General features: G+C 60.7%; 101 protein-coding genes, 1 other RNA gene and 1 pseudogene (1 of these 103 cut by a window edge). 32 read left to right on the top strand and 71 right to left on the bottom strand.

Going from position 1 to position 115,343, the window contains the following annotated elements; all coding sequences use genetic code 11:
* Positions 1-139: the 3' end of a DNA mismatch repair protein MutS gene (mutS, locus tag F506_RS08765; protein WP_053196677.1), read on the top strand. The gene continues 2,558 nt to the left of window position 1, outside the view; only the last 139 of its 2,697 coding nucleotides appear in the window; the start codon falls outside the window, past its left edge; it ends in the stop codon at positions 137-139.
* Complete coding sequence (locus tag F506_RS08760; RefSeq protein ID WP_053196675.1) at positions 136-1,071, top strand: hypothetical protein; 936 nt, start codon at positions 136-138, stop codon at positions 1,069-1,071. Before mutS ends, F506_RS08760 begins: the two co-directional genes overlap by 4 nt.
* A gap of 95 nt (positions 1,072-1,166) precedes the next feature.
* Here F506_RS08760 and F506_RS08755 read toward each other — a convergent pair whose 3' ends face one another.
* Positions 1,167-1,715: an FKBP-type peptidyl-prolyl cis-trans isomerase gene (locus F506_RS08755; RefSeq protein WP_053196673.1), complete on the bottom strand. Its 549-nt coding sequence runs from the start codon at positions 1,713-1,715 to the stop codon at positions 1,167-1,169.
* Between the two features lie 231 nt (positions 1,716-1,946).
* Between F506_RS08755 and F506_RS08750 the strand changes: the two genes are divergently transcribed.
* Complete coding sequence (locus tag F506_RS08750; protein ID WP_053196671.1) at positions 1,947-3,071, top strand: cupin domain-containing protein; 1,125 nt, start codon at positions 1,947-1,949, stop codon at positions 3,069-3,071.
* A 283-nt stretch (positions 3,072-3,354) separates the two neighbouring features.
* The gene (locus F506_RS08745) at positions 3,355-3,609 is read left to right on the top strand and encodes a hypothetical protein (protein ID WP_081493455.1); all 255 of its coding nucleotides are present in this window, start codon (positions 3,355-3,357) and stop codon (positions 3,607-3,609) included.
* 147 nt (positions 3,610-3,756) lie between these two features.
* On the opposite strand, the gene F506_RS08740 is transcribed toward F506_RS08745, so the two are convergent.
* The 10 genes from F506_RS08740 to F506_RS08695 form a co-directional block, all read right to left on the bottom strand.
* Complete coding sequence (locus tag F506_RS08740; protein ID WP_053196667.1) at positions 3,757-4,536, bottom strand: MBL fold metallo-hydrolase; 780 nt, start codon at positions 4,534-4,536, stop codon at positions 3,757-3,759.
* A gap of 47 nt (positions 4,537-4,583) precedes the next feature.
* Positions 4,584-5,759, bottom strand: a complete 1,176-nt coding sequence (gene bamC / locus F506_RS08735; RefSeq protein WP_053196665.1) for an outer membrane protein assembly factor BamC — start codon at positions 5,757-5,759, stop codon at positions 4,584-4,586.
* A gap of 63 nt (positions 5,760-5,822) precedes the next feature.
* The gene (dapA, locus tag F506_RS08730) at positions 5,823-6,701 is read right to left on the bottom strand and encodes a 4-hydroxy-tetrahydrodipicolinate synthase (protein ID WP_053196663.1); all 879 of its coding nucleotides are present in this window, start codon (positions 6,699-6,701) and stop codon (positions 5,823-5,825) included.
* Between the two features lie 103 nt (positions 6,702-6,804).
* Entirely contained in the window at positions 6,805-8,004 is a 1,200-nt protein-coding gene (locus F506_RS08725; protein ID WP_053196661.1) for a tryptophan--tRNA ligase, read from the bottom strand.
* A gap of 11 nt (positions 8,005-8,015) precedes the next feature.
* On the bottom strand, positions 8,016-8,675 hold the full coding sequence (locus tag F506_RS08720) for a site-2 protease family protein (protein ID WP_053196659.1): 660 nt from the start codon (positions 8,673-8,675) through the stop codon (positions 8,016-8,018).
* 196 nt (positions 8,676-8,871) lie between these two features.
* Positions 8,872-9,498, bottom strand: coding sequence for an L-threonylcarbamoyladenylate synthase (locus F506_RS08715; RefSeq protein WP_053196657.1), 627 nt, complete (start codon positions 9,496-9,498; stop codon positions 8,872-8,874).
* Positions 9,499-9,583: 85 nt separating this feature from the next.
* Positions 9,584-10,459, bottom strand: a complete 876-nt coding sequence (gene htpX, locus F506_RS08710; RefSeq protein WP_053196655.1) for a protease HtpX — start codon at positions 10,457-10,459, stop codon at positions 9,584-9,586.
* Positions 10,460-10,556: 97 nt separating this feature from the next.
* Complete coding sequence (locus F506_RS08705) at positions 10,557-11,393, bottom strand: 3',5'-nucleoside bisphosphate phosphatase (protein ID WP_053196653.1); 837 nt, start codon at positions 11,391-11,393, stop codon at positions 10,557-10,559.
* 104 nt (positions 11,394-11,497) lie between these two features.
* Positions 11,498-12,376 (bottom strand): alpha/beta fold hydrolase, encoded by an 879-nt coding sequence (locus F506_RS08700; protein WP_053196652.1) that lies wholly within the window; start codon positions 12,374-12,376, stop codon positions 11,498-11,500.
* Positions 12,377-12,466: 90 nt separating this feature from the next.
* Positions 12,467-13,492, bottom strand: a complete 1,026-nt coding sequence (locus F506_RS08695; RefSeq protein WP_053196651.1) for a patatin-like phospholipase family protein — start codon at positions 13,490-13,492, stop codon at positions 12,467-12,469.
* 95 nt (positions 13,493-13,587) lie between these two features.
* Here F506_RS08695 and F506_RS08690 point away from each other — a divergent pair, with 95 nt between their 5' ends.
* Positions 13,588-14,184, top strand: a complete 597-nt coding sequence (locus F506_RS08690) for an LOG family protein (RefSeq protein WP_053196649.1) — start codon at positions 13,588-13,590, stop codon at positions 14,182-14,184.
* Positions 14,185-14,229: 45 nt separating this feature from the next.
* Here F506_RS08690 and F506_RS08685 read toward each other — a convergent pair whose 3' ends face one another.
* The 21 genes from F506_RS08685 to F506_RS08590 form a co-directional block, all read right to left on the bottom strand.
* Positions 14,230-15,471, bottom strand: a complete 1,242-nt coding sequence (locus F506_RS08685; protein ID WP_053196647.1) for a cystathionine gamma-synthase family protein — start codon at positions 15,469-15,471, stop codon at positions 14,230-14,232.
* A gap of 163 nt (positions 15,472-15,634) precedes the next feature.
* The gene (gene purF / locus F506_RS08680) at positions 15,635-17,155 is read right to left on the bottom strand and encodes an amidophosphoribosyltransferase (protein WP_053196646.1); all 1,521 of its coding nucleotides are present in this window, start codon (positions 17,153-17,155) and stop codon (positions 15,635-15,637) included.
* Between the two features lie 49 nt (positions 17,156-17,204).
* Positions 17,205-17,693 carry a CvpA family protein gene (locus tag F506_RS08675; protein ID WP_053196643.1) on the bottom strand — a complete coding sequence of 163 codons (489 nt, stop codon included), beginning with the start codon at positions 17,691-17,693 and terminating at the stop codon, positions 17,205-17,207.
* A 67-nt stretch (positions 17,694-17,760) separates the two neighbouring features.
* Positions 17,761-18,771: an SPOR domain-containing protein gene (locus F506_RS08670; protein ID WP_053196641.1), complete on the bottom strand. Its 1,011-nt coding sequence runs from the start codon at positions 18,769-18,771 to the stop codon at positions 17,761-17,763.
* A 98-nt stretch (positions 18,772-18,869) separates the two neighbouring features.
* Complete coding sequence (gene folC / locus F506_RS08665) at positions 18,870-20,177, bottom strand: bifunctional tetrahydrofolate synthase/dihydrofolate synthase (RefSeq protein ID WP_053196639.1); 1,308 nt, start codon at positions 20,175-20,177, stop codon at positions 18,870-18,872.
* 135 nt (positions 20,178-20,312) lie between these two features.
* Positions 20,313-21,185, bottom strand: a complete 873-nt coding sequence (gene accD, locus F506_RS08660; protein WP_053196637.1) for an acetyl-CoA carboxylase, carboxyltransferase subunit beta — start codon at positions 21,183-21,185, stop codon at positions 20,313-20,315.
* A gap of 137 nt (positions 21,186-21,322) precedes the next feature.
* Positions 21,323-22,120, bottom strand: a complete 798-nt coding sequence (gene trpA / locus F506_RS08655) for a tryptophan synthase subunit alpha (RefSeq protein ID WP_053201407.1) — start codon at positions 22,118-22,120, stop codon at positions 21,323-21,325.
* Positions 22,121-22,239: 119 nt separating this feature from the next.
* Positions 22,240-23,499 (bottom strand): tryptophan synthase subunit beta, encoded by a 1,260-nt coding sequence (gene trpB, locus F506_RS08650; RefSeq protein ID WP_053196635.1) that lies wholly within the window; start codon positions 23,497-23,499, stop codon positions 22,240-22,242.
* Positions 23,500-23,541: 42 nt separating this feature from the next.
* The gene (locus tag F506_RS08645) at positions 23,542-24,204 is read right to left on the bottom strand and encodes a phosphoribosylanthranilate isomerase (RefSeq protein ID WP_144424159.1); all 663 of its coding nucleotides are present in this window, start codon (positions 24,202-24,204) and stop codon (positions 23,542-23,544) included.
* Between the two features lie 82 nt (positions 24,205-24,286).
* Positions 24,287-25,165, bottom strand: coding sequence for a tRNA pseudouridine(38-40) synthase TruA (gene truA, locus F506_RS08640; protein WP_235471437.1), 879 nt, complete (start codon positions 25,163-25,165; stop codon positions 24,287-24,289).
* Between the two features lie 221 nt (positions 25,166-25,386).
* The gene (locus F506_RS08635) at positions 25,387-28,074 is read right to left on the bottom strand and encodes a FimV/HubP family polar landmark protein (protein ID WP_053196631.1); all 2,688 of its coding nucleotides are present in this window, start codon (positions 28,072-28,074) and stop codon (positions 25,387-25,389) included.
* A 330-nt stretch (positions 28,075-28,404) separates the two neighbouring features.
* Positions 28,405-29,511, bottom strand: coding sequence for an aspartate-semialdehyde dehydrogenase (gene asd / locus F506_RS08630; protein WP_053201403.1), 1,107 nt, complete (start codon positions 29,509-29,511; stop codon positions 28,405-28,407).
* 65 nt (positions 29,512-29,576) lie between these two features.
* Complete coding sequence (leuB, locus tag F506_RS08625; protein ID WP_053196629.1) at positions 29,577-30,647, bottom strand: 3-isopropylmalate dehydrogenase; 1,071 nt, start codon at positions 30,645-30,647, stop codon at positions 29,577-29,579.
* A gap of 127 nt (positions 30,648-30,774) precedes the next feature.
* Positions 30,775-31,422: a 3-isopropylmalate dehydratase small subunit gene (leuD, locus tag F506_RS08620; protein ID WP_053196627.1), complete on the bottom strand. Its 648-nt coding sequence runs from the start codon at positions 31,420-31,422 to the stop codon at positions 30,775-30,777.
* Positions 31,423-31,550: 128 nt separating this feature from the next.
* Complete coding sequence (locus F506_RS08615) at positions 31,551-31,682, bottom strand: entericidin A/B family lipoprotein (RefSeq protein WP_053196626.1); 132 nt, start codon at positions 31,680-31,682, stop codon at positions 31,551-31,553.
* Between the two features lie 18 nt (positions 31,683-31,700).
* A complete protein-coding gene (gene leuC, locus F506_RS08610; protein WP_053196623.1) occupies positions 31,701-33,101 on the bottom strand; it encodes a 3-isopropylmalate dehydratase large subunit in 1,401 nt (466 codons plus the stop codon).
* A 121-nt stretch (positions 33,102-33,222) separates the two neighbouring features.
* Positions 33,223-33,297, bottom strand: a non-coding RNA gene (locus F506_RS22630) — sX9 sRNA.
* Positions 33,298-33,358: 61 nt separating this feature from the next.
* Complete coding sequence (locus tag F506_RS08605) at positions 33,359-34,207, bottom strand: M48 family metallopeptidase (RefSeq protein WP_053196622.1); 849 nt, start codon at positions 34,205-34,207, stop codon at positions 33,359-33,361.
* Positions 34,208-34,411: 204 nt separating this feature from the next.
* Positions 34,412-35,509: a chorismate synthase gene (gene aroC / locus F506_RS08600; RefSeq protein WP_053196621.1), complete on the bottom strand. Its 1,098-nt coding sequence runs from the start codon at positions 35,507-35,509 to the stop codon at positions 34,412-34,414.
* Positions 35,510-35,561: 52 nt separating this feature from the next.
* A complete protein-coding gene (locus F506_RS08595; RefSeq protein WP_053196619.1) occupies positions 35,562-37,448 on the bottom strand; it encodes an MFS transporter in 1,887 nt (628 codons plus the stop codon).
* A gap of 150 nt (positions 37,449-37,598) precedes the next feature.
* Positions 37,599-38,048 (bottom strand): CBS domain-containing protein, encoded by a 450-nt coding sequence (locus F506_RS08590; RefSeq protein WP_053196617.1) that lies wholly within the window; start codon positions 38,046-38,048, stop codon positions 37,599-37,601.
* A gap of 217 nt (positions 38,049-38,265) precedes the next feature.
* Between F506_RS08590 and F506_RS08585 the strand changes: the two genes are divergently transcribed.
* Positions 38,266-38,586, top strand: coding sequence for a DUF962 domain-containing protein (locus F506_RS08585; protein ID WP_053196614.1), 321 nt, complete (start codon positions 38,266-38,268; stop codon positions 38,584-38,586).
* 17 nt (positions 38,587-38,603) lie between these two features.
* Here F506_RS08585 and F506_RS08580 read toward each other — a convergent pair whose 3' ends face one another.
* Entirely contained in the window at positions 38,604-39,917 is a 1,314-nt protein-coding gene (locus F506_RS08580) for a YihY family inner membrane protein (RefSeq protein ID WP_053196612.1), read from the bottom strand.
* A gap of 143 nt (positions 39,918-40,060) precedes the next feature.
* On the opposite strand from F506_RS08580, the gene wrbA reads away from it, so the two are divergent.
* The 4 genes from wrbA (at position 40,061) to F506_RS08560 (ending at position 43,056) form a co-directional block, all read left to right on the top strand.
* The gene (gene wrbA / locus F506_RS08575; RefSeq protein ID WP_053196610.1) at positions 40,061-40,672 is read left to right on the top strand and encodes an NAD(P)H:quinone oxidoreductase; all 612 of its coding nucleotides are present in this window, start codon (positions 40,061-40,063) and stop codon (positions 40,670-40,672) included.
* A complete protein-coding gene (locus F506_RS08570) occupies positions 40,673-41,077 on the top strand; it encodes a DUF2069 domain-containing protein (protein WP_053196608.1) in 405 nt (134 codons plus the stop codon). It begins immediately after the preceding gene.
* Positions 41,078-41,100: 23 nt separating this feature from the next.
* The gene (locus F506_RS08565; protein ID WP_053196607.1) at positions 41,101-42,531 is read left to right on the top strand and encodes an FAD-binding oxidoreductase; all 1,431 of its coding nucleotides are present in this window, start codon (positions 41,101-41,103) and stop codon (positions 42,529-42,531) included.
* A gap of 75 nt (positions 42,532-42,606) precedes the next feature.
* The gene (locus tag F506_RS08560; protein ID WP_053196605.1) at positions 42,607-43,056 is read left to right on the top strand and encodes a DUF4124 domain-containing protein; all 450 of its coding nucleotides are present in this window, start codon (positions 42,607-42,609) and stop codon (positions 43,054-43,056) included.
* Between the two features lie 73 nt (positions 43,057-43,129).
* Here the strand turns inward: F506_RS08560 and F506_RS08555 are convergent, their stop codons facing one another.
* The gene (locus tag F506_RS08555) at positions 43,130-44,761 is read right to left on the bottom strand and encodes a methyl-accepting chemotaxis protein (RefSeq protein WP_053196603.1); all 1,632 of its coding nucleotides are present in this window, start codon (positions 44,759-44,761) and stop codon (positions 43,130-43,132) included.
* Between the two features lie 263 nt (positions 44,762-45,024).
* Positions 45,025-47,112, bottom strand: a complete 2,088-nt coding sequence (locus F506_RS08550) for a putative bifunctional diguanylate cyclase/phosphodiesterase (RefSeq protein ID WP_053196601.1) — start codon at positions 47,110-47,112, stop codon at positions 45,025-45,027.
* Positions 47,113-47,397: 285 nt separating this feature from the next.
* Here F506_RS08550 and F506_RS08545 point away from each other — a divergent pair, with 285 nt between their 5' ends.
* A complete protein-coding gene (locus F506_RS08545; RefSeq protein ID WP_053196599.1) occupies positions 47,398-48,684 on the top strand; it encodes a phospholipase A in 1,287 nt (428 codons plus the stop codon).
* A gap of 77 nt (positions 48,685-48,761) precedes the next feature.
* On the opposite strand, the gene gorA is transcribed toward F506_RS08545, so the two are convergent.
* Both gorA and F506_RS08535 read right to left on the bottom strand, forming a co-directional pair.
* Complete coding sequence (gorA, locus tag F506_RS08540; protein WP_053196597.1) at positions 48,762-50,114, bottom strand: glutathione-disulfide reductase; 1,353 nt, start codon at positions 50,112-50,114, stop codon at positions 48,762-48,764.
* Positions 50,115-50,122: 8 nt separating this feature from the next.
* Positions 50,123-51,727, bottom strand: a complete 1,605-nt coding sequence (locus F506_RS08535) for an ABC transporter permease (RefSeq protein ID WP_053196595.1) — start codon at positions 51,725-51,727, stop codon at positions 50,123-50,125.
* A 215-nt stretch (positions 51,728-51,942) separates the two neighbouring features.
* On the opposite strand from F506_RS08535, the gene F506_RS08530 reads away from it, so the two are divergent.
* Positions 51,943-53,046, top strand: coding sequence for an ABC transporter ATP-binding protein (locus tag F506_RS08530; RefSeq protein WP_053196593.1), 1,104 nt, complete (start codon positions 51,943-51,945; stop codon positions 53,044-53,046).
* Between the two features lie 118 nt (positions 53,047-53,164).
* Here F506_RS08530 and F506_RS08525 read toward each other — a convergent pair whose 3' ends face one another.
* The 12 genes from F506_RS08525 to F506_RS08470 form a co-directional block, all read right to left on the bottom strand.
* Complete coding sequence (locus F506_RS08525) at positions 53,165-54,199, bottom strand: Fe(3+) ABC transporter substrate-binding protein (protein ID WP_053196591.1); 1,035 nt, start codon at positions 54,197-54,199, stop codon at positions 53,165-53,167.
* A 300-nt stretch (positions 54,200-54,499) separates the two neighbouring features.
* Positions 54,500-54,730 (bottom strand): hypothetical protein, encoded by a 231-nt coding sequence (locus F506_RS08520; RefSeq protein ID WP_016833422.1) that lies wholly within the window; start codon positions 54,728-54,730, stop codon positions 54,500-54,502.
* A gap of 187 nt (positions 54,731-54,917) precedes the next feature.
* Complete coding sequence (locus tag F506_RS08515) at positions 54,918-56,264, bottom strand: TAXI family TRAP transporter solute-binding subunit (protein WP_053201401.1); 1,347 nt, start codon at positions 56,262-56,264, stop codon at positions 54,918-54,920.
* Positions 56,265-56,292: 28 nt separating this feature from the next.
* On the bottom strand, positions 56,293-56,736 hold the full coding sequence (gene cynS, locus F506_RS08510) for a cyanase (protein WP_053196589.1): 444 nt from the start codon (positions 56,734-56,736) through the stop codon (positions 56,293-56,295).
* Positions 56,737-56,778: 42 nt separating this feature from the next.
* Positions 56,779-57,657 (bottom strand): ABC transporter ATP-binding protein, encoded by an 879-nt coding sequence (locus tag F506_RS08505; RefSeq protein ID WP_053196587.1) that lies wholly within the window; start codon positions 57,655-57,657, stop codon positions 56,779-56,781.
* Between the two features lie 18 nt (positions 57,658-57,675).
* Positions 57,676-58,554 (bottom strand): nitrate ABC transporter permease, encoded by an 879-nt coding sequence (gene ntrB, locus F506_RS08500; RefSeq protein WP_053196585.1) that lies wholly within the window; start codon positions 58,552-58,554, stop codon positions 57,676-57,678.
* Positions 58,554-59,963 carry a CmpA/NrtA family ABC transporter substrate-binding protein gene (locus F506_RS08495; protein ID WP_053196583.1) on the bottom strand — a complete coding sequence of 470 codons (1,410 nt, stop codon included), beginning with the start codon at positions 59,961-59,963 and terminating at the stop codon, positions 58,554-58,556. The genes ntrB and F506_RS08495 overlap by 1 nt, the downstream gene beginning before the upstream one ends.
* Positions 59,964-60,123: 160 nt before the next feature.
* Entirely contained in the window at positions 60,124-60,768 is a 645-nt protein-coding gene (locus F506_RS08490; RefSeq protein ID WP_053196582.1) for a response regulator, read from the bottom strand.
* 40 nt (positions 60,769-60,808) lie between these two features.
* Positions 60,809-61,993 (bottom strand): sensor histidine kinase, encoded by a 1,185-nt coding sequence (locus F506_RS08485; protein WP_407638239.1) that lies wholly within the window; start codon positions 61,991-61,993, stop codon positions 60,809-60,811.
* 193 nt (positions 61,994-62,186) lie between these two features.
* A complete protein-coding gene (locus F506_RS08480; protein ID WP_053196578.1) occupies positions 62,187-62,948 on the bottom strand; it encodes an SDR family NAD(P)-dependent oxidoreductase in 762 nt (253 codons plus the stop codon).
* A gap of 147 nt (positions 62,949-63,095) precedes the next feature.
* On the bottom strand, positions 63,096-63,815 hold the full coding sequence (locus F506_RS08475; protein ID WP_053196575.1) for a FadR/GntR family transcriptional regulator: 720 nt from the start codon (positions 63,813-63,815) through the stop codon (positions 63,096-63,098).
* Positions 63,816-64,047: 232 nt separating this feature from the next.
* Entirely contained in the window at positions 64,048-65,019 is a 972-nt protein-coding gene (locus tag F506_RS08470) for an aldo/keto reductase (protein ID WP_144424019.1), read from the bottom strand.
* Positions 65,020-65,173: 154 nt separating this feature from the next.
* Here F506_RS08470 and F506_RS08465 point away from each other — a divergent pair, with 154 nt between their 5' ends.
* A complete protein-coding gene (locus F506_RS08465; RefSeq protein WP_053196573.1) occupies positions 65,174-66,847 on the top strand; it encodes a Na+/H+ antiporter in 1,674 nt (557 codons plus the stop codon).
* Positions 66,848-66,958: 111 nt separating this feature from the next.
* On the opposite strand, the gene F506_RS08460 is transcribed toward F506_RS08465, so the two are convergent.
* Positions 66,959-68,122: a porin gene (locus F506_RS08460; RefSeq protein WP_083457692.1), complete on the bottom strand. Its 1,164-nt coding sequence runs from the start codon at positions 68,120-68,122 to the stop codon at positions 66,959-66,961.
* A gap of 440 nt (positions 68,123-68,562) precedes the next feature.
* On the opposite strand from F506_RS08460, the gene F506_RS08455 reads away from it, so the two are divergent.
* On the top strand, positions 68,563-69,351 hold the full coding sequence (locus F506_RS08455; protein ID WP_053196569.1) for a DUF1868 domain-containing protein: 789 nt from the start codon (positions 68,563-68,565) through the stop codon (positions 69,349-69,351).
* A gap of 74 nt (positions 69,352-69,425) precedes the next feature.
* On the opposite strand, the gene F506_RS08450 is transcribed toward F506_RS08455, so the two are convergent.
* From F506_RS08450 to acpA, 6 genes and pseudogenes are all read right to left on the bottom strand, one after another.
* The gene (locus F506_RS08450) at positions 69,426-70,472 is read right to left on the bottom strand and encodes a MauE/DoxX family redox-associated membrane protein (RefSeq protein WP_144424018.1); all 1,047 of its coding nucleotides are present in this window, start codon (positions 70,470-70,472) and stop codon (positions 69,426-69,428) included.
* A gap of 22 nt (positions 70,473-70,494) precedes the next feature.
* Positions 70,495-72,138 (bottom strand): urease subunit alpha, encoded by a 1,644-nt coding sequence (locus F506_RS08445; RefSeq protein WP_200907737.1) that lies wholly within the window; start codon positions 72,136-72,138, stop codon positions 70,495-70,497.
* Positions 72,139-72,168: 30 nt separating this feature from the next.
* On the bottom strand, positions 72,169-72,438 hold the full coding sequence (ureB, locus tag F506_RS08440; protein ID WP_053196565.1) for an urease subunit beta: 270 nt from the start codon (positions 72,436-72,438) through the stop codon (positions 72,169-72,171).
* Positions 72,439-72,491: 53 nt separating this feature from the next.
* Complete coding sequence (ureA, locus tag F506_RS08435; RefSeq protein WP_053196563.1) at positions 72,492-72,800, bottom strand: urease subunit gamma; 309 nt, start codon at positions 72,798-72,800, stop codon at positions 72,492-72,494.
* A gap of 128 nt (positions 72,801-72,928) precedes the next feature.
* Entirely contained in the window at positions 72,929-74,974 is a 2,046-nt protein-coding gene (locus tag F506_RS08430; protein ID WP_053196561.1) for a glycerophosphodiester phosphodiesterase family protein, read from the bottom strand.
* Between the two features lie 594 nt (positions 74,975-75,568).
* Positions 75,569-77,215 (bottom strand): annotated as a pseudogene (gene acpA, locus F506_RS08425) (acid phosphatase); the annotation flags it as partial.
* A 141-nt stretch (positions 77,216-77,356) separates the two neighbouring features.
* Between acpA and F506_RS08420 the strand changes: the two are divergent.
* On the top strand, positions 77,357-78,637 hold the full coding sequence (locus tag F506_RS08420) for a cytochrome-c peroxidase (RefSeq protein ID WP_053196557.1): 1,281 nt from the start codon (positions 77,357-77,359) through the stop codon (positions 78,635-78,637).
* A 68-nt stretch (positions 78,638-78,705) separates the two neighbouring features.
* On the opposite strand, the gene F506_RS08415 is transcribed toward F506_RS08420, so the two are convergent.
* The gene (locus tag F506_RS08415; RefSeq protein ID WP_053196555.1) at positions 78,706-78,942 is read right to left on the bottom strand and encodes a hypothetical protein; all 237 of its coding nucleotides are present in this window, start codon (positions 78,940-78,942) and stop codon (positions 78,706-78,708) included.
* A gap of 526 nt (positions 78,943-79,468) precedes the next feature.
* Between F506_RS08415 and F506_RS08410 the strand changes: the two genes are divergently transcribed.
* The 3 genes from F506_RS08410 (at position 79,469) to F506_RS08400 (ending at position 82,769) form a co-directional block, all read left to right on the top strand.
* Complete coding sequence (locus F506_RS08410; protein WP_053196554.1) at positions 79,469-80,464, top strand: AraC family transcriptional regulator; 996 nt, start codon at positions 79,469-79,471, stop codon at positions 80,462-80,464.
* A 109-nt stretch (positions 80,465-80,573) separates the two neighbouring features.
* Positions 80,574-81,335, top strand: a complete 762-nt coding sequence (locus F506_RS08405) for an aldolase (RefSeq protein ID WP_053196553.1) — start codon at positions 80,574-80,576, stop codon at positions 81,333-81,335.
* A gap of 75 nt (positions 81,336-81,410) precedes the next feature.
* Positions 81,411-82,769 carry an MFS transporter gene (locus tag F506_RS08400; protein ID WP_083457686.1) on the top strand — a complete coding sequence of 453 codons (1,359 nt, stop codon included), beginning with the start codon at positions 81,411-81,413 and terminating at the stop codon, positions 82,767-82,769.
* 51 nt (positions 82,770-82,820) lie between these two features.
* On the opposite strand, the gene F506_RS08395 is transcribed toward F506_RS08400, so the two are convergent.
* The 5 genes from F506_RS08395 to F506_RS08375 form a co-directional block, all read right to left on the bottom strand.
* Positions 82,821-83,657, bottom strand: a complete 837-nt coding sequence (locus F506_RS08395) for a type 2 periplasmic-binding domain-containing protein (protein ID WP_083457683.1) — start codon at positions 83,655-83,657, stop codon at positions 82,821-82,823.
* 5 nt (positions 83,658-83,662) lie between these two features.
* Positions 83,663-84,436, bottom strand: coding sequence for an ABC transporter permease (locus F506_RS08390; RefSeq protein ID WP_053196552.1), 774 nt, complete (start codon positions 84,434-84,436; stop codon positions 83,663-83,665).
* Positions 84,437-84,636: 200 nt separating this feature from the next.
* Positions 84,637-85,638 carry an ABC transporter substrate-binding protein gene (locus F506_RS08385; RefSeq protein ID WP_053196550.1) on the bottom strand — a complete coding sequence of 334 codons (1,002 nt, stop codon included), beginning with the start codon at positions 85,636-85,638 and terminating at the stop codon, positions 84,637-84,639.
* A complete protein-coding gene (locus F506_RS08380; protein ID WP_053196548.1) occupies positions 85,635-86,420 on the bottom strand; it encodes an ABC transporter ATP-binding protein in 786 nt (261 codons plus the stop codon). The genes F506_RS08385 and F506_RS08380 overlap by 4 nt, the downstream gene beginning before the upstream one ends.
* Before the next feature lie 199 nt (positions 86,421-86,619).
* The gene (locus F506_RS08375) at positions 86,620-87,498 is read right to left on the bottom strand and encodes an NAD-dependent epimerase/dehydratase family protein (RefSeq protein ID WP_053196546.1); all 879 of its coding nucleotides are present in this window, start codon (positions 87,496-87,498) and stop codon (positions 86,620-86,622) included.
* A 12-nt stretch (positions 87,499-87,510) separates the two neighbouring features.
* Between F506_RS08375 and F506_RS08370 the strand changes: the two genes are divergently transcribed.
* The 4 genes from F506_RS08370 (at position 87,511) to F506_RS08355 (ending at position 91,025) form a co-directional block, all read left to right on the top strand.
* Positions 87,511-88,542 (top strand): CDP-6-deoxy-delta-3,4-glucoseen reductase, encoded by a 1,032-nt coding sequence (locus tag F506_RS08370; protein ID WP_053196544.1) that lies wholly within the window; start codon positions 87,511-87,513, stop codon positions 88,540-88,542.
* A gap of 329 nt (positions 88,543-88,871) precedes the next feature.
* Positions 88,872-90,074 (top strand): acetylornithine transaminase, encoded by a 1,203-nt coding sequence (locus F506_RS08365; RefSeq protein ID WP_053196542.1) that lies wholly within the window; start codon positions 88,872-88,874, stop codon positions 90,072-90,074.
* 16 nt (positions 90,075-90,090) lie between these two features.
* Entirely contained in the window at positions 90,091-90,615 is a 525-nt protein-coding gene (locus tag F506_RS08360; protein ID WP_053196540.1) for a C40 family peptidase, read from the top strand.
* Between the two features lie 35 nt (positions 90,616-90,650).
* Complete coding sequence (locus F506_RS08355) at positions 90,651-91,025, top strand: GFA family protein (protein WP_053196538.1); 375 nt, start codon at positions 90,651-90,653, stop codon at positions 91,023-91,025.
* A 3-nt stretch (positions 91,026-91,028) separates the two neighbouring features.
* Here the strand turns inward: F506_RS08355 and F506_RS08350 are convergent, their stop codons facing one another.
* The 5 genes from F506_RS08350 to F506_RS08330 all read right to left on the bottom strand — a co-directional run bounded on the left by F506_RS08350 (position 91,029) and on the right by F506_RS08330 (position 96,248).
* Positions 91,029-91,955 carry a FadR/GntR family transcriptional regulator gene (locus F506_RS08350; protein WP_053196537.1) on the bottom strand — a complete coding sequence of 309 codons (927 nt, stop codon included), beginning with the start codon at positions 91,953-91,955 and terminating at the stop codon, positions 91,029-91,031.
* 111 nt (positions 91,956-92,066) lie between these two features.
* Positions 92,067-93,128 carry an Ldh family oxidoreductase gene (locus tag F506_RS08345; RefSeq protein WP_200907720.1) on the bottom strand — a complete coding sequence of 354 codons (1,062 nt, stop codon included), beginning with the start codon at positions 93,126-93,128 and terminating at the stop codon, positions 92,067-92,069.
* 30 nt (positions 93,129-93,158) lie between these two features.
* Positions 93,159-94,652 carry a tripartite tricarboxylate transporter permease gene (locus F506_RS08340; RefSeq protein WP_053196533.1) on the bottom strand — a complete coding sequence of 498 codons (1,494 nt, stop codon included), beginning with the start codon at positions 94,650-94,652 and terminating at the stop codon, positions 93,159-93,161.
* A gap of 10 nt (positions 94,653-94,662) precedes the next feature.
* On the bottom strand, positions 94,663-95,175 hold the full coding sequence (locus F506_RS08335) for a tripartite tricarboxylate transporter TctB family protein (RefSeq protein ID WP_327063301.1): 513 nt from the start codon (positions 95,173-95,175) through the stop codon (positions 94,663-94,665).
* Positions 95,176-95,273: 98 nt separating this feature from the next.
* Positions 95,274-96,248, bottom strand: a complete 975-nt coding sequence (locus F506_RS08330) for a Bug family tripartite tricarboxylate transporter substrate binding protein (protein ID WP_053196531.1) — start codon at positions 96,246-96,248, stop codon at positions 95,274-95,276.
* 523 nt (positions 96,249-96,771) lie between these two features.
* Between F506_RS08330 and F506_RS23055 the strand changes: the two genes are divergently transcribed.
* The 7 genes from F506_RS23055 to F506_RS08295 all read left to right on the top strand — a co-directional run bounded on the left by F506_RS23055 (position 96,772) and on the right by F506_RS08295 (position 104,713).
* Entirely contained in the window at positions 96,772-97,005 is a 234-nt protein-coding gene (locus F506_RS23055) for a hypothetical protein (RefSeq protein WP_144424017.1), read from the top strand.
* 84 nt (positions 97,006-97,089) lie between these two features.
* The gene (locus tag F506_RS08320; protein WP_053196527.1) at positions 97,090-98,817 is read left to right on the top strand and encodes an IlvD/Edd family dehydratase; all 1,728 of its coding nucleotides are present in this window, start codon (positions 97,090-97,092) and stop codon (positions 98,815-98,817) included.
* A gap of 135 nt (positions 98,818-98,952) precedes the next feature.
* A complete protein-coding gene (locus F506_RS08315; RefSeq protein WP_053196526.1) occupies positions 98,953-99,909 on the top strand; it encodes a C-terminal binding protein in 957 nt (318 codons plus the stop codon).
* 341 nt (positions 99,910-100,250) lie between these two features.
* Positions 100,251-101,339 carry an ABC transporter ATP-binding protein gene (locus F506_RS08310; RefSeq protein ID WP_053196524.1) on the top strand — a complete coding sequence of 363 codons (1,089 nt, stop codon included), beginning with the start codon at positions 100,251-100,253 and terminating at the stop codon, positions 101,337-101,339.
* A gap of 124 nt (positions 101,340-101,463) precedes the next feature.
* Positions 101,464-102,801: an ABC transporter substrate-binding protein gene (locus tag F506_RS08305; protein WP_053196522.1), complete on the top strand. Its 1,338-nt coding sequence runs from the start codon at positions 101,464-101,466 to the stop codon at positions 102,799-102,801.
* A 131-nt stretch (positions 102,802-102,932) separates the two neighbouring features.
* Entirely contained in the window at positions 102,933-103,832 is a 900-nt protein-coding gene (locus F506_RS08300; RefSeq protein ID WP_053196520.1) for a carbohydrate ABC transporter permease, read from the top strand.
* On the top strand, positions 103,829-104,713 hold the full coding sequence (locus tag F506_RS08295; RefSeq protein ID WP_050478659.1) for a carbohydrate ABC transporter permease: 885 nt from the start codon (positions 103,829-103,831) through the stop codon (positions 104,711-104,713). Before F506_RS08300 ends, F506_RS08295 begins: the two co-directional genes overlap by 4 nt.
* A gap of 72 nt (positions 104,714-104,785) precedes the next feature.
* On the opposite strand, the gene F506_RS08290 is transcribed toward F506_RS08295, so the two are convergent.
* On the bottom strand, positions 104,786-105,556 hold the full coding sequence (locus F506_RS08290; RefSeq protein ID WP_053196519.1) for a dienelactone hydrolase family protein: 771 nt from the start codon (positions 105,554-105,556) through the stop codon (positions 104,786-104,788).
* 283 nt (positions 105,557-105,839) lie between these two features.
* Here F506_RS08290 and F506_RS08285 point away from each other — a divergent pair, with 283 nt between their 5' ends.
* The 3 genes from F506_RS08285 to F506_RS08275 all read left to right on the top strand — a co-directional run bounded on the left by F506_RS08285 (position 105,840) and on the right by F506_RS08275 (position 108,381).
* Complete coding sequence (locus F506_RS08285; protein WP_053201392.1) at positions 105,840-106,775, top strand: exopolyphosphatase; 936 nt, start codon at positions 105,840-105,842, stop codon at positions 106,773-106,775.
* A gap of 129 nt (positions 106,776-106,904) precedes the next feature.
* Entirely contained in the window at positions 106,905-107,417 is a 513-nt protein-coding gene (locus tag F506_RS08280) for a MerR family transcriptional regulator (protein ID WP_053196517.1), read from the top strand.
* Complete coding sequence (locus F506_RS08275) at positions 107,326-108,381, top strand: aldo/keto reductase (protein WP_144424016.1); 1,056 nt, start codon at positions 107,326-107,328, stop codon at positions 108,379-108,381. Before F506_RS08280 ends, F506_RS08275 begins: the two co-directional genes overlap by 92 nt.
* Before the next feature lie 92 nt (positions 108,382-108,473).
* Here the strand turns inward: F506_RS08275 and lpdA are convergent, their stop codons facing one another.
* From lpdA to aceE, 3 genes are all read right to left on the bottom strand, one after another.
* Positions 108,474-110,261: a dihydrolipoyl dehydrogenase gene (gene lpdA / locus F506_RS08270; protein ID WP_053196513.1), complete on the bottom strand. Its 1,788-nt coding sequence runs from the start codon at positions 110,259-110,261 to the stop codon at positions 108,474-108,476.
* Between the two features lie 143 nt (positions 110,262-110,404).
* Positions 110,405-112,063 carry a dihydrolipoyllysine-residue acetyltransferase gene (aceF, locus tag F506_RS08265; RefSeq protein WP_053196511.1) on the bottom strand — a complete coding sequence of 553 codons (1,659 nt, stop codon included), beginning with the start codon at positions 112,061-112,063 and terminating at the stop codon, positions 110,405-110,407.
* Between the two features lie 153 nt (positions 112,064-112,216).
* The gene (aceE, locus tag F506_RS08260; protein WP_053196509.1) at positions 112,217-114,913 is read right to left on the bottom strand and encodes a pyruvate dehydrogenase (acetyl-transferring), homodimeric type; all 2,697 of its coding nucleotides are present in this window, start codon (positions 114,911-114,913) and stop codon (positions 112,217-112,219) included.
* Positions 114,914-115,343: the final 430 nt, after the last annotated feature.

The raw sequence follows: 115,343 nt of genomic DNA, 5'->3' as shown, positions 1-115,343 counted from the left end.
TACAACGCCGTCAGCATCTGCTGATCCGGTGGCGCAGGCCGTGGCCGATGCACTGGCCGACATCGATCCCGATGCCCTGACGCCGCGCCAGGCGCTGGACGCCCTGTACCGCCTGAAGCAGTTGGGCGACGGCGCATGAAGCAACTGCTGTCCCTCGCCTTGCTCGGCGCCGCCCTGTGCGCCGCACCGGCAGCACAGGCGCAGGACAGCTTCAGTTTCGGCGTGATTGGGCATTCGTTTTCGGGCAGTCCGGACGAAGGCGTATTGCGCCGCGCGCTGGATGAAAGCGACGCCGACAACCTTGCCTTCGTCGTCGTCAACGGCATCAAATCGGCAGCCGAACCATGCAGCGATGCCTTGTACACGGCGCGCCGCGACTTGCTCAAGGAAGCTGAAAACGGCGTCATCGTGTCGCTTGCCGCGAGCGACTGGGTCGGCTGCCGCAACAAGAACGGTTCGGTGGCGATCGAGCGGCTGAACCGGGTGCGCGACCTGTTCTTTCCCGATGAATTCTCATTCGGCGCCAGCAAGGTGCCGCTGTTCCGTCAATCGGTGACACCGAAATTCCGCAGCTATACCGAAAACGCGCGCTGGGAATTCGGCAACGTGCTGTTCGCCACCGTCAACCTGCCGGCCGCCAACAATCACTTCCTGCAAGACGGCGGCCGCAACAGTGAATTCGAAGACCGCCTGATCGCCAACAAGGACTGGCTGCAACGCGTGTTCACCTTCGCCGCGCAAAAGAAACTGGCCGGCATCGTACTGTTCGCCGACGGCAATCCGCTTGCGCAACCCAGCCAGCGCCCTTTCCTGCTGCGCGGCCAGCGCGACGGTTTTGCCGAAACCCGCCAGCGCATCGTCACGCTGGCCGCAGCGTTCAAGGGAAAGATCTTGCTAGTGCATGGCGAAACGCTGAAGGACGAATCCAACGCCGGCATCCTCTGGCGCCGCAATCTGGGCAGCATCGGCGTGGCGTCGGGCTGGTCCAAATTCACGGTCGACAACAGCAATGCGGCGCTGTTCAGGCTAAACGACTCTTCCAAGGCAGTGCGGGCGCCACCATCTCAGTGAGCTTGGTGAGCTTGATGAGCGTGGGCAGACCGCAGTGCAGACATAAAAAAACGCAGCCGAGGCTGCGTTTTTCATTGATGCAGGTGCAAGTCGAATCAATGCACCGGATGGCTGCGGAAGTGATCGCCTTCCTCGCCCTCATCATCGCCGTGATCGTGGCCATGGTGGTGGTGGCCGTGCGGACCGTGCACGTGCTGGTGCTGCACTTCCTCTTCCGTAGCGGCGCGCACTTCGGAGACGCTCAGGTCGAAACGCAGTGCGATGCCGGCCAGCGGATGGTTGCCGTCGAGGACGACCTTGTCGTCGGCGATTTCAGTGACGGTAAAGATGACCGATGCTTCGTTTTCGTCGTCCGGCGAACCTTCGAACTGCATGCCGACTTCGATCGGCGATGGCAGGCGATTCTTCGGTTCGATCTTGACCAGTTCGGCGTCGTATTCGCCGAAGGCGTCGACCGGTTCGACCTGGATCGTGACGCTGTAGCCGGCTTCCTTGCCGTCCAGTGCTTCCTCGATCTTGGGCAGCGTGTTTTCGTAGCCGCCGTGGAGGTAGACCATCGGGTCGCGGCTTTCTTCGATCAGTACGCCCTGGGCGTCGGAGAGCTTGTAGTTGACGGAAACTACGGTATTTTTGGCAATCTTCATGTATGCCCCTTTCGTATGGCGGTATGGCTGGTAAGGCTGTTCATCGGTTACTGCAGGTGGGAAGAACTGCCTGCGCTTGCGGTTGGTGCGGGACCTTGCTGCGGCGGTCCCGAGAAGGCATGACATAAGCTGGAATGCGCTGCAATCTGCACTCCGAATTATACCCGTTTGGATGTTTTGTCAGGCAAAAGGCCGCAGCAGCCAACGCCCGCCCGCGTCTATAATGGCGCCATGAAAAATACCCTCGCTTTGCTCGGCGGCATCAGCCCCGCCACCTTCCTGCGCGATTACTGGCACAAGAAACCCCTGCTGATCCGCCAGGCGATTCCCGGTTTCCTGGCGCCGCTGACGCGCCAGCAATTATTCGACATGGCCGGCCGCGACGACGTCGAATCGCGCCTGATCACGCAGGACGGCAAAGACTGGAAAATGGATCACGGTCCGCTGGCCAAGCTGCCGCCGCTCAAGCAGAAGCAATGGACCATGCTGGTCCAGGGCGTCAACCTGCATGACGATGCCGCCGATGCGCTGCTGCGCGAATTCCGCTTCATTCCCGATGCGCGTCTGGACGACCTGATGATCAGCTACGCCAGCGACGGCGGCGGCGTCGGTCCGCACTTCGATTCCTACGACGTGTTCCTGCTGCAGGCGCACGGTCAACGCCGCTGGCGCATCAGCGCGCAAAAGGATTTGTCGCTGGTGGACGGCATGCCGCTGAAGATCCTGAAGAACTTCAAGAGCGAGGAGGAATTCGTGCTCGAGCCGGGCGACATGCTGTACCTGCCGCCGCACTACGCCCATGACGGCGTGGCGGTCGGCGAATGCATGACCTATTCGATCGGCTTCCGTGCACCCGCGTTCCAGGAACTGGGCGAGGCTTTCCTGCAGTTCATGGCCGATTCGATCGACCTGCCCGGCCGCTATGCCGATCCCGAGCTGGAACCGGCCAAGCATCCTGCCGAATTGCCGGAGCAGTTGCTGGCGCGCGTGGCCGATGAAATCAACAAGATGCGTTTCACGGACGACGACATCACGATTTTTCTCGGTGAATATCTGTCGGAACCGAAAGCCGCCACTTACTTCGATCCGGTCGACAAGCCGCTCACGCCGGCGCGCTTCGTGCAGGCCGCAAACAAGCGCGGGATCAGGCTTTCACGCAAGACGCAGATGCTTTATCGCGGCAAGCATTTGTTCATCAACGGCGAGTCGTTTGCCGTCGGACGCGCCGACAAGGCGCTGCTGACCGTGCTGGCGGATGAACGCCGGCTCGACAAAACGGCGCTCGCGAAGGCGTCGAAGGATGTGCTGGAGGCCTTCCATAATTGGTATCAGGACGGCTGGCTGGAGCTTGCTTAACAAGCTTAAAAATTCGGCAATTTTTGTTTTTTGCGCGTTGCCGACAGGCCGGAAACCTGCATAAATAAAGGGCTGACGACAAGCTGACGGGATTTGCGACAATCTTACAAATTCTTACAGAAAAGAATAATTCGCATGTGATTTTCCCAAAATGTAGCTATAATATCGGGCTGGAAAGCTTCCGTTGTTGAGCTAACAAGCAAGACGATGAAAGCATCCTATAGAGCGATAATTACCGGTAATTATTCATCGCAAAATTTTGATTATTATTGAAGGAATATTCATGAAAAAGACTCTGTTGATCGCATCTTTGTTGGCTGTTGCTCTGGCTGCTTGCGGTAAAAAAGAAGAAGCTCCAGCACCTGCACCAGCACCAGCTGCTGAAGCTCCTGCAGCAGCACCAGCTGCTCCAGCAGCTGACGCTAAGCCAGCTGACGCTGCTCCTGCAGCTCCAGCAGCTGATGCTAAGCCAGCTGACGCTGCTCCTGCAGCCCCAGCAGCTGACGCTAAGCCAGCTGACGCAGCACCAGCAAAATAATCAACTGATTATTGGAAAAGCCGACCGTTGGTCGGCTTTTTTTATGCCTGCTTGATTTGCAGCGCATGGTGCCTGGCCTGTACGCCTGCCGCGCATTCATCCTTCCCGCATTTCCCCGCCGCTTCCCTTCCCTGCCGCTGCGCCTTCTCAGGCGATGGCAATCCAGTCGAACCCGTCCTCCTGGCAAGCGATCCTGATTTCCCCCGGATGCGCACCCAATGCGCCTGACAAAGCGGCGCGTGCGAGTTCGGGCGTGTTGTTCTTCAAACTCAGGTGGGCGCCGATCACGGTCTTCAGTTTTTGCTTGTCCAATGCGGCCAGGATCTCGGCGCTGGTGTCGTTGGCCAGATGGCCATAGTCGCCGCCGATACGCCGCTTGAGCGAGGGAGGATAGGCCGAGTCGGCCAGCATCTGGCGGTCGTGATTGCATTCCAGCACCAGCGCGTCGCAACCGCCCAACGCTTGCACCAGATGGCCGGTAGATTGGCCGGCGTCGGTCAGCACGCCGAGCTTGCGCCTGCCGTCACCGGCAACATACTGCACAGGCTCGCGCGCATCGTGCGGCACCGTGTATGGCATCAGCGACAAGTCGCCGATGGCCAGCGCTTCGCTGTCGCGGCAAAAATGCAGCTGGACGCCCTTGCAGGCTTCCTCGCCCACCGCCTGGAAAGTGCCGTAGGTCAGCCATACCGGAATGCCATGACGGCGCGCAAACTTGAACACGCCACCGACATGATCCTGATGCTCATGCGTGACGACGATGCCGTTGATGTCCTGGGGAAGTTTGCCGATGCGCGTCAGGCGACGCTCGGTTTCGCGGATGCCGAAACCGCAATCCAGCATGACCGTGGTGGTGGTCGTGCCGGATGTGCCGGAGATGATGAGGGCGTTGCCTTCGCTGCCGCTGCCGAGACTTGCAAATTTCAACGGTGGACTCGCGAAGGCATGTACTGCATTACGTCAAGTACTGCGGCTTACTTCAGCTGGTCGTTCAGCAAGCCGAGAATCTTGTCGGCGATTTGCGAAACTTCCTGCTTGCCGTCGTTGTTCTGTACGGTAATGTTGCTGATATCACCGGTGGCCTTGACGACGATGCGGTAGCGCGCAGCCTTCTTGTCCTTGTCCTTGCTGGAGAACAGCTTGGAGAAGAAGCCTTCGCTTTCCTTGTCCTTGGCGTCCTGGTTCTGGTCGACGTAGCGCACGAAGTACAGGCCTTGCGTACGATCGCGGTCTTCCACGGTGAAGCCGACGCGGTCAAGGGCCAGACCAACGCGGCGCCATGCACGGTCGAAACTTTCGTCAACCTGCACGCTGGAGCCGTTGGCGGACTTGAGCAGCTTGGAACGGGCCTGCAGTGTCGGCGCATTGGCGACGGCAGCCTTGGCCTTGGTCTCTTCGGCGCCCAGGCGCACCATCAGGCGCGCCAGGAATTCGGCTTCCAGGCCCGGATCGGAAGGACGCGCAGTCCAGACCGAGGTTTCCTTGGCCGAACCGGTCAGCACTTCTTCGGCGCCGCGATGGCTGATGAAGATTTCGGTGGTGCCGTTCGGACCGCGCTCCAGGCGGGTGCGGAACTTGTCGCGCTCGCCGGTCGAGTACAGCGAATCGAATACGCGGCCCAAGGTATTGCGGATGAAGTCTTGCGGGATCTTGGCGCGGTTTTCAGCCCAGTCGGTTTCCATCACGCCGGTATCCTGCGATTCGACGTTGATCAGGAAGCCCGAATCCTGCCAGAAGTCCTTGATCGGGCCCCACAGCTGTTCCGGCGTCTGCGACACGACCAGCCAGCGCTGAGTGCCGTCGCGCTCGATGCGCAAATCGCCCTTGGCTTGCGGCGCCACGGCTGCTGCATCGGTTACCGGACGGGTCTTCTGCTCCAGGCTGTAGCCGGAAGCGGTGGCGACGCCCTTGTTCGACTCCGGAATCGCGTAACGGTTGTCGCGCTGCAGCTGGGTCAGATCAGGCGGCACTTCGAGTCGTGGGCCCTTGGCTTTTTCCGCGCTCTTGTAATCGATACGATCCCCTTCCAGCATGTTGCTGACGGCGCTGCATCCGGCCAGGCTGGTGAAAGCCAGGGCAATCATCAAACCGGTGAGACCGCGTTGTGGGAGGAGACGTGAAGCAGAGTGAACGTTCTTGCGAATTGTCATATCGTTGCAATGAAAAGCGGGTTCGGGTTCAAGGGAAAACGACACTGCCGTTTAGTTAATTAATTATTTTAATACACCGGATTCGCGCAACGCCGCACGCACGGTATCGTGAAATGCAGCGCCCAGCGGAGCCAGCGGCAAACGCATGCCGGATTCTATCAGGCCCAGTTCCGTCATCGCCCATTTCAGGGGGACCGGATTTGGTTCGACGAACAGCTTGTTATGCAAAGGCAGCATCTTGTTGTTCAGCTCGATCGTGCGGGCGAGATTGCCGCTCATGGCCGCAGCGCACAGCTCGTGCATGTCGCGCGGCGCGATGTTGGCCGTCACCGAGATATTGCCCTGGCCGCCGTACAGCATCAGTGCGAACGCCGTCGGATCGTCGCCGGAATAAACCGCAAACGACTTCGGCGCCAGACGGATCAGGTCGGAGCCGCGGCCGATATTGCCGGTCGCGTCCTTGACGCCGACGATGCCCTTGACTTGCGCCAGGCGCAGAATGGTCTCGTTGCTCATGTCGGCAACGGTGCGGCCGGGAACGTTGTACAGGATCACGGGAAGATCAACCGCTTCGGCGATCTTCTTGAAGTGCAGGTACATGCCCTCTTGCGTCGGACGGTTGTAATAGGGAACAACCTGCAGCGAGGCATCGGCGCCGACCTTCTTGGCGAACTCGGTCAGCTCGATGGCTTCCGATGTCGAATTGCCGCCGGTGCCGGCGATGATGGGAATGCGTTTGGCGGTATGTTCAACCGCGACCTTGATCAGTTCGGAGTGTTCCTCGACCGAAACGGTCGGCGATTCGCCGGTAGTGCCGACGATCACGATGCCGTCGGTGCCCTCCGCGATATGCCAGTCAATCAATTTGCGCAGGCCCGGGAAATCGAGACTGCCATCCGGATGCATCGGCGTGACGATGGCGACTATGCTGCCCTTGATCATGATGTTAGTGCGTAATGAGATACGGTTGAAAATAAAAGACCGATTGTAGCGGATAGCCACTGCTATCGGTCAATTTGTTCGGATCTGCTTAAACCTGCAGCAATCAATAACCCAGCCCCATGGCTTCGCGCACGTCGCGCATGGTGTCCTGCGCCAGCTTGCGCGCGGTATCGCAACCGTCGGCGATGATGGCGCGCACCAGCGACGGATCATCGATGTATTGCTGCGCGCGTTCCAGCATCGGCTGCTGCTCGGACAGGATGGCGTCGATCACGGGTTGCTTGCATTCCAGGCAACCGATGCCGGCCGAACGGCAGCCCTTTTCGACCCATTGCCGCACGGCATCGTCGGAATACACCTTGTGGAATTGCCAGACCGGGCATTTGCCCGGATCGCCCGGATCGGTGCGGCGCACGCGCTGCGGATCGGTCGGCATGGTGCGGACCTTCTTGGTCACGGATTCCTTGTCTTCACGCAGCGCGATGGCGTTGCCGTAGCTCTTCGACATCTTGGCGCCGTCCAGGCCCGGCAGGCGCGAGGCTTCGGTGAGCAAGGCCTGCGGCTCGGTCAGGATCAGCTTGCGGCTGCCTTCGAGGTAGCCAAACAGGCGTTCGCGGTCGATCATGGATAAATTCTGCGCATCGTCGAGCATGGCCTTGGCCTGCTCCAGCGCTTCTTCGTTGCCCTGCTCCTGGAACTGCGTGCGCAGTTCCAGATACAGCTTGGAGCGCTTGCTGCCGAGTTTCTTGACGGCTTCGCGGGCTTTTTCCTCGAAGCCTTTTTCCTTGCCGTACAGATGATTAAAACGGCGCGAGATTTCACGCATCATCTCGATGTGCGGAATCTGGTCTTCACCCACCGGCACCTGGCTGGCGCGGTAGATCAGCACGTCGGCCGCCTGCAGCAAGGGATAACCGAGGAAACCGTAAGTCGCAAGGTCGCGGTCGGCGAGTTTTTCCTGCTGGTCCTTGTAGGTCGGCACGCGCTCCAGCCAGCCCAGCGGCGTGGCCATCGAGAGCAACAGATGCAGTTCTGCATGCTCAGGCACACGCGACTGGATGAACAGGGTCGATTGCGAGGGATCGACACCGGCGGCGAGCCAGTCGATCACCATTTCCCAGGTGCTGGTCTCGATCACGCTGGGGTCGTCGTAATGCGTGGTCAGTGCATGCCAGTCGGCGACGAAGAACAGGCAAGGCAGTTCGGATTGCAGCTTGACCCAGTTCTTCAGGGCGCCGTGGTAATGGCCCAGATGCAGCGCGCCCGTGGGGCGCATACCGGAGACAACGCGATCAGGATACATGGTGTAAGTCTTCAGAAAAAGAAGGATAACGGCGATACGATCAGTTGCAGCAGGCTGCCGGCCAGATACATCACCGGCGCCATCCACCAGGTGTAAATCACCTTGAGCAGCACCAGCGCCATCACGATGAAGAAGCCGTAGGGCTCGATCTGTGCAAATTTATACGCATAACGGTTTGGCAGCAAACTGGTCAGGATGCGGCCGCCGTCGAGCGGTGGAATCGGGAACAGGTTGAACGCGAACATGACGAGGTTCGTCAGCACGCCGGCCTTGGCCATGAGCATGAAGAATTCTTCCTGGACCCCGCCGATGGCCAGGGCGTAAATCATCAGCGTCCAGATCAGCGCCATCAGGAAGTTGGCGGCGGGACCGGCCAACGCTACCCACGCCATGTCGCGCTTGGGCTTGCGCAGCTTGCCGAAGTCCAGCGGCACCGGTTTGGCGTAACCGAACAGGAACGCACCGCTGGTGGCGAAATACAGCAGCACCGGGATGACGATGGTGCCGAAGGGATCGATGTGCTTGAGGGGATTGAGGCTCATGCGCCCCATCATGTAGGCGGTGTTGTCGCCGAAGTACTTGGCTGCGAAGGCATGCGCTGCCTCGTGCAGTGTAATCGCGAACAATACCGGGAGCGCATACACTGCGACAGTCTGGATAAGATCATTCATGGGTGCGAATTTTAGCAGAGGTAGCAGAGGGAAAAGGACCGGCCGCGGGAATATCGGCCGTCGCTCGCTTGAAAGCGCGCCGAACGGAAGACAAAATTATCAAAAAGACAATTTTATTGTGCGCAAGACAAGCCATGAAACAAAAACGGACCGCACATGGCGGCCCGCAATCAGGAATTGATTTCCCCAGGGCAACCTACAAACCGAACGGCGCTGCGTCGCCCCGCCCCTGCCTGACCAGCACCGGTTCGTTGTCGTCGGTGAGATCAATAACGGTGGTCGGTTCCAAGCTGCAGGCGCCGCTGTCGATGACCAGTTCTATCTGCTTTTCGAGGCGGTCGCGGATTTCCTCGGCGTCGGTCAGCGCGTCGTCCTGCTCCGGCAGAATCAGCGTGGTGCCGATCAGCGGCTCGCCCAGCTCGGCCAGCAAGGCGTGGGCGATCTGGTTTTCCGGCACACGCAGGCCGATGGTTTTGCGCGACGGATGGCTCAACCGGCGCGGCACTTCCTTGGTCGCTTCCAGGATAAAGGTGTAGGGGCCCGGCGTAGCGGCCTTCAGCAGACGGTACTGGCGATTGTCGACCTTGGCGTATTGCGCGATCTCGCTGAGGTCGCGGCACAGGAGGGTCAGGTGGTGCTTCTCGTCGACGCCGCGGATGCGGCGCAGGCGCTCCACTGCGTCCTTGTTGTCAAGCTGGCAGACCAGCGCGTAACAGGAATCGGTGGGCAAGGCCACGATGCCTCCGCTCTGGACAATTTGCGCGGCCTGCTTGATCAGGCGCAGTTGCGGGTTTTCGGGATGGATCTGGAAAAACTGACTCATGGGTTCTTCGAATTAAATCAAATCAAATGTACTTCAAAAAAGGAAAAACGGCGGTTGTACGCCGCCGTTTTCTGTTCTCACCTGCTTAGCGCTGGCCGCGCAGCGCGGCAATGCGCTGCTCCATCGGTGGATGCGTGGAAAACAATTCCATGAATCCCGGTTTGTCGCTGATACCCATGGCCGCCATCGACTGCGGCAAACCGCTGGAGGAAATGCCGCCCAATCTCGCCAGCGCATTGATCATCGGTTGCGGACCGCCGAGCAACCTGGCGGAACCGGCGTCGGCGCGGAATTCACGATGGCGCGAGAACCAAGCCACGATCATCGAGGCGCCGATGCCGAACACGATCTGGCACACCATGACGGTCACCATGTAACCGATGCCAGGACCGGAATCGTCATTGTTACGGCGCAGCGCCGAGTCGACGAAGTAGCCCACCACCCGCGACAGGAACACCACGAACGTATTCACCACGCCCTGGATCAGCGTCATCGTCACCATGTCGCCGTTGGCGATGTGGGCAACTTCGTGGCCGAGCACGGCTTCGACTTCTTCTTTCGTCATGCCTTGCAGCAAACCCGTCGACACCGCCACCAAGGCGGAATCCCTGAAAGCGCCGGTGGCGAAGGCGTTCGGTTCGCCTTCGTAGACAGCCACTTCTGGCATGCCGATGCCGGCGCGCTGAGCCAGCTTGCTCACGGTATTGACCAGCCAGACCTCCGTCGAATTGACCGGCGTGTCAATCACGCGCGCGCCGGTGCTCCATTTCGCCATGGACTTGCTCATCAGCAGCGAAATGATCGAACCGGTAAAACCGACCACGATCGAGAACACCAGCAGCATCGGCAAGTTCAGGCCTGAACGGGTCAGGAATTTGTCCACGCCGAGCAGAGACAAGATCACGCTCATCACCACCAGCACGGCGATATTGGTCGCGAGGAAGAGGAATATGCGTTTCATCCGGAAAACTCCTATCAGGAAAGTGGTTATTAGATAGGAACAAGTGGGGATAAATCAAGAGACCCGTGCACGACCGGGGTATTGCACGGGCCGGGGCCTACAAGCCCCAGTCGTGCCACACCGGCGTCAACCCGGAAGGCAGCGGCGGCAAGGCGCCCAGATCGACGTGCGACTCTCCCGGACCGTGGAAATCCGAGCCGATGGACGCAAGAAAACCGAAACGCCTGGCCACGCGCGCATATTCCTCGTACTGGTCGGGCGTATGGCTGCCGGTGATGACTTCGATGCCGGTGCCGCCGTATTGCTTGAACTCGTCGAACAAGGCGCCGAATTCGAGCTCGCTGTACGAATAGCGGCCCGGATGCGCAATCACGGCCACGCCGCCGGCGCCGCAGATCCATTCGACCGATTCTCTGAGCGTGGCCCAGCGATGCGGTACGTAGCCAGGCTTGCCTTCGCACAGGTAGTTGCGGAACACTTCCTTGGTGTCGGCGCAGCGGCCGGTTTCGACGATGTAGCGGGCAAAATGCGTACGGGATATCAGGTCGGGGTTGCCGACGTGTTTCAGGGCGCCGTCGAAAGCGTCGGGAATACCGGCGACGGCAAGTTGGGCGGCGATCTCGCGTGCGCGCCGCTCGCGGCCGTTGCGCGTGGCAGCGAGTCCCTGTACCAGCGCAGCATTGGTCTCGTCGATGCGCAGACCGACGATATGCACGGTCTGGCCGGCCCAAGTCACTGAAATCTCGACGCCCGGGATATAGCGCAGGCCCAGGTCTTGTGCCGCCTTGCGGGCGATGGCGATGCCGCCGACTTCGTCGTGGTCGGTCAGCGCCCAGACATCGACGCCGTTGGCCTTGGCGCGCGCAGCCACCTCTTCCGGCGGCAGCAAACCGTCGGAGAAGTTGGAATGGCAGTGCATATCGACGTTGAGCATTGCGCGCAAAACCTTGGAAATGGGGAAAAAGATAACTTCATTGTACGCCGCCTGCGTTGTCTCTGCTGCACGTGCACAACCGGCGGAACGTGGCGCGCCAGGACTTATTCCGCGAGGAAACGCTCGATCGCTGCGGCCAGCAATTCGGGCTGGTCGTGGTGCAGCATATGGCCGGCATCGGGGATGATTTCCGTGCGTACGTCGGGGATGAAAGCGATGCGGCGATCGATCTCGGCGCGCATCAGCGCGTTGTCGCCGAACCAGCGCCAGATATCGGTTTCCGCCGCTTCCACCCACAGCACCGGCGCGCTGATCCGGGCCCAGCAGGCGGTCACTTCGTCGATGCGATACAGCAGCGGGTTGGTGTTCTTGTGCGCCGGATCGCCGAGGATTTCCCAGTTGCCTTCATCGTTCTGTCCGGCCCAATGCGCCGCCAGGAATCCCGCGCGCTCGCGGCTCAGCCGCGGATTGGTTTTTTGCAGGCGGGCGATGACGCCGTCGAGCGAAGGATAGGAGCGCATCTCCGGTTTTTCCAGCAGTTCGTCGAGCCACTTGGCGAAACGTCCGGGCGCGTCCTCAGGCTTGGTGCCGGGCAGGCCGAAGCCTTCCAGGTTGACCAGTTTGGCGATGCGCTGCGGGCGCACGCCGGCATACAGGCCGACGACATTGCCTCCCAGACTGTGGCCGAGCAGGTTGACCGCTTCATCGGGCGAGTAATGCAGCAGCAGCGCGTCGAGGTCGGCGAGGTAGTCGGGGTACCAGTAGGTGTCGGCCTGCGGCCGCTCGGTCAGGCCGAATCCGCGCCAGTCCGGAGCGATCACATGCCATTCCTTTTGCAGGCAATCGACCATGAACTGGAACGACGCTGAAATATCCATCCAGCCGTGCACCATGAACAGCTTGGGCGCGTGCGGGTCGCCCCAGTGGCGCACGTGGTACTGCAGGCCGCGGATGTTGAGGTATTCGGAACGGGATGGCTTCATGGCGTGGAGGGAGAGACGATCGGAAAACCTGACAGTATAAGCTTCTCCGCCCTCTCCTGCCTCACCTGCCTGTTGCGTCCCGCTTGCTGCCTATTGCAGGTAGCGTCCGAGATCGAACGAGGATTTCAGGCCGAGCATGTGGAAATTCTTTTCCAGCCAGCGCTCCGCCGCCTGCCGTCCTTCGTCGTGCAAACCGTGGATGAAGGAGGTCTTGGTGTTGAGCTTGCTCATGACGTCAAGCTGGCTCATGAGGTCGTTGGCCTCCACCAGATGCATGTTGAGTTTCCTGAGCCGGCGCTCCAGCGTACCGAAGGCGAACATGGCGTTTTCGGCCTCGCGCTTGGCCAGCGCCAGGCCGCCGAGCTCGGTGAAGAAAGCCGAACTGAAACTGATTTCGCTGAGCCGCTGGCCGATCTCCTGTGTTGAAGTGGGCGTGCCGGGCCGGCTGCACGGATGCAGCAACACCACCAGCAAGTCCCGCGCCGAACACAGGTGCAGCAAGGGAAAGATCGGGGGATTGGCGGTCAGACCGCCGTCCCAATAGGCTTCGCCGTCGATTTCCACCGGCCGGTGCATCGAGGGCAGACAGGCCGAAGCCAGCAAGCTGTCCACGGTCAGTTCGCGATTACGGAAGATTTTCAGCGTGCCGGTGCTGACGCGGGTGGCCGCGATGAACAGCTTGATGTCGCCGCTGCGGCGCAGGCGTTCGAAATCGATCTGCTCTTCGAGGATGTCGCGCAGCGGATTGATGTCGAGAGGATTGAGCTGAGTCGGTGAAAAGAACCGCGTCATCGCCAGCAGGGCATGCATCGCCGCCGGCGTGCTCTGGTTCAGCAGGCTGGAGCCGCCCGGCAGCATTTCGGGCGGCAGGAAACTGAACGGTTCCTTGACCGCGATACGCCCCCAGAACGCCGCGAGCGCCTCACGCGCGCCTTCGCGTCCGCCGAGATTGTAGCCGTGCGCCAGCACCGTGGCGTTCATGGCGCCGGCGCTGGCGCCGCTGATGCCCTCGAAGTCGATGCGCCGGTCTTCCAGCAAGCGATCCAGCACGCCCCAGGTGAATGCACCGTGCGAACCGCCTCCTTGCAATGCCAGTGTCACAATCTTGTTCTGCATGCTGTTCCTTGATAAACCTTCATGCCGCCTGTCACGATCAGGTCTTGTCCTCATGTTATAACATGGCGGTGTTGATTACTCCGAGCGAAAGAAAAATGAAATCCATCTGTGTATATTGCGGTTCCTCCGTGGGCGCTTCCGAAGTCTACGCACAAGGCGCGCGCGCCCTGGCGCAGCAAATGGTCAAGGACAATATCGCCCTGGTGTATGGCGGCGGCAACGTCGGCCTGATGGGCGTGATCGCCACGGAAGTGATGCGGCTCGGCGGCGAAGCCACCGGCGTCATTCCCAAGGCGCTGCTGGACAAGGAACTGGGCCACAACGGCCTGACCCGCCTGCACATCGTCAAGGACATGCACGAACGCAAGGCCATGATGGCGGAATTGTCGGATGGTTTCGTCGCCATGCCGGGCGGCATGGGAACCTTGGAAGAATTGTTCGAAGTGCTGACCTGGGCGCAGCTCGGTTTCCACTACAAGCCGATCGGCCTGCTCAATGTCGACGGATTTTACGACAACCTGATCGCCTTCATCGAGCATCTGGTGTCGCAGCGTTTCCTGACAGCCGAGCAGTCTTTGCTGATGATGCATGACGCCGACCCGGCCAGCCTGGTCCAGCGCTTCAAGACCTACAAACCCAGCTACACCAACAAGTGGGCCGATCACAAGGCTGCAGACAAGCTGCTTCCTTGAGGAGCATCACGCCATGCCGGCCATAACCGGCATGGCTTCCTCATACTACGAATCCAGCGCCTGCCTGAAATCCTCGACCAGATCGTCCGTGTCCTCCAGACCGATGGAAACCCGGATCAGCGATTCGGCGATGCCCATCGCTGCGCGGCGCTCCTGCCCCATTTCAAAGAAGATCGTGTGCGCCACCGGAATCACCAGCGTGCGCGTGTCTCCCAGGTTGCTCGACGCCACCGCCAATTGCAGGCGGTTCAGGTAGTCGAAGCAGTCGATGCCGTCTTTCAGCTCGAAACTCAGCAAGCTGCCGTAAGAACGGAACAGCTCCGTCGCCAGTGCGTGTTGCGGATGCGACGGCAGGCCCGGGTAGTACACCGCCGCCACGCGTGGATCGGCGTCGAGCATCTGCGCCACGGCGAGCGCATTGGCGCATTCGCGGTCCTGGCGCAGTGCGATGGTTTCGGCGCCGACGGCGATGTGATGCGCGGCTTCCGGTCCCAGCGAAGCGCCGAAATCGCGCAAGGCCTTGGCGCGGATTTGCGCCATGCCCCACTGCGCTTGCGGATTCTTTTTGTAGTTGTCGGCGATGTGCGGATAACGCGACCAATCGTACAAACCCGTGTCGGTCAGCGCGCCGCCCAGCGCATTGCCGTGGCCGCCGATCGACTTGGTCAGTGAATTGACCACCAGCCCGGCGTGGACCGCCTTGGGTTGGAACAGGTAGGGAGACGTCATCGTGTTGTCGACGATATACAGAATCCCGCGCTCGCGGCACAACTCGCCGATGCGTTTCAGGTCAGCGATCTGGGTGCGCGGATTGGCGATGGTTTCGACGAAGACGATGCGCGTCTGCGGCGTCAGCGCCTCCTCGACCAGTTTGACGTCGGTGGCGTCCACCATCGACACGCGCGCGCCTTGCGCATGGACCGTCATCCACATGCTGTTGGTATTGCCGAACAGGAAAGCCGACGACACCACGTGGTCGCCTTCGCGCAGCAGCCCCTGGATCACGGCGCCGATGGCGGCCATGCCGGTGGCGAAGCAGATCGTCGACAGGCCGCCTTCCATCCCGGTGACCTTGTCTTCCAGCGCCGACACGGTCGGATTGCCCTGGCGGCCGTAGCGGTAGCCCGATTGCTTGCCCTGGAATACTTCGGCCAGTTGGCGCGCGTCCTTGTAGCCGAAGGCGACGGATGTGTGGATCGGCTTGTGCAGGGAGCCGTGTTCAATCGTCTTCTGGCGATCGCTGTGCAGGATGGTGGTGGTGAAGCCGTAGTTCTTCTTTTCGTTCATGGTAAGAATCAGGTCCGTGACAAGGAATAGTGGGACGGTGGGACGGGAGAACAGTGATGATAAGCCAGTTCCGCGACGGCCGCAGCATTCCGGTCGCGCCAATGAAAAACGCCGGACACCATTGCGGCGTTCCGGCGTTCATCTTGTCCTGCTACCGTGAAAATCAGTCCACGCGCGCCAGGTTCAGGTTGAGTTGCGAACGGACGGCGTCTTCCAAAGCCGGCTTCGGATTCTTGCGGGCGAACTCGATACGATCGAGGTAGTCACGCGAGATGTCGCCGGTGATGTAGTTGCCGTCGAAGCACGATGCTTCGAAATTGCGCAGCGCCGGATTGATGTCGGAGATCGAACGCTTCAGGTCTTCCACGTCCTGGTACACCAGCGCATCGGCCGTGATTTCGCGGCAGACTTCTTCATCGGTGCGGCCGTAGGCGATCAGTTCGTCGCGCGTCGGCATGTCGATGCCGTAGACGTTCGGGAACTTCACCGGCGGCGCAGCCGAAGCGAAGATCACGCGCTTGGCGCCGGCTTCACGCGCCATCTGCACGATCTCGCGGCTGGTGGTGCCGCGCACGATCGAATCGTCGACCAGCAGCACGCTCTTGCCCTTGAATTCGGAACCGATGGCGTTGAGCTTCTGGCGCACGGACTTCTTGCGCAGGCCCTGGCCCGGCATGATGAAGGTGCGGCCGATGTAGCGGTTCTTGATGAAGCCTTCGCGATAGTCCAGGTTCAGCTTGAGCGCCAATTCCATCGCTGCAGGACGCGACGAGTCGGGAATCGGCATGACCACGTCGATTTCACCGCTGGCGATTTCACGACGGACCTTCTCGGCCAGGTATTCACCCATCTTCAGGCGGCTGGCGTACACCGACGCGCCGTCGATGACCGAGTCGGGACGGGCCAGGTAGACGAATTCAAATGCGCAAGGGTTCAGCGTCGGATTGTCGGCGCATTGCTGGTTGTACAGCTTGCCGTCGTTGTCGATGAAGATGGCTTCGCCCGGCATTACATCGCGCAGGAAGCGGAAACCGAGGCCTTCCAGCGCCACGGATTCGCTCGCCAGCATGTATTCGGAACCCTTGTCGGTTTCATTGAAACCCAGGCACATCGGACGGATGCCGTACGGATCGCGGAAGCCCAGCAGGCCGTACCCGGCGATCTGCGCCACCACGGCGTAGGAACCGCGCACGCGCTTGTGAACCATCGCAACGGCCTTGAACACGGCAGCCGGATCGAGCGAATAACCGGTCGTGGCTTGTTGCAATTCATGCGCAAACACGTTGACCAGCACTTCGGTGTCGGAATCGGTATTGAGGTGGCGGCGGTCGTTCTTGAACATCTCGACCTTGAGCTGCTCCGCATTGGTGAGGTTGCCGTTGTGCGCCAGGATGATGCCGAACGGGGCGTTGACATAGAACGGTTGCGCTTCCTCTTCGCTGGACGAGCTGCCTGCGGTCGGATAACGCACCTGGCCGAGGCCGGTGTTGCCCGGCAGCGAACGCATATTGCGCGTACGGAAGACGTCGCGCACGAGACCGTTGGCCTTGTGCATCGAGAAACCGTTTGCGTGGTTGGTTGCGATACCGGCTGCATCCTGGCCGCGGTGCTGCAGCAGCAGCAAGGCATCGTAGAGCAACTGGTTGACTGGACTATGGGAAACGACGCCGACAATGCCACACATGGTGGACTCCTAAGCAAAAACAACGAAGAAACAAAACCAAGAAACAAAATCAAAAATGGACGTGCTGAGCGAACTGCCCCGGCAAATAGGGTTTGGCGGTCTCCGCAGCGGCTTCCGCCAGCGCACTGAAACGCGCCTCTTTCCAGAACGGCTGCTGCGGAATCGAGGTCGTACCGCATAACAACACCACCGCCAGCACGATCACCGCGCCGCGCGCCATGCCGAATACCGCGCCCAGACTGCGATCGATCAGCGACAGGCCGCTCGCCTTGACCACTTCCGCCATCGCCCTGGTCACCAGCCCCATCAACAGGCGTGTACCGATGAACAAGACGATGAATCCCACGATCAGTCGCGTCGACTCGCCGGGAATCACGTCGGGCAGCATCTGCGCCAATGCTTCACCATAGGCGTTGGCGACGACTAATGCAATTATCCAGCTGGCCAGCGACAACACTTCGCGCACCAGTCCGCGCAACATGCTGATAACGACCGAACAGGCCAGCACCAGCAAGACCAGGTAATCGAAGATCGTCACGACGGCAACACGGGCACGGGCACAGGCACAGGCAACATCAGCAATATGCGACCGGGTACCATCAAATTCAAGCCGGCACGACCGTCGCGTTCAGGCCAAGCTTGTTGATCTTGGCGCGCATCTTGTCGGCTTCGTCGCGGCTGGCGAACGGGCCGACGCGAATGCGCGTGCGGTCGCCCGATTGCGTCGCCACTTTTTGCGTGTACGACTTGATGCCTGCGCCGTTGAGCTTGCCGCGCAATTCATCGATTTTTTCCTGCGTCGCCAACGCCGCCACCTGGATCACGAACTTGCCGCCTGCAGCCGGCGCCGGTTTCTTGTCGGCCGCGGCGGGCTTGCCTTCCAGGATCGCCAGCGCGCGCGCCGCGTCGTCGGGCTTGTCCGCAGCCTTTGGCTTGGCGGCTTCCTTCACGTCCTTCTTGTGATCGTCTTTGTGTTCGGCCGGTTTGTCGGCGGTCTTGCTGTCTTTAACGTCGGCTTTAGACTCAGCTTTAGACTCAGCCTTAACTTCGGGCTTGGCAACCGGCTTTTCGGCAGGTTTCTCCGCCACGGCCGGGGTCGCCGGCGCCGGTTTGGCCGCTTGCGCCAGCGGGGCGTTGGCCGGACCGGACGGCATCGCCGGCGCGCCAGGCGCAATGGCGGGTTTTTCGACGCCGGCGTTCATGGTGGCCGGATCGACGAATTCTTCCTTGGGCTCGGCGGCGGCCTTGGGCTTGTCGACAGCCGGCGCCGCATCCTTATCCTTGGCGGCGTCCTTGCCGTCTTTGGAAGGTATCTGGATGGCAATATCGTCGGCCAGCGGACGCGGCTCCGAATCGAGGATCATCGGCAACACGATCACTACCGCCAACACCAATGCCACGGCGCCGATCAGGCGGCGGCGTGCGCGTTTTTTCTCGGGCAGGACCGGATCGACGGATTCATCCTTGCCGGCCTTGCTGGACTTGCGTGCGTTCCCGGCGCTGCGACCGCCGCGGCTGTTTTGCGCCGCCGGATCACCTGCCGAACGGGAGAGGAATTCGCCCTGGCCGGAAGCAGATTCCTGCTTGTTTTTACGAAAAAACGAGAACAAGCCCATGCTGATCTAAGTTAGGTAGTCTGAAAAATACGTGTGTGCAACAAATGCCGCAGATCGCTGCAAATGCAGCGTAAACGGTGCGAACCCGGTGCGATAGTTCAATGCAATTCCGGCTTGCGCGCTTCCATGACGCCGCCTACGGTCAGGAAGGATCCGAAAACCACAATTCTATCATTCTCGGTAGCCCGGCTTTGCGCATTTGCGAATGCAGCGGCCGGCGTATCGAAGGTTTCTATGGTGCAGGCCGCGTCCGGCTTGAATTCCGGCTCGACGCCCGCTTCCAGCAATTTGTCCTTCAATTGCTGCGCCGTCGCAGCGCGCGGCAGCGGCAGGCCGGTGACGCACCAATGGTCGATCTTGCCCTTGAGGTGATTGATCACGCCTTCGATGTCCTTGTCGAGCATCGAACCGAACACCGCATAGGTGTAGGGATGGAAGCCCATGTTGTCGAGGTTTTGCGCCAGCGTGGCGGCGGCGTGCGGATTGTGGGCGACGTCGAGGATCACCAGCGGTTGTCCCGGCAAGACCTGGAAACGGCCCGGCAGCTCGACCGTGGCCAGCCCGGTGCGCACTTCCTGGGCGCCGATGGGGAGGCGATCGCGCAAGGCTTCCAGCGCTGCCAGCGCGGCGGAAGCATTCAACAGCTGGTTGGCGCCGCGCAGGCTCGGATAAGCCAGCGAATTGCGGCGTTGCGCACGGCCGCCGTAGGCCCATTGCTGCTTGTCGCCCTGGTAATTGAAATCGCGCCCCATCAGCCACAAATCGGCGCCGATTGATTCGGCATGCCTGATCAGCGACTTCGGCGGCATCGGATCGCCGCAGATGGCGGTCTTCCCGGCGCGGTAAATGCCGGCCTTTTCGAAGCCGATTTCTTCGCGCGTGGTGCCGAGATATTCCGTGTGATCGATGTCGATGCTGGTGACGATGCCGACATCGGAATCGATCACATTGACCGCATCCAGACGTCCGCCCAGGCCCACTTCAAGAATAACGACGTCCATCTTTGCATCGGCCAGCAGCTTCATGATTGCCAGCGTGGTGAATTCGAAATAGGTCAGCGAAATGTCGCCGCGCTTTTCCTCGACCGCCTCGAAAGCCGCGATCAGCGCCGCATCGGACGCCGGTATGCCTTCGACGCGGGCGCGCTCGTTGAAATGCAGGAAATGCGGCTTGATGTACAAGCCCACGCGATAACCGGCGCGTATCAGAATCGATTCCAGCATGGCGCAGGTGGATCCCTTGCCGTTGGTCCCGGCCACGGTGATGACGGGACAATCGAAACGGATGTCGAGCTGTTCCCTGACCTTGCCGACGCGCTCGAGGCCCATGTCGATGGACTTGGAGTGACGGGTTTCCAGGAGGGTCAGCCATTCGGCCAGGGTGGAAGGTTTTGCTTGCGCTTGCATGAATGAGCCTGCGGTATATCTGAGATGAACCTGAACTGAATCTGCGTCGCCGACGGGCGCGATGATCGACTTAAAAGCAAAAACCCGAACTTGCGCTGGATGACGGCAAGTTCGGGTCTGTCCGCAGCATCGCGATCAGGAAACGGTTTCGGCCGCCTGATTTTGCAGCAATGCCAGCAGGCGGGCGATTTCTTCGCGCATCTTGCGGCGATCGACGATCATGTCGATGGCGCCCTTGGTCACGAGGAACTCGGAACGCTGGAAGCCTTCAGGCAATTTTTCGCGCACGGTGTTCTCGATCACGCGCGGACCGGCAAAGCCGATCAGGGCTTTCGGTTCAGCCATCACGACGTCGCCCATGAAGGCGAACGACGCCGACACGCCGCCCATGGTCGGATCGGTGAGCACGCTGATGAACGGCAGCTTCTTTTCCGACAACTTGGTCAGCATGGAAGTGGTCTTGGCCATTTGCATCAATGACAGCAGGCCTTCCTGCATGCGTGCGCCGCCGGTGGCGGTAATGCAGATGAACGGCACTTTTTGCTCCAGCGCCATTTGCGCGCCGCGGGTGAAACGTTCACCGACCACGGAGCCCATGGAACCGCCCATGAATTCGAATTCAAAGCAGGCAACCACGACCGGCAAGGTCATGATGGCGCCGCCCATGACGATCATGGCATCGGTTTCGCCGGTGGATTCCAGCGCGTCTTTCAGACGGTCTGGGTATTTCTTACTATCTTTGAATTTCAGCGTGTCGACCGGCAAGGTTTCCTGGCCGATTTCATAACGGCCGCCTTCGTCGAGCAAGGAATCCAGGCGCGCACGGGCGCGGATGCGCATGTGATGGCTGCACTTGGGGCAAACGTGGAGATTGGATTCCAGATCGGTACGATAGAGTACCGCTTCGCAGGAGGGGCACTTGACCCATAAACCTTCGGGTATCGACTTCCGGCTTGCGGAATCGCTACGTTGAATTTGAGGCGGGAGTAATTTCTCTAGCCAGCTCATAGAAACCTCATTTAATTTCCGGTGGCGCATTGTACCAGAGGCCAACGCGCACAGCCGTGGATCGTGTTTTGTTTGCTTTTTTACAAGTTTTTCAATCGCGGCAAAGCACGGCAACCTGCCCTGCCGGCCGCGCCGGATCAGGCGTCCAGCGCTTTGCGGATGTCCGCCACGAAGGCTTGCACCGCTTCGACTGCGCGCTCGCGCGGCGTGTTTTCCAGTTCCTGGATGATGCGGCTGCCGATGACGACCGCATCCGCCACTTCGCTCACCGCCTTGGCCGTGGCGCCGTCGCGAATGCCGAAGCCGACGCCGATCGGCAGTTTGACGTGCTTGCGGATGGCCGCAATACGCGCCGCCACTTCGACGATGTCGATGTTGGCAGCGCCTGTCACGCCCTTGAGCGAGACGTAGTAGCAGAAACCGCTGCTGACCTTGGCCACCTGCATGATGCGCTCCTCCGTCGAAGTCGGCGCCAGCAGGAAGATGGGATCGAGGCCCTGTGCCTGCATCTTTTGCGAAAATTCTTCGCACTCTTCGGGCGGATAGTCCACCACGATGGTGCCGTCCACGCCCGCTTCTTTCGCGGCGGCAATGAAGGCATCCACCCCGAAGCGCTCGATCGGATTGGCGTAACCCATCAGCACCACCGGCGTGGTGGTGTTGGTCTGGCGAAACTCGCGAACATAACCCAGCACGTCGCGCGTGCTGACGTTGAATTTCAGGGCGCGCTCACAGGCGCGCTGAATGACCGGCCCCTCCGCCATAGGATCGGAAAACGGCACCCCGAGTTCAAGAATGTCGACGCCGCCGGCGACCAGCGCGTGCAACAGCGGCACGGTTAGATCCGGCGCCGGATCGCCGGCGGTGATAAAGGTGACCAGCGCCTTCTTGTTGGCGGCCGCCAGCGCGGAGAAAGTGGATTGGATACGGGACATGGTATTGGAATATGTTGTTCGTCGATCGGCCAGCGCGGTTTTGTTTTCGTTGCCGCGAGCGGCGGATTTCAAGTCCGCCGCTCGCATGCCGGCTGGCGCCGTTTGCTTGCTAAGCCTGCTTACCCTTGCCGCTGCTGGACCGTATGCATGTCCTTGTCGCCGCGGCCGGACAGATTCACCAGCACGATCTTGTCTTTCGGCAAGGTCGCGGCCAGCTTGGCTGCGTAGGCCAGCGCATGGCTCGATTCCAGCGCCGGAATGATGCCCTCGATACGGCAGCAGGTATTGAATGCCGCCAATGCTTCTTCGTCGGTAATGCATTCGTAGCTGGCGCGGCCGCTATCCTTCAACCACGCGTGTTCCGGGCCGACGCCAGGGTAATCGAGACCGGCGGAGACCGAATGGGTCTCCATGATCTGGCCGTTTTCATCCTGCAGCAGGTAAGTGCGGTTGCCATGCAGCACGCCGGGCGAACCCAGCGTCAGCGAAGCCGAATGGCGGCCGCTGTCGAGACCGTCGCCGGCGGCTTCGACGCCGACCAGTTTCACGTCCGGGTAATCGATGTAGGGATAGAAAATCCCCATGGCGTTGGAGCCGCCGCCCACTGCCGCGACGACATAGTCCGGCTGGCGGCTGGCGATCTCGGGCATCTGCACGATGCATTCGTTGCCGATCACCGACTGGAAGTCGCGCACCATCATCGGATACGGATGCGGGCCGGCCACGGTGCCGATGATGTAGAACGTGCTTTCGACGTTGGTGACCCAGTCGCGCATGGCTTCGTTAAGTGCGTCCTTGAGCGTCTTGGAACCGGATTCGACCGGCACCACTGTCGCGCCCAGCAGGTTCATGCGGTAGACGTTCTGCAACTGGCGCTTGACGTCTTCGCTGCCCATGTAGACGATGCATTCCATGCCGAAGCGTGCGCAGATGGTCGCGGTCGCCACGCCGTGCTGGCCGGCGCCGGTTTCGGCGATGATGCGCTTCTTGCCCATGCGTTTGGCCAGCAAAGCCTGGCCGATGACGTTGTTGATCTTGTGCGCACCGGTGTGGTTGAGGTCTTCGCGCTTGAAGTAGATCTGCGCGCCGCCGGCCAGTTCGGACCAGCGCCGGGCGTGGTAGACCGGGCTTGGGCGACCGACGAAATGTTTCAGTTCGGAGTGGAATTCGGCCAGGAACTGTTCGTCGTGCTGGTAGTGCGCATAGGCATCGCGCAATTCGTTCAGCGCGTGCGTCAGGGTTTCCGACACGAAGCTGCCGCCGTACTGGCCGAAATGGCCGCGCGCGTCAGGCAGGTTGTAGGGCGCAGTCTGGTGCAAGGCTGCGGCGGCGATGGGCTGGCGCTCGGAAAAACTCCCGAGCGGATTCAATTCTTTCATTGCAATTCCTCTGCTGTTCGGTCCAGGTAAGACGGCACTCGCTCAGATGTTGTCCGCCTGGCGTACCGCGCTGATGAAGGCGGCGATCTTGGCGGCATCCTTGATGCCTTTGGCTTGTTCGACACCGCTGCTGATGTCGACGGCGTGCGGGCGCACGCGCTGCACCGCGTCAGTCGCGTTTTGTACGCTCAAGCCACCACTTAAAACGACCCGAGGCGCGAGTTCTTCTGGAATGAGAGACCAATCGAAAACCTTTCCGCTGCCGCCGTATTGCTCGACCAGGGTGTCGAGCAAGAGTCCCGTGAAATAGGGACTGGCGGAACGATAATCCTGCTCGTATTTTATCAAATCCGCAGGCGTGGTCGAGCTTCCGATGCGCGCGGCGCGAATGAAAGGCCGTTTTACCGCGGCGGCAATGGCGGCGCACTGTTCCGGCGTTTCGTCGCCATGGAATTGCAACAGCGACAACGGCGCCTGCTGCAGGACGGCCGCGACCTCCTCCACGCCGGCGTTGACGAACAGGCCCACGGTCGAGACGAACGGCGGCGCCGCCAGGATCAGTTGCGCAGCGGCATCGGCCGTGACGTAGCGCGGGCTCTTGGCGTAAAACACGAAGCCGATCGCATCGGCGCCGGCCGCAACGGCGGCAGCAACGTCTTCAGCGCGGGTCAAACCGCAAATCTTGATTCTGGTCCTGGACATGATGGATATATGGGGCGGGAGATAAAAGCGGCAAGACGCCAGTCTAACCGATTGGACCACGCTGGCTACAATTGGACCGCCCTGGCTACAGCCAGGGCCAGGCGCGGGCTTCCTGCGGAAGCTGCCAGCGCGAAGGATAGTCCACTTTGGCCAGATACAGGCCGTCCGGCATGAAAGTAGGCGCGGCGCAGCCGCGGTCCTTTTGCGCCAGCACCTCGGCGATCCACTGCGGTTGCTGCCTGCCGTTGCCGACATAAATCAGCGAACCGACGATATTGCGCACCATGTGATGCAGGAAGGCATTGGCCTTGAGCGTGAAGACGATCATGTCGCCGTGGCGGCGCACCTGCAGCGACTCCATCGTGCGCACCGGCGACTTGGCCTGGCATTCAACCGCGCGAAAACTCGAAAAATCATGCATGCCGATCAGGTAATCCGCGCCTTGCTGCATGAGGCCGGCGTCGAGCGGGCGGAACGTCCATCCGGCCTTGCCCGCCAGCAGCGGGGAGCGCACCGGGTGGTTGTACAAGACATAGTGATAGGTGCGCGCTGTGGCGCTGAAACGAGCGTGGAAACCGTCTTCGCGCTCCCCCGCATTGATGCCGACGCCCTCTTCCAGCGGCACTTCGCAGGCCCAGCGCACGGCGATCGATGGCGGCAGGAAGGCGTTCACGCCGCGCACCCATGAGGCTGTTTCGCGCGCAATGACAGTGTCGAAATGCACCACCTGTTCCAGCGCATGCACGCCGGAATCGGTGCGACCCGCGCAGGTGGTGCCGATGTCGGCCAGCGTGAATTTCCTGAGTGCGGCTTCCAGCTTGTCCTGCACGGTCAGCCCGTGGGGCTGGGTCTGCCAACCCTGCCAGGAGTTGCCGTCGTACTGGATGCCGAGCACGATGCGATGCAAGGTACGTGACTGCACTGCAGCGGGAGTTTCGTCGGCGGGAAGGAATGGTTCGATCACGGCAGTCAACAAGTTGAAGCAGTCGCCTTGCGGCGTACTGCCCGGTCCAATCAATTTAAAAACAAGTTCAACAACCTGGAACTCATTTCAACAACAGGCATGAGTACAAACTTGCCTGGATGGGCTGAAGCGATGAAATGAGTTCCGGTAAATGCAAACGGGCGCCGCTGCCGGCGCCCGTTCCGCTTCCGGACACACTCCGGACATGCGGCCTGCTATGCTCAGGACAGTTTGGAGAGCATGTCGCGCGCGCGCTCGATCTGGGCGTCGCTGCCGCCGCGAATGACTTCCTCGAGCAATTCGCGGGCACCTTCCTTGTCGCCGATTTCCTGATACGCCGCAGCCAGGTCGAGCTTGGTCGACATCTCGGCGGCGAAGGCGGACTCATCGTCTTCCAGCACGTCGACCGGCTTCGGTGTTTCCGGCGGAGGCAAATCCAGATCGATGTCGTTGAGTACGGGAGCGGCCGGTTTAGGCGCCGCTTCCTCCTCCGGCTTGACGCCGCTGTCGAGCTCGAGGTCGAAATCGATCTTGCTGCCGATATCGGCCGGCGGCGTACCGGGCTGGATTTCAGCCCCCTTGAAATCGTCCAGGTCGAATTCAAGGCTTTGGTCCGGCTCTGGTTCGACCGGCGCGGGTGCTTCCTCGGGGACGATCTCCTCCTCGACAACGGCACCATACAGCGGATTGGTCGGATCCAGCACGATGCCCAGGGCGACGGCTTTTTCCCATTCCTCACCGACACCGCCGGTACCGGCGTGCAATTCCTTGGCGACGTCATTGAAGGCGTCGACGTCCTGCCGCTTCGCATAGATTTCCAGCAGCTTGCTGCGGATCGCCTGGCGCTTCGGATCGGATTTCAGCGCCAGTTGCAGGATGTCTTCAGCCTGCTCTTCGCGGCCGAAGGAAATGTACATGTCGGCTTCTTCGATCGGATCGACGCCCTCGACTTCGGGTTCTTCAGCGACCGGAGCCGCCGCAGGTTCCTCAACCACGGCTGCCGGTTCGGGCGCGGGTTCTTCCGCTTCTGGCGTAGCGGCGGTAGCTGCTGCAACTGCGGCTGCAGCTTCAACTGCCGGTGGAGTTTCCTTGGGCGACTCCGCCGGCTCATCCTCCTGTTCGGGATCGCTTGCTGCGGCCGCCGCAGCCTTCTTCTTGTTGTTGCGCACGCGCACTACGCCCCACGCCGCCAGCAAGGCGACCAGCGCGCCGGCGCCCGGCAACAGGAAAGGATTGTCCTGGATGCGATCAAAGAAACTGGCTGTCGCGACCGGACCCGGGACCACGGCGACCTTGGGTTTCGCTGCGGCTGGAGCAACGGCAGGAGCAGGCGCCGCTTCAGGCTTGGCAGGCTCCGGCGCCGGTGCAGCTTCGACAGGCTTTTCTTCCGGTTTGGCCTCCGGCTTCACTTCCGCAGCAGCAGGCGCTGCAGCCGGAGCTTCCGGCTTGGCCGCAGCCTTTTGCTGCTCGCTCATTTCAGCCAGCGTCTTGTTCTTGATTTCCAGCAGCCTCTGCAGATCGCTGACGTTTTTCTCCAGCGCCTTGACGCGGTCGTTGGCTTCGGCGATCGCCTTGTCTGCGGCGATCTTGTCTTCAGCTGCTGCTTTTTCAGCGGCGGCGCGGTCTTTCGCTCCCGCACCGGCCTTCGACAATTGCAGACGGTCACGGGCTTCGTTGGTGGAAGATTTTTCTTCCACGCGCGCGGTCACTTTGCCGCCGCCGCTTTGCCTGGCGTCGTTGGCCTTGCGGGCCGGACCGCTGGCAACCTGGCCTGCCAGCTTGTTGCGGTAGGCATTGAAGTCCTGCGCCTGCGCCACCACGGTGGTGCGCGCTTCGCTCTTGCTGACGGCGCCGGCAGTGGCGGCATCAGGCAGCGACAGCACGCGGCCCGCGCGCAGGCGATTGATGTTGTCGCCGATGAAGGCATCGGGATTGGCGCGATACAACGCGATCAGCATCTGATCCAGCGACACGGTGTTGTCCCGGGTGCGATTGGCGATGTCCGCCAGCGTGTCGCCTTCCTTGACGCGATAAGTCTTGTCGCCTGCCTTGCCTTCCGGTTTGGCCGCAGCGCCCTTGCCGCGCTTGCCGGCAGTCGCCGGAGCAGCTTCCTCGGACTTGGCTTCGGTGTTGGCGGCAGCTTGAGGCGCGGTCTTGGCAGCCACGGCTGCTGGCACCGGTGCATTGGTCAGGCCGCTCTGTTCGCTGCGGCCGTTGCGGATGATTTCTTCAGCCAGCGGCGAAGGCGCCGGCCTGGTGACGATGCTCGAGACCGGCTCGTCGTCGCTGTTGTTGGCGGGCGCCGGCGATGCCGCAGGTGCAGCTGCAACAGGCGCTGCCGGAGTGGCGACTGCCGGTTTTGTAGCCGGCGTGACGGCGGCAACCGCTGGTTTGGCGACAGCCGGCGCTGCTGCCGGTGGTGTCGCTGGTGTCGCTGGTGCTGGCGTTGGCGCCGGCGCCGACTGCGCCGCTTGCGGCTTGCGCATGTCGGGCGGATCGAGCAGGAAGGTGTACTCGCGCACCAGGCGCGTACCACCGCCGCTCAATTCCAGCAGCAAATCGACGAAGGGCTCGTTGAGCGCCTGCGCAGAACTGATGCGGATCAGTTGCCGGCCCTGGCGTTGTTCGACCGAAAATCGCAGCGATGACAATACCGGGTTGAAATCGATGTTGGCTTTGCGGAAGGCGTCGGCCGATGCCAGGCGCGCGACCAGAGAACCTTCTTCCTCTTTCGATACTGACGTCAGTTCGATTTCCGCGCGCAGCGGCTGGCCCAGCGCCGACAGGACGGTCAGCTTGCCGAGCCCGGCTGCATGCGCTCCCATCGGCAAGATGACTGCCAGAGAGACGGCGGCGCTCAGTTTTTTCAGGCGGGACAGCGGAAACTTGTTATCAGTGTGTAGAGGCATGTTTGTATGGTGAGGTAGACGTTCCGTTAAAGAAGGCCTGAAGACCAAAGTTTATTTCATCAATGACAAGCCGGATTCGGCGAGCCAACGTAAGCCCTCCAACTTGCCATCAAGCAATGGATTTGACTAGCGCTGGCGATATTGCCGGTTTGTTGACGTGGATGAGATAAATTCTGATTTTCAACATATCATCAAGAACTTAGGCCTGCAAGTGTAACCAAGTTCTCAAGATGGTCAAAACCCGTCAGCATTCCGGCGACGGAATGTTTGACGGGTCGGTGTTGCAAATTGACAACGGAGCGGAAGAAAATCCCCACGCTCCGCCGACAATCATTTTCCAAGAATGATGCGCAGCATGCGACGCAACGGTTCGGCCGCGCCCCACAGCAACTGATCACCGATCACGAACGCGGAAATGTATTCCGGTCCCTGGTTCAGCTTGCGCACGCGGCCGACACCGATTTCCAGGCTGCCGGTGATCGATGCCGGAGTCAGTTCCTTGACCGTGATGGCGCGATCGTTCGGCACCCATTTCACCCATTGGTTGCCTGCACGGATGATGGACTCGATCTCAGCCAGCGGCAGGTCGCGCTTGAGCTTGATGGTCAACGCCAGGCTATGGCAACGCATCGCGCCGATGCGCACGCACAGGCCGTCGACAGGGATAGGCTTTTCGTTGCCGAGGATCTTGTTGACTTCGGCCTGGCCCTTCCACTCTTCCTTGGACTGGCCGTTTTCCAGTTGCGCGTCGATCCATGGGATCAGGCCGCCGGCCAGCGGCGCGCCGAAGTACTCGGTCGGCACGTCTTGGCGAATGGTCGCGGCGACCTTGCTGTCGATGTCCAGAATCGCCGACGACGGTGTCGCCAGTTCTTCCGCCACGGCTGCATTGATCACGCCCATGCCCTTCAACAGCTCGCGCATGTGGTTGGCGCCGCCGCCGGAAGCCGCCTGGTAGGTCATGGAACTGACCCACTCGACCAGACCTTCCTTGAACAGGCCGCCCACGCCCATCAGCAGGATGGAGTTGGTGCAATTGCCGCCGATGTAGTTCTTGACGCCCTTGGCCAGCGCGTCGCGGATGACATTGTCATTGACCGGATCGAGCACGATCACGGCGTCGTCCTTCATGCGCAGGGTCGACGCGGCATCGATCCAGAAACCGTTCCAGCCCGCTGCGCGCAGCTTGGGGAAGATCTCGGTAGTGTAGTCGCCGCCTTGCGCGGTAATAATGATGTCGCATTTTTTCAGCTCGTCAATGCTGTTGGCGTCTTTCAGCGTCGTTGCCGTTTTGGCGAACGACGGTGCTTTACCGCCTGCATTCGAGGTCGAAAAAAATACCGGTTCGATGTGATCGAAATCACCCTCGTCCTGCATGCGTTGCATCAGGACCGAACCCACCATTCCACGCCAGCCAACCAAACCAACCAGTTTCATCATCTTTCCCTATGAATAACTTCCATCATCAATGAACTACCACGTTAAAAAAACCACTACCTCAATCAGCCCAATGCCTTGACGACTGCATCGCCCATTTCTTTGGTGCCGACCTTGGTGGTGCCCTCTTCATAAATATCGCCGGTGCGATAGCCTTGTGCAAGGACTTTCTTCACCGCCGCTTCAATGCGATCAGCCTGTTCTGCCTTGTTCAGGGAGAACCGCAGCATCATGGCCGCCGACAGGATGGTCGCCAGCGGATTGGCGATGCCTTTGCCGGCGATGTCGGGCGCCGAACCGTGCGACGGTTCGTACAGACCCTTGTTGTTGGCGTCCAGCGAGGCCGACGGCAACATGCCGATCGAGCCGGTCAGCATGGCTGCCGCGTCGGACAAGATATCGCCGAACATATTGCCGGTCACGATGACGTCGAAGTTCTTGGGCGCCTTGACCAGTTGCATCGCGGCATTGTCCACGTACATGTGGGTCAGTTCGACTTGCGGATATTCCTTGTGCACGTCGGTGACGATGTCTTTCCAGAACTGGAAGGTTTCCAGCACGTTGGCCTTGTCGACGCTGCACAGGCGATTGCCGCGCTTGGCAGCGGCCTGGAACGCAACGTGGGCGATGCGGCGGATTTCCGGCTCGCTGTAACGCATGGTGTCGAAGCCTTCGCGGGCGCCCTTGAAAGGACCGTCCGGCGCTTCGCGCATGCCGCGCGGCTGGCCGAAATAGATGTCGCCGTTCAGTTCGCGCACGATCAGGATGTCCAGGCCGGCCACCAGTTCAGGCTTCAGCGACGAGGCGCCGGTCAGCTCCGGATAGCAGATTGCAGGACGGAAATTGGCGAACAGCTGCAGATGCTTGCGCAGACCCAGGATCGCTTGCTCGGGGCGCAGCGGACGATCCAGCGTGTCGTACTTCCAGTCGCCGACCGCGCCAAAGAGGATCGCATCGGCTTCCTTGGCCAGCTTCAGCGTGCCGTCCGGCAGCGGATGGCCGTGTGCCTCGTAGCCTGCGCCGCCGACCGGTGCGGTTTCCATTTCAAACTTTTCGCCCAGCGTATCGAGCACGCGCACCGCTTGTTCAATGATCTCGGGACCGATGCCATCGCCTGGCAAAATTGCAATCTTCATGTCGTCGTCTTCTAGTCTTGGAAAATGGTAACGCCGGCGGCCCCTCTGCACCGGTCCTGGCGACCGTGCGGTGGGACATCCGGCTGATCGGAAACTTCAGAAACCTGCGCGAATTGACCGGTAACGCTCAGATGGTGTTGGCCAGCCAAGGTTGATCGAACAGGTGACGCTCTTCAAAAGCGCGGATTTTGTCCGCTTGGCGCAATGTCAGACCGATGTCGTCCAGGCCATTGAGCAAGCAATACTTGCGGAATTCGCCGACCTCAAACGGGTAAGTCTGACTACCGTTGGCGGTAGTAATGACCTGTTTTTCCAGGTCAATGATCAGGCGGAAGCCCGGGAATGCCTTCACTTCGTCGAACAGGCGGTCGATCTGCTGCTCCGGCAGCACGATCGGCAGCAAGCCGTTCTTGAAGCAATTGTTAAAGAAAATATCGGCAAAGCTTGGCGCGATCACCGCGCGGAAGCCGTACTGGTCGAGCGCCCACGGCGCATGTTCGCGCGAGGAGCCGCAACCGAAATTCTTGCGCGCCAGCAGGATCGATGCGCCTTGATAACGCGCCTGGTTCAGCACGAAATCCGGATTCAGCGGACGCTTGGCGTTGTCCATGCCCGGCTCGCCGTGATCCAGGTAGCGCCATTCGTCGAACAGGTTCGGACCGAAGCCGCTGCGTTGGATCGATTTCAGGAATTGCTTGGGGATGATCGCGTCGGTATCGACGTTGGCGCGGTCAAGCGGAGCAACCAGACCATCATGGACAATAAATTTATTCATGGCACTTTTATCGATGATGGATCGCCGCACCATGCGGCAATCCGGATCAGCCGATTTCTTTTATCTCTTCAACAAAACAAATCAGCAACAGCGGTGCGAACGCACCGGCTGCCGCCACCACTGCATCATTACTTCTTGCTGGCGTCCTGCATCTTGTCGCCGACCTTTGAGACGTCTTCACCGAAACCGCGTACGGTATTGCATCCGGTCAAAGTCAGGAACGAAACAGCCAGTGCAGCCAAAGCAATTATTTTTTTCATGATTTCACCAAGGTAGTTTTACAAAGAACGCACATCAACAAAATGTCCTGCGATACCTGCTGCAGCCGCCATCGCCGGGCTCACCAGGTGAGTACGGCCGCCGGCGCCCTGACGTCCTTCGAAGTTGCGGTTGGACGTCGACGCACAACGTTCGCCCGGTTCCAGACGGTCGGCGTTCATCGCCAGACACATCGAACAGCCCGGCTCGCGCCATTCAAAACCGGCATCGCGGAAAATCTTGTCCAGGCCTTCGCGTTCGGCCTGTTCCTTGACCAGGCCGGAGCCCGGCACCACCATCGCCAGCTTGACGTTGGACGCGCGGAACTTGCCGCGCACCACTGCCGCCGCTTCACGCAAATCTTCGATGCGGGAGTTGGTGCAGGAGCCGATGAACACTTTGTCGATGCGGATGTCTTCGATCGGGGTATTGGGCTTCAACGCCATGTAGGCCAGGGCCTTTTCCATGCCGTCGCGCTTGGTCGCGTCTTTTTCCTTGTCCGGATCCGGCACGCGGCTGTCGATGGCGGTCACCATCTCAGGCGAAGTGCCCCAGGTCACTTGCGGCTTGATCTCGGCGGCGTTCAAGGTCACGACCATGTCGAACTTGGCGCCGGGATCGGAATGCAGCGTGCGCCAGTACGTCACGGCGCGTTCCCAATGCGGGCCCGCGGGCGAGAACGGACGGCCCTTGAGGTAATTGATGGTGGTGTCGTCGACCGCGATCATGCCGGCGCGCGCGCCTGCTTCGATGGCCATGTTGCAGACCGTCATGCGGCCTTCCATGGTCAGCGCGCGCATGGTCGAGCCGGCGAACTCGATGGCGTAACCGGTGCCGCCGGCCGTACCGATCTTGCCGATCACCGCCAGGACGATGTCTTTTGCAGTCACGCCGGAAGGCAAGGCGCCGTCGACCTGAACCAGCATGGATTTGGATTTCTTGGCCAGCAGCGTTTGCGTCGCCAGCACGTGCTCGACTTCGGAGGTGCCGATGCCGTGCGCCAGGCAGGCGAACGCGCCGTGCGTGGAAGTGTGCGAGTCGCCGCAGACCACGGTCATGCCGGGCAGCGTCGCGCCTTGCTCAGGTCCGATGACGTGCACGATACCCTGGCGCTTGTCGTTCATGCCGAAATAGGTCAGGCCGTATTCCTTGGCGTTGGCGTCCAGCGTCTCGACCTGCAGGCGCGAGATCGGATCGGCAATGCCGTTGGCGCGATTGGTGGTCGGCACGTTGTGGTCGGCCACCACCAGATTGGCGGCATTGCGCCATGGCTGGCGGCCGGCCAGTTTGAGGCCTTCGAATGCTTGCGGGCTGGTCACTTCATGCAATAGGTGACGGTCAATGTACAAAATGGCCGTTCCGTCTTGTTCGGTGTGAACAACGTGAGATTCCCAAAGTTTGTCGTATAGCGTCTTGAGCATGATGATGCGGGCGTGTAAAGGCTACGCAAGTCGTTGAAATGAGCCTTTGATTATGCCATAAACACGCCTTTTCCGAGGTCGCAATGTGGTTTTGGCGCGCGTTCGGCAACGCTTTGCAACCTGTTCACGATCTGTAGCGAGAGGCCATCAGCCGGTGGCGGCCGGAGCGCAGGAACCGGAATGTACTTCAGTACATGAGGATTCCGAGCACCGCCCGACGCCGGATCATGGCCTCGCAGTAAGATCGTGGACAGGTTTCAGCGCATTTTTTTACTTTGCTCGTAGAGCGGCATCACGCGCTGCGAATACACGGTCAGGTCGCTGATGCGATCGTCGCGCGAAGGATGCGTGGACATGAATTTCATCGGCTCGCTGCCGCCGATCTGCCCCATTTTTTGCCACAGGGAAATCGCAGCGCGCGGATCATAGCCGGCGCGAGCGGCGAGCTCCACACCCATGCGGTCGGCTTCGGTTTCGTGGGTACGCGAATTCGGCAGGCCGATCAGGCCCATATAGGCGTACTGCGCTCCCTGCTGGCCCAGTTCGCCGACGCCCAGCAGTGAGGAGCCGATGGAGATCAGCGAACCGGTGACCGCCTGCTCGGAGGCCCGTTCGCGCGCATGTTCGCGCAGGGCGTGGGAAATTTCGTGGCCCATCACCGCCGCCAGTTCGTCGTCGGTGATCTTGAGTTTTTCGATCAGGCCGGTGTAGACGGCGATCTTGCCGCCGGGCATGCACCAGGCATTGGCTTCCGGCGAGGTAATGACATTGACCTCCCATTTCCACTTGGCGGCGTCGGGACGGAATACCACCGTTTGCGGGATCAGCCGGTCGGCGATGGCGCGCACGCGGCGCATCTGGGCGGCGTTCTGGTTCAGCGCGCCCTTCTTCCTTTGCTCGTCGAGCACCTGCGCGTATTCCTTGACGGCGGCGCTGTCGATTTCCTGCGCGGACAAGGCCATGCTTTGCGTGCGCGTCACGCCGACGGTGCCGCCCTGGGTGGTCTGCACGCTTTCGCAGGCGGTCAGCGCCAGTGCGGTCGCCGCGATCAGCAGTCGCGGCAGGAATTGTTGCCGGCGCAATGTTTGCAGTAGTTGGTAGCCCATGCCATCCCCTCGTGAAAGATAAAAATACAGGGGAAACGAAGGTCCGGCCAGGCCCGATGCGGCGTCGCCGCCGCTCATCGTTGGCATCGTCGGCATCGCTGGCATCGTTGCCGTAGACGCAATGTCTCCCCGTGCTTGCGGATCATTCGACCCGCGCACGACAACTCGGTTCTGCCCGCCGCTGGAAAACGCGGCAAATCCGACTTATTTTTGTGCGGCGATCTGCGGCGTCGTCACATGCACGTCACCGCATTGCGCGCGATGACGCAAGGCGTGATCCATCAACACCAGCGCCAGCATGGCTTCCGCGATCGGCGTGGCGCGAATGCCGACGCATGGGTCGTGACGGCCGTGGGTTTCGACGTCGGTGGCTTGCCCGGCCTTGTCGATCGACGGGCGCGGCGAGCGGATGCTCGATGTCGGCTTGATGGCGATCGACGCGGTAATGTCCTGGCCGGTCGAAATACCGCCGAGAATGCCGCCGGCGTTGTTGCCGACGAAACCGTCCGGCGTCAGCGCGTCGCCGTGCTCGGTGCCCTTTTGCGCCACCGACTTGAAGCCGGCACCGATTTCCACGCCCTTGACGGCATTAATGCCCATCAGGGCAAAGGCGATCTCGGCGTCGAGCTTGTCGTAGATCGGCTCACCCAGCCCGACCGGCACGTTCTGCGCCACGACGTCGATGCGCGCGCCGCAGGAGTCGCCGGCTTTGCGCAAGGCGTCCATGTAGTCTTCCAGTTGCGGAACGATGGTCGCATTGGCGGAGAAGAAAGGATTCTCGCGCACATGCTCCCAGGACTCGAACGGAATGGCGATATCGCCGAGCTGGCTCATGCAGCCCTTGAAGGTGGTGCCGTATTTCTCGAACAGCCATTTCTTGGCCACCGCCGCGGCGCCGACCACGGGCGCGGTCAGGCGCGCCGACGAACGGCCGCCGCCGCGCGGATCGCGGATGCCGTACTTGTGCCAATAGGTGTAGTCGGCATGGCCGGGACGGAAGGTGTCGAGCAGATTGCCGTAGTCCTTGCTGCGCTGGTCCTGATTGCGGATCAGCAGTGCAATCGGCGTGCCGGTGGTCTTGCCTTCGAACACGCCGGACAGGATTTCGACCGTGTCCGGCTCCTGCCGCTGGGTTACATGGCGCGAGGTGCCCGGCTTGCGACGATCCAGCTCAGGCTGGATATCGGCCTCGGAGAGCGCCATGCCCGGCGGGCAGCCGTCGATCACGCAACCGATGGCCGGGCCATGGGATTCGCCGAAGGTGGTAACGGTAAACAGCGTGCCGAGGGTATTGCCGGACATAGCGAAGCTCTGCTTTTAATGATGTGAAAGTGGAATTTTACCAGTGTGGCGGTCATTTCCACTCGCCGCGCAGTTCGCTCACGCGCTGCTGCAGGTATTCCGGCGTCGCCTGTTGCGCCGCAATAGGCTCGCCGACCGCCAGTTCCAGCTTCGAAAACAAGCCGCGCTTGAACGAGCGATGGAAAGGATTGCCGGCGCCGCGCGTCAGCAGACTGCCCCACAGGCCGCGCAAGGCCAGCGGGAATACCTGCACCGGCGAGCGGTCGATGATTTTCTTGATGCCGCCCTTGAATTCATTGATCTCGCCGTTACTGGTCAGCTTGCCTTCCGGGAAGATGCAGACCAGGTCGCCTTCATGCAGCGCCTGCGCGATGTCGACGTAGGCCTTTTCCATCAGCCACGGATCTTCCTTGGCAGGCGCAATCGGGATCGCCTTGGCGGTGCGGAAGATCCACGACAGGACCGGCGTCCTGAAGATGCGGTGATCCATGACGAAGCGGATCGGACGCGGGCTGGCGGCCATGATGACGATCGCGTCGACATAGCTGACGTGGTTGCACACCAGCACCGCCGCGCCATGCTTGGGAATCAGATCCGCGTTGACGGTACGCACGCGATGAATGGTATGGATCAGCATCCATGCCAGGAAACGCATCAGGAATTCCGGCACCAGCGAGAAGATGTAGGTCGCCACCAGCGCATTGAGGATCGCCGTGATGAGGAAAATCTGCGGGATCGTGAAGCCCGAGCGCAGCAGCACCATCGCCAGCAAAGCGGCCACCACCATGAACAGCGAGTTCATGATGTTCATGCCGGCAATGGTGCGCGATACGTGTTCGGGATCGCAGCGCGTCTGGATCAGCGCAAACAGCGGCACGATGTACAAGCCGCCGAACACGCCGATCATCGCGCAGTCGATCAGGATGCGCAGGCTGCCGTGCTGCGCCAGGAAGCCGCTCATGTCGACCGCCGCCGTCGCACTGTAGCTGACGCTGGCGAAGTACAGTTCGAGCCCGAACACGGACAAGCCGATCGCACCGAACGGCACCAGGCCGATTTCCACCTTGTGCCCCGAAAGGCGTTCGCACAGCAGCGAACCGATGCCGATGCCGACCGAGAAAACCATCAGCAGCAGAACAAAAACGCTGTGGTCGCCGTGCAGGTAATTCTTCGCATACAGCGGGAATTGCGCCAGCACGATGGCGCCATAAAACCAGAACCACGAATTGCCCAGGATAGACAGGAACACCGGACGGTTGCGGCGCGAGAAACCGAGGTTGCGCACCATTTCCGAGAACGGATTCCAATTGATTTTGAGATCAGGCGCCGGTGCCGGCGAAGAGGGAATGCCGAGGCTGGCCAGCCAGCCCAGCACGGCGAAGCCGATCGTGATCGCCGCGACCATTTCCAGTCCGAACGGCTTGTGCACCACCAGTACGGCGCCGATCACTTCGCCCAGCAGAATGCCGACGAAGGTGCCCATTTCGATCACGCCGTTGCCTCCGACCAGTTCCTGCGGCTTGAGCTGCTGCGGCAAATAAGCGTACTTGACCGGGCCGAAGATGGTCGAGTGCACGCCCATGCCGGCCACCGCGACCACCAGCAGCCACAGGTGATGCGTCATCCAGCCGTAGGCGGCGATACCCATGATGCCGATCTCGAGCAGCTTGACGTAGCGCGCCAGCCGGCCTTTTTCCATCTTGTCGGCCAACTGCCCGGCGGTCGCCGAAAACAGGAAGAACGGCAGGATGAACAAACCCGGGATCAGGTTGTTAAGCAGGCCGGTGTCGATGTCGGTCCAGCTCAGCGCGTCATAGGTCAGGATGGTGAGCAGCGCGGTCTTGAAAACGTTGTCGTTGAGCGCACCGAGGAACTGGGTCCAGAAAAACGGCGCAAAACGGCGTTGACCGAGCAGGGAGAACTGGTTGGATTGACTCATGAAATGAAAGAGAACGAAATCTGGAAGAGGATCGGATCAGCGAACAAGGACATGCCTGTTCGGACAACAAAAAACCGTTCATGGCGGCATGAACGGTTTCTCTGGCGGGCGGCGGCAGGTTGTGCGCCTGCAGGGCCGCCTGCGGCTGGCTTAGCTATTCTCTTCTTCCGCCGGCCAGTCGCGGATATAGGCCTTGAGCATCTTGTTCTCGAAGCCCTGTGCATCCAGCACCGCCTTGGCGACGTCGTAGAACGACATCACGCCCAGCAGCGTCTTGGCTTCCATGACCGGCACGTAGCGCGCGTGCTTTTCGAGCATGATGCGGCGCACTTCGTTGAGGTCGGTGTCGGGCGTGACGGTGATCGGATGATCGTCCATGTGCTTGCGCACGCTGCTCGTTCCTACCGAGCCTTTGTTGTCCTGCAGCGTCTTGAGGACTTCGCGGAAGGTCAGCATGCCGACCAGCTCGCCGAATTCCATGACAACCAGGGAGCCAATGTCTTTCTCGGCCATCGCGTCTACGGCATCCGCAATCGGCGTGTCAGGGGTCACGGTGAAGAGAATGTTGCCTTTGACTTTAAGAATTTCAGAGACTTTCATGGTGTCATCCTTAAGTTATTGTAGCCATGGAGCGTCGGGCTCCTGTCCGGAATGTAGCCCATGCGAGAGCAAAAATCCACAAACAATGGCGGTATATGCATGGTACGAGGTTTGGCGACGACCCACAATCGTAAAGCGATGACGAAAATGAAATTTTTTCATTGATTCCGCCGGCGCCAGGGCCTACTCTGAAATCACAGGAACACAGGAGACCAGCATGCCCACCGTTCTGCATCATGACAAATACACCAGCTTCGACGAGTTCTACCTGAGCTACCTGAGCGAACATTCGAACCGCACCTGCCGCCAGCTGCATTTTGCCGGCTCCACGCTGGCGCTTCTCTGCCTGGGCATGTTGCTGCTGACGCACAATTTCTGGTGGCTGGCGGCGGCGGTCCTGTGCGGCTACGGCTTTGCCTGGGTCGGCCATTTCCGCTTCGAGAAGAACCGCCCGGCCAGCTTTCGGCAGCCGCTCTACTCCTTCATGGGCGACTGGGTGATGTACTGGCAGATATTGACCGGGCAGATATCGTTCTGAACTCCGGCGGACGCTACTCAGCGCCCGGTACCCACGCCGACCGGCGCCGGGGCCGCGACTTCACGCAAATCGGGCGCCTGCGCGCCTTCCGAGAAATAGGACGCCAGCGTCTGATCCAGCACCTGCGACACCGCACTTTCAACGCGGTTGACCAGTTGCTGGTCTTCCCCGGCATGGGTGGCGCTGTCGAACACGAACAGGCGATACACGTCCACCAGCTTCAGTGACTCGGGATTGATCAGCAATGTCCAGCGGTCCAGGCCGTCGGCCAGGCGTTTGTTCCAGGCCGACAGGCGCGGCGCCTCGCCTTTGAGGGAACCGACCCAGCCCGCTTCGAGCATCTTCTGCAACAAAGTCTGCAGCTCCTCCAGCCCGAGGTGCGTACGCGTGCGCAGCAGACCGGCATCCACCTTCGCCGACTCGCCGTTGGCGCGCGCTTCATGCAAGATCTTCAGCACTTTCATGGCGTCGATGAATTCGCTGCCCGGCGACGCCACGTGCCACCAGCGCTCGTAACGCACGATCGGCAGCGCTGCCGTTACCAGCGCGCCGACCAGCGTGATCATCCACAGCATGTAAATCCACAGCAGGAAAATCGGCAAGGCCGCCACTGTCCCGTACACCATCGTGTAGGTCGGGAATTTCATGACATAGCTGGCAAACAGGCGCTTGGCGATTTCCACCCCCACGCCCGCCAGCAAGCCGCCCCAGACCGCGTCACGCCAGTCCACCCATTGATTCGGCACGGCGATGTACAGCAGCGTGAATGCGCTGGTCGTCAGCAGCACTGACACCAGCGTGTAAAAACTGGCGCCGATGAGCGGCACGCTGGTGACCACTCCATTGGTGGCGGAATACAGGTACGAAGTCACGCTGATGGAAATCCCGATCAGCAAGGGACCGAGCGTAATGATGGCCCAGTACACCAGGATGCGCTGCAGCAAGGGGCGCGACTTCTTGACGCGCCAGATCTGGTTGAACACGCGGTCGATGGTCGCCATGGTCAGCACCGACGTCAGGATCAGCGCGACGCCGCCGACCGCCGACAAGCGCGCGGACTTGGACGAGAACTGGTTCAGGTAACCGAGAATGGTGCTGGCCACGCCCTTGGGCATCAGGCTCTGGACGAAATAGGCCTCCAGCGCCGAGCGGAACGTGCTGAACAGCGGGAAGGCGGTGAAGATCGCCAGCGCAATGGTCAGTAGCGGCACCAGCGACAGGATGGTGGTAAACGTCAGGCTGCCCGCCACCTGCGGCAAGCGATCGTCGCTCAGCCGCTTGGCGGCGAACCGGAACAAATCACGCAACTGGGTACGAGACAAGCCCTGCATGGGTTTCAGAAAAGTAAGCAAGAGGAAGCAATCAAAATCACGACGAAGCCGGAACAGCGCTTCATCATGCACCAGGTTTCATTCTCGGAATGCGAGCAGTAAAACGCGTGCGATGGATAAATAAAGGCTCCTATAATACCAACATGCCGAACACAACTAATATAACGATACTGGTGCTGTACTACTCGAGACACGGCTCCACCCGCAAACTGGCCGAGCTGATTGCCCAGGGCGTGGAAAGCGTGCCGGGCTGCGATGCGCGCCTGCGCACCGTACCCGCCGTCTCCACCGTGACGGAAGCCACCGAACCCGACGTGCCCGCCGATGGCGCGCCCTACGTCGAATTGAGTGACCTCGAACAGTGCGCCGGACTCGCGCTGGGCTCGCCGACGCGCTTCGGCAACATGGCCGCGGCGATGAAATACTTCTGGGACGGCACCGCGCCGCAATGGCTGGCGGGTGCGCTGGCCGGCAAACCCGCCAGCGTGTTCACGGCGACCGGCAGCATGCACGGCGGCCAGGAATCGACGTTGCTGTCGATGATGATTCCTTTGCTGCACCACGGCATGCTCATCGTCGGCCTGCCCTACACCCATCCCGAGCTGATGAGCACCAGCACCGGCGGCTCGCCTTACGGCGCCAGCCACTGGGCCGGGGTCAACGGCAACCAGGCGATTTCCGACGATACCCGCGCGCTGGCAGTTGCCCTCGGCCGCCGCCTCGCACAGAACGCCATCAAACTGCAGGAGACTTGAATGAGCACCCTGAGCACGCATCGTTTTCGCATCTTCCACCTCGGCGCCGCCGCCAGCCTGGTCGCGCTGATCATCCTCTGCGTGGCCTGGGAACTGGTGCTGGCGCCGCTGCGGCCGGGCGGTTCGTGGATGGTGCTCAAGGTGATTCCGCTGCTGTTCCCGCTGCGCGGCGTGCTCAAGCGCGACGTCTACACCATGCAATGGTCGTCGATGCTGATCCTGCTGTACTTCACCGAAGGCATCGTGCGCGCCACCAGCGACCGCGTCGCCACGTCGATCACGCTCGGCTGGGTTGAAGTCGCGATCAGCTGCGTGTATTTCCTGTGCGCGATCCTGTACCTGGCTCCCTACAAGAAAGCCGCCAAGGAAATCGCCCGCCAGGCCATCCGGAAGGCTTCGCAATAGCGCTCCAGACCTCATCATTCATCATGACTGCAGCACAACAAGATTTCCGGCAAGATTTCCTGCAGGCCTGCCGCGACGCCATCGGCATCGCCCACTTCCTGACTGCCGATGCCGACACCGCCGGCTACCTGACCGACCAGCGCGGCCGCTACACCGGCCGCGCGCTGGCCGTGCTGCGGCCGGGCAGCACCGAAGAGGTCGCCACCGTGGTCAAGCTGTGCGCCCGGCATCTGGTGCCGATCGTTCCGCAGGGCGGCAATACCGGCCTGGTGCTGGGCAGCGTGCCCGACACCAGCGGCAAGGCCGTGGTGCTGTCGCTGACGCGCCTCAATCGCATCCGCGCGGTCGATCCGGTCAACAACACCATGACGGTCGAAGCCGGCTGCATCCTGCAAAACATCCAGCAGGCTGCCGCTGCGCAACAGCGGCTGTTCCCGCTGTCGCTGGCGGCGGAAGGCAGCTGCACCATCGGCGGTAACCTGTCGACCAACGCCGGCGGCACTGCGGTCCTGCGCTACGGCAATACGCGCGAACTGTGCCTGGGCCTGGAAGTCGTCACGGCGGAAGGCGAGATCATGAGCAGCCTGCGCGGCCTGCGCAAGGACAACACCGGCTACGATCTGCGCGATCTGTTCATCGGCGCCGAAGGCACGCTAGGCATCATCACCGCCGCCGTCGTCAAACTGTTCCCCCAACCCAAGGCGCAGGTCACGGCGCTGGCCGCGCTGCGCACGCCGGATCACGCGCTGCGCCTGCTCAGCCTGGCGCAGGCGCAGTGCGGCGCGGCGCTGACCGGATTCGAGTTGATGTCGGATTTTTGCATGCAGCTGGTTGCCAAACATTTTCCACCGCATCGCGCGCCGTTCGACCGCCTGCATCCGCAGTACGTACTGCTGGAATTATCGGACAGCGAATCCGAAGTCCATGCCTCGGAAATGTTCGAAGCCGTGATCGGACTGGCGCTGGAACAGGAACTGATCGATGACGCCGTCATCGCCTCTTCGATCGCGCAATCGAAAGCGCTGTGGCAATTGCGCGAGCTCATCTCCATGGCGCAGGCGCACGAAGGCAAGAACATCAAGCACGACATTTCGGTGCCGATCTCGCGCATCGGTGAATTCATCCGCGTCACCGACGTGCTGGTGCAACAGGCATCGCCCGGCTGCCGCATGGTCACCTTCGGCCATCTCGGCGACGGCAACCTGCACTACAACGTCTCGCCGCCGCCCGGCATCAAGGACACCGACTTCATCCTCGAACAGCCGGCCATCAACCGCGCGGTGCACGACAGCGTCGACAAATTCGGTGGCTCGATCTCGGCCGAACACGGACTCGGTGCGCTCAAACGTGAGGAAATCCTGCGTTATAAATCACCGGTAGAACTCCGGCTTATGCGCGCCATCAAACAGGCGCTGGATCCTCACGCGCTGATGAATCCCGGCAAAGTGCTCTGACCGCAGCCGATGGCGGCGATCGAGAATTCCGAAAAATCCCGAAAAATTCCGTCTCCACCGCCAGGAGTTTCGCCTATGCCATTTTCCCGTCTGCCCTTGCTTGCATTGCCCTTGCTGCTGTCCACCATGCCCGCCTGGGCGATCTATAAATGCGAAGGCGACGGCCAGGTCACGTACAGCGACGCCGCCTGCGCCAACGGCAAGAGCGTCGCCCTCGAGGACGCGCGCGGCGTAAAGAGCCCGGCGCCGGTGGCCGCCGCCAAAGACAAGGCCGTCCAGCAACGCCTCGACAAAAGCCGTGCCGCCGAGGACAAGCGGCTGAGCCGGCAACGCGAAAAACAGGAGCGCGAAGATGCGCGCGCCAGACTGGTCGCCGAAAAGCAGAAAAGGAAATGCGCCCAACTAGCGCAACGCAAAGCCTGGGCGGAAGACGATCTGCGCAATGCGCCGGTCAAGACCATCGAAAAAGCCCGGCGCAAGAGCCAGCGCGCGACGGAGAACTACCGTGCCGAGTGCACGGCCTGAACCAGGCCTTGAGAATATTCAGCGCAAAAAAAAGCCGTCGCCGGTAAAGGCGACGGCTGCTCCCCACCCCCGATTACCCCAGACGCGGCGCCGGATTGATATCAACCGTGCGTCGCAAAGTCTTTGCTGCAGGCGCTGACAGGCCTGCGGTATTGCCGATATTGAATACGCTGACCAGTTCCGCCAGCTTGCCGGCTTGTTCCTGCAGTGATTGCGCGGCAGCGGCAGCTTCCTCGACCAGCGCGGCATTCTGCTGCGTGCTTTCATCCATTTGTGCGATCGCGCGATTGACCTCTTCGATGCCGGTGCTTTGCTCCTGGCTGGCCGAACTGATTTCGCCGACGATATCGGTGACGCGCTTGACGCTGGAGACGACTTCTTCCATGGTCGATCCGGCCTGGCCCACCAGCTTGCTGCCGACGTCGACCTTGGAGACGGAATCATCGATCAGCGTCTTGATTTCTTTCGCCGCAGCGGAAGAGCGTTGTGCCAGGCTGCGCACTTCGGACGCCACCACAGCAAAACCGCGCCCTTGTTCGCCGGCGCGCGCCGCTTCCACCGCCGCATTCAAGGCCAGGATATTGGTCTGGAAAGCGATGCCGTCGATCACGCTGATGATGTCGACGATCTTCTTGGACGAATCGTTGATGGCGCTCATCGTATTGATCACCTGCCCCACCACGCTGCCGCCCTGGATCGCTACTTCCGATGCCGAAACCGCCAGCTGGTTGGCCTGGCGTGCGTTGTCGGCGTTCTGCTTGACGGTCGAGGTCAGCTGCTCCATCGCCGACGCGGTCTCTTCCAGCGAGCCGGCCTGCTGCTCGGTGCGATTCGACAAATCAAGATTGCCGCTGGCGATCTGGCTGGATGCCGTGGCGATGGTGTCGGTACCGGTACGCACGTTGCCCACGATATTGCGCAGGCTGATGTTCATGTCCTTGAGCGCTTGCAGCAACTGGCCGGCTTCATCCTTGGTTGTCACCGCGATCTCCACCGACAGGTCGCCTTCCGCGACACGGCGTGAGATGCCGACGGCCGTGTTCAGCGGCCGCGTGATGCCGGTCGTCAGATACCAGGCGCAGGTGATGCCCAGCGCCAGCGCCAGCACTTCCAGCACGATCAGCAGGTTGGCGCTTTGCGTAGCGATTTCCGCCACATGCTCATTGAGTTGATCGATGGTCTTGCGTTGCAGCGCAAGCAGGTTTTCCACTTCCGTCGAATAGTTCTTCGCTGCCGGCAAAAAGTCCTTTTCCAGCGCAGCGGCGATCATGGCCGGGTCGGCGCCGGGCTCGTTCTTGGCTTTATAGATAATGTCGCGGGACGACAGATAGACTTTGCGCAGCGCCATGATTTTGTCGTACAACTTCTTTTCTTCATCGCTGGCGATCAGTTCGGCAATCTTCTTTTGCAGATCGCCGGAAATACGCGTGGCTTCGTCGGTCTCCGGCTTGAAGAAAGCCGACAGGCTGGGATCGGAACTCTTGGCTACGGCAATGGTGCGGCGAATGCCGGCATAGGTGTGCCGATACCAGTCGCCGATCATGCGTTCCTTGGCCAGCGGCACGTCCATCATGGCTTGCGTCGCCCTGGCCACACTTTGCAAACGCCAGACGCCGATCACGGCAATCAGGACGGAGAGCGCCAAGATGATGGCGAAGCCCAGTCCGAGACGCTTGCCGATCTTCATGTTTCCAATCACGTTCATGTTGTCCCCCTGCCATTCTGGTCAGGCAAATGTTGATATGTAGTCATGGCTCAGGCGGCCACATACTCTCCATAATGCTCCGGGACGAAAGGCTTGAATGCGTGGAACAGCGTGTGACTGTCGTGTCTGTTCAGTGCTTGCGGGGCTTGCGTTGACGCTCGACAACACGGCGGCGATCGCCGGCTGGGCGACGATTTTTGCCGGAGGGAAAGACCTCGCCGGAAATCGATCCATCGGCGAGGTTGAAGGAAGTCAGGAAAAAATCAGGACGTATGCGCGGTGTTCTTCACCAGGTTGGAAGTCGCCTCGATGAATTTGTCCGGCGGCATCGGCCGGCCCATGAGGTAACCCTGCAACGCGTCGCAACCGACCGAAGTCAGGAAGGTCTGCTGCTTGGTGGTTTCCACGCCTTCCGCGACGATGCGCAAATTGAGCGTGCGGCCCAGCGCCACGATGGCCGAGATGATGGCCGCGTCATCATTGCCGTCGCTGAGGTCGCGCACGAAGCCGCGATCAATCTTGAGCTCGTTGGCTGGCAGGCGCTTCAAATAGAGCAGGCTTGAATAGCCGGTGCCGAAATCGTCGATCGAAATATCCACCCCGAGATCGGCGATCTGCTGCAGCGTCTTGAGACTGCTCTCGGCATCGTGCATCGCGGTGGACTCGGTGACTTCCAGCGTCAGGCAGCGCGCCGGCAGATCATGGCGCGCCAGCGTCTCTTTCACCAGATCGATCAGGTCGATTTGGGCAAACTGCAGCGCCGACAGGTTGACCGCAATCTTCCAGTCTTCGTGGCCGATGTCGTACCAGGTCTTCATCTGGCGGCAAGCTTCATCGAGCACCCATGCGCCGATCGGCACAATCAACCCGGAACGTTCGGCCAAGCCGATGAACTCATCCGGCCCCACCAGTCCATGCACCGGATGCTGCCAGCGCAGCAAGGCTTCGGCGCCCAGCACCGGGCCGTTCGGCGAATTGTACTTGGGCTGATAATGCAGGAGGAATTCGTTGCGCTCCAGCGCCAGGCGCAGGTCTTGCAGCCATTGCAACTGGTTGTGCGCATTGACGTTCATCGACGCTTCAAAGAAATGGTAGCCGTTGCGACCGCTGCGCTTGGTGTGGTACATGGCGGCGTCGGCGTTGATCACCAGGTCGTGGCGGCTGCTGCCGTCCTCCGGATAGATCGCGATGCCGATGCTGGCCGAGACGCGCAGCTCGTGCTTTTCGATATGGAAGGGCTGGTTGATGATCTTGACCAGCTTGTCCGCGACCGTCACCGCATCGTCCGGATCCTTCAGATCCACCAGCATCACGAATTCGTCGCCGCCCAGCCGGGCCACCGTATCCTGCGAGCGCATGATCGAGTGGACGCGTTGCGCCACCTCCACCAGCATCAGGTCGCCGACATGATGACCGAGCGAATCGTTGATCGCCTTGAAACCATCAAGGTCGCAAAACATCAGTGCGAAATGCCCCTGCTCGCGCGCCGCCTTGTTGATGGCCTGATTGAGGCGGTCATCCAGCAACGTGCGGTTGGGCAGCTTGGTCAGGTTGTCGTGCAAGACCAGTTGCGTGAGTTCTTCATTGGCTTCGGCCAGCGAACGCGCCAGCTTGGCGGTGCGCGACTCCAGCCGCGCATCCAGCAGCGAAGTCAGCAAGGCGATCGTCAGCACCGCCAACGTGACGACGATGATCAGGATCGCCAGCCAGCCCGGGCTGACGCCGTCGCGCACGGCCAGGCAGAGACTGCCCTCCGGGAAATTCGCCGCCGCCATGCCGGTGTAATGCATGCCGACGATGGCCACGCCCATCACCACCGCAGCGCCTGCGCGGGCCAATTTGACGTACGGCGTATTGCGGCGCAGGCGGAACGCGATCCACAAGGCCGCGCCTGAAGCGCCGACGGCAATGGCGATGGAAGCAACGAAGAGCAGAGGATCGTAGTGAATACCCGGCGTCATCAGCATGGCGGCCATGCCGGCGTAGTGCATCGAGGCGATGCCCACGCCCATGACCAGCGCACTGTTGAGCAGGCGGCGCAGCGGCAGCTCGGGACGGCTGACGATCCATAGCGCAAAGCCCGAGACGCCGATCGCGATCAGCAGCGACAGGAAGGTAATCCACGGGTCATAGCCCAGATCGATGGGCAGGCGGAATGCGAGCATGCCGACGAAATGCATCGACCAGATGCCGATACCCATCGCCACAGCACCGCCGAACAACCAGGAGCGACCTGCATATTCCTGGGTCGCATTGATCCGCTCGGTCATGTCCAAAGCAGTATAGGAGGCGAGCACCGCCACCAGCAGTGACACAACAACAAGTAAACTATCGTAGGAAGCGGATAACATGATGAGGAAATATGGAACTAATAATCAACATTATTTAGGTATTTAGCCCATTATCCCGCAAAAAGAGATATCGAAGTCTGACGAAGTCTGAAATCAGGGCGCTTTACATTCTTAAGTGTATGAAACGTCGGATCGAAGCAACTTTACGCGTGGAAACCAATCCATATCGCCAGAGCCTGTTCATATCAACGGACGCTGATGCACGCTCCCTACCATCGACAAACTGACAAACCGACCTATACGACAATGCGCTCATCGCCTACAACAGTAAAAAATCCAGGCCTCATGCTCCTCCCCAGCCAGCCGCATACTCAACGTCCGTTTGCACCCAAGCGCCTGATCCTGGCGCTCACCGCCATCGGCGCGCTGTCGCTCATGCAGGGCGCCAGCGCCGGTATTTCGCTGCTGCAACCGCCCAAGCTGGTCGACGGCAACAAGCCGTTCACCCTGACCTTGCTGGTCACCGAAGACGACCACGACAGCCAGACGTACGCTATTCCGGACAACCTGGCGGTGGCCGCCTCGGCCGACATGACGCCGCCGGTGCAGTTGCGCATGGAGCGTGAAGCCGGCGCCCCCGCTGAACTCACCCTCAAGCGCGGCGAGTTCCGCAAGATCTCCTACAGCGCCACCCTGCCCGACTACCTGCGCGGCGTGGTGCGCATCGAGACCGTGGGCGTGGATGCCTCGCCGGTGCTGGTCGCGGTGATCCGCCCGAAAGACGGCAAGATGCCGGTGCCGTCGGCTGAAGGCATTGCGCTGGCCGGTGCGGCGACACCGTCGGCATCTGTCATCACGCCGGGCACCGACGCCAGCCCGATCGGCATCGCTCCGGCCGCGCTGGACCTGATCAATATCCCGCGCCTGTCGTTCCACGAGCCGATGTACTTCGCGGTCGGCAACAGCGGCGGCAACCGCAACGCCAAGTTCCAGCTCAGCTTCAAGTTCCGCATCTTCCAGCCGGAAGACATGCGTTCGCGTGGCCTGATCGACAACCTGTATTTCGGCTACACCCAATATTCGCTGTGGGACCTGCAAAGTCCGTCGGCGCCGTTCCGCGACACCAGTTACCGGCCCAGCCTGTTCTACTACCTGCCCGATCTCGGTATCCACAACAGCATTCTGAGCCGCATGGCAGTCTCTACCGGCCTCGAGCACGAGTCGAACGGCCGCGACGGCGCGCAATCGCGCGGCATCAACTCCTTCTTCGTCGAACCGACCTTCACCTTCGGCAATCTCAACGATTACCAGTTGCGCATTTCCCCCAAGGTCTACACCTACCTCGGCCCGAGCTCCGATAATCCGGACATCGGCCAGTACCGTGGCCATGCGGACCTCAAGCTGGCGGTGGGCAAACCGGACGGCGTGGAGTTTTCGACCACCTTGCGCAAGGGCACGCGCAACAGCTCGGGCAGCGCCGATTCGACGCTGTCCTATCCGTTGGCAAAGTTGGTTCCGGGCATGGCCGGCTATTTGATGGCGAGCTATTTCTACGGCTATGGCGAGAGCCTGCTGACCTACAACCAGAAATCGACGCCGCAGTTCCGTATCGGCTACGCGCTCTGGCGCTAAGGACAGGTTCCAAGACCGGCGACGATGTCGCCGGAAAGCACTCCGGCGACAATTCCGGCGACAAGCTTACGCCATGCTCATGCCGCCGGCGTACGCATCGTGACGAACTCCTCGGCCGAGGTCGGGTGGATGCCGATGGTGGCGTCGAACTGGGCCTTGGTGGCGCCGCATTGCAAGGCCACCGCAAAGCCCTGGACGATCTCGCCGGCATCGGCGCCGACCATGTGCACTCCCAGCACGCGATCGCTTTTCGCATCGACCACGAGTTTCATGAAGGTGCGTTCCGTACTGCCGCTCAGCGTATGCTTGAGCGCCTTGAATTCCGATTTGAAGATACGCACTTCACCGACCTTTTTGCGCGCGTCTTCCTCGCTCAGGCCGACCGTGCCGACGTTCGGATGGCTGAACACCGCGGTCGGGATATTCTCGTAAGACATTTCCCGGCCGCCTTTGTTGAACAGGCGCGCAGCCACCACCATGCCTTCCGCCAATGCCACCGGCGTCAGTGCGACGCGATCGATGACGTCGCCGATCGCGTGGACGGAGGGCGCCTCCGAGACGAATTGATCATTGACCTTGACGGCGCCTTTGTCGGTCAGCCCGACGCCGGCCCTCTCCAGCCCGAGGCCGGCAGTGTTGGCGTGACGGCCGGTGGCGAACAGTACGCAATCGGCATCGATGGTCTGGCCGTCGCTGAGCTTGACGCGCTTGCCGCCGCCGCTTGATTCGATGGCTGCAATATTGTTTTCAAACAGGATGGTCATGCCTTTCTTGCGCATTTCTTCAGCCAGGAAAACGCCGAGTTCGCTGTCCATGCCGCGCAGCAGATGCTTGCCGCGATACACCAGCGTGACGTCGCTGCCGAGACCGTTGAGGATCGAGGCCAGTTCCACCGCGATATAGCCGCCGCCCAGGACCACGCTGCGTTTCGGCAAGGCGGTCAGATGGAAGAAATCGTCGGACATGATGCCCAGTTCCTTGCCCGGAATCTCCGGCACCGACGGCCGCCCGCCGGTGGCGACCAGGATGTGCGCTGCGGTGTAGCGCTTGCCGTTGACGCTGACAGTGTGGGCGTCTTCTATCGTCGCATAGCCCGCGACGATGTCGACCTTGGCGCCGTCGAGAATCTTGCGGTAGATGCCGTTGAGGCGCGCGATTTCCTTGTCCTTGGCGGCGATCAGCGCCGCCCAGTCGAAACTGGTCTCCCCCACGGTCCAGCCGAAGCCGGCGGCATCGGCGAAATCTTCATGGAAATGCGCACCGTAGGACATCAGTTTTTTCGGAATGCAGCCGACGTTGACGCAGGTGCCGCCCAGATCCTTGCTCTCCGCAATCGCCACGCGCGCACCATATTGCGAGGCGAACCGGCTGGCGCGCACGCCGCCGGAACCGCCTCCGATGGTGAACAGGTCGTAATCATATTGGCTCATGGTTTCCTCTATTGTTTGTTCAGGGCCCGCGTGACGAGCATTACCGGGATCAGGCCGACCAGCACGATGCTCAGCGCCGGCAATGCCGCCTCGCCGAGACGTTCGTCGCGCGCCAGATTGTGGGCGATCACGGCCAGCGTATCGGTGTTGAAAGGACGCAGCAGCAGCGTCGCCGGCAACTCTTTCACCACGTCGACGAACACCATCAACGCCCCCGTCGCCAACGAACGCCACAGCAAGGGCATGTGCACCTTGTACACGATGCGGCTGCGCGAAGCGCCCATGGTGCGTGCGGCTTCGTCCATGCTCAGCGGAATGCGCGTGTAGCCGGCTTCCACCGACTGCACCGCCACGGCCGTAAAGCGTACCAGATACGCATAGATCACGCCGAGCGCGGTCGCCGTCAGCCAGACGCCTGCGCTGCTGCCCGGAAACGCCGCCTGCAACCACGCCATCGGCAGCAGGATGCCGACCGCAATCACCGAACCGGGAAGCGCATATCCCATGGACGCCAGGCGTGCAACGAAACGCAGCAGCGCCGATCGGAAGCGCGGCAAGCCGGCGGTGCGCTGGGCAAACCCCAAGGCCAGCGCCAGCACCACCGCCATCGCCGCAGCCAGGCCGCCGAAACGGAAGCTGTTCCAAGTCCAGCCGGCGTAACGCGCGAAATTGGTCGCCATCGACAACTCGCTCTCGCGCCACATCAATTGCAACAGGATCAGCACCGGCAGCACAAAGCCCAATACCACCGGCGCCGCACACACCAGCCACGCCAACCCCTCGCGCGCACCGAGCAAGACCGGCAAGCGCGCTTCGGCGCCATCGCCGCGGTGACCGCGCACCGTGGCGAAACGCATGCGTTGCTGTTCGCGCCGCTCCAGCCATAGCAGCACCGCGACGAACAACAGCAACAGCGACGCATACTGGGCCGCAGCGATGCGGTCATCCATCACCATCCAGGCCTTGTAGATGCCGGTGGTGAACGTGGTCAAGCCGAAATAGGCGCTGACGCCATAGTCGGCCAATGTCTCCATCAAGGCCAGCGCCGCACCCGCCATCAGCGCAGGCCGCGCCAGCGGCAGGGCCACGCGGCGGATGCGTGCGCTCAACGGTGTGCCGAGCAGACGCGCGGCCTCCATCAGATGCACGCCGCGCTCACCGAGCGCATTGCGCGCCAGCAGGTAGGCGTAGGGATACAAGGTGAAAATGAACAGGAAGACCGCTCCCGCCAGGCTGCGCACGTCGAAGCGAAACCCCGGCCACAACGCGCGCAGGCTGCTTTGCAGCACGCCGCCATATTGGAGGAAATCGGTGTACGCATACGCGCACACATAAGCCGGCATCGCCATCGGCAGCAGCAGCGCCCAGGAAAAGAAACGCTTGCCGCGAAACTCGAACAAGGCGATCGTCGCCGCCGTGGCGGCGCCGACGACGATCACGCCCAGCGTGACAAACAAGGCCAGCCATGCAGAGGTCGCAAGGTAGCCCGGCAACACCGTCTGCATCTGCTGGCACAAGGCATCGATGGCAGCCGCGTCGAGCTGCAGCCATGCACCGGCGATGCCGAGGATGGGCAGGGAAATCAGGAAGGCGATCAGGCCGATAAGATACATAAATTCACGATGAAAACTGGTCCGGCGTGCGCTGCGCATCGGCGTTGATGCGCTACACTTCGCGTGGAGCCCGCTCACCCTCTTGCCGTGAACAGGTTCTTGTTGAAAACGGGTAAAAATCATACTGCGTGCGCATTGTAGCGGCAGGCATCGCCTTCCGCCGATTTTTCCCGGCATGAAAAGACACTCAAAATCGCAGCTCGAAAAGGACCGCCATGTTTCTGCAAGTCGATCAGGTCAGCATCAGTTATCCACGCGCCGTTGCGCCGGCAGTGCAGGCGGTGTCGTTCGCGCTGCGGCCCGGCGAACTGGGCGCGCTGATCGGTCCTTCCGGCAGCGGCAAGACCACCTTGTTGCGCGCCATCGCCGGACTCGAACAAGCGCATGCCGGCAGGATTCTGCTCGATGGCCAGTTGCTGGACGGCCCCGGCGTACGCATCGCCGCCGAGCAACGCCGCATCGGCATGGTGTTCCAGGACTTTGCGCTGTTTCCCCATCTCGATATCGAAGCCAACATCGGCTTCGGCCTGCACGGCGATCATCGTGACTACGGCAACTATGGCAACAAACAGCAGCGTCGCCGGCGCGTGCAGGACATGCTGGAACTGGTGGGCCTCGACGGCATGCAGGGAAAATTCCCGCATCAGTTGTCCGGCGGCCAGCAGCAGCGCGTTGCACTGGCGCGCGCCCTGGCGCCGCAGCCGCGGCTGTTGCTGCTGGACGAGCCGTTCTCCAGCCTCGACGTCGAATTGCGCGAACGCCTCGCCGAAGACGTACGCCGCATCCTCAAGCAAGCCGGCATCACCGCGCTGATGGTGACGCACGACCAGATGGAAGCGTTCGCCGTCGGCGACGTGGTCGGCGTCATGCAGAAGAGCCGTCTCGAACAATGGGACCAGCCCTATGCGCTGTACCACCGCCCCGCTACGCGTTTCGTCGCCGACTTCATCGGCCATGGCATGTTCGTGCCCGGCGCGCTGGTGGGCGCGGCCGGCGACATGGCGATGGAAACGCCGCTGGGCCGCCTGCACGACGTTTCGCGCATCATGGAAACTCTGCAATCCAGCGCAACCCACGGCGCGCCGTTCGACGTACTGCTGCGCTCCGACGATATCGTGCACGACGACCTGTCGCCGTTAAAGGCGCGCATCGTGCGCAAGTCTTTCCGCGGCGCCGACTTCCTCTATACCCTGCAACTCGACGGCGGACTGGAATTGCTGTCGCTGGTGCCTTCGCATCACGACCACGCCATCGGCGAATCGATCGGCATCCGGCTTGATGTGAATCACGTGGTGGCGTTTCCGCGCGCGGCCGGTTGAAGCAGACGCCTGCCCGCAGAACAGCGCCCTTTTTCACTTCCCCATCGTTAAAAAGCACCGGAGGCCATGGCGCCCGGTGCTTTTTTCATGCCCGCAGAAACAGGCGATTACGCCCGCATCATTTGTAGCCGACGCGATCGAGCATCTGCAACACCTTCTGCTGATTGCGACCTGTCGCGGCAACGTCGATCACTTCCGCCTTGAACGGCCCCAGCGTGTCGAGCGCGGCGTTGCCGGTCTTCACGCTTTTGACTGCCGGCCACTCGTTGTTGCCTTCGGCAAAATAACGCTGGGCATCATCGCTGGCCAGGTATTCCAGGAACTTGACGGCGTCGGCCTTGTGCGGCGCATTCTTCGCCACGCCGGCGCCGGCGATGTTGACGTGTGCGCCAAAGGTCTTCTGATTCGGCCAGACCACGCCGAATTTACTGACCACGGCGATGTCTTCCGGCTTGGTCGACTTCATCAGCCGCGCAACATAATAGGAATTGGAAATCGCCACACCGCATTCACCCGAAGCGACCGCCTTGATCTGGTCGGTATCGCCGCCCACCGGCGAGCGCGCCATGTTGGCGACCATGCCCTTCAGAATGGCTTCGGTTTTGGCTTCGCCGACGTGCTCATACAGCGCACCGAACAGCGAGACGTTGTAAGGATGTGCGCCGGAACGGGTGCACAGCTTGCCCTTGTTCCGGGGATCGGCCAGCGACTCATAGGTATCGACGTCTTCCGGCTTCACGTTTTGCTTGTTGTAGACGATCACGCGGGCGCGTGTCGAGAAACCGAACCATTGCGACCCATGGCCGTCATCCTTGCCGCGCAGGTTGGCGGGAATGCGCGCTTCCAGCACGCCGGATTTCACCGGTTGGAACAGGCCGTCGTTCTCGCCGCGCCACAGGCGGGCAGCGTCGACCAGCAGGATCACATCAGCCGGGCTTGCGGCGCCTTCGCTTTTGAGACGAGCCAGGATACCGGCGTCATCGGCGTCGACACGGTTGATCTTGATGCCGGTGGCCTTGGTGAAATTACCGTACAGGGCCTCGTCGGTCTGATAGTGGCGCGCGGAATAAAGGTTGATCACCTTTTCCTGAGCAGACACGCCCGCCGACGTTGCCGCCAGCACCACACCTGCAACAAAAGTACGTAAAAACATGAACTTATCCTTTTATGCTGATTGATCAGTCTGCTTCCCGGCAGGTACACGAAGTCCAAAAAACACAAGACAACGCGCCTTTGCGCAACCGGAAAGACGACCGACTATAGCATGAATGAGAATAATTCCTGTTTTAAATTCAGCTTTTTGTCAGGATTGAGAATCTGAAAAAACGGCGACTGATGAAGGCGGATAAGCTGCCGGCAATGCGACACCGGCCGACCGGCTCGCATTCACAACACGGCGCGCACGCGGCCAGCGCCGCCAGACGCTGTTGCATCGGTATCAACATCAGCATGTTCAGGCACGCGCCTTGGACAGCACGACCAGCCAGCGGCGGAACAGCAGGATTTCCAGGTGACCGGCTTGCAGGCCGGCGCTGCACTCGATCACGGGATTGACGCGGTAGCGGCGTACATACGAGTCGCGGCACACGAACATTTCGCGGCGGCCGAAACGCAGGCTGAAAGACGAAGGGGAAGAAGATTCCAGACCAAAGCGAGCGCCTGAAGTGAGATCCAAGTGAGTCATGGCAGTGGTTCCTATCTCGGTTGAAGAGATTCCACTGTATCACAACTACTGTATAAATAAACAGTAGTTTTTGATCTCGTTGTTTTTTGAGTGATTTCGGAAAATTTTCGATTTCAATCCGAATTCAGCCCATTCTACCTTGTTCAGGCCGGAATGGGCCAAACCAGACAAATCCACTCCAGTCAGCTCAAGTACCGCTCTCAAGCCGGCTGCGCACAAACCCGATGTGTTCGCGCAGCACGTAGAACTGGTCAGCGAAGGCCAGCGGCATCTTCATCCGATTGACCGAGGTTTCGATCTCATCGAGCTGCCTCAGCATCTGCTCCTGCTCTTCCTTGGTATGCGTGGTGACGCCGCGCTCCAGCGTGATCAGGACGCCATACCATTTATAGATGCGCGAACGGATGCGCCAGCCGTACAGCAGCGGCACCAGCTTGATGCCAGGAATCAGCAGCAGGATGATCGGCAGCAGGACCACCATCGTGCGGTCCACCAGACTCGCCAGCCAGAACGGCAGCGTGCGGTAGAAGAAGCTCTTGCCCGACTTGTAATAGCGTGCGGCATCGTCGCTGATCGGATATTCATGCGCCAGCGGCGCCGGGAACTCGCCCGCCTTTTGCAGCACGCTGGCCTTGCCGTGCACTTCGCGCGCCGCTTCGATCAGCAGGTCCGACAAGGCCGGATGCAGGTCGTCGCGCGCGATCAGCTCGGCGGTCGGTGCGATCAGGCGGATCGTATGGTCCGGAAGATTCCGGCGGAAGTCGAACACGCCCGGCGGCAGGGTCAGTTCATTGAGATAACTGAAGCGGCGCGTATAAGCCGACGCTTGCGAGAAGTCCAGCAAGCGGATGCCGTTGGTGCGCAGCAGCTTGCCCATGGTGGCCGGCGCCGCCGACTCGCCCATGAGGAAGGCGGCATCGATCTTGCCCTTGCCGAGCGCGTCCGCCGCCTCGTCGCCGCCCATGTCGATCAGTTTGGTCGCCCCGCCCGGCTCGATTCCGCTTGCCTTCAGCAAGGTCAGCGCCAGTACCCGCGAGCCGCTGCCCTGCAGACCGATGGCGATGCTCTTGCCGGTCAGCTCGGACAGGCGCGACACCACCTTGTCGTTGCGGTAGAACACCGATACCGGCGAATACGCCACGCTGCCCAGCGACACCAGGCTCTCGATATTGACGCTGTCGGCGATGCCGCCCTGCACGAAGGCGACATCGACGTCACCGTCGGGATCGGTCAGCTTGCGCAGGTTGTCGAGCGAACCTTCCGAGGCCACGATCTTCACCGTCACGCCGTCGCGCGCGAGGATTTTCTTGTATTTCTCGGCGACGTTCCAGAAATTGCTGTTTTCCGGCCCGGTCGCGATGGTGATGGTCTTCGGCGGCGCCGGATGGATCAGCCAGATCGCCAGCCAGACGCCGACGACGATCAGCAGGACCATGGGGCCGAAACTGACGGCCAGGTCGCGCCACGAAATGGCGACGAAGCGCGCCTTCATGGCGCTGACGGAATGCTTGTGGGGGGCGGTAGTTTTTTCCATGCGGCTTATTTTACCGCCCGCCATCGGTTTAATACGTTTTGTAAGGCAGGAACTTTCCGCTCAGCACCACATTCACGCGATCGCCGGCCGGATCGGCCTGGCGCTGGATATCCATCTTGAAGTCGATCGCGCTCATGATGCCGTCGCCGAACTCTTCGTGGATCAGCTCCTTGATGGTCGAACCGTAGACGCTGACGATTTCGTACCAGCGGTAGATCAGCGGATCGGTCGGCACCGGCGTCGGCAGCGAGCCCTTGTACGGCACGATCTGCAGCCACAGGGTTTCTTCGTCGCTCAGGCCGAACAGCTCCTGCGTGACGGCCGCCTGCCTGGCGGTCAGGGTCATCTGGCCGAGCATGGCGGCGGTCGTCCATTCCTTGCTCTGGCCGATGCTTTCGGCGATGGCGGACCAGGTCATCTTGTTCCTGACCTTGGCTTGGATGATTTTTTGGGTAACGAGATTGCGGTCCATGAAGTTCTCCTTGCGATGAATGTAAAAAATGATCGTGAAAAATCAAGCTGCTGCTTGCGGGAAATCGGCCAGCGCATCCGGTGCGCCCTGCTCCAGCCCGGGCATCACGACGCGCGTCACGACATCTTCCGCACCGGCTTCCTGTATGCGGCGCGAACGATGCACCAGGAAATCCACCAGATGGTTGCGGATGCGATAGAACTGCGGATCGTGGTGCATGCTTTCGCGCGTGCGCGTCTTGGGCATGGTGTTGACCACCACTTCCGCGATGCGCGCCCGCGGGCCGTTGGACATCAGGAAAATCTTGTCGGCCAGCAGGATCGCCTCGTCGACGTCGTGCGTGATCATGAACACGGTCTGGCGCGTGGCGCTGCAGATCTTCAGCAGCTCGTCCTGCACCACTCCGCGCGTCAACGCATCGAGCGCACCGAATGGCTCATCCATCAGCAGCATCTTGGGCTCGATGGAAAATGCCCGCGCAATACCGACGCGCTGCTTCATGCCGCCCGACAGCTCGGACGGCTTTTTGTGCTCCGCCCCCTTGAGACCGACCATCTCGATGAAGCGGCGCGCATGCTCCTCGGCCTTGGCGCGCGGCCAGTCCGGCCAGCGCGAACGCACCGCGAACACGACGTTGCCCAGCACGCTGAACCACGGCATCAGCGCATGACTCTGAAACACCACGCCGCGGTCCAGGCTCGGGCCTCTGACCTCGCGCTGATCCATGATCACCACGCCGCCCGACGGCGCTTCCAGGCCGGCCAGCACATTCAGGATGGTGGTCTTGCCGCAGCCTGAATGGCCGATGATGCAGACGAACTCGCCCTTGTCGATGCCGAACGAGACCTGGTCGAACACCGGCAGACCATCATCGGTGTAGCGCTTGCTGAGGTTCTCGACGGTGAGAAATGCTTTTTCCATATATCGGTCCCGTTGCGCCTATTCCGTGTAAGTCACCAGTTTTTGCAGCCGCGCAAAAAACAGGTCCAGCACCATGCCCGTCACGCCGATCACCAGGATCGCGAAGATCACGCTGGTCAGCGACAGGTTGTTCCATTCATTCCAGACGAAATAGCCGATGCCGGTGCCGCCGACCAGCATTTCGGCCGCCACGATCACCAGCCATGCAATCCCCATGGAAATGCGCATGCCGGTCAGGATGGTCGGCGCCGCCGCCGGCAGGATCACCAGGAAAGCCTTGCGCAGCGGCGTGACTTCCAGCGTCTTGGCGACGTTGAGCCAGTCGCGCCGTACCGACGCCACGCCGAACGCGGTGTTCATCAGCATCGGCCACACCGAGCAGATGAAGATCACGAAGATCCCCGAGATCGACGAATCCTTGATCGTGTACAAGGCCAGCGGCATCCACGCCAGCGGCGAGATCGGCTTGAGGATCTGGATGAAGGGGTTCAAGGCCCTTTGCATCAGCGGCGACATGCCGAGCAAGAAACCCAGCGGAATCGCCACCAGCGCCGCAATCGCAAACCCCACCCCGACCCGCGCCAGCGAGTAGCCAAGCTGGATACCGATGCCCTTGTCATTGGGACCGTTGTCGTAGAACGGATTAGCCAGCTCCTTGCGCATGGTTGCCCCCATCTGCGCCAGCCCGGGAAACCCGCTGGCCTTGACGGGTGAACTGCTGCTCTTGCCCATCAGCTTGGCATATTCGTCTTCAGCCGAAGAAGACGCAGCCGAGCCTGCGTCGAGACGCGCACTCTCCTTCGGCGCCGTCGCCAGATGCCACACCAGCAGCAGGCAAGCGAAGATTACCAGCGAGATCAGCGCAGCGCGCCAACCCAGTTGCGAAGCCGGCTTCATCAGGTGGTCCTCTTGATGGGAAAGCTGTTGACGTAGGCGTCAGCCTTGGCCGGATCGAATTCCTTGCCCATGATCTTGTACTTGCGGTATGCGCCGTCCGGCACCGGCTGGCCGAGTTCCTTCATGTATTTCTTGGCGTCGGTCAGCAACAGCACGCGCTCGGCGATGCCCTTGTAATCGACCTCTCCTTTCACATAGCCCCAGCGCTTCATCTGGCTCAGGATCCACACCGCCATCGAATCCCACGGCACCGGATCGAAGTCGGCCCGGCCCGGCACGTTCTTGACGTTGCCGAGACCATCGGCAAAGCGGCCGGTCAACACCTGCTCGACCACGGTCTCGGGCTGATTCAGATACGCCGCCGGAGAAATCACCTTGGCCACCAGCGAGCGGTTGGCCGGATCGCGCGCCATCGCAGCGGCGGTCAGCACGGCGCGGAACAGGGCCGCGAAGGTGTTGGGATTCTGCTTGACGAAATCTTCCGACATGCCGAAGGCGCAGCACGGATGGCCATCCCAGATTTCCTTCGACAGGATGTGGATGAAGCCGACTTCGTCATACACCGCGCGCTGGTTGAACGGATCGGGTCCGAGGAAGCCGTCGATATTGCCGGCGCGCAGGTTGGCCACCATTTCGGGCGGCGGCGTGACGCGGATCTGGACATCGCGGTCCGGATCGAGACCGTGCTCGGCGAGGTAATAGCGCAGCAGGAAATTGTGCATCGAATACTCGAACGGCACCGCGAATTTGAAACCCTTCCATTGCCTGGGATCGCGCTTGTCCTTGTGCTTCACATGGAGCGTGATGGCCTGGCCGTTGATGTTCTGGATGGTGGCAACGCGCATCTGCACCGGATTGCTGCCCACGCCCATCGACATCGCCAGCGGCATCGGCGACAGGAAGTGCGAGGCGTCGTGCTCCTTGTTGATCATCTTGTCGCGGATCAGCGCCCAGCCGGCGGTCTTGTTGAGCGACACGTTCAGGCCCTGCTTGCGATAGAAGCCGAGCGGATCGGCCATGATCAGCGGCGCCGCGCAGGTGATGGCGATGAAGCCGATCTTGAGGTCCTTCTTTTCAATCGCACCGTTCTTCTCTTGCGCCATCGCCTGCAAGGCGCCCAGCGGGAACATGCTGGCGATCGCGGCACGCGCGGTATTGATGCCGACCGCCCGCAGGAAATCGCGCCGTTGCTCCGCCTGCGGGAACAACGCGCGCATCACCGATTCTTCCACCACGTCGTTGCTCAGTTGCTCGGCATCCTGAGAACGCATCTGCGCCTGTGCATCTGCCTTGCGCTGCTGCGCGTCGTCGTGCGCCGTCTGGCTGGCGTGCTTGCCGCAGGAGCAGGTATTGCCTGCGCGCCCGGCGTCGTAGGTGTGGAAGATGGTGCTGTCGATTTCTTTTGGCATGGATTCCCCCGATGGATGAGTGAAGTAACGGCTGCTTGTTACTCCATCACGTGCAAGGGGCTTGCCAGCGTGCTTTGCGATGTCATCGCCACACGACGTCTTGTAGTGGAACGACTACAAGACGCTGTCAAGGTGGCAACTTACCGGCAATCTATGCGGGTCATGCGGGAAGCAATTGATGCCGCACGGCGTACATGGCGATGCCGACGTCGTTGCTGGCGCCGGTCTTCTCCAAAATGCGGCTACGGTAGGTGCTGACCGTGTTGGGGCTCAGGGTGAGCTGGTCGGCGATTTCCTTGACGCTGCGCCCGGCGGCGATCAGCTGGAACACCTGGTATTCGCGATGCGACAGCGTCTCGTGTGCGGCGCGCTGGGTGCTGGCGGAATAGGCGCTGAGTTCGGCCGCCAGCGTCTCCGCCATGTGCGGACTGACGTACACGCCGCCGTCGGCTGCCTTGCGGATCGCGGCCACCAGCTGTTCGGTGTCGGCGCTCTTGTTCAGGTAACCTGCCGCGCCGAGACGATAGCAGCGCGCGGCATATTGTTTCTCGGGATAAGTCGACAGCATCAGCACCGGCAGGCGCGGCATCTCCTGCTTGAGCTGGCGCAGCACGTCGAGGCCGTCCTGCAGCGGGATGGCGATGTCCAGCAAGACCAGGTCGATCGCCTCCACGCGCGCCTTGCGCAGCACCTCCGGTCCGTCGGCGCACTCTGCCGCCACCTCGATGTCGGGCGTGTCGGCGAGGATCTGCTTGAGGCCTTCGCGCACGATGCGGTGGTCGTCGCAGAGCAGGATACGGATCATTGTTTTCCTTGTTGCCGTCTGACCGTTGATTGTCGGATTGTCATGCGTGAACGTCGTTCCTCAGCGGCAAGACCAGGCGCACGCGCGTGCCCGGGTTGCCGCTTTCCGGTGCGCCGGCCGCCCCCGCTGCACCATCAACGGCGTTTTCGATATCCAATGCGCCAGCAAAGTGCAGCGCCCGTTCACGCATGCCCATCACGCCGTAGGACTTCGGATTGGCCAGCGCCGCCGGCGGCACGCCGACGCCGTTGTCTTCCACTTCCATCAGCAACGCATCCGGCGTCAGGCGCACGGTGATCCTCGCCTGCGTTGCTTGCGAATGCTGTGCCACGTTGCTCAGCATTTCCTGGAAGATACGAAACGCCGCCGTCGCCAACGTGCCTTGCGGCGCAAACGCCTGCGCGGAGATGTCGAAGTCGACGTCGCACGGCAACTCGGTCGCCTCGGAAAATTCCTGCACCTGCCACTCCAGCGCCGCGATCAGCCCCTGGTGATCGAGAATGCTCGGCCGCAGATCGGTGATGATGCGCCCGACGTTGTCCACTGCCGCCTCGATCAGCCGGTTCATGCTGGCGCACTTGCGCGCCACCGGCTCGCGGTCGGCGACCCGGCCGGCCATCCAGTTCACGTCCAGCTTGAGCGCCACCAGCAGACTGCCGAGCTCGTCGTGGATCTCGCGCGCGATGCGCGTGCGCTCATCCTCGCGCACCGAATGCGCATGCGCCGACAGCTCGCGCACCTGCACCAGGGCAGCTGACAGCTCGCGCGTGCGCTCGGCCACGCGCTGCTCCAGCTCCGCCTTGGCGCGCTGCAACTGCTCTTCGGCCAGACGCCGCTTGGAAATGTCGCTGAAGGTAATCACCGCCCCGCGCACCTGGCCGCCGTCGATGATCTGATAGGAAGAGTATTCAGTGGCGAAGTGCGTACCGTCGGCGCGCCAGAATACTTCCTGATCAACCCGGCACGACTCCCCCTTGCGGAAAGCCTTCAGGATCGGACACTCTTCTTCCGGATAGTGTGCGCCGTGTTCATGACTATGGTGCACCAGCTCATGCATGTTCTTGCCCAGCACCTGTCCGATCGGATACCCGAGCATCTCGGCGCCGGCACGATTGATGAAGGTGCAGCGGCCGTCGAGGTCGATGCCGTAGATGCCTTCGCCGGTGGAGTCGAGAAGGAGCGTCAGCTTGTCGCGCAACAGCGTCGCGTCGCTGGAACTGCGCATGACGGAAGCGATGGCGCTGATCGGTTTTATTTCGGCAGGAGCGGACATGTACATCCCGGTTTATGCAGACACGAGACCTAGTGCAATCCTCATGCCAATACTCTCCGGAAACTTGCCGTAGATAAAACAACGCCGCCTTGAGCTCTCGCTAAAGGCGGCGTGGTGTCCCGGACCGACTTTTATTAAGCCGGCATCACGGCATGTACTGCCCGCCATTCACATCAATGATCTGCCCCGTCACATACCCCGACAATTCATCCGAAGCCAGGTACAGGAAGGCGCCGTCGCATTCCGCCGGGTCGCCGATGCGGCCCATCGGGATGGTTTTGCGGAAGGATTCCAGCTGCTCCGGGGTGGTGAAGCGTTCCTGGAACGGCGTCATGATCACGCCCGGCGCGACTGCGTTGACGCGGATATTGTCCGGCTGCAGCTCCTTCGCCATGCCGCGCGTGATGGTGCTGACGAAGCCTTTCGACGCTGCATAAATCAGCGCGCCGGGGCCGCCGCCATGGCGTGCCGCCACCGAGGTGACGTTGATGATGTTGCCGCCACCCTGCTTGCGCATGACCGGGATCACGGCGCGCGTGAACGCCACCACCGAACGTGCATTGATCTGCACGACTTCGTCGAACAGGTCGTCGCTGATCTTTTCCAGCGCTTCGCGCTTGACCAGGCTGCCGGCGTTGTTGATCAGCACGTCAATGCGGCCGAGCTGTTCGACTGCGCTGGCAATGGCCTTGTCGATGGCCTTGCTGTCGCGCACGTCGGCGCCGATGGTGATGGCCTTGCTGCCGCCCTTGCGGATGTCGGCGGCGACGGCTTCGGCCTCGTCTGCCGACTTGTTGTAATGGACCACGACGTGGGCACCCTTGGCGCCAAAGGCGCGCGCGGCTGAAGCGCCGATACCGGTGCTGGCGCCGCTGATGAAGACGACCTTACCTGCTAGATCTTGCATTGCTGTTCTCCTGGGAAAGTGAGCATGGCGTGAACCAAAGGGGAAATCACGGTCCGGCTCGTTTCAATGTGGCGTTCTTTGAAGGCCGGGGTGTTTTTTATTTTTCTGAGCAAATTGAAATCAAATCAACGTCAATGACGGCGCATGTCAGTCGTGCACCGATTCATCCTTGTTCTGCGCCGCGCCGCGATAAGCGTCGCGTACGCGGATGAGGTGCGTACGCATGGCTTCGGAGGCCTGCTGCGGATCGCGCGCCTTCAATGCGGTAAGAATGTCGCGGTGGTCCTGCAGGCTGCGCTCCAGCGTGGCCGGAATGCGCGAGGTGATGGTGCGGCTTTTCTTGCCGAGCATGTAGAGGCTGCCGGCGATGCTTTGCAGGAACGGATTGTCGCAGGCTTCGATGATGGCTTCGTGGAATTCCACGTCCGCGGCGGCGAAGGCGGCCGGGTCGCTCAGCAGGCGGGCTTCATCGTCGACATTGCGCGTCAGGCGCTCGATCTCTTCTTGAGCCATGTGCGTGGCGGCCAGCGCGGCGACACCGGTTTCGATGATCAGGCGCGCGTCGAACAACGCTTCCAGCGTGCCGGCGTTGAGGTCGATGATCATTTCCAGCGGCTCGAGCAGTTCACGTGTTTCAAGCTTGCCGACGAAGGTGCCTTCGCCCTGGCGGATACGCAGCAAGCCGAGCAGCGCCAGCCCGCGAATCGCTTCGCGCACGGCCGGACGCCCGACGCCCAGCATGGCCGCCAGTTCACGCTCCGGTGGCAATTGCTGGCCGGGCTTGAGCAGGCCGCTGCGGATCATGGTGAGCAGGCGTTGCGCGACTTGCTCGGAAATGGATTTCTGGACGATGGGATCGAAGGACATGGAGTCTGCTTGGGGTGCCTGTTATATGTCTGGTCGCCGAAGGATACCCACAGTGCGTGGACGTATGGTAAGACCTTTGGGTACGCAGAGAATAGGTGCGGGTCCGTGACCTGTCAAGCGAGGACTTTCCGCAATGGTCAAACCTTTTTCATGTGTGTTTGCCGGCACTTGTTGCCACAAAGACAATCCCTTCCGGACACTGGCGTGCGGACTGCAGACAACAAGGTTCGGCTCAAGGAGCGCTGGCCTGGTCCAGTTGGGCGATGGCGGTGGCGTCCAGCGACAGGCGCGTTGCTGCAATCAGCGCATCCATCTGCTGCAGCGAGGTGGCGCTGGCGATCGGCGCAGTGATGCTCGGACGCGCGATCAGCCATGCCAGCGCCACGGCCGCCGGCGTGCTGTCGTAGCGTGCTGCGACAGCGTCGAGCGCGCCGAGGATGCGCAAGCCGCGCGGATTCAGATAGCTTCGCGTCTTGCCGCCGCGGGTGCTTTTGCCGAGATCCTTGTCGGAGCGGTATTTGCCGCTGAGGAAACCGCTGGCCAGCGAGTAATAGTTGATGACGCCGATCTTTTCCCTGAGGCAGTACTGCTCAAGATTGTTTTCAAAGTCGGTGCGCGAATACAGGTTGTATTCCGGCTGCAGCGTTTGATACAGCGGATAACCATGCGCGCGGCTGAGCTTGCGCGCCTCTTCCAGCCGATCGGCGCCGAAGTTGGACGCGCCGATCAGACGCACCTTGCCTTGCTGGACCAGCTCGCCGTAGGCATGCAGGGTTTCTTCCTGCGGCGTGTTCTTGTCGTCGGTGTGCGACTGGTAGAGATCGATGTAGTCGGTTTGCAGGCGCGTCAGCGAATCTTCCACCGCGCGCTTGATGTAGGCCGGCGCCAGGCCGATCTTGCCATCGCCCATGTCCATGCCGACCTTGGTGGCGATGACCAGCTTGTCGCGCTTGCCGCTTTGCCTGATCCATTTGCCGATGATGGTTTCGGATTCACCGCCCTTGTTGCCGTTGGCCCAGCGTGAATAGACATCGGCAGTGTCGACCAGGTTGAGGCCCGCGTCGACGAACTTATCGAGCAGCGAAAACGAGGTCGCTTCGTCGACGGTCCAGCCGAACACATTGCCGCCGAACGCCAGCGGCGCGACTTCGATGGCGGAGTTGCCGAGTTTGCGATGTTGCAGTTGATGGCCGTTCTTGCTCATTGCATGCACTCCATGTCACCGGGAGCAATGATTCTATGCCTGATCCGTTTTTGCTGCCGGGACCCGCTCAGGCTCTATACTTGCAACTTGTCAGGTCTTGACTTGGTCGAGATCTCCGCTTCAATCCCCGTGCGATTCTTCTGCTTTCTCTCCGATGGAAATTGTCTTTACCGTTCTGATCCTGCTGCTGGCCGTCGCCGTTTCCGGCGTGGTGGCGCGCCTTGTCCCATTCAAGATTCCGCTGCCGCTGTTCCAGATCGGCCTCGGCGCCGTACTGGCGCTGCCGCTGTTCGGCCTGCGAATCAGCTTCGACCCTGAACTGTTCCTGCTGCTATTCATTCCGCCGCTGCTGTTTACCGACGGCTGGCGCATGCCCAAGCGCGAGTTCTTCCGGCTGGCGCAGCCGATCCTGGCGTTGGCGCTCGGCCTGGTGCTGTTCACCGTGGTCGGAGTCGGCTACTTCATCCACTGGATGATCCCGGCCATCGCGCTGCCGTCGGCGTTTGCGCTAGCGGCGGTGCTGTCGCCGACCGATGCCGTCGCGGTGTCGTCCATCATCGGCAAGCGGCGGTTGCCGTCCACCATGCAGCACGTGCTCGAAGGCGAAGCGCTCATGAACGATGCGTCCGGCCTGGTGGCGTTCAAGTTCGCCATCATCGCGGTGCTGTCGGGTACCTTCTCGCTGCTCGACGCCGGCATCAGCTTCACGCTGATCGCCATCGGCGGCATCGCGGTCGGCCTGATCGTGGCCTGGGGCTTCGGCCTGATCCGCCGCAAGATCATCGAATGGAGCGGCGATGAGCCCGGCATCCAGGTCGTGCTGCTGTTGCTGATTCCATTTTCCGCCTACATCTTCGCCGAACATTTCGGCCTGTCCGGCATCCTCTCTGCGGTCGCCGCCGGCATGCTGATGCCCTACATCGACACCGCCGGCGCCGAGTCGGCCGCCACCCGCATGCAAAGCCAGAGCATGCTGACCATGCTCGAATTCGTCTTCAACGGCATGTCCTTCATCCTGCTGGGCCTGCAATTGCCGGGCATCGTCAGCCTCGCGCATCTCGACGCCCAGGTGGCGGGCAACGTGCCGGTGTGGCATCTGTTCGCGTATATCGTCGCGATCACGGCAGCGCTGATCACGCTGCGTTTCGTCTGGGTCTGGTTCAACTTGCGCCTGCGCCGATTCTCCAATGCGGTGCGCGGCCAGCGCGCCAGACAGCGCTATTTCGATGTGCGCCTGATCAGCATCACTTCGCTGGCCGGCGTGCGCGGTGCGATCACGCTGGCGGGCGTGATGTCGATTCCACTGCTGATGCCGAACGGCCATGCCTTCCCGGCGCGCGACCTGCTGATCTTCCTGGCCACGGGGGTGATCGTGTGTTCACTGCTGGCCGGCAGCTTGCTGCTGCCGTGGTTGCTGCGCGGCCTGAAGCTTGACGCCGACAATGAGCGTCGCCGCACGGAAGAAACCATGGCGCGCCTGCGCGTCTCGGAAGCGGCGGTGCGCAGCATCGAGGACATGCAGGAACACCTGGGGGCCGGGATGGACCAGGAGGACCTCGCCCTGCTGACGGAAGTCAGCGGCCGCGTGCTGGCGACCTACCGCATGCGCATGGACGCCGAAAGCGGCACCGAAGAAACCCACCGCACCGCCAATCGCTTCAAGCATTTCGAACGTGAACTGCGCCTCGAGGCCATCCGCGCCGAACGCCGCGAAGTCCATCACCTGCGCGCCGAGCAGCAGATCAACGACGAGACCTTCATCGCGCTGATCAACCAGATCGATCTGGCGGAAACCTGGCTGATGGGATCGCTGAACGCGGCGCACTGAAAACCTGTTCACGATCTGGCATGCCGGATAAAAAAACGGCGTCACGCTGATGGCGGTGACGCCGTTCTCATTTGTGCAGCCTGCAAGTCATTCAGACAGCTGTAGCGGGCATCAGAAATCGTGCTTTATTCCAGCAGCAATTGCACGCAGGTGGCGTCCTTGCAGCGCCTCGCCGGGGACAGGTCCGGTTCCCCCAAAATCGTACTGTGCCTTGCTTCCATTGCGCAGCTGAGCAAGCTGTGACCACAGCTCCGTGCGCTTCGACATTGCGTAGCGATAGCCGAGAATCAGCAGATTGGACTGCGAACCGTTGCCGATACTGATGCCGGAATAGATCGGCGTCTGGTCTCCCTTGCCCTGGCCGGCGTGATACCAGCCCAGTTCGATCGTATGAGGGCCGAGGTAACGGCGCCCGACCAGGCCGAAGCCATCTTGCGTCAAAGCGTTCTGGCCGGGATTTGCATAGCGCAGCGTCTGGTAATACGCACCGATATAGCCCTGGGTGCCGATGTTGTAGCCGCCCGCCAGCATGACGATGTGGTCGTCCAGGCCTTTCCCGCGCAAATTGTGGTGCAGGTTATATGCCAGCGCCAACTGTATGTCGTTGCCCTTGTATTGCAAAGAATTTGACCAGGCATAGGCATTGCACCCCATGATTTCCGCCAGTCCTGCATGCGTCGCAAATCTGAAACCGCCCATCGAGGGCGTGTCGTAGCGAATGGAGTTGCCATAGCGATTGTCGAAAGAAAATTTGTTTGACGCATTGTGATTGCCGGCAATCGTACTGGCGCAGTTGTCGGTCGATGAACCAACGCCGTTATTGTTGTGGAACATGTTGCTGAATCCGTTGGCCCAGAAACCGTTGAGGTTGTCGTTGGTGACATTGGTCAGGTAGCCCGGCCCGGCAATGGAATGCAGATCGTCGAGCGCCGTGAGCATGAAGCCGAACTTGACCCGGCCGAACGGGCCTTGCAAGCCGATGCTGGTTTCCCGGCTGCCGAGAGCGCCGGCGCCGGTATCCGGACTGAAGCCGGATTCGATCACGAAGAGCGCACTCAGTCCGTCGCCAAGATCTTCCCGCCCCTTGAACCCCAGGCGGCTGGACAAATTGTTTTGCTGCGTAACCGCGCCCCGGCCGGCTCCATAGCCGCTGTAGTTCACCATTCCGGTATTGATTCGCCCATACATGGTGACGGCGGATTGGGCATGGGCATGGCCGGTACACGCCATCATGGCAGTCATGATGATGGAATACCGAGTTCGTCTGGATGTCATTGTGTTCTCCTCGTTGGTAAGGTGTGCCTCCCTTGGGATGATTTTTTAGCTTGGCAAACCTGCTGCAATCTGCGCCGACTATCAGCTCGGCGCGAGAGAGAATAACGAGGGAAAGGGATAGGAGTCTGTAGCTGGAGTTCGAGAAATAGCAACTCGTCGCGATGTAGTTTTATATTTTCCGGGCGCGGCCGCATGCAATGCCGGGCCGCCTGTAGTTTTGATTCCTCATGATCCAAAAAACTTCCACGCATGTAGTCGATATCGCGCCCTCACGGCCAGAATAAAGCGGAAATAGCGCGCCTATTTCATGATGGCCACATCGAATTTTCTCCGCGTCGCCTACACTTTTTCACGCTGCTGAAGAACGACGAAAAAGGCGTGCAGCGTCACACGACAATTTCCATATTCGCGACATGAAATCGAAGACAAGGAGAACAGCAATGAAGAAGCGCAGCTTTATCAAACTGGCCGGAATGGGAGCGATGGGTGCATTGGGAGCAAGCGGCCATGTACCGCTGCTGGCGGCGGAGGGACAGCAAGCACCCCTGAAGAAATTTGAGGAGAATGGTGTCGTCAGACCGTTTGGCGGCAATACCGTTGTTTTCCATACGGATAAAAGCAGTCCGCTTTTCCTGAGCATGCTGCGTGTTCAGGTTGAGCTGCAGCGCCATTTTGGCGACAGCATCACTTGCCTGCCGCCGGATTCCTATCACATGACGCTGTTCGACATGGCGAACCAACAGGATAGAAAGCCGGGCTTGTGGCCATCAGGCGTACCGTTGGACGCCTCGGTTGAAGACTGTACGAAGAAACTGGCTGCGCTTCTCAAGTCCGAACCGATTTCCTTTCCCGGCAAGGTCTACATGAAGATCGATCCCAATCGGCCGCTGTCGCTTCCGAAGGAACACAAGCCAGGATCGCAACCGGCCTTCATCATTCCTCTATTGCCGTATTCATCTGCAGATACGGAGATGTTGCGGGCATTTCGCAACAAGTTATCGGGGCTCAGCGGCATCAGGACACCCAGTCACGATACCTATGTGTTCCATACCTCCATGGGATACCGCATCAAGCCTATGTCCGCAGAAACCTACGCCTCGTTCGAAACGTATTACAAGAAGTGGATCAACGAGATGACACAGGCGGCCGGAAAAATCAGTTTCGACTGTCCTGATTTTTGCTCGTTCATTGACATGTATCAGTTCACTCCGGTCGTCGCTTTGAAGTGAATGAACCACGTTCGCAGAACGTGATTTCGCTTTAAGAACCTGTTCATGATCTCACTACAAGACCGTGAACGGGTTCAGGCGATGATGCGCTTTTCAGCGAGAGAATGCACCAAGGTCGAGACGAACCCGGTGATCTGATCAGAGCCTGGAATAGGGCCTGCGATCACCCGGCCGGAACGGCCGAGGAAAACGAGCGTGGGGGTAACACGGATCGACAGCTTCTCAGCCGCGGACAAGCCGCCATAGAAAGTGCGGTTGCGAATACCCGGATAAGTTTGTTCGATATCTGCCCGGGGAGATGCGCTGATCGCAATCACGTCAATGATCCCCGCGAGTGCCTCCGCCCACTGGGGAATTCCGGTCACGACCTTGGAACACACGTGACAGTCGGAACGGATAAAGAACACCAATACGTCGCGCCGCTCACACAATTGATGCAACAACACGATGTTCGCGCTCCGATCCATGATCTCGATCGGTGGCACTGACGTACCCTCGATCCGGTCCCGGATCTGATCGAATGTCTCATCCGGTTCGACATGCGCTGGCAAATCGCTACCGTTGTCGTCTGGGCTCTCCGATGGGGAGCGTTCGACCGAGTGTTGCCGGAAAAGGTAGATCAGGAATGCAATAGCACCGGCAGCGATCACAAAACACCACACCATATCGCTGTCGCTCATCTCGCCGAACATTGCGGGAACACCAGCGAATCCGGCCAGATCGAGAAACACCAGGACAATCCCCAGGGAGAGAAAGAGCGCATTCCTGACTATCGTCCGGCCTGTGATGGGCGCGGCATGCGCCGCGCCAAAACAATTGCACTGCACCGGATGTTCGGACCGTGCGGCAATGGTGACGACAATCAGGGTACAGATCAACAGCCCGCTGGCGGAGACGGCGGCTGCAAGGAACCACTTCCCGCCGGTCGTGACCAACGCTCCCCCCATGATCATCTCGATCATCGGAAACACGCGGGCGAACGCTCTGCTCCCAAACATCGCCGGCATGGGGAGCTGTGCAAACACCGCAGCCGTGCCCGCCGGATCCCGCGCTTTCATCAGCCCGCCGAACACCAGTATCCCACCAAGGACAAGAGGAAAAAATACCACTGAAGGATGCACATCCACTCCCTTTACTTGGTGCTCACAGCAAATATCGCTGCCCCAGCGGCAACACGGTAGCAGGCTCCGCGGTCAGCAGCTCACCGTCTGCACGCACCTCAAATGTCTCCGGATCAATCTCCACGACTGGCGTCGACGTATTGTGGATCATGCTGTGTTTACCGACGCTACCGCGCGTGTCCCTGACCGCCTCAATGCGATGACGGAGACTGACGGTGATGCCGTTCATCTCCAGGCTGCTCTTGGAAATGAAGACGATGCTTTGATCGGTGCTGAGGAGGCCGCCGCTACCATCACTGGTTGCGACGCCGCCCTTCAACACCAGCGCCGGCTGCGTCCCGAAATAGGCCGGATCCCATAGCACCAGGTCAGCGAGCTTCCCCGGCTCCACCGACCCCGTTACATGTGCGATCCCACACGCGATCGCCGGATTGATCGTGTATTTCGCGACATACCTTTTCACTCGTTGGTTGTCGTTGCTCCCATCGCCAGGAAGGGGGTCCCGTTGGATCTTCATCTTGTGCGCCATCTGCCACGTACGTCGCACGATTTCTGCGTTCGCCTCAGGAAACACGCTGCTGCCGGCAACAATCGAGATTGCCCCCATATCGTGCAGCAAATCTGTGGCAGCAATCGTCTCTTTATGAATGATGGACTCTGCGAGCGCGACGTCTTCCGGTATCGATGGGTCGAGATTGTTGGCTGCCATCACTGAGCCATAGAGTCCATCGATAAGGTCGACGGTGTACGGAAGAGCGGCGACGCTGCTGGCTGGGATCACATTCGGCAGCCCCGCGCATCTGATCACATCAGGAATATGTCCGCCTTCCACCCCTCCCACGTCAGGCAAGATCACCGTCCGGCCTTTGAACGCGGCGATCGTGTCTTCGTTGAATCCGAACTCGTTGGCGGTATCCGAGGTGATCATCACCGGCACGTCGTACTTGTCGGCGATAGACAAACAGTTGTCGATTGCCGCAGGTGTCGCGCCACGCGTGTCATGCACATTCAACGCGCCGACTGCCCCCGCCCATACCTGCGCTTCCAATCCACCAGGCTGCGAAGCGCTGCCCAGTCCAACGAGAACAAAATTCAACGGCCATGCATCCAGTGAGTCCAACAACCGGTTCGCCGTCCATGCCCCCGGGGTAGCGCCCGTCACCCGCGATCCTGTCACCGGCCCCGACCCGCCGCCAATGACGGTCGTGGTCCCGGCGGCGGCCATCGCCATCAACACATCGCCCGAGGAAATCGGTACATCCATGGCGATCGTGCCGGCCGTCAGGATTTTTCCCGAACCATCGATCACCTGCGTGCCTGGACCGATGATGATATTCACACCCGGTTGAAGATCAGGATTCCCGGATTTCCCGATCGCGCTGATGCGACCGTCGATGATCCCGATATCGGCCTTCAGGACACCCCAGTGGTCGACAATCACCACGTTCGTGATCACCGCCTCGGCAGCACCGTTTGCCGCACTGTATGACGACTGTGCCATGCCGGCGCGAATCGACTTGCCCAGCCCATACGACGACTCTTCTCCATAGATCGTGTAATCCCGCTCGATCTCCACCAACAACTCGGTATCTGCCAACCGAATCTTGTCCCCCGTTGTCGGCCCATACAGGCCTGCATATCTGGCGCGGCTAATCGAACTCATCATCATCTCCATTCATGACAACTCACAAAAAATCTAGGCCCTGTTGCTTGCAAACGCGACGAGCTTCACCTCGTATGTCAGACCGGGGTCAAACCGCACTGACAGGCCAGATGCAATATCCAAACGTCTCCCCATAGCCTGCCCCCTGTCGAAAGCCAATCCGGGATTAGCTTCAAAGAAGTGGCAGTGACTTCCCACCTGGACCGGTCGATCACCGGTGTTCGTCACCTGAATGGTGACTATCGGTCGATCTGCGTTCAACTCGATATCGCCAAGGCGAGTAATAACTTCACCAGGAATCATCACGTACTCCTTATTTCATATCAAAGGGAGAGAAATATGCGCTCAACGACGCGCTATCGAATGGGGTTGTGGACGAACACCGGATGCAGTCCGTTAGGAAAACTCCCCACAACCCGAATCGTTGTGAGAAGTTCAGCAATCCCGTCCATAAGTTGATCGCGACTTACCACGTGAGCCCCAGCCTCCATGAGATCCGCAACACTGCGCCCATCACGGGCGCCTTCCACCACAAATTCCCTGATCAACGCCTTCGCTTCCACCACGTTCAGTTTGACACCGCGCTCAAGTCGCTTCCTGGCGATGCCGGCAATAACCGCATTCCGAATATGGTCCGTTTGATATTCATCATCACTTGCTGCCATAGCTCCTCCATGTATCAGACATACACCGACTACATCGTCGACAAACTCAATAGATAAAAACACCAGACAGTTGCGATAGGGCGTAACTTGTCCTCTTCAACTGACATTTTTTACAGAAGTTGGCCAAACTAACCGCTCAATCCTCTGTCATTCCCGTCACGACCAAAGACTTGACGGTTTATAAATATCAATGGCCCCCATAACCACCGGAGAAATCCCCCCTCTTCTGGCGGTGGATCTGGTGGATCTGGTGGATCTGGTGGATCTGGTGGATCTGGTGGATCTGGTGGATCTGGTGGATCTGGTGGAATAACGGGTACTTGGCGCGGCGTGATTGTCCATGTGCGGCTGGCGATGCCTGGTTCAAAGCCGAGTGTTGAGGCGAGTCCCCAACTACGATATCCACTGTCTCCCCACTCCTCGATGAAAGAGGGGGATGTGATAAGGGAATTGTTGTAACCGTTGATGAGATGAGAATCTTTGTCCCACGACCAGTTCGTCCCAACACTATCGTCGCATACCCCCCAATGGGCGCCAGTGGTGTCCCCTCCGGGGTCGAGCACCGTTGCGGTCAGGCATTGTTGGCCGCGGAGTATTCGCATCACGCCGTCCGCCCTTCGCACACTGGTGCGCAGCTGACGAGTTCCGCCCTCTTTCATGGCGAAGATGCTGTCACAGTTATAGGTGAATGAGAGTTGATCCCCAGATGCAATCCACCACAAACAACGCATATCCCCGTCAATATTGGGAGATTGGAGTGTGATCTCAGGGTTGGGGCGAGGGTTATAGCTAAGCTCCCACGCAAGCACCGAGTTCATTTTATCGGGTGGCTTGACAGGCTCCGGTCTGGCGTCGAGTTCGAGCTGCCCCGCGCTGTAGTAGCCGTAATCAATGGAATCGGTGTCGTCGGCGGTGATGACGTTACAACCGATGCTGCGCTGCCAGCCGATGATCATGCGGTCGTCTGAGTTCTCGGACGGATCGATCCGGTCGTCAAGGTCATAGCAACACTGCGAATTATTGTTGTAGTACGCCTTCTCGGCCGCAATGGAGGGATTCTTCCCGGCAGCGATATTGGGGACGCCAAAATCGACGTAGCGGTCCTCACGCCACATCAGGTAGTCGGGGATGGGAACGAAAACGCCGAGGGCTTTCTGATGGGTTTTCACGATCGTGACCATTTCGGCCATCGTGCCTACTGTTGCATTGCACCGCCCCAAGGCGCCGCATTCTTCATGTGCGTAGGGCTCGACGTAAGAGCGTTGTCCGAGGTAGGGCGCTGCAGTGCGCTTATTGATGAAGTCGGTGGAGTCCTTGATGACAACTTCGACGCAAGGTACGAACAAAGCTTCCTGCAAGGACCACCAAGCGACAGCTTTTGCTGTCCGTGATGCATACGTCCCGTCTGGCGGATCCCAGATGGTTTCCGAACTGCTATCGATCTGTCGTTGACCGGCAGGTGCGATCACCGGCTCAGCCATCACTATTTCCACAATTCCATCACTCTGCATAGCTGCGTGATAGTAGAGCGGGGCCGGGAACAACGACATCTGAAATTTCAAGATGACTCGCTTGAATATTTCGTACTGGGGAAATTCAACATGGATGGCTTGAAGGATCTTCGCGGTTTCCACGACCGCCCTCTTGCTCTTTTCGACGTCGAGCTGGCCATCTTTGACGACCGTTTTGACCTCGAGGTGAACCAGCGCGTTTGCCCCTCCTGGAAAGGTGCAATAGTCCTTCAGCATTTCCTCGACGGTATGAACACCAGGCCATTGCGGGTTCTCCCGCGGCATAGGCTGCCGGGTAAACACGTTGAGTACTTTTTTCGCCTGCACCTGAGCGAGCGTGAGCGAGTCGAGGGTTGCGTTGGGGCCGAGGCCGCTTCTCGGATCGTAGCCAGGTTCAAGCATCTTCCCGATATGCGTGTCGTGGAAGATGACGAGTTGATCGTCGCTTGTATACCGAACATCCGTCTCAATCGCAGGCCTGCATGCCCGATAGGAAGCGTGAAATGCCTCCAGCGTATTTTCTGCAAACTGGTCGGTGAAATCGCCTCGATGCCGGGCTGTAACGACACGGTCATTGGATGGCGTTCCCAACGTCGTGAACACTTCACGCTGCGTCTGCCAGGTGGGGCAGGCCTTGATGCCGGAGTCTTCTCTCAATCCCATGAATCTTCCTCAGGTCATGCATATCGACGAAGAGGCGCTGCTGATGCAGTGCCATCATTTGTGCGCATTTTCAGCGCTTCATTCAACTCAGCCTCGTTCCGGAGCAGCTTGCCATCAACAAAATTCGCGTCGATCATAGACGCGACTCGGCAATCGATATCCGGTTATTCAGAGTGCAAACCAATCAGACGGAAGACTATACGAGTTCACCTTGTGGACGATATAGACGAAATTAGAAAGTCAGAATTATCGTAAAAATACGAATTCAAATGACGAGCGCAATGAAGAAAGCGGACCACTGAAAATTGCGTTCAGCGGAACGAAAGTGCAGCGCGCTTCCTGGGCGGTGGCACGGTCCTGATCGATAACAACGGGATTGGGGATCTGACTTGCAACCGGTCACAAGGACCAGTTGTCTTATTGCCGCTGCTGAACAGGCCGAGGCATTGCAACGGCAATGAGCCCGACCCGAGGGCCAGACTCATCGTGCATGACGCCTAAGCGTATGGGAAGGGAGAATTGAAACGATTGCCGCCGTTATCGACAGCGGCAATCGTCGGTCCATCAATCAGTTTGACGGACGCTTGCGCCGCATTAGTTCGCCGGCGACACCAGAGCGTTGCTCAGATCGCCGATCGGTGTTCCACCGTTGGCCTGTATCGCCTTGTCACGCAACGCGATGCCGTCGAGCACCGGCAGCGACCAGCGGCGCGTGATGAAGCGCAGCACGGAGCTGGTGTCGTACAGGCTGCTGTCGATATAGCCTTTCTTCGCATACGGCGACACGATGATCGCCGGGATGCGCGTACCAGGTCCCCATTTGTCGGCCTTCGGCGGTGCAGCGTGATCCCAGAAGCCGCCGTTTTCGTCATACGTCACGACGATCAGCATGTGCTTCCATTGCGGGCTCTGGCGCAGCTTGTTGACCACGTCGGCAATATGCGCGTCGCCTGAAGCGACATCGGCATAACCGGCGTGCTGGTTCAGGTTGCCCTGCGGCTTGTAGAACGACACGGCCGGCAACTTGCCCGCGGCAGCATCCTGCAGGAAACTGGCGTCGAAGTCTTTGATATGCTCCGCACGGTAAGCGGCGTTCTTCACCGGGTCCATGCTGGCGAAATAATTGAACGGCTGATGATGGAACTGGAAGTTCGGCTTCGGCGACGGAAACTTGCGGTCGCCCTGCGCCACTTTCAGCGTGGAGTTCCAGGCGCCGGCATACCAGGCCCAGCTGACGCCCTTGCCGCTCAACAGATCACCGATATTCTTCTGCGTTTGAGGCGGCAGCGTGGAGGCGCTGTTCGGATCTGCGTAAAGCTTGGCGGCGTCGCTTGCGGGTGCGGCGACATTGCTTGGCTGATACGGCGGCTGCATGGTGTTGACGGCGTAGTACATGCCTTTATCGTCAGGCGGCGTCAGCGTGCCGTCGTTGGCGTATTTCTGCGCGCCGTCCAGGGTCGACTTCGGCGAACTTGCAGCCGGTGTCAGACGCACGAAGTTGCCGTTGGCATCGACGTCGATCTTCGAGATGCCGCCCTTGGCCGGCGACTTGTCGGCATTCGGATATTGCGGCGTACAAGCACAGATCAGGTATTGGTGATTCTGGAACGAGCCGCCGAAGGAGCCCATGAAGAAGTTGTCAGCCAGCGTGTATTCTTTCGCCAGTTGCCACATCGCCATGCTGCTGCCATCGTAGTAACCCATCGACAAACCGCCGGCATCGGAATAAGTGGCGAACTTGTCGTTCCTGCCGCCGTTGATCTGCATCTGGTTGTTGTAGTAGCGGTGCACCAGGTCGCGGGTGACGACGTCGCTGCCGACGTTCATGCCGGTCTTGCCGTCGATCTGGAACGGCTTGTTCGGCATGCCGGCCGATTGCGCCTGCGTCATGACTTTGGTTTGTCCCGGTGCGGTCACGCCACCCCAGGTCGGCGGCAATACCGGCAGCACGGCGCCGTCAACGTCGACTTGCGGCAGATAGGCGCCCTTCGACGACGGGTTCACGCCGGGCACGCCATTGGCGCCGGGAAACAGGCCGTACAAGGTGTCGAAGCCGCGGTTCTCGGCGTAGATCACGACCACGGTGTCGATGCTGCGCACGGCGGCGTCATCGCCGGCAATATTGGCGTTGCCGCCACAGGCGGAAAGCCCTGCGACGACCGCTGCCACCAAAAGTGAAAGACGCGTTGGCTGGCTGAAAGACTGGCTAATTTTGGCTCGCATGGATATTCTCTTTTTATGGAACTGCACGGGAAGGATGAGGCAGGATACAACCGACAGGAAGACGATGCTAGCCGAAAAATATAACCACAGAATGACAAGTCCGTTCCGGCACGCCGCGTGCTTCACACTTTCGTCATATTGCACTGCTAACCTGCGCGCATGAAATCCCTGTACATCGTCACTGCCGTCGCGGCCGCCATCGCCCTCGCCTCCTTGTATGCCGACAGTCAGTCGCCGGTAGTGGCAGCCGTGGCAGCCGTGGCGGCTGCTGCGCCCGCACCTCCGGCCTACGCCAACGCAGCCTACGCGCCGCAGCCGGGTCGCCGACCCAGCGTGGAAGAAATGACCGCGCTTGGCCGCACCATGTTTTTCGATCCGTCGCTGTCAGGTTCCGGTCAGCAATCGTGCGCAAGCTGCCACAGTCCCGATCACGCATTCGGTCCGCCCAACAATCTGTCGGTGCAGCTTGGCGGCAAGGACATGAAAACACCCGGCACGCGCGCAGTGCCTTCGCTGCGTTACCTGCAAAACGTGCCGCCGTTCAGCGAACACTTCCACGATGACGACGGCGACGACAGCATCGATGCCGGCCCGACCGGCGGACGCACCTGGGACGGCCGCGCCGATTCGGCGCACGACCAGGCCCGTATCCCCTTGTTGTCGCCGCATGAAATGGCCAACGAATCGCCCGCCGATGTGGTGGCCAAGCTGAAGCGCGCACCTTACGCCGCGCAATTCCGTGCGACCTTCGGCGAGACGATTTTCGATGACGGTGCGCGCGCCTTCGATGCCGCGCTGATGGCGCTGGAAGTGTTCCAGGAAAGCCCGGCCGACTTCTATCCCTACACCAGCAAATACGACGCCTACCTGCGCAAGCAGACTTCGCTGAACGCACAGGAATTGCGCGGTCTGGAGCTGTTCAACGAGCCGGCCAAGGGCAATTGCGCGTCCTGCCATATCAGCGAAATTTTGCCCAACGGGGCGTTCCCGCAGTTCACCGATTACGGCCTGATCGCCGTGGGCGTGCCGCGCAACAGGAAGATTTCCGCCAACAAGGATCCGCGCTACTACGACCTGGGCCTGTGCGGGCCGGAGCGGACCGACTTCAAGGACAAGCCGGAATACTGCGGCCTGTTCAAGACGCCGACGCTGCGCAACGTTGCGCTGCGCGGCAGCTTCTTCCACAACGGTGCGTTCCACACGCTGCAAGAGGTCATGGAGTTCTACGTCCAGCGCGATACCAATCCGGAGAAATGGTATCCGCGCAATCGTGACGGCAGCATCCGCAAGTTCGACGACCTGCTGCCGGCGCATTTTCCGAATGTGAACGTGGAACCCCCGTTCGACCGCCAGCCCGGCGACAAGCCGGCGCTCAGCGATGCGGAGATCAAGGATGTGATTGCGTTTCTCAAGACGCTTACCGATGGCTATAAGCCATAACGCGCAACGTGGCGCGCGTTAACGACAAAAACCCGCCGCGGCGGGTTCTTTATTTCAGCTGAAAACAATCAGGCAGTCGTGCTGACGGTGGTGCCGATGACTTCGCCGTTGGAATTGCGCGAGGCCTGGCGGGCTTGCGCCTGGCGGGTTTCTTCCGCACGCTGCTCCTCGATCCGGCGCTGTGCATCTTCCGCATCCTTGCGAGCCTGCGCGCGACGCGCTTCGTCCAGGTTGTTCACCGATGGACCGGTATTGGGGGAGCTGGGAACGGCGCCAGGCGAACTGGCAGTAATTGCGACGTCCATATTGATCACCTTTCAAACCAGATTTCAAAGCTGCCCCGCGTAGTGGAAAGCGCAGGCAGGACTTCATCTTACACCTTTGACGCCTTGCGCCAAGCCGTTCAGGGGAATTCGTTACAAACCTGGATTGCCCGATTGGCAACGGATTGCAAGGGATTGCGATGGATTCGCTAGCCCTTGCAATAGCCGGTTGGATATGCGCAAGCACAGGCAATGCCGGGCGTCTCGCCTCAAAGCCCGACAGCACCCTGCTGTTCCTCCCGGGAAATTGATATTTCACCATCCGGACATCCTCGGCGCACTGTTTTGCCCGCAACGCAAACGCCTCTTTTCATTGCAGCAACATCAGGAAAAATCTGAGGGCCGCGCAACAACATGCTTGCCTGTGCGCGTCATTCCGACGTCGGATTCTTGCTTGTGCGTGCCGGCAATCAAGGCGTCGACACTCGCCCGTTTGCGCCTGTTTCAAGCACGGTAATTGCTTGTATGATGAGACCGCCATCCGCCCCAGCACCAAGGAGATCCCTCCATGACTACGTCCCTGATTTCCGGCTTGCCGTACATGCCGTCACTGCACCCGGTCAATGCCTTCTCCATGCATCACCTGAAATATGCGCTCGACGATCTGGTCTCTCCCGGCGACATCCGAACCGATTCAACCTTGCCCGGCACCTTGTCGGCCTGTCGTCTGGTCGGCGGCGGCGTGATGGTGATCGCCGCCTTGCCGGCCGGTTGCACCGTGAGCCATGAATGGGAACATGTCGCTGCGCTGGAGTCGAACGACGTGCTGGCCAGCATCGTGATCGAAGGCAGCGGCCGGGTGTCGCAGAACGGCGTCGACCTGCACTTCAATACGGGCGACGTGTTCTACCGCAAGGCACGCATGCCGTCGACGGTGGAGAACACGACGGATTGCCGTTTCGTGCTGTTGCGATTCTCCTTCAGCCGCTTCAACGGCGCACACACCAGCCGCTTCGAGCGCTTCATGCCGACGCTGGCGCGACGCGATTCGCCCTTGCGCGGCACGCTCTGGCACTATGCGCGCGAAGTGCTGCCGGCGCTGGCCGGCGGCCATTCGACCAGCACCATCTATCACGCCGAGCAGGCTTTCGTATCGCTATTGTCGGCCGCCTACGCCGAGTCGCAGCATGCAGCGCCGGATGTGCCCGTGTCCGTGTCCGCCCGACAAGAGACGCGCTGGGATACCTTGATCAGCACGCTGGACGCCATGTTGTGCGAGCCGGACCTGAGCGTCACGCAATTATCCCAGGCGCTCGGTATTTCTCCGCGGCTGGTGCATCGCCTGTTCGCCAGCCACGGCCATCGTTACAGCAACTACCTGCTGGAACGACGACTGGAACGCGCCTACGCCGACCTGTGCAGCCAGGCCTGCAGCAAGCTGTCCGTGTCGGATATCGGCTTCCGCGTCGGCTTCAACAACGCCAGTCACTTCAGCCGCAGCTTCCGCCATCGCTATGGCGTGCCGCCGTCGGCTTTGCGCAATGCAGCACCGGCGCGCACCTGATCGGCAAGACATTCAATGGCGCGTGCAGACATGCCGCCGTGCGCGCAGGTGCCAGTCTTGAGGGGGTGACGCGTCTAATCTTGTCTCACTTTATCCAAGGGAGAAGACAATGATTACCCCAGCCAAAGAAGACGTATCCAGCCAGGCGCTGCGCCGCATGTCGGGCGCACTGGAATACGGCGACTGGACGCCGCGCGAAAAAATCGCCCTGTCCTGCAACATCCTCGCCGCCGAAGGGCACTCCGAAACTCTGGCCGGCCAGATCACGCTGCGCCAGCCCGACGGAACTTTCCTGACCACGCCGCTGGCGCAAGGCTTCGACGAACTCGACGCCGATGCGGTGATCCGCATCAACGACAAACTTGAGGTGCTGGAAGGCAAAGGCATACCCAATCCCGCGATCCGCTTCCATCTGTGGGTGTATGCCCGCCGCAGCGACGTCAACTGCATCATCCATACGCATCCGCAATATGTGTCCACGCTCAGCATGACCGGCCGGCCGCTGGTGGTGGCGCACATGGACGCCACCCCGTTCCACGACGACTGTGCGTTCCTCCCTGAATGGCCGGGCCTGCCGATTGCCGACCAGGAAGGCGAAATCATCTCCGCCGCACTGGGAGACAAGCGCACCATCCTGCTGGTCAATCACGGCTTCCTGGCCGCCACGTCCAGCGTGGAAGAAAGCCTGTACCTCTCGGTGCTGATCGAACGCGCCGCGCGCAACCAACTACAGGCAATGGCCGCCTACGGCACGCTCAAGGAACTGGACCCGGCGCTGGCCAAGGAGTCGCACGACTTTCTGCTGTCCCCCAGCATCGTCAAGGCCAGCTTCGCCATGTTCGCGCGCCGGGTGCTCAGGCAACGCAACTGAAGCCGTACGCCGTCGCCCCCAGACAAACCCAATCCATCCAGAATTCCGCCCAGATCAGTCAAACGGGAGCCGTCCATGTCCAGTTCCAATCCGAAAAAACCGCGCCGCGCGATCGTGTTCTTGTCGAGCTTCATCGGCACCGCACTTGAGCAATATGACTTCCTGCTGTATGGCACCGCCGCCGCACTGGTATTCAACAAACTGTTCTTCCCGACGCTTGATCCGCTTACCGGCGCCCTGGCCGCAATCGCGACCTACGCCACCGGCTACGTCGGCCGTCCGCTGGGCAGCATCCTGTGCGGCTATCTGGGCGATCGCTACGGCCGCAAATCCATCCTGCTGGCAACACTGATTGTCATGGGCGTGGCCTCCACGCTGATCGGCCTGCTGCCGACTTACGCCAGCGCCGGCATCTGGGCGCCGACGCTGCTGTGCCTGCTGCGCCTGATCCAGGGTATCGCGCTCGGCGGCGAACAGGGCGGCGCCATCCTGATTGCCGTAGAGAACGCGCCGAAAGAAAAACGCGGCCTGTTCGGCAGCTGGAGTTCGAGCGGCGGCATGGCAGGACTGGTGCTGTCGACGCTGGCTCTGTCGCTGACGGCCAAGCTGCCGGAAGCCGATTTCCTGAGCTGGGGCTGGCGCCTGCCTTTCCTGTTCAGCATGGTGCTGGTGGCGATCGGCGTCATCGCGCGCACACGCTTGCCCGAGTCACATGAATTCGAAGCGGCAAAGCAAGCCGGCACGGTCAGCAAGACGCCGCTGCGCACGCTCGTGCGCGATCACAAGAAACAGATCCTGCTGGCTTCGATCGCGCGCGCCGGCGAGATCGCCTGGCCGATAAATGTATTGGTATTCACGACTGCCTATGCGGTCACTCAGCTGAAGATCGGCAAGCCGATGATCCTCAATGCGATCCTGATCGGCGCATGCATCTCCATGTTCGGAAATACATTCTTCGCCGCGCTGTCGGATCGCATCGGCCATCGCCGCATGTACATCATCGGAGCACTGTGCGCTGCCGTCTGCGTGTGGCCCTACTTCGCGCTGATCAATACGGTGCAGCCGCTGCTGGTCGGCCTGGCGGTGGCGATGGCGCTGGGCGTCATCCATCCGATGATGTACGGCCCGCAAGGCGCGTTGTTCGCAGGTCTGTTCGGTACTCGCGTACGCTATAGCGGCGTCGGCATCGCTCACCAGATCGGCGCGCTGGTCGGTGGCGGCATCACGCCGGTTCTGTCGTCGCTGTTGCTGGCCAGGAGCGGCGGCAGCCCGTGGATGGTGGCCTTGCTGATCACGGTGTTCTCGCTGATCGCGGCGCTCGCGGTGAAGGCCATGGACAAGGAAACCACCGAACACGCGGGCGATGAAAATCACGACGCCTTGTCCGGTTTTTCCGGCGCGGCGCCGCTCGGCCAAGGTAGCGCCGGGCGTTGATCCAGATCGTGGCGAACAATGAAAAAAGCCTGCAGATCGCAGGCTTTTCGTTCAATGGCAATCCGGTACGTTCTGATCGAGGTATACCTCGAAGGCCACAGCGTTGGTCCACTTCTTTTTGAGCGCTGGCCAGAAGTCGCCGCGCGACCATTCCGCTACGGTCTGCCTGGCATAGGCGATCGCCGCATTGTCGGCGGCAGGGATCCTGATCATCAGCATCGAACGGCTTTGCGGCGGCAATTGCGCAGAGAATTTTTTCCACTCCGGCAGCCGGAGCAATTCCTTGAGCATGGTGTCGTCGTGCACGGCGGCGTCGCACTGGCCGGTACGCACCGCCAGCAGCGAATCGGCCGGCGCGCGCATCACCTTTTCAACGGCGCCGTAGCGCGCAGCCATCCGGCCGACGTAAGAACCTCCTTCGGACAAGCACACGGTGCGGCCCTTGAGCTGTTCCCACTTCCTGATATCGGTATCGGTGCGCATGATGGCCATCGCGCCGGCGCTGTAGCCGGTCGGGATCAATACGCTGCCGTCGGCAGCAGCGCCAATGCGCACAGCGTTCTCGTCCACGGTCACCAGAGCGATGTCGGCTCGCGCGCCTTTGAGGGCTTGCGCCGCCTTGCCGTCGCCGGCGTTGCCGGCATTGGGCACGTTGTCCAGCTTGAGGTTCAGGCGTTTGGCGATATCTTCGGCGAGGATCATGTCGACGCCTTCAGGCGTACGGAACTTGGCGCCCGCCGTATAAGCCGGCGGCACGTAGTCCTGCCCCACGCGCAAGGCGCCGCGCGCCTTCGCGTCATCCAGCACACCGGCCTGCGCACCGCCGGATACGCCTGCCGCCACCAAGAGCACGGACAGGCGATGCAAGAAAGCGGACGGCGTAGTCATACGGATCAGACGTATTGGTAACGCAGCAGGCGGTGCTTGAGGTTTTCAAGAATCACCTGGTCGATCAGCGCAGCGAGGATGGCGATCGTCAGGATGTTGGTCATCACGCCGACCATATCGGCGGTCTCGCCGGAGTATGCCAGCGTGCGGCCCAGGCCCTTGCCGAAGCCGATCAGCATCTCGGCCGAAATCAGCGCGCGCCAGGCGTTGCCGAAGGCCAGTTGCGCGCCGGTGATCAGTTCAGGCATGACGGCCGGCAGGTACACGCGGCGCAGCATGCCAAGGCGCGAAGCACCCATGACGCGCGCAGCCGAGACGTGCACTTGCTGCACGCTTTCGGTGGCGTTCATCACCGACAGCGCCGCCGGGAAAAACGCGGCAATCGCGACGACGACGATAATCGGCAAATTGCCGAAACCCATCAGGATCAGGAACAGCGGCACCCACGCGATCGAAGGAATCGACTGCAAGATGATGATGGCCGACTTGAGTACTTCGCGGAAGAAGAACAGCACCGCGCCGATCAGGCCGAAGCCGATCCCGAACAGCAGCGCCGCACCGTAACCGCCGCCCAGGCGCGTCAGGCTGCCCCACAGCGCGACCCGGAAAGCGGGCGTCTGCACTTCATTCCAGAGCCGCGCCAACACGGTCGGCACGCCCGGCATCAGGAAGTCCGGCAGAGACCACGCGGCGATCTGCCACATCAACAAAATGAAGAGGATCGCCAACACCATGGCGAGTTTTTTACGATAACCGGTAACGCGACGCTGAGAGCTCATAAATTGGAACTGAGTAAAACTGGGTAGAAATGCAATGGCCGACAAAATTGCCGGCCGAAAAAATGATGTCCCACAGACGCATCGTAATGCGGTGAAAAGCGTAGCGAGCGTTTCGAGTTTGCGTCGAGAAGCGCAGCCGTACGACTGTACGGTGAGCATCGCAGACGCAAAATCGGAAGGCGCAGTAGCTTTACGCCGGATTACAATTTTCTGTCTTTTTGCCAGGAGAGGTCTACTATGCTGCGCACTTCAAACGGCTTGCCGTCCTTGGTCTTCAGCGAACCCTGGGCTTGCAGGATATCGGCGATTTCCTGCATGCGGTTCTGCTCCTTGTCGTTCAGCTTGGCGTTGAAGGTCTGGCTCTTGATGGCGTCGCGGATTACGTCTTCGCGCAGCATTTCACCATGCTTCAGGGTCTTCAGCGTCGGCTCGGCGATGAAGTAGCCGGCGATCAGCTTGGCCGCTTCGGCAGGCTTCTTCTTGAGCAGTTCGATTGCATCGCGTTGCGCATCGAGCGACCTCCACACGGCGGCGCGGCGGTTCTTCAGGGTTTCGCCGGAAGTGATCACGACCATGCAGGGGAAAGGCCAGACTTCGCCGATTTCATAGACTTGCTTGACCGGCGCGATGAGCTGCGCGATGCGCGCCTGCGGTTCGAACAGGAACGCCGCGTCGACGCGCTTGCCGACCAGCGACTGCACCGCCACTTGCGGGCTCACGCCGAGCACGTTGACGTCGTCGGCCTTGAGGCCGGCATCGCGGAACACCACGCCCTTGAGCACCACGTCGGCGGTGCTGCCTTCGGCTTGCGAAGCCAGGGTCTTGCCTTTGAGGTCGGCAACCTTGTTGATGTGGGCATCTTCACGCGCCACGATCGCGTGGTAGCCGAGTTGTGCACCGCTGACCACTTTGAGATCGGCGCCCTTGGACGCCCAGGCCACTGCATTGGTGAAACCGAACACGCCGCTGTCGAGCTGGCCGCCGACGATGGCCTTGATCAGGTCGGTGCCGGATTTGAATTCGATCAGTTCGACGTCGAGGCCGTACTTCTTGTACAGGCCGGCTTCATAGGCAGCCATCGCCTGCGCATCGTCCATCACGCGCAGATAGCCGATCTTGAATTTTTCGAGCGCCATGGCCGGTGCGGAAAACACCAGCGCGGCCAATGCCGGAACCAGCAAACGTTTGAATGTCGATTTCATATCCCAACCCCTTCTATTGTTTTGGCAAACTCGTCCTGTTCGGCATGGATGCCGAGCAGACAGAGAATTTCGCGACGGATCGCCGAGAACTCCGACAGATCATGTGTCTTTTCGTGATGCACCAGATTGAATTCCTTGAGCACGGTGGCCGGACGGGCGCTGAAAACCAGGATGCGGTCGGCCAGGAACAGCGCTTCGTCGACATCGTGCGTGACCAGCAATACGGTCGGCGCCTTGCCCTGCACTTCCGAACGGATCAGGGTGCGCAGTGCATCTTGCAAGGTCATGCGCGTCAGGGCGTCGAGCGCGCCGAACGGTTCATCCAGCAGCAGTGCCTTCGGCTGCGAGATGAAGGCGCGCGCCAGTGCGGCACGCTGGCGCATGCCGCCCGAAACCTGGTGCGGATAATAAGTTTCGAAGCCCGACAAGTTGACCTTGGCCAGCCATGCGCGCGCCTGGGCGGCGGCGGACTTCTTGTCGACCTTCTGGAATTCCAGCGCCAGCGCGACGTTCTGCTCCAGTGTCAGCCACGGATACAGCGCGTTTTCCTGGAACATCAGCGTGCGTTCCGGATGCGGGCCGGTAACCGGCTGGCCGTCGGCCAGGATGGAGCCGGAGGTCGGTGTTTCCAGTCCGGCGGCAATATGCAGCAGCGTCGACTTGCCGCAACCGGACGGACCGACCAGCGCGACCAGTTCGCCCTGCCCGATGTCGCGGCTGAAATCGTCGATGACGTGCAGGCCGGAAAAACTCTTTTGTATGTTTTTGAAAGATAGCTTCATGAATGCGATGCGGAGTAACTGCGTGAGTGCGTGAGTGCGTGACCGTAGGCCGCCCTGGTTGCATCAAAGACAACTTTGCACGGACTTTCAGACGATAGGGTGCGACTGTACCGGCATCGTGCTTGCCGGACAACAATTTAAAAGACGTATGCTTATACGAAAAACAAATAAGCATAGCCATTTCGCGGAAACATTTCTTTTATGGCAATGTTTCCAGCAACGCTCCCACGTGCGGATAACGCAGGCGCACACCGAGCTCGTTGCGCAGCCGGTCATTGCGCAGCCGGCGCGACTCCGACATGAAGGACAGCATCATCGGCGTGACCTGCTGCTGCAGCTCCGTGCGCGGCAGGCGCGGCGGCGGCGGCAAGCCGAAGCAGCGCGCCACGGCGTCGAAGTAGTCACCCATCTTCATGTCCGAATCGTCGACTGCGTGATACACCCGCAGCGGCCGCGCCCGATCGAGGGCGCGCACTGCAATCGCCGCGAGGTCGTCGGCGTGGATATGGTTGGTGTAGACGTCGTCCGCGGCGCTCAAGGCCGGGGTGCCCTTCTGCAAACGCTCCAGCGGCAGGCGGTCCCGCGCGTAAATGCCCGGCACGCGCAGGATCGCCAGGCGGCTGCCGGAGCGGCGCGCCCAGGCCCGCAATACCTGCTCGGCGTCGACGCGGCGACGCGCGCGCGGATTGGCCGGCCGGACCGGTCGCGTCTCGTCGAAACTGGCGCCGCCGCAATCGCCGTAGACGCCGGTGGTGCTGATGTAAACCAGATTGGCGCGGTCGGGTAAAATGGCGGCCAAATTGCGGGTGCGGCGGTCCGTTTCACCAGAAGATTGCGGCGGAGCAAGATGCACGATCACTTGCGCCAGGCGCGCCAGCCGGGCCAGGGTAGCTGGCCGGTCAAGGTCGGCGACCAGCGGAATCGCCCCGGCGGCGCGCAATTCAGCGCAACGCTCGGGCTTGCTGGTCACCACGATCACGCGAAAACGCGCGCGCACCAGCGGCAGCATGCGCATGCCGACGTCGCCGCAGCCGAGCATCAACAGACGCGGTTTGCCGATTTTTTTACCATTATTCATTGTCAGGATTGTATGAGTTTTCAAGTTACCGTTCAGCCCAGCGGCCATCAGTTTACCTGTGACGAAGGCGAAACCATCCTCACCGCCGCAATCCGTGCCGGCGTCGGCCTGCCTTACGGCTGCAAGAACGGCGCGTGCAGCTCCTGCAAGGGCAAGCTGGTCGAAGGCAGCGTGACCCACGGTCCGCATCAGGAGCGCGCCCTGTCGGCGCAGGACGAGAGCCTGGGTTTTTCGCTGTTCTGCTGCGCCCGGCCGAACTCGGACGTGATCATCGAAGCGCGCGAAGTGGCCGGCATCGGCGATTTCCCGGTCAAGAAAATGCCGGTGCGCGTCGCCAAACTGGACAAGGTCGCCGACGACGTCATCATCCTGTCGCTGCAATTGCCGGCCAACGATCGCCTGCAATACAAGGCCGGCCAGTACGTCGAGTTCATGCTGCGCGACGGCAAGCGCCGCAGCTACAGCATGGCCAATGCACCGCACAAGGACGAGCACCTGACGCTGCACATCCGCCACATGCCGGGCGGCCTGTTCACCGACCAGGTTTTCTCCACGCTCAAGGAGCGCGACATCCTGCGCTTCGAAGGCCCGCTGGGAACCTTCTTCCTGCGTGAAGACTCCGACAAGCCCATCGTGCTGCTGGCCTCGGGCACCGGCTTCGCGCCGATCAAGGCGATCGTCGAGCAGCTCGAGCACGCCCAGTCGGCGCGCCCGGTCACGCTGTATTGGGGCGGCCGCCGGCCGCAGGACTTGTATATGGACGAACTGTGCAAGACCTGGGCGCAGAGCCTGCCGAATTTCAAATATGTGCCGGTGATCTCGAACGCCCAGCCGGAAGACCACTGGAGCGGCCGCACCGGCTTCGTCCACCAGGCCGTCATCGACGACCAGCCGGATCTGTCGGGCTATCAGGTGTATGCCTGCGGCGCGCCGATCGTGGTGGAATCGGCGCAGCGCGATTTCGTCGCGAAGTGCGGCTTGCCGGAAGATGAGTTTTACGCCGACTCGTTCACCTCGGCGGCGGATCTGGCGACGGTGCAGTAAATCGGTGCAGGTTGATGCCGCCGCCGCATGCGGCTGCCTGTTGCAAAGAGGTGAGCGTTCTGAAAATCAGCGGCAATTTGCACCAAATTAGTTTTGACGCATCGCGCAAAACGTCCTAATATTGACCGCATGAACGCTACCATCATTTCCTTGCGACGCCGCAGCCAACCTCAACGAGGTTTGCCGTGCGCGTGAGTTGATTCTGGTCACGAAGCCACAGGCAATCCCTGTGGCTTTTTTTTATCGTTTTTTTCGTGTCCGCGTTTTTATTACAGTTCGGTTACCGCCGCCTTTCACATTTTTTACACATCCTTAGCAGGAGTCATTCAATGGAATTCAACGAGTTCGCCATCAACAAGCTGATGTATGTCACTAACCGCCCTGAAATCGTTTTTACCGAAGGCAGCGGCATGTGGATGACCGATCACACCGGCAAGCGATACCTCGACTATCTGCAAGGCTGGGCCGTCAACGCGCTGGGTCACGCGCCGCAATGCATCTCCGATGCACTGGTCGCACAGGGCAAGAAACTGATCAATCCGTCGCCGGCTTTCTACAATGCGCCGTCGATCGAGCTGGCCAACCTGCTGACCGAGAACTCCGTCTTCGATCGCGTGTTCTTCACCAACAGCGGCGCCGAAGCCAATGAAGGCGCTTTCAAGCTGGCGCGCAAATGGGGCAAGCTCAACAAGAACAGCGCCGGTGAAGACCGTTTTGAAATCATCACCTTCAATCACAGCTTCCACGGCCGCACCATCGCAACCATGTCGGCCAGCGGCAAGCCGGGCTGGGACACCATGTTCGCGCCGCAAGTGCCGGGCTTCCAGAAGGCGGAACTGAACGACCTCGCCAGCGTCGAGCGCCTGATCAGCAAGAAGACCGTCGCCGTCATGCTGGAGCCGGTGCAAGGCGAAGGCGGCGTGATTCCCGCCACCCGCGAATTCATGCAAGGCCTGCGCCGCCTGACCAAGAACGCCAACCTGCTGCTCATCGTCGATGAAGTGCAGACCGGCGTCGGCCGCACCGGCGAATTGTTCGGCTATCAATTGTCGGACATTGAACCGGACATCATGACGCTGGGCAAGGGCATCGGCGGCGGCGTGCCGCTGGCGGCCCTGCTCGCCCGAGAAGAAATCGCCTGCTTCGAAGCCGGCGAACAAGGCGGCACCTACAACGGCAATCCGCTGATGACCGCCGTCGGCGCTGCCGTACTGAAGGAATTGCTGAAGCCGGATTTCCTGCCGACGGTCAAGGCCACCGGCGCGTATCTCAGCGCAGAACTGATCAAGCTGTCGGACAAGCACGGCTTTGAAGGCGAGCGCGGCGAAGGCTTGCTGCGCGCGCTGAAACTGGGCAAGGACATCGGTCCGCAAATCGTTGAAGCCGCGCGCGACCTGAACCCGGTCGGCCTGCTGCTCAATTCGCCGCGTCCGAACCTGATCCGCTTCATGCCGTCGTTGAACGTGACCAAGGACGAGATCGACCAGATGCTGACCATGCTGGAAAGCGTACTGGTGAAACTGGGTCACTGATCCGGGGCCGGCAGCCATGCGTAGCCTGTTCCCACCGAAGCAATTGCATGCGCTCGCCGCCTGCTGCATCGCCGTCTTGCTGACGGCCTGCGGCAGCGCGCCGATGCGTGCTCCTGAAACATCGACACCGGCGCCGACCGACGTCCGCTCGGACGCCGCCACCGAGCACGGCAGCGAGGTCGCGATTTTTGCGCTGGATATGATCGGCACCGGCTACCGTTTCGGCGGCAAGAATCCGGAAGCCGGTTTCGATTGCAGCGGCATGGTGTCGTACATCTTCAACCGCGCTGCCGGCCTCAGGCTGTCCGGCAGCGCCGCCGACATGGCGCGCCAGGGACGCCAGATCGACAAAACCAATCTGCGTCCGGGCGACCTGGTGTTTTTCAATACCCTCAACCGGCCGTTCTCGCATGTCGGCATCTACATCGGCGACGGACGTTTCGTGCATGCGCCGTCGGGCAACGGCAAGGTGCATATTTCGCGGATGGACAATCCTTATTTCGCGCCGCGCTTTGAAATGGCCAGAGCCTATTTCAATTGACCGTGGCGCAGCCAACAGCGGCGGAGACGAGGCACATGGATCATCACAAGGGCAGTTGCCATTGCGGCCAGGTCCGCTTCGAAGCCGATGTGACGATAGAACGCATCACCGTCTGCAATTGCTCGATCTGTACCAAGAAGGGATTTTTGCACCATCGCGTGCAGCCTGAGAATTTCCGCTTGATTTCTGGCGCCGGGGTATTGGCGACTTACCAGTTCGGCACCATGGCGGCGAAACACCACTTCTGTCCGCACCGCGGCGTGCACGTCTTCACGCGTCCACGCGCCGCGCCGGAACTCTACACCATCAATGTACGCTGCCTGGACGACTTCAACCTGTCCGACGACAGGCTGAGTTTTGTCGACTTCGACGGCCGCAACTGGGACCGCAACGCCGGCAAGCTGGGATAGCGTTCAGGCGCGAGCGCTGCGGCGTTTGGCCGGGGACAGGACTGCAACCGGCGCACGCTTGACGGCGACTTTCGGCGCGGGCGTCTTCTTTACGGCAACCGGTTTGGCTACGCGTTTGACCGTGGCGGCCTTGACCGGAGCTTTCTTCACTGCGGGCTTGGCTGCCTTGATTTCCTTTACCGGCCCGGCTTTCTTTTTCTTGATCTCTGCGGCATTCCCACCCTGTACACCCTGCCCCACCAGGCTGGCGCTGTAGCGCTTGAACGCAATATCCATGTGACGCCGCATCGCTTGCCGCGCCATTTCCGGATCGCGGGCGCGCAGTGCTTTCATCACGCGCGAATGCTCGTCGATCGCGTCGTTCCACACCTCGATCGTGTCGAAATGGCTATGCAAGCGATCGAACAGCGGCCCCAGGCGAGCGTCGAACAATTGCGTCACCAGTCCGACCAGCACGCTGTTGCCGGTCGCTTCGGCCACACGAATGTGGAACAGGCGATCGGCCTCCAATGGATTGGAGCCGGCGCTGGTGTTTTCTATCATTTGTTGGAACGCTTCTTCGATCGCGTCGATCTGCGCCTTCTTGCCGTTCTTGGCGGCGGCATAGGCGACTTCGCCTTCCAGCATGGCGCGCGCGCGAATGAGCTCCAGCGGCCCTTCTTGCGTGGACAGATCGATCTCGCCTTCCGGCACCGGCGACGGCGGGCAGACGTAGATGCCGGACCCCATGTGGACTTCGATGTAGCCTTCGACTTCCAGCGCGATCAGGGCTTCTCGCAGCGACGGACGGCTCACGCCCAGTTGCACCGACAGGTCGCGCTCCGACGGCAAGCGCGAACCGACCGGAAATTCGCCGTCGAGAATCAGCTTGCGCAGCTGGTCGCTGATCTGGCGATACAGTCGTTGCGGTTCGATCGCTTCAATAGGCATAAAAGAGGTCCGATGAAAAATTCTTAATCTTGGCGCCGGATTGTATCTCACCGCAAGCGAATGATCTGCTTGCCGTCCGCCGCCAGTACGGCGGCGGACGATGATGCGCAATCAGTCCAGCACTGCCGGGAAACTCAGACCATATTGCTGCGCAGCCTCGCGCAAGGCCGGCGCAATCGTCGGATGCAATGCCACGCCCTGCTCCAGCTGCTGCGCGCGGCGCGCCATGCCACGGTCGCCCGGCATGCGCACCTTTTCCACGCCGGGACGCGGCGGATTGCTGCGGCAAGCTTCCGCGATGTAATCCATCTGGCGCTTGAACGCCGCCTCGCCGCCGAACGCCGCCGGGTCGTACAGACTCATGAACACGGTGGCGCCCCAACCGGCAGGCGGATCGGCGCGGCCGAAGCCGGACAGGCCGCCGGTCAGCGCCTCGATCAGCACCGCGAGGCCGAACCCCTTGTGGCCGGCCGACAAACCGCCCAGCGGCAAAATCGTGCCCGGCGGATCGGCGGCGAACACGGCCGGATCGCGGCTGGCATTGCCTTGCGCATCGAGCAGCCATTCTTCTTCAAATTGCAGGCCGGCTTTGTGCAGGCGATTGCTCATGCCGTTGGTGGTGATCGACGCCGAAATATCGACCAGGAACGGCGTGCCGGACGTCGGGATGCCGGCGGCGATCGGATTCGGCGTGAACACCGCACGCGTGCCGCCGAACGGCGCCACGCTGTGCACCGCCGGATCGGAACTCGACAGCACCATCAGGAAACCTTCTTCCGTCGCCCGCAACAGGTATGCCGCGAGGCAGGCGATGTGATGGCTGTGATGAATCGCCAGCGACGCCGTGCCGAGTTCGCGCGCACGCGGAATCAGGGCGTCGATGCCCTTGTGCACCAGCCACGGTCCGGGCAGGCGACGACCGTCCCACACCAGCGCGGCGGGACGGTCCGAGACCACCTCGGGTTCGCCCGAGGTGGTCATTGCGCCCTTCTCGATTTCCTTCACATATGGCGCCAGCAATGCCAGGCCGTGCGTATCGTGACCGAGCAGGTCGCCATCAACCAGCGTACTCGCCACCGAAGCCGCAGGCTCCAGCGGCAGACCGGCCTTTTGCAACAGTTGTGTGGAGAACTGCTTGAGTTCGACGGCGGAAAAACGTTCGGGTGCAGCCATGTTGCAAACCATCCTTTCGTTATGAAAATCTCAGGCGATCGCCGGTTTCTTGCGCAAACCGCGCATGACCAGCGGCAACAGCCATAGCAATATCGTCACCACGCCCAGGGTGCCGGCGATCGGCCGGCTGAAGAAGGCCAGGAACTCGCCATCGGCCTTGATCATCGAGGTGACGAAATGTTCTTCCAGCATCCCGCCCAGCACCACGCCGAGCACCGCCGGCGCGACCGGAAATCCGTTCTCTTCCATCAGGTAGGCCAACAGGCCGAACACCAGCATGATGCCGACGTCGGACACGCTGTTGTTGGTGGCATACGAACCAACGATGCAGAACAGCAGGATCAGCGGCATCAGCAGATTGCGCGGAACCCCGAGTATGCGCTTGGAGACCTTGATGCACCAGTAGCCCAGCGGCAGCATCAGCAAATTGGCGAGGATGAAGACGATGAAGATCGCGTACATCGAGACCGGATTTTCGACGAAGATCATCGGACCGGGGCTCAGATTTTTCATGTACAGCACGCCGATGACGATGGCGGTGATCGAGTCACCCGGAATGCCGAATACCAGCGCCGGAATCCACGCACCGGCCAGCGCAGAGTTGTTGGCGGCACCCGACTCGACGATGCCTTCGGGATGGCCGGTGCCGAATTTTTCCGGCTCCTTGGACATTTTCTTGCTCATCGCGTACGACATCCAGGCCGCGATGTCGGCGCCCGCTCCCGGCAGGATCCCGACCAGCGTGCCGAGCACACTGCCGCGCAGGATCGACTTCGGATATTTCACGGTCAATGCCCACATGCCCTTGAAGACGTTACCGACCTTGCCGTCCGGAATGGTCATCGCCCGGTCTTTGGAAACGGCATAGCGCAGCACTTCGGACATCGCGAACATGCCCACCATCAGCGGCACCAGCGACACGCCGCTCAGCAGGTCGGGATTGTCGAACGTGAAGCGCGGCACGCCGGCCGGATTGCCCATGCCGACGGATGCGATGAACATGCCGATGAACAGCGAGACGAAACCCTTGAGCGGATTGTCGGAGGCGATGAAGATCGCGCAGGTCAGGCCCATCAGAACCAGCCAGAAGTATTCGAACGAGGAGAACTTCAGCGCCAGTTCCGCCAGCGCCGGCGCCGCCAGGATCAGCACGAACGTACCGAACAGGCCGCCCACCGCCGAAAACACCAGGCTGGCGCCGAGCGCGATTTCCCCCTGTCCTTTTTTCGTCATGGCGTAGGCTTCATCGGTATAGGCCGCCGATGAGGGCGTACCCGGAATGCGCAACAGGCAGCCGGGGATGTCTCCCGAAAAAATCGCCATCGCCGTGGCCGACACCATCGCGGCCACCGCAGGCACCGGGGGCATGAAGAAAGTCACCGGAACCAGCAGCGCCACTGCCATGGTGGCGCTCAGGCCGGGAATGGCGCCCATGAACAATCCAAACATGGATGAACCGAAAATGACCGCCAGAACATACGGGTCGAACACCAGCCCAAAGGCGGCATAGATATTGGCAAGCATGATCGATCCTTTACCAGGCCACAGACTTGAGAAGACCCCAAGGCAGCGGGACTTTCAGAAGTTTGTAGAAGATGTAGTGAATGCCCAGCGCACTGCCGAGTGCGACCGGCAGCGCGACCGCCAGGCGTGCGCCGAAGGTCATGAACAGGGACAGCAGGAGGATGACTGCCGTCGGCAGGAAACCAAGGGGTTCGGACGCATAGATGTAAAACACCAGCGACAACAGCACCAGCGCATAAGCGAAAACGGCGTGCCGCTCGCCGGCCCATTCGGGCAAGCTGATCCAGCTTTCGCCGGAAGCGCGCCTTTCGCGCACGCCCTTGATCATGAGCAGGATCGCGCAGATCAGGAAGGCGCCGGCCAGCAATTGAGGAAACAGGCCCGGCCCGATCTGTTGGGCCATGGTGGGCAGGTTTGCCGAGTAGACGTAAATCACGCCGGCGAATATCGCCAGCAGGATTCCGGAAACGGTATCGTTGATTTTCATGGCAGCGGAGTTCGGAGGAGCGGCAGGTTCGACCATGGTTTCTCATGCACGTCACGATGCCATGTGACGCGATGCGAAACCGCGAGGAAAAGCAAATGCACGCGGACGATCACCGAAGACCGTCCGCTGCCTGGCTACTTCGCCATGCCCAGGGTCTTCAGGATCTGCCCCATGTCGCCGTCGCTCTTCTCCATGAACTTGCCGAACTCGGCCGAGTCGGCATACATCGTGCCGAAGCCGCGTCCACCCATGAAGTCCTTGTACTCCTTGCTGTTGTAGATTTTCTGCAGATGTCCTGCCAGCTTGGTCTGGATGTCGGCAGGCAGGTTCTTGGGCGCAACGATGCCGCGCCAGGCGCCGATGGTCCAGTTGCTTCCGGTCAGGCTCTTGAGCGTCGGCACTTTTGGATACAGCGCGGCCGGCGCGTTGGCCATGATCACCAGCGGACGCGCTTTGCCGGCGTCGATCAACGAGCGTGCTTCCGGCAACGACGCGGCGACAATGTCGACACCGCCCGCGGCCAGATCAACCATCGCCGGCGCAGCGCCGTTGGATGGTACGAAACGCACTGCGGTCGGCTCCAGCTTGAGGTCGCCCAGCATGCCGGCCAGGCCGAGATGCCAGATGCCGCCTTGTCCGGTGCCGGAGGCCTTGAGCTTGCCGGGGTTGGCCTTGACCGCCTTGAGCAGGTCGTCGAAGGTTTTATACGGAGATTCGGCGCTGACGGTGAGCGCGGCCGGATCGAAATTCATGAGTGCGATCGGCGTGTAATTCTTGTAGCTCAGCTGGGTCAGTCCCTGGTGATGCATCATGGCGATCTCCACCGTGGCCAGGCCGATGGTATAGCCGTCCGGAGCTGCGCCCGAAATGGCCTGGTGCCCCACCACGCCGTTGCCACCGGTGCGATTGACGACGTTGACCGGCTGGCCCAGTTCTTTTTCCAGCAGCGCGCCGATGATGCGTGCAGTAGCGTCGGTGCCGCCGCCTGCGCCCCACGGCACGATCAGCGTCACCGGCCGATCCGGCCATGCTGCATGTGCAGCACCAAAGGTCAAAACCGCGGCTGCGGCGACTACCGTCTTCAATAGATTTCTACGCATTCCGATCATTGTCTCTCCTCCTTTTGATGGTGAAAACAGGCGGTTTCGCCTGTCGCGTACGGATGCATTGCCATCCGTCGATGAACCACGCAGCACGATCTGTGTCGGCTTGTTCTTGCCTGTTCCCGGCTTATCTCTTTCTGTGCCGGTATTTTCTTTATTTTTTGTTTGCTTTTATTTCCTGACAAAATCTTGTCAAGCGGTCATGTGGTCTTACCAGAACGAGAAAAGAATTTCATATCACCCCGGCACTGTCAAGGACGAAAAGCATGCACGAAAATAATTCATCTACGCCGCAACGCACCATTGGGCATCATAGAGCGCACAGGAAGCACGAGCGGCAGGCTGTCAAAAAGATGTATGACAAATCTGGTATTACCACTTGACCAAAGTCCGAATGCTGAAATAGACTCGCTGGCATCCTGACGAAGCAGATCGTTGCCGAGCAAGATTCTCAACACCGATCTGCACGCATAAAAAATACAAGAGCAGAAACTGCCCGCGGACCATACCGCAGCACTGGAGACAGGCATTGAAGATATTAGCTAACCGGGGGAATACTTCCATCGCTTCACGGCTGCGCCTGCGCAGCCTGGCCAGGGCGTCCTTTCCCGTTTCTGCGCGTGCAGAATCCGGCGCCTGCGCCGCGTCGGCCTCGCGCTATCTTTGCCACCTCGGCCACGCCGGCAATGGCGACGCCATGCTGGCGTATCACCTGATGGATTTCTCCCGCTATTTTTTCGACCAAGGCAATATTCGCCACTGATCCTTCCTGCAGCCATCCGATACAGACAGCATTCATGGCCCTTTGCCGACTCCGGTTACGGGCCACAAGGAAAAAGGAAAGAACATGAGCGATACCAAGAAATTCACGCGCCGCAGCCAGGCATGGTTCGGCCGGCAAGACCGCGACGGCTTCATCTACCGTTCCTGGGTGAAAAACCGCGGCATCCCGCACGACCAGTTCGACGGCCGTCCGGTGATCGGCATCTGCAACACCTACTCTGAACTGACGCCCTGCAATTCGCACTTCCGCGCGCTGGCCGAACAGGTCAAGATCGGCATCTGGGAAGCCGGCGGTTTCCCGCTGGAGTTCCCGGTGATGTCGCTCGGCGAAACACTGATGCGCCCGACCGCGATGCTGTTCCGCAATCTCGCCAGCATGGACGTCGAAGAATCCATCCGCGCCAACCCGCTCGACGGCGTGGTGCTGCTGATGGGTTGCGACAAGACCACGCCTGCGCTGTTGATGGGCGCGTCGTCGGTCGACCTGCCGACCATCGGCATCTCCGGCGGCCCGATGCTGTCGGGGAAATACCGCGGCGGCGAACTCGGCTCCGGCACCGGCGTGTGGCAAATGTCGGAAGAAGTGCGCGGCGGTCACATGTCGCAGGAAGAATTCTTTGAAGCGGAAAGCTGCATGCACCGTTCGCACGGCCACTGCATGACCATGGGCACGGCCTCGACCATGGCCAGCATGGTGGAAGCGCTGGGCATGAGCTTGCCGGGAAATGCCGCCATCCCCGCCGTCGATGCGCGCCGCAACGTGCTGGCGCGCAACTCAGGTCGCCGCATCGTCGAGATGGTCAAGGAAGACCTGATCATGTCCAAGATCCTGACCAAGGCCGCGTTCGAAAATGCCATCCGCGTCAACGCCGGCATCGGCGGTTCGACCAACGCCGTGATCCACTTGCTGGCGATCGCCGGCCGCATCGGCGTTGACCTGAAGCTGGAAGAGTGGGACAAGATCGGCCAGCAGCTGCCTTGCCTGGTCAACCTGCAGCCGTCGGGCAAATACCTGATGGAAGATTTCTACTACGCCGGCGGCTTGCCGTCGGTGATCCGCGAACTCGAGAGCGTCATCGACAAGAGCGCGCTGTCGGCCAACGGCCAGACCTTGTGGGACAACTGCAAGGATGCGCCGAACTGGAATCGCGATGTCATCCACGCGTTCGACACGCCGTTCAAAGCGGCGGCGGGAATCGCCATCCTGCACGGCAACCTGTGCCCGGACGGTGCGGTGATCAAACCGTCGGCAGCAACGCCGGCGCTACTGAAACACACCGGCCGCGCCGTGGTGTTCGAGAACAGCGACGACCTGCACAAACGCATCGACGACGAGAACCTGGACGTCGACGAGAACTGCGTGCTGGTGCTCAAGAATTGCGGTCCCAAGGGTTATCCCGGCATGGGCGAAGCAGGCAACATGCCGTTGCCGCCGAAGGTGCTGCGCAAGGGCATCACCGACATGGTGCGCGTGTCCGACGCGCGCATGAGCGGCACCGCCTACGGCACCGTGGTATTGCACGTGACGCCCGAAGCCGCCGCCGGCGGTCCGCTGGCGCTGGTGCAGGACGGCGATCTGGTCGAGCTCGACGTCGAGGCGCGCAAGCTGCACCTGCACGTCAGCGACGAAGAACTGGCGCGCCGCCGCGCCGCATGGCAGGCGCCGAAGGCACCCGCCGACCGCGGCTGGGTCAAGCTGTATGTGGATCACGTGCAGCAGGCCAATCTTGGCGCCGATCTCGACTTCCTGGTCGGCAAGAGCGGCTCCGGCATTCCAAAGGACAACCACTGACGGCACAGGCAAGAATCCGAATTGATTTTTCAACAAACAAGCCGGTGGAAGATTCAGGCGCGCTCCCCTCAGGGAGCGAAGACCGAAAAATGAACTTCCGCCTGTTTTGACTGCGACATATGGAGACATGAAGCAATGAAAGTATTGATTACCGATTACGATTTTCCCGACGTTGATCTTGAGCTGGCGCTGTATCGCGATGCAGGCGTGGAAGTGGTGACGGCGCAATGCCGTACCGAAGACGACGTCATCAAGGCTGCAGAAGGCTGTGAAGGTTTGCTGGTGCAATACGCGCCGGTCAACGCCAAGGTGTTCGCCGCCCGCCCTGAAATCCGTATCGCCAGCCGCTACGGCGCCGGCTTCGACACCATCAACACCGACGACGCCGCCAAACACGGCGTCTGGGTCGGCAACTCGCCCGACTATGGCGTCGGCGAAGTCTCCACGCATGCACTGGCGATGGCGCTCGATCTGATCCGCAACATCACCGGCTACGATCGCGACGTCAAGTCCGGCCAGTGGCATTACACCACCGCAGGCAAGATCCAGCGCTGTTCCGAAATGACCATCGGCCTCGTTGGCCTCGGCCGCATCGGCAAGCGCATGGCGCACATCAGCCGCAACCTGTTCAAGCGCGTGATCGCGTACGATCCGCACATCATCGACGGCGATTTCCCGGCCTACGTGGAACGGGTCGGCAAGGAAGAATTGTTCAAACAGGCGCACGTGGTGTCGCTGCATACGCCGCTCAACGACGAAACCCGCGGCATGATCAACGCCTCGGTATTGAAATTGATGCAACCAGACAGTTTCCTGGTCAATTCGGCGCGTGGCGGCCTGGTCAATATCGACGACCTGCTGAAGGCACTCGACACCAATCTGAAGGGTGCTGCACTGGATGTCCTGCCGGTCGAACCTCCGGAGACAAGTTCCGCTATTGTCCAGCACAAACGTGTGCTATTGTCGCCGCACGCCGCCTTCTATTCCGAAGTCGCCGCCAAGGAACTGCGTCGCAAAGCGGCGCAGAATCTGATCGATTGGGACCGCAATGGACGCCCGTCGTATGTGGTGGTGGAAGGCCGGAAGAAATAAAAAAGCAGAGACAAGAACCGCAAGAGAGCCGGCTGCATCGGTAAAGGCAGCAACAGCAGCAACAGCAGCAGTAACTGAGGCAAGCGCAGCACGGCACTCGCAGCAATCCGCAGCAAAGCAGCAGCCCCGAGCAAACAGAGAGGTACGAAAACGACGATGTAACTATGTCCACTGTCATGGCGTTACCGACGTAGTGATAGCGGCTGTCATTTTTGTATCTCTCAGTACCGCCGAAAACCAATAAAAACCAAGCGGCGCAGTATCAGAATTAAATGTGCGTAGCCCTCCAAGAAGGGGTTTATCGCAGACACAAAAACGAGGATATAGACGAGGAGCAAGGCATGGCATCAGTACAGATTCGCGGCATCAAGAAGCAATTCGGCAGCACCCAGGTTATTCGCGGTGTCGACATCGACATCGCCGACGGCGAGTTCGCAGTTCTCGTCGGCCCTTCAGGCTGCGGCAAGTCGACGCTGTTGCGCATGCTCGCAGGCCTGGAAGAAATCACCGAAGGCGAAATCTCCATCGGCGGCACCGTCGTCAACAACGTCCAGCCCAAGGACCGCGACATTGCGATGGTGTTCCAGAACTACGCCTTGTACCCGCACATGACGGTCAACGACAACATGGCGTTCTCGCTGATGCTGGCCAAGAAAGACAAGTCCTTCATCCAGCAGCAGGTCAAGAAGGCCGCCGAAATCCTCGGCCTGACCGCACTGCTGGAACGCTATCCGCGCCAGCTCTCGGGCGGCCAGCGCCAGCGTGTAGCGATGGGCCGTGCGATCGTGCGCGATCCGCAAGTGTTCCTCTTCGATGAACCGCTGTCGAACCTGGACGCCAAGCTGCGCGTACAGATGCGCACCGAGATCAAGGAATTGCATCAGCGTCTGAAGACCACTTCCGTCTACGTCACCCACGATCAGATCGAGGCGATGACCATGGCCGACCAGATCGTCGTCATGCGCGACGGCCTGGTGGAACAGCGCGGCCGTCCGCTCGAACTGTACGACCGCCCTGCCAACATTTTCGTGGCCGGCTTCATCGGTTCGCCTGCGATGAACTTCATCCCCGCCACATTGCGCCGCAACGCGGACAAGGCTGAAGTCGAATTCGCCGACGGCACGCGTCTGCCGGCGCCGTATGCACACCGCGGCCTGGACGGCGTCGATGGCCAGCGCGTAGTCTATGGCGTGCGTCCCGAGCATCTGAGCATCGGCCCTGCCGGCAGCGGCATGAGCACCAAAGTCGTCGTGGTCGAGCCCACCGGCGCCGACACCGAAGTGTATGCCCGCTTCAGCGACACCAGCCTGACCTCGATCTTCCGCGAGCGCCACAACTTCTCGGCCGGCGACACCATCACGCTGGTGCCGGAACACGGCAGCACGCACTTGTTCGACGCCGACAGCGGCAAGACGTTGGCGCGCGGCTGAGGATTCGAGTCGTCCGTATTTGGAAGCAATTTTTAGCAAGCAGTCCCGTAACACAGCGAGTAAAAATAAAAAGCCTTAAAACCTGGGCCCATTCACTTTCATCAGAAGAGAAGGAGTAGGAGACATGACTAAGCTGACCAGACGTAATTTCCTGGCCGCCAGCGCATCCGTCGCTGCGGCATCGACAGTCGCCACCACCAACGCATTCGCCGCGACAGCGGCGCCTGCCGCCACCGGCGCCGGCCTGAAGTTCGAAATCGAGAAAGGTGCGACGCTGCGCGTGCTGCGTTGGAAGCGTTTCGTCCAGGGCGATGAAGACCTGTGGAATGCAAACGTGAAGAAATTCACCGAGAAGACCGGCGTCGCCGTACGCACCGACAGCGAAGGCTGGGAAGATCTGCGTCCGAAGGCCGCGGTTGCCGCCAACGTCGGTTCCGGCCCGGACATCGTGATGAGCTGGTTCGATGACCCGCAACAATACCCGACCAAGCTCATCGACCTGACCGACCTGGCGACATCGCTGGGCAGCCGCCTGGGTGGCTGGTACGACGTCTGCCGCAAATACGGCACCAAGGATGGCAAATGGATCGCGCTGCCGGTCGGTGTGGTCGGTAACGCGCTGGTCTATCGCGAAAGCCAGGTGAAGGCAGCCGGCTTCGACGCCGTGCCGAAGGACACGGCCGGCTTCCTGAAAATGTGCCAGGCCCTCAAAGCCAAGAATACCCCGGTCGGCTTCGCGCTCGGCAAAGCGGTCGGTGATGCCAATAACTGGGCGCACTGGCTGCTGTGGTCGCACGGCGGCAAGCTGGTCGACAAGAAAGGCGCGGTTGCCATCAATTCACCGGAAACCCGCGCCGCGCTGGAATACGCCAAGCAACTGTACGCAACCTTCATTCCGGGCACATTGTCCTGGCAAGATCCGTCGAACAACAAAGCGTATCTGGACGGCCAGATCAGCATGACCGCCAACGGCATTTCGGTGTACTACGCGGCCAAGAATTCGACCGATCCGAAGATGCAGGAAATGGCGAAGGACACACAGCACGCCCACTTCCCGATCGGCCCTGCCGGCAAGCCGACCGAGCTGATGCAGATCACGCAGATGATGATCTTCAAGCACACCAAGTTCCCGAACGCGGCCAAGGCTTTCGTCCAGTTCATGTTCGAGCCTGAGCAATACAACCCATGGATGGAAGCATCCATCGGCTATGTCAGCCAATCGCTCAAGGCCTACGAAAAGAACGCCATCTGGACTTCGGATCCGAAGGCTACCGTGTATCGCGATTCGGCTGCGCTGATGATCGACCACGGTCACGAAGGTCCGCTCGGACAAGCGTCTGCGGCCTGCATGGCCGACTATGTGGTGGTCGACATGGTGGCGGAGGCGGCCAGCGGTTCCAAGACCGTGCAGCAGGCCATCGACCGCGCGGCGGAGCGAGCCAAACGCTTCTATAAAGCGTAACAACCCTGCTCTCGCCTGCTGCGGTTTCCTGGATATCCGGAAACCGCAGCAGGCGAGGCAAGGAGCAAAACATGCGTTCGCACCGGCAACCGCCGTGCGGACGCAGTCATCACGCTTACCGAGGTCTGCTTATGTTATCCCGACTGCTGAACAACCGTAATGTGCTGGGCATACTGTTCATGGCGCCCGCCGTATTACTGCTTGTCGTGTTTCTTACTTACCCGCTCGGACTGGGAGTCTGGCTTGGCTTCACCGATACCAAAATCGGTGGCGAAGGCAGCTTCATCGGGCTGGACAATTACTCCTTCCTGCTGGGCGATTCGCTGGCGCAGCTGTCGCTGTTCAACACGCTGTTCTACACCATCACCGCCAGCATCCTGAAGTTCGTGCTCGGCTTGTGGCTGGCGATCCTGCTCAACAAGAATCTGCCGCTCAAATCCTTCTTCCGCGCCATCGTGCTGCTGCCATGGATCGTCCCGACCGCCTTGTCGGCGCTGGCGTTCTGGTGGATGTACGACTCGCAGTTCTCGGTGATCAGCTGGGGACTGATGAAGATGGGCCTGATCGATCACTACATCGACTTCCTCGGCGATCCATGGCTGGCGCGGATTTCCACCGTGGTCGCCAACGTCTGGCGCGGCATCCCGTTCGTCGCCATCTCGCTGCTGGCCGGTCTGCAGACCATTTCGCCCTCGCTGTATGAAGCGGCGGCGATCGACGGCGCCAAGCCGTGGCAGCAGTTCCGCTACGTCACGCTGCCGCTGCTGACGCCGATCATTGCAGTCGTGATGACGTTCTCGGTGCTGTTCACCTTCACCGACTTCCAGCTGATCTACGTGCTGACGCGCGGCGGCCCGCTGAACGCCACCCACCTGATGGCGACGCTGTCGTTCCAACGGGCGATTCCCGGCGGTTCTCTCGGCGAAGGCGCAGCACTGGCAACCTACATGATTCCTTTCCTGCTCGCAGCCATCATGTTTTCGTACTTCGGCCTGCAACGTCGCGGCTGGCAACAAGGAGGTGACAAATGAGCAAGAAGTCAAAAGACCTGCAGCAGGAAACGCAAGGCATGGATTTCCTGCAATCCGTGCCGCGCCGCTGGATCACGACGTATATCCCGCTGGGCATCTTCGTGTTCGTGCTGTTGTTTCCGTTCTACTGGATGGTGATCACGGCCTTCAAGCCAGACAACGAATTGCTGCGCCAAACCGGCAATCCGTTCTGGGTGGTGGCGCCGACGCTGGCCCACTTCAAGAAGCTGCTGTTTGAAACCCAGTATCCGGCGTGGCTGCTCAACACGGTCATCGTGTCGGTGGTGTCGACTTTTGCCTCGCTGGCGGCCAGCGTGTTCGCGGCCTATGCCATCGAACGCTTGCGCTTCCAGGGTTCCAAACAAGTCGGTCTGGGCATCTTCCTGGCGTACCTGATCCCGCCATCGATCCTGTTCATCCCGCTGGCGGCGATCGTGTTCAAGCTAGGTCTGTTCGATACGCGCTGGGCGCTGATCCTGACGTATCCGACCTTCCTGATTCCGTTCTGCACCTGGCTGCTGATGGGTTACTTCCGCTCGATTCCGTATGAGCTGGAAGAATGCGCGCTGATCGACGGCGCCACGCGTTGGGAAATCCTGGTCAAGATCATCCTGCCGCTGGCGGTGCCTGGTCTGATTTCGGCCGGCATCTTCGCCTTCACGCTGTCGTGGAACGAGTTCATCTACGCGCTGACCTTCATCTCTTCTTCCGAAGTGAAGACGGTGCCGGTGGGGATCGTGACCGAACTGGTCGACGGCGACGTCTACCACTGGGGCGCGCTGATGGCGGGTGCGCTGCTGGGGTCGTTGCCGGTGGCGGTGGTGTATTCCTTCTTCGTGGAATATTACGTCTCGGGCATGACCGGAGCGGTGAAAGAGTAATCTCTCGCCCTCAATGAAAAACGGCCGGTATCTTGCGATGCCGGCCGTTTTTTGTTGCACGTCTGAATTGAGTCAACCGAGTTTTTCAGCGAAGAAGTTCTTCAGCGCGATCGAGGCGCGTTCGGCCGTTTTCTGGTGATAGAAGAAACCCGGATTCCTGGCCTCGGGATCGGTGAACGAGTGGCCGGCCTGGCCGTAATTGAGCAGTTGCCAGTCCAGGTTGGCGGCGCTGACTTCGTCGATGAAAGCGTTGACCTGCTCGCGCGGCACCGATGGATCCTGCACACCATGCAGCACCAGGATGGCGCCCTTGATGTTTTCCGCATCCTTGGGGTTCGGCGTGTCGAGGGCGCCGTGCAGCGAAGCAAACGCCTGCAGGGCGGCGCCGGAGCGCGCCAGTTCCAGCGCCGCAGTACCGCCGAAGCAGAACCCGGTGGCGCCGAGCTTGCCGTTCAGCTTGACCTTGTCCTGGCGTTTGAATGCGTCCAGCACCGCGTTCATGCGCTTGCGCAGTTCGGCGCGATCCTTCTTCAGCGGAACGATGGCCGCGACGCCTTCATCGGGCGTGGCCGGACGCAGGGTCTTGCCGTAGACGTCGCCGACCAGGATCGCTTGGTTCAGGCCGACGATGGTGGCGGTGACCTCCAGCGCCTTCTGGCTGATGCCGAAATAGTTGGGAATGGAAACCACGCCGGCCACCGGCGCCGTATTCTTGTTGTTGAACAGCAGCACGTTTTCGTACTCGACGCCGTCCAGCGTGTGGCTGATCAGTTCGATGCCGAGATCGGCTGCCGGAATGCCGAGTTTTGCGGCGATGGGGGCGGGGTCAAAATGGTGACTCATTCACTTCTCCTGAGTTGCGGATGGGGAAAGCCGGATGGGGCTGCGCCCCACAGAGGGGACCCGGTCGCATACGGCTTTCTGGCGAAAGCCGCTATCTTTGCATAGCCGCCGAAACTTTGCTGGCGGCAGGCTCGTCGCCAGAGTGCGACGGTCGCGCGTCTTTTCTGCGATCCACGTCCAAATTTGGGTTTATGATTAATCATCGGTCCGTAAGGGTGGGTGCCAGAGACCTTTCTACGGCACCGGAACGCAGATGAATACTTAATTTATAAAGGGGACGATGATGTCGGAAGCGAAACAATACCGCTTGGTAACACGCAGCGACTTTGACGGATTGGTATGTGCGGTGCTGCTCAAGCATCTGAACATGATCAATGAAATCCTGTTCGTGCATCCGAAGGACATGCAGGACGGGAAAATCGCCATCAGCGACAACGACATCACCACCAACCTTCCCTTCGTGCCCGGCGTGCATATTGCGTTCGATCACCATTTGTCCGAAACCATTCGCCACACGGGTGAGCGCAAGAACCACGTGATCCACCCTGAAGCGCCATCGGCGGCACGCGTGGTGTACGACTATTACGGCGGCGCAAAGACTTTCCCGGCGTCGTGGGGCGACATGATGGCGGCGGTCGACAAGGGCGATGCCGCACGCTTCAATGAAGGGGAAGTGCTGATTCCTGAAGGTTGGGACCTGCTCAACTTCCTGATGGATGCACGCACCGGCCTGGGCCGTTTCCGCGAGTTCCGCATCTCGAATTACAACCTCATGATGAACCTGATCGAGCTGTGCAAAACGCACACCATCGATGAAATCATGGAGACGCCGGACGTCAAGGAACGCCGCGAACTGTATTTCGAACATGTCGACAAGTGCAAGGATCAGATTCTCCGCTGCGCCACCGTGCACAAGAACCTGGTGGTACTGGACTTGCGCAACGAAGAGGTAATTTTCGCGGGAAATCGCTTCATTATCTACGCACTATTCCCGCAGACCAACATTTCCATCCACGTGCTCTGGGGCCTGAAAAATCAGAACACCGTTTTCGCTACCGGCAAATCCATCCTCAACCGCACCTCCAAGACCAATATCGGCGCGCTGATGCTGGAATACGGCGGCGGCGGACATGAAAACGCCGGTACTTGCCAGATTGAAAACGACCGCGCCGAAGAAGTGCTCAAGACGCTGATTTCCCGCATCAACGCCGACGGCTGATCGCCATTCCTCCCGCAAGGGTGCTTGCTCACGCGCAGGCGCTCTTCGGCAAAAACTCCCCAATGGTCTGAAAATAAGTCAAAATTCCCCCTTGACTTAGAGTGCGCTCCAACTTCTAGACTGCCTCACATGACCACTTCCCTGACCATACAACAAGCTGCTGCAAAGACCGGTTTGTCGGTGCATACCCTGCGCTATTACGAAAAGATCGGCCTGCTCGATCCGATCGCGCGCCAGGACAATACGCACCGCCTGTACCGCGAAGAAGATCTGCTCTGGATCGGATTCCTGCTCAAGCTGCGTTCGACCGGTCTGCCGGTCCGCGACATGCTGCGCTATGCGGAGTTGCGTCGCGCCGGCAACACGGCGGAAAGTGTGTCTGCACGGAAGGCATTGCTGCAACAGCATGCCCGCACCGTGGAAGAGACGATCGCCGAACTGCAAAGCAACCTGTCCATCCTGCATATGAAGGTCAAGATGTACGAAGACATGGAAACCACGCCGCCGGCGAACGTCGTCATTCATCAGCAATCGATCGAGGACGCTTCCAATGACCACAGCAACAAACCTGACAACGAACCAACCGGCATCCGCACACGCAAAACCGGCGACGCAAGTCGGCACCCGCAAGCTCGGCGCTGACGGCCCGACCGTCTCGTCCATCGGCCTCGGCTGCATGGGCATGAGCGATTTCTACTCCAACCGCGACGACAACGAATCCATCGCTACCATCCATCGCGCGCTGGAACTGGGCATCTGCTTTCTCGATACGGCCGACATGTATGGTCCGTACATCAATGAAGAGCTGATCGCCAAGGCCATCAAAGGCAAGCGCGACCAGGTATTCATCGCGACCAAATTCGGCATCGTCCGCGATCCGGCCAATCCGGCGGCGCGCGGCGTCAACGGCAAGCCCGATTACATCCGCACTTCGGTCGAGGGCAGCCTGAAACGACTCGGTATCGAAGCCATTGACCTGTACTACCAGCATCGCATCGACCAGAACACGCCGATCGAAGACACCGTCGGTGCGCTGGCTGATCTGGTCAAGGCCGGCAAGATCCGCCACATCGGCCTGTCGGAAGCATCATCGCAAACGCTGGAGCGCGCCAGCAAGATCCACAAGATCACCGCGCTGCAAAGCGAATACTCGCTGTGGACGCGCGATCCCGAGCGGGATGTGCTGGCGACATGCAAAAAACTAGGTATCGGTTTCGTGCCGTACAGCCCGCTCGGCCGCGGTTTCCTGACGGGCGCGATTACACGGCCGGATCAGTTCGACGCCGACGATTATCGCCGTCACAATCCACGCTTCCAGGGCGAGAATTTCGCGAAGAACCTGCTGCTGGTGGAGAAGGTGAAAGAGCTAGCCTCGCGCTACGCATGTTCGCCGTCGCAACTTGCGCTGGCTTGGGTGCTGGCGCAAGGCGAGCATATCGTGCCGATCCCCGGCACCAAGCGTCGCAAATACCTGGAAGAAAACAGCGGCGCACTGGCGGTCACACTGACAGCGGCGCATCTGGAAGAACTGAACCGGCTCTTCCCTGCCGATGCTGCCAGCGGGCCGCGCTATACCGAAGAAGGCATGCGCATCCTGAACGGCTGATCCTGAAACCGTAGCGGTAATCGGCAAGGCAATAAAAAACGGCTGGCATCTTGCGATGTCAGCCGTTTTTCTTTTCAGCCTGCGAGCGCGGATTATTTCTTGCGCATCGGCGGCAAGTCGGTGCAGACGCCCTTGTAGACTTCCGCCGCCATACCGATCGATTCACCCAAGGTCGGGTGAGGATGGATGGTCTTGCCGATGTCGACGGCGTCGGCGCCCATTTCAATCGCCAGTGCGATTTCACCGATCATGTCGCCGGCATGCGTGCCGACGATGCCGCCGCCGACGATGCGATGTGTCTCAGCATCGAACAGCAGCTTGGTGAAACCTTCCGAGCGGCCGTTGGCGACGGCGCGGCCGGAAGCGGCCCACGGGAAGTGGCCCTTCTCCAGCTTGATGCCCTTGGCTTTGGCTTCATCTTCGGTGATGCCGACCCATGCCACTTCCGGATCGGTGTAGGCCACCGATGGAATGACCGATGCGTCGAAGTGGCTCTTCTCCCCTGCTGCGGCTTCCGCGGCAACGTGCGCTTCATGGACGGCCTTGTGCGCCAGCATCGGCTGGCCGACCAGATCGCCGATGGCGAAGATGTGCGGCACGTTGGTGCGCATCTGGCTGTCGACGGGAATGAAGCCGCGATCGGTCACGGTCACGCCGGCCTTGTCGGCGGCGATCTTCTTGCCGTTCGGGCTGCGGCCGACGGCCACCAGCACCAGGTCGTAGACTTGCGGGGCCGGTGCGGTCGCGCCGGCTTCCGCTGCTTCGAAGGTGACCTTGATGCCTTCCTTCAGCGCCTCTACCGCGACCGTCTTGGTCTTGAGCATGACGTTGTCGAAACGCTTTTCGTTGAACTTCTGCCAGACCTTGACCATGTCGCGGTCCGCGCCTTGCATCAGGCCGTCCATCATTTCGACGACGTCGATGCGTGCGCCGAGCGTGGAGTACACGGTCGCCATTTCCAGGCCGATGATGCCGCCGCCGATGACCAGCATGCGCTTTGGCACCTGGCGCAGTTCCAGCGCGCCGGTCGAATCGACGATGCGAGGATCCTGCGGCACAAACGGCAGGTTCACCACCGACGAACCGGCCGCGATGATGGCTTGCTTGAACTTGACGGTCTTCTTGCTGCCGTCGGCTGCGGTCACTTCGATGTGGTTGGCGCCGACGAACTGGCCCACGCCTTGCACAACGTTGACCTTGCGCGCCTTGGCCATGCCGGCCAGGCCGCCGGTCATGGTGCCGATCACTTTTTCCTTGTAGGCGCGCAGCTTGTCGATATCGATTTCCGGCTTGGCGAAGGTGACGCCGTGCGACGCCATCGCGGCAGTTTCATCGATGACGGCTGCGACGTGCAGCAGCGCTTTCGACGGGATGCAACCGACGTTGAGACAAACACCGCCGAGGGTCGGGTAACGCTCGACCAGCACCGTGTTCATGCCGAGGTCGGCGGCGCGGAACGCAGCGGAATAACCGCCGGGACCTGCGCCGAGGACCATCATGTCGCATTCGATATCGGCCGAACCGCCGAAGCTGGCGGCGACCGGAGCCGGTGCTGCTGCGGCTGCCACGGCAGGTGCCGGTGCTGCCGGAGCAGGCGCTACCGCCGGAGCTGCAGCGGGTGCAGGCGCAGCAGCCGCATCACCGCCGGCTTCCACCACCAGCAGCACGGAACCTTCGGCAACCTTGTCGCCGACCTTGACTTTCAATTCTTTCACCACGCCAGCCGTGCTGGACGGGATTTCCATGCTGGCCTTGTCGGACTCGACCGTGATCAGCGATTGCTCGACCTTGATCGTGTCGCCAACCTTGACCAGCAATTCGATTACTTCCACTTCCTTGAAATCGCCGATATCGGGGACTTTGACTTCGCTCAGACTCATGTCTTTACTCCGTAAATTCTGTTATTCGCTTGTTTGCGCTGCGCTGTCTCATTGATGACATGACAGATGCACGACGCCGCCTTGTTTGTGCCTGATACTGAAGCGCCGCACCGATAATAATCAGTGCGGCGCAGCGGCAAAAATTACAGCAGCGACTTGCGCAAGTCACCCAGCACTTCGGCCAGGTAAGCCGAGAAGCGCGCGCCCATCGCACCGTCGACCACGCGGTGGTCGTAGGACAGCGAAGTCGGCAGCATCAGGCGCGGCGCAAACTGCTTGCCGTCCCAGACCGGTTTGATGATCGACTTGGACAAGCCCAGGATCGCCACTTCAGGCGCATTGATGATCGGCGTGAACGCTGTACCGCCGATGCCGCCCAGCGACGAGATCGTGAAGGTCGCGCCTTGCATGTCGGCAGGCTTCAACTTGCCGTCGCGCGCCTGCGCCGACAGTTCGCCCATTTCCGTGGCGATCTGGCCGATGGTCTTCTGATCGGCGTTCTTGATCACGGGCACCACCAGGCCGTTCGGCGTGTCGGCGGCGAAACCGATGTTGTAGTACTGCTTGAGGATCAGGTTTTCGCCGTTGGCGTCGAGCGAGGAGTTGAACGCCGGGAATTTCTTCAGCGCCGAGACGCTGGCCTTGATCACGAACGCCAACATGGTCAGCTTGACCGGCGACTTGGCCTTGGCGTAGGCGTCGTTGGAGGTCTTGCGGAATTCTTCCAGCTCGGTCACGTCGGCTTCGTCGAATTGCGTGACGTGCGGGATCATGACCCAGTTGCGATGCAGGTTCGGACCGCTGATCTTCTTGATGCGCGACAGCGGCAACAATTCGGTCGGACCGAACTTGCTGAAGTCCAGCGATGGCCACGGCAACAGATCCAGTCCGACGCCGCTGCCGCCCTTCGCAGGCGCGGAAGCTGCCGCGCCGCCGGCCAGCGCCGCCTTGACGAACTTCTGGATGTCTTCCTGCAGGATGCGGTTCTTCGGGCCGGTGCCGACCACGCGGGTCAGATCGACACCGAGTTCGCGCCCGTACTTGCGCACCGATGGCGACGCGTGTGATTTGTTTGCGGCACTTGGCGTCACGGCGGCGACCGCCATTGCAGGAGCCGCAGCCGGAGCCGATGCCGGCGCAGTTGCTGCAGGGGCCGGCGCTGGTGCAGCGGCAGGAGCAGAGGCAGCGGCAGGTGCCGCAGGAGCAGCTGCGCCGCCGGTAGCTTCCACCACGGCGACCAGCGAACCCTTGGCAACCTTGTCGCCGATCTTCACTTTCAGTTCCTTGATCACGCCGGCATGACTCGACGGAATTTCCATGCTGGCCTTGTCGGATTCGACGGTCAGCAGGGATTGTTCGACCTTGACGGTGTCGCCGACCTTGACCAGCAGTTCGATGACTTCGACTTCCGCGAAGTCGCCGATATCAGGGACGAGGATATTTTGCAGGCCGCCCGAAACTGCCGCGGCGGCAGGTGCGGCCGGAGCCGGAGCGGATGCCGTTGCGGCAGCAGCGGGGGCTGCAGCGGCTGCAACCGGAGCTGCAGCTGGCGCAGCGCCGGCGCCTTCGGCGTCAACGATCACGACCACGGAACCTTCGGCAACCTTGTCGCCGATCTTGACGCGGATCTCTTTGACCACGCCCGCATGGCTGGATGGGATTTCCATGCTGGCCTTGTCGGACTCGACAGTCAGCAGGGATTGTTCGACTTTGATGGTATCGCCTACCTTGACCAGGACTTCAATGACTTCGACTTCTTTGAAATCGCCAATATCCGGTACTTTTACTTCGATTTGACTCATCTCTTGCGCTCCGTTTGTTCTGGATCCGGTGCGTTGCATGGGGATAAATGCAGCGCCGGATTGATGTCCACTCATGTTGAAGGCGGCTTGCCGACATCAGTATGTCATGACAAGCCGCCTCGCTGATGGTTCAGGTCCAGCAGATTTCCAAAATTATTGGGTCACTGGATTTGGTTTTTCCGGATTGATGCCGTACTTGGCGATCGCTTCGGCAACCACGGAAGGCTTGATCTTGCCTTCGTCGGCCAGCGATTTCAGCGCAGCCACGGTCACATAGTGACGATCGACTTCGAAGAACTCGCGCAGCTTGGCGCGGGTGTCGGAACGGCCGTAACCGTCGGTGCCCAATACCTTGTAAGTGCGGCCCTTCGGTACGAAGGCGCGGACTTGCTCGGCGTAAGTGCGCATGTAGTCGGTCGAGACCACGATCGGACCTTCGGTGCCTTCCATCGATTGCTCGAAGTGGCTCTTCTTTGCGGCGTCGGCCGGATGCAGCATGTTCCAGCGTTCCACGTCCTGGCCATCGCGCGCCAGCAGCGTGAACGACGGTGCGGACCAGACGTCGGCGTCGACCTTCCAGTCGTCGCGCAGCAGGTCGGCGGCGGCGATGACTTCGCGCAGGATGGTGCCCGAACCCAGCAGTTGCACGCGCAGCTTGTTCTTCTTGCCGCTTTCGTTCAACAGGTACAGGCCCTTGAGGATACCCTCTTCCTGACCAGCCTTGATACCCGGATGCGCGTAGTTCTCGTTCATCACGGTGATGTAATAGAACACGTCTTCCTGGTTGCCGACCATGCGGCGCAGGCCGTCATGGATGATCACGGCGACTTCGTGGGCAAAGGTCGGATCGTAAGGCACGCAGTTCGGGATGGCCGAAGCGAACACATGGCTGTGGCCGTCTTCGTGCTGCAGGCCTTCGCCGTTCAGTGTCGTGCGGCCGGCGGTGCCGCCGATCAGGAAGCCGCGCGCGCGCATGTCGCCGGCAGCCCAGGCCAGATCGCCGATACGTTGCAGGCCGAACATCGAGTAATACGTGTAGAACGGAATCATGATGCGGTTGTTGGTCGAGTACGAGGTCGCCGCAGCGATCCACGAGCTCATGCCGCCCGCTTCATTGATGCCTTCCTGCAGGATCTGGCCGGCCTTGTCTTCGCGGTAGTACATGACCTGGTCCTTGTCGACCGGTTCGTACAGCTGGCCGACCTGGCTGAAGATGCCGATCTGGCGGAACAAGCCTTCCATACCGAAAGTGCGCGATTCGTCGACCATGATCGGCACCACGCGCTGGCCCAGGCTGCTGTCGCGCAGCAGTGCGGTCAGCACGCGCGAGTACGCGGCGGTGGTGGAGATTTCACGGCCTTCCGCGGTCGGTTCCAGCATGGCCTGGAATGCGGACAGTTCCGGTACCGCCAGCTTTTCGTCGGCTTGCGGACGGCGCTGCGGCAGGTAACCGCCCAGCGCTTTGCGGCGCTCGTGCAGGTATTGCATTTCCGGGGTATCGGCGGACGGCTTGAAGAACGGAATGTTCGGCAGCTCGGCGTCCGAGATCGGCAATTGGAAGCGGTCGCGCATGGCCTTGATGGCCTCGTCGTCCAGCTTCTTGGTGTTGTGTGCAGTGTTGCGCGCTTCGCCCGCTTTGCCGAAGCCATAGCCCTTGATGGACTTGGCCAGGATGACGGTCGGCTGGTCCTTGCTGTCCTGCGCAACCTTGAAAGCGGCGTAGATCTTGTGCGGATCGTGGCCGCCGCGGGTCAGGCGCCAGATGTCGTCGTCGGACATCTTGCTGACCATTTCCAGCAGCTTCGGATGCTTGCCGAAGAAGTGCTTGCGCACGAACGCGCCATCCTTGGCCTTGTAGTTCTGATATTCGCCGTCGACGGTTTCCATCATCACTTTTTGCAGGATGCCTTCCTTGTCCTTGGCCAGCAGCTCGTCCCAGCCGCTGCCCCAGATGACCTTGACGACGTTCCAGCCGGCGCCGCGGAAATCGGATTCGAGCTCTTGAATGATCTTGCCGTTGCCACGCACCGGACCGTCCAGGCGCTGCAGGTTGCAGTTGACCACGATGACCAGGTTATTCAGTTTTTCACGGCCGGCCATGCCGATGGCGCCCATCGATTCCGGCTCGTCCATTTCGCCGTCGCCGCAGAAGGCCCAGACCTTGCGGTTGTCGGTCTTGGCGATGCCGCGTGCGTGCAGGTACTTGAGGAAACGCGCCTGGTAGATCGCCATCAGCGGGCCCAGGCCCATCGAGACGGTCGGGAACTGCCAGAACTCGGGCATCAGCTTCGGATGCGGATACGAAGACAGGCCGTGGCCGTCGGCTTCGCGGCGGAAGTGGACCAGTTGATCTTCGGTCAGACGGCCTTCCAGGAATGCGCGCGCATAAATACCCGGCGAGGAGTGGCCCTGGATGTACAGCAGGTCGCCGCCGTGGTCTTCGGTCGGCGCATGCCAGAAGTGGTTGAAGCCGATGCCCAGCATGTTCGCCAGCGAAGCGAACGAGGACAAGTGGCCGCCGAGGTCGCCGTCGACACGGTTGGCCTTGACGACCATCGCCATGGCGTTCCAGCGCATCCACGAGCGCAGGCGCTCTTCATATTCGAGGTTGCCCGGGCAGTGTTCGCCCTGGTCGGCAGGAATGGTGTTGACGTAAGCAGTGTTGCTGGAGAACGGGATATGGGCGCCGCGGCGACGGGCCAGATCGACCATGCGTTCCATCAGGTAGTGCGCGCGCTCCGGGCCTTCGGCGTCGATCACGGCTTCGAGGGCGTCGAGCCACTCTTGCGTTTCAATCACATCGGGATCGTTGGCGGCTTGCGCCAGGACTTGGTCGATTTGGGCTGACATGGTACGTCTCCTGAGTTGATGGGGATCGGCGGGTAGGCCGGATCGTTAAGCTGCGATCGTTAAGCTGCATTACAGGCGCTTGTTCCGCTCGTTCAAGCTGCAAATACGCCGTAACACGATTTCTTGGAATTCTTTGTGCCAACACTTTACGGTCTTTGCGCCGCGTGGACGAGGCATTTTAACAGGGCTTTTTTAATTTTCAAATAGCGATATTTGATTTCATATTATGGTAAATTGCTGCAAAGCGGCATAAACACTCACTCTCCCGGGAGGTGCTTTTTGGACATCTCTCTTGAAACGGGAAAATCCGGGCTTGGTTGCAGTGCATCGAAAACCTCGCTACCGACTCCGCCAGGTTCCGGCATGAAGGCGAATCCCTCTCCCGGCCTGAAAAATTCAGGCGCAGCCATCTGATGGAAATGGCGGACGG

This window comes from Herbaspirillum hiltneri N3 (genome assembly GCF_001267925.1).
GTDB classification, from domain to species: domain Bacteria; phylum Pseudomonadota; class Gammaproteobacteria; order Burkholderiales; family Burkholderiaceae_D; genus Herbaspirillum; species Herbaspirillum hiltneri.
This window is presented reverse-complemented; position numbering and strand designations above follow the sequence as displayed.

What these genes read in the sequence shown, in the direction of transcription:
- F506_RS08760 (WP_053196675.1), top strand. Translation starts at nt 136, where the DNA reads ATGAAGCAACTGCTGTCCCTCGCCTTGCTCGGCGCCGCCCTGTGCGCC.
- F506_RS08755 (WP_053196673.1), bottom strand. Translation starts at nt 1,715, where the DNA reads ATGAAGATTGCCAAAAATACCGTAGTTTCCGTCAACTACAAGCTCTCC.
- F506_RS08750 (WP_053196671.1), top strand. Translation starts at nt 1,947, where the DNA reads ATGAAAAATACCCTCGCTTTGCTCGGCGGCATCAGCCCCGCCACCTTC.
- F506_RS08745 (WP_081493455.1), top strand. Translation starts at nt 3,355, where the DNA reads ATGAAAAAGACTCTGTTGATCGCATCTTTGTTGGCTGTTGCTCTGGCT.
- bamC (WP_053196665.1), bottom strand. Translation starts at nt 5,759, where the DNA reads ATGACAATTCGCAAGAACGTTCACTCTGCTTCACGTCTCCTCCCACAA.
- dapA (WP_053196663.1), bottom strand. Translation starts at nt 6,701, where the DNA reads ATGATCAAGGGCAGCATAGTCGCCATCGTCACGCCGATGCATCCGGAT.
- F506_RS08725 (WP_053196661.1), bottom strand. Translation starts at nt 8,004, where the DNA reads ATGTATCCTGATCGCGTTGTCTCCGGTATGCGCCCCACGGGCGCGCTG.
- F506_RS08720 (WP_053196659.1), bottom strand. Translation starts at nt 8,675, where the DNA reads ATGAATGATCTTATCCAGACTGTCGCAGTGTATGCGCTCCCGGTATTG.
- F506_RS08715 (WP_053196657.1), bottom strand. Translation starts at nt 9,498, where the DNA reads ATGAGTCAGTTTTTCCAGATCCATCCCGAAAACCCGCAACTGCGCCTG.
- htpX (WP_053196655.1), bottom strand. Translation starts at nt 10,459, where the DNA reads ATGAAACGCATATTCCTCTTCCTCGCGACCAATATCGCCGTGCTGGTG.
- F506_RS08705 (WP_053196653.1), bottom strand. Translation starts at nt 11,393, where the DNA reads ATGCTCAACGTCGATATGCACTGCCATTCCAACTTCTCCGACGGTTTG.
- F506_RS08700 (WP_053196652.1), bottom strand. Translation starts at nt 12,376, where the DNA reads ATGAAGCCATCCCGTTCCGAATACCTCAACATCCGCGGCCTGCAGTAC.
- F506_RS08695 (WP_053196651.1), bottom strand. Translation starts at nt 13,492, where the DNA reads ATGCAGAACAAGATTGTGACACTGGCATTGCAAGGAGGCGGTTCGCAC.
- F506_RS08690 (WP_053196649.1), top strand. Translation starts at nt 13,588, where the DNA reads ATGAAATCCATCTGTGTATATTGCGGTTCCTCCGTGGGCGCTTCCGAA.
- F506_RS08685 (WP_053196647.1), bottom strand. Translation starts at nt 15,471, where the DNA reads ATGAACGAAAAGAAGAACTACGGCTTCACCACCACCATCCTGCACAGC.
- purF (WP_053196646.1), bottom strand. Translation starts at nt 17,155, where the DNA reads ATGTGTGGCATTGTCGGCGTCGTTTCCCATAGTCCAGTCAACCAGTTG.
- F506_RS08670 (WP_053196641.1), bottom strand. Translation starts at nt 18,771, where the DNA reads ATGGGCTTGTTCTCGTTTTTTCGTAAAAACAAGCAGGAATCTGCTTCC.
- folC (WP_053196639.1), bottom strand. Translation starts at nt 20,177, where the DNA reads ATGCAAGCGCAAGCAAAACCTTCCACCCTGGCCGAATGGCTGACCCTC.
- accD (WP_053196637.1), bottom strand. Translation starts at nt 21,185, where the DNA reads ATGAGCTGGCTAGAGAAATTACTCCCGCCTCAAATTCAACGTAGCGAT.
- trpA (WP_053201407.1), bottom strand. Translation starts at nt 22,120, where the DNA reads ATGTCCCGTATCCAATCCACTTTCTCCGCGCTGGCGGCCGCCAACAAG.
- trpB (WP_053196635.1), bottom strand. Translation starts at nt 23,499, where the DNA reads ATGAAAGAATTGAATCCGCTCGGGAGTTTTTCCGAGCGCCAGCCCATC.
- F506_RS08635 (WP_053196631.1), bottom strand. Translation starts at nt 28,074, where the DNA reads ATGCCTCTACACACTGATAACAAGTTTCCGCTGTCCCGCCTGAAAAAA.
- asd (WP_053201403.1), bottom strand. Translation starts at nt 29,511, where the DNA reads ATGAAACTGGTTGGTTTGGTTGGCTGGCGTGGAATGGTGGGTTCGGTC.
- leuB (WP_053196629.1), bottom strand. Translation starts at nt 30,647, where the DNA reads ATGAAGATTGCAATTTTGCCAGGCGATGGCATCGGTCCCGAGATCATT.
- leuD (WP_053196627.1), bottom strand. Translation starts at nt 31,422, where the DNA reads ATGAATAAATTTATTGTCCATGATGGTCTGGTTGCTCCGCTTGACCGC.
- F506_RS08615 (WP_053196626.1), bottom strand. Translation starts at nt 31,682, where the DNA reads ATGAAAAAAATAATTGCTTTGGCTGCACTGGCTGTTTCGTTCCTGACT.
- leuC (WP_053196623.1), bottom strand. Translation starts at nt 33,101, where the DNA reads ATGCTCAAGACGCTATACGACAAACTTTGGGAATCTCACGTTGTTCAC.
- F506_RS08605 (WP_053196622.1), bottom strand. Translation starts at nt 34,207, where the DNA reads ATGGGCTACCAACTACTGCAAACATTGCGCCGGCAACAATTCCTGCCG.
- aroC (WP_053196621.1), bottom strand. Translation starts at nt 35,509, where the DNA reads ATGTCCGGCAATACCCTCGGCACGCTGTTTACCGTTACCACCTTCGGC.
- F506_RS08595 (WP_053196619.1), bottom strand. Translation starts at nt 37,448, where the DNA reads ATGAGTCAATCCAACCAGTTCTCCCTGCTCGGTCAACGCCGTTTTGCG.
- F506_RS08590 (WP_053196617.1), bottom strand. Translation starts at nt 38,048, where the DNA reads ATGAAAGTCTCTGAAATTCTTAAAGTCAAAGGCAACATTCTCTTCACC.
- F506_RS08585 (WP_053196614.1), top strand. Translation starts at nt 38,266, where the DNA reads ATGCCCACCGTTCTGCATCATGACAAATACACCAGCTTCGACGAGTTC.
- F506_RS08580 (WP_053196612.1), bottom strand. Translation starts at nt 39,917, where the DNA reads ATGCAGGGCTTGTCTCGTACCCAGTTGCGTGATTTGTTCCGGTTCGCC.
- wrbA (WP_053196610.1), top strand. Translation starts at nt 40,061, where the DNA reads ATGCCGAACACAACTAATATAACGATACTGGTGCTGTACTACTCGAGA.
- F506_RS08570 (WP_053196608.1), top strand. Translation starts at nt 40,673, where the DNA reads ATGAGCACCCTGAGCACGCATCGTTTTCGCATCTTCCACCTCGGCGCC.
- F506_RS08565 (WP_053196607.1), top strand. Translation starts at nt 41,101, where the DNA reads ATGACTGCAGCACAACAAGATTTCCGGCAAGATTTCCTGCAGGCCTGC.
- F506_RS08560 (WP_053196605.1), top strand. Translation starts at nt 42,607, where the DNA reads ATGCCATTTTCCCGTCTGCCCTTGCTTGCATTGCCCTTGCTGCTGTCC.
- F506_RS08555 (WP_053196603.1), bottom strand. Translation starts at nt 44,761, where the DNA reads ATGAACGTGATTGGAAACATGAAGATCGGCAAGCGTCTCGGACTGGGC.
- F506_RS08550 (WP_053196601.1), bottom strand. Translation starts at nt 47,112, where the DNA reads ATGTTATCCGCTTCCTACGATAGTTTACTTGTTGTTGTGTCACTGCTG.
- F506_RS08545 (WP_053196599.1), top strand. Translation starts at nt 47,398, where the DNA reads ATGCTCCTCCCCAGCCAGCCGCATACTCAACGTCCGTTTGCACCCAAG.
- gorA (WP_053196597.1), bottom strand. Translation starts at nt 50,114, where the DNA reads ATGAGCCAATATGATTACGACCTGTTCACCATCGGAGGCGGTTCCGGC.
- F506_RS08535 (WP_053196595.1), bottom strand. Translation starts at nt 51,727, where the DNA reads ATGTATCTTATCGGCCTGATCGCCTTCCTGATTTCCCTGCCCATCCTC.
- F506_RS08530 (WP_053196593.1), top strand. Translation starts at nt 51,943, where the DNA reads ATGTTTCTGCAAGTCGATCAGGTCAGCATCAGTTATCCACGCGCCGTT.
- F506_RS08525 (WP_053196591.1), bottom strand. Translation starts at nt 54,199, where the DNA reads ATGTTTTTACGTACTTTTGTTGCAGGTGTGGTGCTGGCGGCAACGTCG.
- F506_RS08520 (WP_016833422.1), bottom strand. Translation starts at nt 54,730, where the DNA reads ATGACTCACTTGGATCTCACTTCAGGCGCTCGCTTTGGTCTGGAATCT.
- F506_RS08515 (WP_053201401.1), bottom strand. Translation starts at nt 56,264, where the DNA reads ATGGAAAAAACTACCGCCCCCCACAAGCATTCCGTCAGCGCCATGAAG.
- cynS (WP_053196589.1), bottom strand. Translation starts at nt 56,736, where the DNA reads ATGGACCGCAATCTCGTTACCCAAAAAATCATCCAAGCCAAGGTCAGG.
- F506_RS08505 (WP_053196587.1), bottom strand. Translation starts at nt 57,657, where the DNA reads ATGGAAAAAGCATTTCTCACCGTCGAGAACCTCAGCAAGCGCTACACC.
- ntrB (WP_053196585.1), bottom strand. Translation starts at nt 58,554, where the DNA reads ATGAAGCCGGCTTCGCAACTGGGTTGGCGCGCTGCGCTGATCTCGCTG.
- F506_RS08495 (WP_053196583.1), bottom strand. Translation starts at nt 59,963, where the DNA reads ATGCCAAAAGAAATCGACAGCACCATCTTCCACACCTACGACGCCGGG.
- F506_RS08490 (WP_053196582.1), bottom strand. Translation starts at nt 60,768, where the DNA reads ATGATCCGTATCCTGCTCTGCGACGACCACCGCATCGTGCGCGAAGGC.
- F506_RS08485 (WP_407638239.1), bottom strand. Translation starts at nt 61,993, where the DNA reads ATGCGCAGTTCCAGCGACGCGACGCTGTTGCGCGACAAGCTGACGCTC.
- F506_RS08480 (WP_053196578.1), bottom strand. Translation starts at nt 62,948, where the DNA reads ATGCAAGATCTAGCAGGTAAGGTCGTCTTCATCAGCGGCGCCAGCACC.
- F506_RS08475 (WP_053196575.1), bottom strand. Translation starts at nt 63,815, where the DNA reads ATGTCCTTCGATCCCATCGTCCAGAAATCCATTTCCGAGCAAGTCGCG.
- F506_RS08470 (WP_144424019.1), bottom strand. Translation starts at nt 65,019, where the DNA reads ATGAGCAAGAACGGCCATCAACTGCAACATCGCAAACTCGGCAACTCC.
- F506_RS08465 (WP_053196573.1), top strand. Translation starts at nt 65,174, where the DNA reads ATGGAAATTGTCTTTACCGTTCTGATCCTGCTGCTGGCCGTCGCCGTT.
- F506_RS08460 (WP_083457692.1), bottom strand. Translation starts at nt 68,122, where the DNA reads ATGACATCCAGACGAACTCGGTATTCCATCATCATGACTGCCATGATG.
- F506_RS08455 (WP_053196569.1), top strand. Translation starts at nt 68,563, where the DNA reads ATGAAGAAGCGCAGCTTTATCAAACTGGCCGGAATGGGAGCGATGGGT.
- F506_RS08445 (WP_200907737.1), bottom strand. Translation starts at nt 72,138, where the DNA reads ATGATGAGTTCGATTAGCCGCGCCAGATATGCAGGCCTGTATGGGCCG.
- ureB (WP_053196565.1), bottom strand. Translation starts at nt 72,438, where the DNA reads ATGATTCCTGGTGAAGTTATTACTCGCCTTGGCGATATCGAGTTGAAC.
- ureA (WP_053196563.1), bottom strand. Translation starts at nt 72,800, where the DNA reads ATGGCAGCAAGTGATGATGAATATCAAACGGACCATATTCGGAATGCG.
- F506_RS08430 (WP_053196561.1), bottom strand. Translation starts at nt 74,974, where the DNA reads ATGGGATTGAGAGAAGACTCCGGCATCAAGGCCTGCCCCACCTGGCAG.
- F506_RS08420 (WP_053196557.1), top strand. Translation starts at nt 77,357, where the DNA reads ATGAAATCCCTGTACATCGTCACTGCCGTCGCGGCCGCCATCGCCCTC.
- F506_RS08415 (WP_053196555.1), bottom strand. Translation starts at nt 78,942, where the DNA reads ATGGACGTCGCAATTACTGCCAGTTCGCCTGGCGCCGTTCCCAGCTCC.
- F506_RS08410 (WP_053196554.1), top strand. Translation starts at nt 79,469, where the DNA reads ATGACTACGTCCCTGATTTCCGGCTTGCCGTACATGCCGTCACTGCAC.
- F506_RS08405 (WP_053196553.1), top strand. Translation starts at nt 80,574, where the DNA reads ATGATTACCCCAGCCAAAGAAGACGTATCCAGCCAGGCGCTGCGCCGC.
- F506_RS08400 (WP_083457686.1), top strand. Translation starts at nt 81,411, where the DNA reads ATGTCCAGTTCCAATCCGAAAAAACCGCGCCGCGCGATCGTGTTCTTG.
- F506_RS08395 (WP_083457683.1), bottom strand. Translation starts at nt 83,657, where the DNA reads ATGACTACGCCGTCCGCTTTCTTGCATCGCCTGTCCGTGCTCTTGGTG.
- F506_RS08390 (WP_053196552.1), bottom strand. Translation starts at nt 84,436, where the DNA reads ATGAGCTCTCAGCGTCGCGTTACCGGTTATCGTAAAAAACTCGCCATG.
- F506_RS08385 (WP_053196550.1), bottom strand. Translation starts at nt 85,638, where the DNA reads ATGAAATCGACATTCAAACGTTTGCTGGTTCCGGCATTGGCCGCGCTG.
- F506_RS08380 (WP_053196548.1), bottom strand. Translation starts at nt 86,420, where the DNA reads ATGAAGCTATCTTTCAAAAACATACAAAAGAGTTTTTCCGGCCTGCAC.
- F506_RS08375 (WP_053196546.1), bottom strand. Translation starts at nt 87,498, where the DNA reads ATGAATAATGGTAAAAAAATCGGCAAACCGCGTCTGTTGATGCTCGGC.
- F506_RS08370 (WP_053196544.1), top strand. Translation starts at nt 87,511, where the DNA reads ATGAGTTTTCAAGTTACCGTTCAGCCCAGCGGCCATCAGTTTACCTGT.
- F506_RS08365 (WP_053196542.1), top strand. Translation starts at nt 88,872, where the DNA reads ATGGAATTCAACGAGTTCGCCATCAACAAGCTGATGTATGTCACTAAC.
- F506_RS08360 (WP_053196540.1), top strand. Translation starts at nt 90,091, where the DNA reads ATGCGTAGCCTGTTCCCACCGAAGCAATTGCATGCGCTCGCCGCCTGC.
- F506_RS08355 (WP_053196538.1), top strand. Translation starts at nt 90,651, where the DNA reads ATGGATCATCACAAGGGCAGTTGCCATTGCGGCCAGGTCCGCTTCGAA.
- F506_RS08350 (WP_053196537.1), bottom strand. Translation starts at nt 91,955, where the DNA reads ATGCCTATTGAAGCGATCGAACCGCAACGACTGTATCGCCAGATCAGC.
- F506_RS08345 (WP_200907720.1), bottom strand. Translation starts at nt 93,128, where the DNA reads ATGGCTGCACCCGAACGTTTTTCCGCCGTCGAACTCAAGCAGTTCTCC.
- F506_RS08340 (WP_053196533.1), bottom strand. Translation starts at nt 94,652, where the DNA reads ATGCTTGCCAATATCTATGCCGCCTTTGGGCTGGTGTTCGACCCGTAT.
- F506_RS08335 (WP_327063301.1), bottom strand. Translation starts at nt 95,175, where the DNA reads ATGGTCGAACCTGCCGCTCCTCCGAACTCCGCTGCCATGAAAATCAAC.
- F506_RS08330 (WP_053196531.1), bottom strand. Translation starts at nt 96,248, where the DNA reads ATGATCGGAATGCGTAGAAATCTATTGAAGACGGTAGTCGCCGCAGCC.
- F506_RS08320 (WP_053196527.1), top strand. Translation starts at nt 97,090, where the DNA reads ATGAGCGATACCAAGAAATTCACGCGCCGCAGCCAGGCATGGTTCGGC.
- F506_RS08315 (WP_053196526.1), top strand. Translation starts at nt 98,953, where the DNA reads ATGAAAGTATTGATTACCGATTACGATTTTCCCGACGTTGATCTTGAG.
- F506_RS08310 (WP_053196524.1), top strand. Translation starts at nt 100,251, where the DNA reads ATGGCATCAGTACAGATTCGCGGCATCAAGAAGCAATTCGGCAGCACC.
- F506_RS08305 (WP_053196522.1), top strand. Translation starts at nt 101,464, where the DNA reads ATGACTAAGCTGACCAGACGTAATTTCCTGGCCGCCAGCGCATCCGTC.
- F506_RS08300 (WP_053196520.1), top strand. Translation starts at nt 102,933, where the DNA reads ATGTTATCCCGACTGCTGAACAACCGTAATGTGCTGGGCATACTGTTC.
- F506_RS08295 (WP_050478659.1), top strand. Translation starts at nt 103,829, where the DNA reads ATGAGCAAGAAGTCAAAAGACCTGCAGCAGGAAACGCAAGGCATGGAT.
- F506_RS08290 (WP_053196519.1), bottom strand. Translation starts at nt 105,556, where the DNA reads ATGAGTCACCATTTTGACCCCGCCCCCATCGCCGCAAAACTCGGCATT.
- F506_RS08285 (WP_053201392.1), top strand. Translation starts at nt 105,840, where the DNA reads ATGTCGGAAGCGAAACAATACCGCTTGGTAACACGCAGCGACTTTGAC.
- F506_RS08280 (WP_053196517.1), top strand. Translation starts at nt 106,905, where the DNA reads ATGACCACTTCCCTGACCATACAACAAGCTGCTGCAAAGACCGGTTTG.
- F506_RS08275 (WP_144424016.1), top strand. Translation starts at nt 107,326, where the DNA reads ATGACCACAGCAACAAACCTGACAACGAACCAACCGGCATCCGCACAC.
- lpdA (WP_053196513.1), bottom strand. Translation starts at nt 110,261, where the DNA reads ATGAGTCTGAGCGAAGTCAAAGTCCCCGATATCGGCGATTTCAAGGAA.
- aceF (WP_053196511.1), bottom strand. Translation starts at nt 112,063, where the DNA reads ATGAGTCAAATCGAAGTAAAAGTACCGGATATTGGCGATTTCAAAGAA.
- aceE (WP_053196509.1), bottom strand. Translation starts at nt 114,913, where the DNA reads ATGTCAGCCCAAATCGACCAAGTCCTGGCGCAAGCCGCCAACGATCCC.